At 56.3% G+C, this 111227-nt stretch carries 112 protein-coding genes and 8 pseudogenes (1 of these 120 running past the window's edge); 57 read left to right on the top strand and 63 right to left on the bottom strand.

The features are described from left to right. From Z947_RS0100910 to Z947_RS0100890, 5 genes are all read right to left on the bottom strand, one after another. Window positions 1-1885: the 5' portion of a type IV secretory system conjugative DNA transfer family protein gene (locus tag Z947_RS0100910; protein ID WP_025042430.1), read on the bottom strand. The gene continues 116 nt to the left of window position 1, outside the view; only the first 1885 of its 2001 coding nucleotides appear in the window; its start codon is at window positions 1883-1885; its stop codon lies off the left edge, out of view. An 8-nt stretch (window positions 1886-1893) separates the two neighbouring features. After that, window positions 1894-4227, bottom strand: a complete 2334-nt coding sequence (locus Z947_RS0100905; RefSeq protein ID WP_025042429.1) for a relaxase/mobilization nuclease domain-containing protein — start codon at window positions 4225-4227, stop codon at window positions 1894-1896. Beyond that, window positions 4214-4807, bottom strand: coding sequence for a transposase (locus Z947_RS0100900; RefSeq protein ID WP_025042428.1), 594 nt, complete (start codon window positions 4805-4807; stop codon window positions 4214-4216). Before Z947_RS0100900 ends, Z947_RS0100905 begins: the two co-directional genes overlap by 14 nt. Before the next feature lie 517 nt (window positions 4808-5324). Beyond that, complete coding sequence (locus Z947_RS0100895) at window positions 5325-5531, bottom strand: hypothetical protein (RefSeq protein ID WP_007120662.1); 207 nt, start codon at window positions 5529-5531, stop codon at window positions 5325-5327. A gap of 536 nt (window positions 5532-6067) precedes the next feature. Beyond that, complete coding sequence (locus tag Z947_RS0100890; protein WP_025042427.1) at window positions 6068-6997, bottom strand: DUF2493 domain-containing protein; 930 nt, start codon at window positions 6995-6997, stop codon at window positions 6068-6070. A 624-nt stretch (window positions 6998-7621) separates the two neighbouring features. Here Z947_RS0100890 and Z947_RS0100880 point away from each other — a divergent pair. Beyond that, entirely contained in the window at window positions 7622-7897 is a 276-nt protein-coding gene (locus tag Z947_RS0100880; protein WP_025042425.1) for a hypothetical protein, read from the top strand. Beyond that, the gene (locus Z947_RS0100875; protein WP_025042424.1) at window positions 7897-8229 is read left to right on the top strand and encodes a type II toxin-antitoxin system RelE/ParE family toxin; all 333 of its coding nucleotides are present in this window, start codon (window positions 7897-7899) and stop codon (window positions 8227-8229) included. The genes Z947_RS0100880 and Z947_RS0100875 overlap by 1 nt, the downstream gene beginning before the upstream one ends. Window positions 8230-8519: 290 nt before the next feature. Here Z947_RS0100875 and Z947_RS0100870 read toward each other — a convergent pair whose 3' ends face one another. Continuing rightward, window positions 8520-8933, bottom strand: a complete 414-nt coding sequence (locus tag Z947_RS0100870) for a MerR family transcriptional regulator (protein ID WP_025042423.1) — start codon at window positions 8931-8933, stop codon at window positions 8520-8522. A gap of 293 nt (window positions 8934-9226) precedes the next feature. Here Z947_RS0100870 and merF point away from each other — a divergent pair, with 293 nt between their 5' ends. After that, the gene (merF, locus tag Z947_RS22295; RefSeq protein WP_235602349.1) at window positions 9227-9568 is read left to right on the top strand and encodes a mercury resistance system transport protein MerF; all 342 of its coding nucleotides are present in this window, start codon (window positions 9227-9229) and stop codon (window positions 9566-9568) included. Beyond that, window positions 9544-9771: a GDCCVxC domain-containing (seleno)protein gene (locus Z947_RS22290; RefSeq protein ID WP_072936797.1), complete on the top strand. Its 228-nt coding sequence runs from the start codon at window positions 9544-9546 to the stop codon at window positions 9769-9771. Before merF ends, Z947_RS22290 begins: the two co-directional genes overlap by 25 nt. A 32-nt stretch (window positions 9772-9803) precedes the next feature. Here Z947_RS22290 and Z947_RS22010 read toward each other — a convergent pair whose 3' ends face one another. Next, window positions 9804-10256, bottom strand: a complete 453-nt coding sequence (locus Z947_RS22010; RefSeq protein WP_138058604.1) for a VOC family protein — start codon at window positions 10254-10256, stop codon at window positions 9804-9806. Window positions 10257-10290: 34 nt separating this feature from the next. Continuing rightward, window positions 10291-10707 (bottom strand): MerR family transcriptional regulator, encoded by a 417-nt coding sequence (locus Z947_RS21735; RefSeq protein ID WP_081781080.1) that lies wholly within the window; start codon window positions 10705-10707, stop codon window positions 10291-10293. Window positions 10708-10781: 74 nt separating this feature from the next. Between Z947_RS21735 and Z947_RS0100855 the strand changes: the two genes are divergently transcribed. Both Z947_RS0100855 and Z947_RS20655 read left to right on the top strand, forming a co-directional pair. Next, the gene (locus tag Z947_RS0100855; protein WP_025042421.1) at window positions 10782-11417 is read left to right on the top strand and encodes a cation efflux transmembrane domain-containing protein; all 636 of its coding nucleotides are present in this window, start codon (window positions 10782-10784) and stop codon (window positions 11415-11417) included. Further along, window positions 11414-11965 (top strand): methyltransferase family protein, encoded by a 552-nt coding sequence (locus tag Z947_RS20655; RefSeq protein WP_025042420.1) that lies wholly within the window; start codon window positions 11414-11416, stop codon window positions 11963-11965. Before Z947_RS0100855 ends, Z947_RS20655 begins: the two co-directional genes overlap by 4 nt. Before the next feature lie 61 nt (window positions 11966-12026). Here Z947_RS20655 and Z947_RS22515 read toward each other — a convergent pair whose 3' ends face one another. Next, window positions 12027-12443, bottom strand: a complete 417-nt coding sequence (locus Z947_RS22515) for a GFA family protein (RefSeq protein ID WP_037938443.1) — start codon at window positions 12441-12443, stop codon at window positions 12027-12029. Between the two features lie 357 nt (window positions 12444-12800). On the opposite strand from Z947_RS22515, the gene Z947_RS0100840 reads away from it, so the two are divergent. The 6 genes and pseudogenes from Z947_RS0100840 to Z947_RS0100815 form a co-directional block, all read left to right on the top strand. Continuing rightward, window positions 12801-13187 carry a transposase gene (locus tag Z947_RS0100840; protein WP_025042418.1) on the top strand — a complete coding sequence of 129 codons (387 nt, stop codon included), beginning with the start codon at window positions 12801-12803 and terminating at the stop codon, window positions 13185-13187. Further along, complete coding sequence (tnpB, locus tag Z947_RS0100835) at window positions 13184-13537, top strand: IS66 family insertion sequence element accessory protein TnpB (RefSeq protein ID WP_025042417.1); 354 nt, start codon at window positions 13184-13186, stop codon at window positions 13535-13537. The genes Z947_RS0100840 and tnpB overlap by 4 nt, the downstream gene beginning before the upstream one ends. Before the next feature lie 55 nt (window positions 13538-13592). Beyond that, window positions 13593-14489, top strand: a pseudogene (gene tnpC, locus Z947_RS0100830) (IS66 family transposase); the annotation flags it as partial. 62 nt (window positions 14490-14551) lie between these two features. After that, window positions 14552-14791 (top strand): annotated as a pseudogene (locus Z947_RS0100825) (transposase); the annotation flags it as partial. A gap of 242 nt (window positions 14792-15033) precedes the next feature. Next, window positions 15034-16392, top strand: a complete 1359-nt coding sequence (locus Z947_RS0100820; protein WP_025042414.1) for an IS110 family RNA-guided transposase — start codon at window positions 15034-15036, stop codon at window positions 16390-16392. Continuing rightward, window positions 16393-17283: pseudogene (locus tag Z947_RS0100815) on the top strand (IS3 family transposase); the annotation flags it as partial. Between the two features lie 39 nt (window positions 17284-17322). On the opposite strand, the pseudogene Z947_RS21730 reads toward Z947_RS0100815, so the two are convergent. The 12 genes and pseudogenes from Z947_RS21730 to Z947_RS0100755 form a co-directional block, all read right to left on the bottom strand. Beyond that, a pseudogene (locus Z947_RS21730) lies at window positions 17323-17553 on the bottom strand (DUF6915 family protein); the annotation flags it as partial. A gap of 1 nt (window position 17554) precedes the next feature. Further along, complete coding sequence (locus Z947_RS0100810; protein ID WP_025042412.1) at window positions 17555-17941, bottom strand: DUF6878 family protein; 387 nt, start codon at window positions 17939-17941, stop codon at window positions 17555-17557. A gap of 121 nt (window positions 17942-18062) precedes the next feature. Continuing rightward, window positions 18063-22325, bottom strand: coding sequence for a strawberry notch family protein (locus Z947_RS0100800; RefSeq protein WP_025042411.1), 4263 nt, complete (start codon window positions 22323-22325; stop codon window positions 18063-18065). 102 nt (window positions 22326-22427) lie between these two features. After that, window positions 22428-22580, bottom strand: a complete 153-nt coding sequence (locus Z947_RS20650) for a hypothetical protein (protein WP_037938440.1) — start codon at window positions 22578-22580, stop codon at window positions 22428-22430. After that, window positions 22570-22734, bottom strand: coding sequence for a hypothetical protein (locus tag Z947_RS22190; protein WP_169737469.1), 165 nt, complete (start codon window positions 22732-22734; stop codon window positions 22570-22572). Before Z947_RS22190 ends, Z947_RS20650 begins: the two co-directional genes overlap by 11 nt. Window positions 22735-22828: 94 nt before the next feature. Then, entirely contained in the window at window positions 22829-23347 is a 519-nt protein-coding gene (locus tag Z947_RS0100785; RefSeq protein ID WP_025042410.1) for a type II toxin-antitoxin system YhaV family toxin, read from the bottom strand. Next, window positions 23344-23670 (bottom strand): type II toxin-antitoxin system PrlF family antitoxin, encoded by a 327-nt coding sequence (locus Z947_RS0100780; protein WP_005668772.1) that lies wholly within the window; start codon window positions 23668-23670, stop codon window positions 23344-23346. Before Z947_RS0100780 ends, Z947_RS0100785 begins: the two co-directional genes overlap by 4 nt. A 124-nt stretch (window positions 23671-23794) precedes the next feature. After that, window positions 23795-24448, bottom strand: a complete 654-nt coding sequence (locus Z947_RS0100775) for a DUF6927 domain-containing protein (protein ID WP_025042409.1) — start codon at window positions 24446-24448, stop codon at window positions 23795-23797. A 102-nt stretch (window positions 24449-24550) separates the two neighbouring features. Beyond that, on the bottom strand, window positions 24551-25144 hold the full coding sequence (locus Z947_RS0100770) for a hypothetical protein (protein WP_025042408.1): 594 nt from the start codon (window positions 25142-25144) through the stop codon (window positions 24551-24553). A gap of 72 nt (window positions 25145-25216) precedes the next feature. Continuing rightward, a complete protein-coding gene (locus Z947_RS0100765) occupies window positions 25217-27199 on the bottom strand; it encodes a ParB/RepB/Spo0J family partition protein (protein ID WP_025042407.1) in 1983 nt (660 codons plus the stop codon). 467 nt (window positions 27200-27666) lie between these two features. Beyond that, the gene (locus Z947_RS0100760; RefSeq protein WP_025042406.1) at window positions 27667-28698 is read right to left on the bottom strand and encodes an IS110 family RNA-guided transposase; all 1032 of its coding nucleotides are present in this window, start codon (window positions 28696-28698) and stop codon (window positions 27667-27669) included. A 216-nt stretch (window positions 28699-28914) separates the two neighbouring features. Further along, a complete protein-coding gene (locus Z947_RS0100755) occupies window positions 28915-29304 on the bottom strand; it encodes a DUF3768 domain-containing protein (protein WP_025042405.1) in 390 nt (129 codons plus the stop codon). A 345-nt stretch (window positions 29305-29649) separates the two neighbouring features. Between Z947_RS0100755 and Z947_RS0100750 the strand changes: the two genes are divergently transcribed. Beyond that, a complete protein-coding gene (locus Z947_RS0100750) occupies window positions 29650-30207 on the top strand; it encodes a hypothetical protein (RefSeq protein ID WP_025042404.1) in 558 nt (185 codons plus the stop codon). Between the two features lie 90 nt (window positions 30208-30297). Here the strand turns inward: Z947_RS0100750 and Z947_RS0100745 are convergent, their stop codons facing one another. The 3 genes from Z947_RS0100745 to Z947_RS0100735 are packed head-to-tail and all read right to left on the bottom strand — an operon-like array spanning window position 30298 to window position 31673. Then, on the bottom strand, window positions 30298-30702 hold the full coding sequence (locus tag Z947_RS0100745; protein ID WP_025042403.1) for a hypothetical protein: 405 nt from the start codon (window positions 30700-30702) through the stop codon (window positions 30298-30300). 43 nt (window positions 30703-30745) lie between these two features. Further along, window positions 30746-31048 (bottom strand): chorismate mutase, encoded by a 303-nt coding sequence (locus Z947_RS0100740; protein ID WP_025042402.1) that lies wholly within the window; start codon window positions 31046-31048, stop codon window positions 30746-30748. A gap of 28 nt (window positions 31049-31076) precedes the next feature. Then, the gene (locus Z947_RS0100735) at window positions 31077-31673 is read right to left on the bottom strand and encodes a TetR/AcrR family transcriptional regulator (RefSeq protein ID WP_025042401.1); all 597 of its coding nucleotides are present in this window, start codon (window positions 31671-31673) and stop codon (window positions 31077-31079) included. Window positions 31674-31759: 86 nt separating this feature from the next. Here Z947_RS0100735 and Z947_RS0100730 point away from each other — a divergent pair, with 86 nt between their 5' ends. The 3 genes from Z947_RS0100730 to Z947_RS20645 all read left to right on the top strand — a co-directional run bounded on the left by Z947_RS0100730 (window position 31760) and on the right by Z947_RS20645 (window position 33310). Beyond that, window positions 31760-32167: a hypothetical protein gene (locus tag Z947_RS0100730; RefSeq protein ID WP_025042400.1), complete on the top strand. Its 408-nt coding sequence runs from the start codon at window positions 31760-31762 to the stop codon at window positions 32165-32167. After that, window positions 32167-32670 carry an anthrone oxygenase family protein gene (locus Z947_RS0100725; protein ID WP_025042399.1) on the top strand — a complete coding sequence of 168 codons (504 nt, stop codon included), beginning with the start codon at window positions 32167-32169 and terminating at the stop codon, window positions 32668-32670. The genes Z947_RS0100730 and Z947_RS0100725 overlap by 1 nt, the downstream gene beginning before the upstream one ends. Before the next feature lie 124 nt (window positions 32671-32794). Further along, window positions 32795-33310, top strand: a complete 516-nt coding sequence (locus Z947_RS20645; RefSeq protein ID WP_205623820.1) for a LysE family translocator — start codon at window positions 32795-32797, stop codon at window positions 33308-33310. 46 nt (window positions 33311-33356) lie between these two features. On the opposite strand, the gene Z947_RS0100715 is transcribed toward Z947_RS20645, so the two are convergent. From Z947_RS0100715 to Z947_RS0100700, 3 genes and pseudogenes are all read right to left on the bottom strand, one after another. Beyond that, entirely contained in the window at window positions 33357-34295 is a 939-nt protein-coding gene (locus tag Z947_RS0100715) for an ArdC family protein (RefSeq protein ID WP_025042398.1), read from the bottom strand. 39 nt (window positions 34296-34334) lie between these two features. Further along, window positions 34335-34810, bottom strand: a pseudogene (locus Z947_RS20640) (hypothetical protein). Window positions 34811-35141: 331 nt separating this feature from the next. Then, window positions 35142-36236, bottom strand: coding sequence for a Fic family protein (locus Z947_RS0100700; protein ID WP_025042397.1), 1095 nt, complete (start codon window positions 36234-36236; stop codon window positions 35142-35144). Between the two features lie 171 nt (window positions 36237-36407). On the opposite strand from Z947_RS0100700, the gene Z947_RS0100695 reads away from it, so the two are divergent. After that, the gene (locus Z947_RS0100695) at window positions 36408-36758 is read left to right on the top strand and encodes an MbcA/ParS/Xre antitoxin family protein (RefSeq protein ID WP_025042396.1); all 351 of its coding nucleotides are present in this window, start codon (window positions 36408-36410) and stop codon (window positions 36756-36758) included. Continuing rightward, window positions 36758-37270, top strand: coding sequence for an RES family NAD+ phosphorylase (locus tag Z947_RS0100690; protein ID WP_025042395.1), 513 nt, complete (start codon window positions 36758-36760; stop codon window positions 37268-37270). Before Z947_RS0100695 ends, Z947_RS0100690 begins: the two co-directional genes overlap by 1 nt. A gap of 117 nt (window positions 37271-37387) precedes the next feature. Here the strand turns inward: Z947_RS0100690 and repC are convergent, their stop codons facing one another. The 4 genes from repC to Z947_RS0100670 form a co-directional block, all read right to left on the bottom strand. Beyond that, window positions 37388-38443 (bottom strand): plasmid replication protein RepC, encoded by a 1056-nt coding sequence (gene repC, locus Z947_RS0100685; protein ID WP_025042394.1) that lies wholly within the window; start codon window positions 38441-38443, stop codon window positions 37388-37390. A gap of 238 nt (window positions 38444-38681) precedes the next feature. Then, window positions 38682-39650 carry a plasmid partitioning protein RepB gene (gene repB, locus Z947_RS0100680; RefSeq protein ID WP_235602363.1) on the bottom strand — a complete coding sequence of 323 codons (969 nt, stop codon included), beginning with the start codon at window positions 39648-39650 and terminating at the stop codon, window positions 38682-38684. After that, a complete protein-coding gene (repA, locus tag Z947_RS0100675) occupies window positions 39650-40849 on the bottom strand; it encodes a plasmid partitioning protein RepA (protein WP_009807965.1) in 1200 nt (399 codons plus the stop codon). The genes repB and repA overlap by 1 nt, the downstream gene beginning before the upstream one ends. Before the next feature lie 341 nt (window positions 40850-41190). Beyond that, window positions 41191-42099 carry a recombinase family protein gene (locus tag Z947_RS0100670; RefSeq protein WP_025042392.1) on the bottom strand — a complete coding sequence of 303 codons (909 nt, stop codon included), beginning with the start codon at window positions 42097-42099 and terminating at the stop codon, window positions 41191-41193. Window positions 42100-42325: 226 nt separating this feature from the next. Between Z947_RS0100670 and Z947_RS0100665 the strand changes: the two genes are divergently transcribed. The 4 genes from Z947_RS0100665 (at window position 42326) to Z947_RS0100650 (ending at window position 46525) form a co-directional block, all read left to right on the top strand. Then, window positions 42326-43393, top strand: coding sequence for a hypothetical protein (locus Z947_RS0100665; RefSeq protein ID WP_025042391.1), 1068 nt, complete (start codon window positions 42326-42328; stop codon window positions 43391-43393). A 76-nt stretch (window positions 43394-43469) separates the two neighbouring features. Further along, window positions 43470-44180, top strand: coding sequence for an IS6 family transposase (locus tag Z947_RS0100660; RefSeq protein ID WP_025042390.1), 711 nt, complete (start codon window positions 43470-43472; stop codon window positions 44178-44180). Window positions 44181-44382: 202 nt separating this feature from the next. After that, window positions 44383-45486 (top strand): LLM class flavin-dependent oxidoreductase, encoded by a 1104-nt coding sequence (locus tag Z947_RS0100655; protein WP_025042389.1) that lies wholly within the window; start codon window positions 44383-44385, stop codon window positions 45484-45486. A 103-nt stretch (window positions 45487-45589) separates the two neighbouring features. Then, window positions 45590-46525 (top strand): p-hydroxyphenylacetate 3-hydroxylase reductase component, encoded by a 936-nt coding sequence (locus tag Z947_RS0100650; protein ID WP_025042388.1) that lies wholly within the window; start codon window positions 45590-45592, stop codon window positions 46523-46525. A gap of 11 nt (window positions 46526-46536) precedes the next feature. Here Z947_RS0100650 and Z947_RS0100645 read toward each other — a convergent pair whose 3' ends face one another. After that, a complete protein-coding gene (locus Z947_RS0100645) occupies window positions 46537-47325 on the bottom strand; it encodes a beta-keto acid cleavage family enzyme (RefSeq protein WP_025042387.1) in 789 nt (262 codons plus the stop codon). Window positions 47326-47472: 147 nt separating this feature from the next. Here Z947_RS0100645 and Z947_RS0100640 point away from each other — a divergent pair, with 147 nt between their 5' ends. Continuing rightward, window positions 47473-48390 (top strand): LysR family transcriptional regulator, encoded by a 918-nt coding sequence (locus tag Z947_RS0100640; protein ID WP_025042386.1) that lies wholly within the window; start codon window positions 47473-47475, stop codon window positions 48388-48390. A 182-nt stretch (window positions 48391-48572) separates the two neighbouring features. Beyond that, the gene (locus Z947_RS0100635) at window positions 48573-49352 is read left to right on the top strand and encodes an alpha/beta fold hydrolase (protein ID WP_025042385.1); all 780 of its coding nucleotides are present in this window, start codon (window positions 48573-48575) and stop codon (window positions 49350-49352) included. 81 nt (window positions 49353-49433) lie between these two features. Here Z947_RS0100635 and Z947_RS0100630 read toward each other — a convergent pair whose 3' ends face one another. Then, window positions 49434-50306 (bottom strand): NAD(P)-dependent oxidoreductase, encoded by an 873-nt coding sequence (locus tag Z947_RS0100630; protein WP_025042384.1) that lies wholly within the window; start codon window positions 50304-50306, stop codon window positions 49434-49436. Window positions 50307-50350: 44 nt separating this feature from the next. Further along, complete coding sequence (locus Z947_RS0100625; protein ID WP_025042383.1) at window positions 50351-51061, bottom strand: TetR/AcrR family transcriptional regulator; 711 nt, start codon at window positions 51059-51061, stop codon at window positions 50351-50353. Window positions 51062-51198: 137 nt separating this feature from the next. Between Z947_RS0100625 and Z947_RS0100615 the strand changes: the two genes are divergently transcribed. From Z947_RS0100615 to Z947_RS0100595, 5 genes are all read left to right on the top strand, one after another. Further along, entirely contained in the window at window positions 51199-52212 is a 1014-nt protein-coding gene (locus tag Z947_RS0100615; RefSeq protein WP_025042382.1) for an ABC transporter permease, read from the top strand. A gap of 42 nt (window positions 52213-52254) precedes the next feature. Then, window positions 52255-53301 carry a sugar ABC transporter substrate-binding protein gene (locus Z947_RS0100610; protein WP_025042381.1) on the top strand — a complete coding sequence of 349 codons (1047 nt, stop codon included), beginning with the start codon at window positions 52255-52257 and terminating at the stop codon, window positions 53299-53301. Between the two features lie 76 nt (window positions 53302-53377). After that, entirely contained in the window at window positions 53378-54901 is a 1524-nt protein-coding gene (locus Z947_RS0100605; protein ID WP_025042380.1) for a sugar ABC transporter ATP-binding protein, read from the top strand. Window positions 54902-54982: 81 nt separating this feature from the next. After that, a complete protein-coding gene (locus Z947_RS0100600) occupies window positions 54983-56341 on the top strand; it encodes a RidA family protein (protein WP_037938483.1) in 1359 nt (452 codons plus the stop codon). Window positions 56342-56421: 80 nt separating this feature from the next. Further along, the gene (locus Z947_RS0100595) at window positions 56422-58164 is read left to right on the top strand and encodes a CocE/NonD family hydrolase (protein ID WP_037938435.1); all 1743 of its coding nucleotides are present in this window, start codon (window positions 56422-56424) and stop codon (window positions 58162-58164) included. A 147-nt stretch (window positions 58165-58311) separates the two neighbouring features. On the opposite strand, the gene istB (Z947_RS0100585) is transcribed toward Z947_RS0100595, so the two are convergent. After that, window positions 58312-59103 (bottom strand): IS21-like element helper ATPase IstB, encoded by a 792-nt coding sequence (gene istB / locus Z947_RS0100585; RefSeq protein WP_025042377.1) that lies wholly within the window; start codon window positions 59101-59103, stop codon window positions 58312-58314. Next, complete coding sequence (gene istA / locus Z947_RS0100580) at window positions 59093-60622, bottom strand: IS21 family transposase (protein ID WP_025042376.1); 1530 nt, start codon at window positions 60620-60622, stop codon at window positions 59093-59095. Before istA (Z947_RS0100580) ends, istB (Z947_RS0100585) begins: the two co-directional genes overlap by 11 nt. A gap of 296 nt (window positions 60623-60918) precedes the next feature. Here istA (Z947_RS0100580) and Z947_RS0100575 point away from each other — a divergent pair, with 296 nt between their 5' ends. From Z947_RS0100575 to Z947_RS0100545, 7 genes are all read left to right on the top strand, one after another. Further along, complete coding sequence (locus tag Z947_RS0100575) at window positions 60919-61170, top strand: hypothetical protein (protein ID WP_025042375.1); 252 nt, start codon at window positions 60919-60921, stop codon at window positions 61168-61170. Beyond that, window positions 61058-61957 (top strand): HpcH/HpaI aldolase family protein, encoded by a 900-nt coding sequence (locus Z947_RS0100570; RefSeq protein ID WP_338057814.1) that lies wholly within the window; start codon window positions 61058-61060, stop codon window positions 61955-61957. The genes Z947_RS0100575 and Z947_RS0100570 overlap by 113 nt, the downstream gene beginning before the upstream one ends. 172 nt (window positions 61958-62129) lie before the next feature. Further along, window positions 62130-63131, top strand: coding sequence for a TRAP transporter substrate-binding protein DctP (gene dctP / locus Z947_RS0100565; RefSeq protein WP_081781077.1), 1002 nt, complete (start codon window positions 62130-62132; stop codon window positions 63129-63131). A gap of 78 nt (window positions 63132-63209) precedes the next feature. Further along, entirely contained in the window at window positions 63210-63758 is a 549-nt protein-coding gene (locus tag Z947_RS0100560; protein ID WP_025042372.1) for a TRAP transporter small permease, read from the top strand. 10 nt (window positions 63759-63768) lie between these two features. Beyond that, window positions 63769-65082 carry a TRAP transporter large permease gene (locus Z947_RS0100555; RefSeq protein WP_025042371.1) on the top strand — a complete coding sequence of 438 codons (1314 nt, stop codon included), beginning with the start codon at window positions 63769-63771 and terminating at the stop codon, window positions 65080-65082. Then, window positions 65079-65984, top strand: a complete 906-nt coding sequence (locus tag Z947_RS0100550; RefSeq protein WP_025042370.1) for an SMP-30/gluconolactonase/LRE family protein — start codon at window positions 65079-65081, stop codon at window positions 65982-65984. The genes Z947_RS0100555 and Z947_RS0100550 overlap by 4 nt, the downstream gene beginning before the upstream one ends. A 14-nt stretch (window positions 65985-65998) precedes the next feature. Further along, window positions 65999-66499, top strand: coding sequence for an OsmC family protein (locus tag Z947_RS0100545; protein WP_025042369.1), 501 nt, complete (start codon window positions 65999-66001; stop codon window positions 66497-66499). Window positions 66500-66643: 144 nt separating this feature from the next. On the opposite strand, the gene Z947_RS22430 is transcribed toward Z947_RS0100545, so the two are convergent. The 9 genes and pseudogenes from Z947_RS22430 to Z947_RS0100510 form a co-directional block, all read right to left on the bottom strand. Beyond that, window positions 66644-67045 carry a type 2 periplasmic-binding domain-containing protein gene (locus tag Z947_RS22430; protein ID WP_276202368.1) on the bottom strand — a complete coding sequence of 134 codons (402 nt, stop codon included), beginning with the start codon at window positions 67043-67045 and terminating at the stop codon, window positions 66644-66646. A 25-nt stretch (window positions 67046-67070) separates the two neighbouring features. Next, window positions 67071-67538, bottom strand: a complete 468-nt coding sequence (locus Z947_RS22425) for a type 2 periplasmic-binding domain-containing protein (protein ID WP_052880561.1) — start codon at window positions 67536-67538, stop codon at window positions 67071-67073. 60 nt (window positions 67539-67598) lie between these two features. Then, window positions 67599-68302: pseudogene (locus Z947_RS21720) on the bottom strand (TRAP transporter large permease subunit). A 23-nt stretch (window positions 68303-68325) separates the two neighbouring features. Then, entirely contained in the window at window positions 68326-68826 is a 501-nt protein-coding gene (locus Z947_RS21715) for a TRAP transporter large permease subunit (protein ID WP_162171848.1), read from the bottom strand. An 11-nt stretch (window positions 68827-68837) separates the two neighbouring features. Then, window positions 68838-69038 (bottom strand): hypothetical protein, encoded by a 201-nt coding sequence (locus tag Z947_RS21710; protein ID WP_081781074.1) that lies wholly within the window; start codon window positions 69036-69038, stop codon window positions 68838-68840. Continuing rightward, window positions 69035-69592 carry a TRAP transporter small permease subunit gene (locus tag Z947_RS0100530; RefSeq protein WP_025042368.1) on the bottom strand — a complete coding sequence of 186 codons (558 nt, stop codon included), beginning with the start codon at window positions 69590-69592 and terminating at the stop codon, window positions 69035-69037. The genes Z947_RS21710 and Z947_RS0100530 overlap by 4 nt, the downstream gene beginning before the upstream one ends. Window positions 69593-69639: 47 nt before the next feature. After that, window positions 69640-69894 (bottom strand): hypothetical protein, encoded by a 255-nt coding sequence (locus Z947_RS0100525; protein ID WP_025042367.1) that lies wholly within the window; start codon window positions 69892-69894, stop codon window positions 69640-69642. 18 nt (window positions 69895-69912) lie between these two features. Then, window positions 69913-70053: a hypothetical protein gene (locus tag Z947_RS22000; protein ID WP_156026597.1), complete on the bottom strand. Its 141-nt coding sequence runs from the start codon at window positions 70051-70053 to the stop codon at window positions 69913-69915. A 185-nt stretch (window positions 70054-70238) separates the two neighbouring features. Continuing rightward, window positions 70239-70523 (bottom strand): hypothetical protein, encoded by a 285-nt coding sequence (locus Z947_RS0100510; RefSeq protein WP_025042366.1) that lies wholly within the window; start codon window positions 70521-70523, stop codon window positions 70239-70241. A gap of 108 nt (window positions 70524-70631) precedes the next feature. On the opposite strand from Z947_RS0100510, the gene Z947_RS21345 reads away from it, so the two are divergent. Then, window positions 70632-71378 (top strand): GntR family transcriptional regulator, encoded by a 747-nt coding sequence (locus Z947_RS21345; protein ID WP_025042365.1) that lies wholly within the window; start codon window positions 70632-70634, stop codon window positions 71376-71378. A 35-nt stretch (window positions 71379-71413) separates the two neighbouring features. Here Z947_RS21345 and Z947_RS22420 read toward each other — a convergent pair whose 3' ends face one another. The 3 genes from Z947_RS22420 to Z947_RS0100495 all read right to left on the bottom strand — a co-directional run bounded on the left by Z947_RS22420 (window position 71414) and on the right by Z947_RS0100495 (window position 72942). Continuing rightward, on the bottom strand, window positions 71414-71749 hold the full coding sequence (locus Z947_RS22420; protein ID WP_052880560.1) for a substrate-binding domain-containing protein: 336 nt from the start codon (window positions 71747-71749) through the stop codon (window positions 71414-71416). 80 nt (window positions 71750-71829) lie between these two features. Continuing rightward, window positions 71830-72198 carry a type 1 periplasmic-binding domain-containing protein gene (locus Z947_RS22415; protein WP_052880559.1) on the bottom strand — a complete coding sequence of 123 codons (369 nt, stop codon included), beginning with the start codon at window positions 72196-72198 and terminating at the stop codon, window positions 71830-71832. A gap of 60 nt (window positions 72199-72258) precedes the next feature. After that, entirely contained in the window at window positions 72259-72942 is a 684-nt protein-coding gene (locus tag Z947_RS0100495; protein ID WP_025042364.1) for an IS6 family transposase, read from the bottom strand. A gap of 428 nt (window positions 72943-73370) precedes the next feature. Between Z947_RS0100495 and Z947_RS0100490 the strand changes: the two genes are divergently transcribed. Continuing rightward, window positions 73371-74531 carry an acyl-CoA dehydrogenase family protein gene (locus Z947_RS0100490; protein WP_025042363.1) on the top strand — a complete coding sequence of 387 codons (1161 nt, stop codon included), beginning with the start codon at window positions 73371-73373 and terminating at the stop codon, window positions 74529-74531. Between the two features lie 29 nt (window positions 74532-74560). Here Z947_RS0100490 and Z947_RS0100485 read toward each other — a convergent pair whose 3' ends face one another. Continuing rightward, complete coding sequence (locus Z947_RS0100485; protein ID WP_025042362.1) at window positions 74561-75406, bottom strand: HTD2 family dehydratase; 846 nt, start codon at window positions 75404-75406, stop codon at window positions 74561-74563. Window positions 75407-75763: 357 nt separating this feature from the next. Between Z947_RS0100485 and Z947_RS0100480 the strand changes: the two genes are divergently transcribed. Then, window positions 75764-77323: an aldehyde dehydrogenase gene (locus Z947_RS0100480; protein WP_240477487.1), complete on the top strand. Its 1560-nt coding sequence runs from the start codon at window positions 75764-75766 to the stop codon at window positions 77321-77323. Between the two features lie 79 nt (window positions 77324-77402). On the opposite strand, the gene Z947_RS0100475 is transcribed toward Z947_RS0100480, so the two are convergent. Then, on the bottom strand, window positions 77403-78716 hold the full coding sequence (locus Z947_RS0100475; protein ID WP_025042360.1) for an MmgE/PrpD family protein: 1314 nt from the start codon (window positions 78714-78716) through the stop codon (window positions 77403-77405). A 62-nt stretch (window positions 78717-78778) separates the two neighbouring features. Further along, complete coding sequence (locus tag Z947_RS0100470; RefSeq protein ID WP_025042359.1) at window positions 78779-79579, bottom strand: HpcH/HpaI aldolase/citrate lyase family protein; 801 nt, start codon at window positions 79577-79579, stop codon at window positions 78779-78781. 209 nt (window positions 79580-79788) lie between these two features. Between Z947_RS0100470 and Z947_RS0100465 the strand changes: the two genes are divergently transcribed. Beyond that, window positions 79789-80928 (top strand): CaiB/BaiF CoA transferase family protein, encoded by a 1140-nt coding sequence (locus Z947_RS0100465; RefSeq protein ID WP_025042358.1) that lies wholly within the window; start codon window positions 79789-79791, stop codon window positions 80926-80928. A gap of 71 nt (window positions 80929-80999) precedes the next feature. Further along, a complete protein-coding gene (locus Z947_RS0100460) occupies window positions 81000-82148 on the top strand; it encodes a CaiB/BaiF CoA transferase family protein (protein WP_025042357.1) in 1149 nt (382 codons plus the stop codon). Window positions 82149-82152: 4 nt separating this feature from the next. On the opposite strand, the gene Z947_RS0100455 is transcribed toward Z947_RS0100460, so the two are convergent. Genes Z947_RS0100455 through Z947_RS0100440 form a run of 4 tightly spaced genes read right to left on the bottom strand, consistent with a single transcriptional unit; the run spans window position 82153 to window position 86485 of the window. Next, complete coding sequence (locus Z947_RS0100455) at window positions 82153-83769, bottom strand: AMP-binding protein (protein ID WP_162171847.1); 1617 nt, start codon at window positions 83767-83769, stop codon at window positions 82153-82155. After that, window positions 83744-84934, bottom strand: a complete 1191-nt coding sequence (locus Z947_RS0100450; protein WP_025042355.1) for a CaiB/BaiF CoA transferase family protein — start codon at window positions 84932-84934, stop codon at window positions 83744-83746. Before Z947_RS0100450 ends, Z947_RS0100455 begins: the two co-directional genes overlap by 26 nt. Continuing rightward, window positions 84934-85716 (bottom strand): enoyl-CoA hydratase/isomerase family protein, encoded by a 783-nt coding sequence (locus Z947_RS0100445; RefSeq protein WP_025042354.1) that lies wholly within the window; start codon window positions 85714-85716, stop codon window positions 84934-84936. The genes Z947_RS0100450 and Z947_RS0100445 overlap by 1 nt, the downstream gene beginning before the upstream one ends. Before the next feature lies 1 nt (window position 85717). After that, on the bottom strand, window positions 85718-86485 hold the full coding sequence (locus Z947_RS0100440) for a hypothetical protein (protein ID WP_025042353.1): 768 nt from the start codon (window positions 86483-86485) through the stop codon (window positions 85718-85720). 476 nt (window positions 86486-86961) lie between these two features. On the opposite strand from Z947_RS0100440, the gene dctP (Z947_RS0100435) reads away from it, so the two are divergent. From dctP (Z947_RS0100435) to Z947_RS0100420, 4 genes are all read left to right on the top strand, one after another. After that, window positions 86962-88014, top strand: coding sequence for a TRAP transporter substrate-binding protein DctP (gene dctP, locus Z947_RS0100435; protein WP_025042352.1), 1053 nt, complete (start codon window positions 86962-86964; stop codon window positions 88012-88014). A 150-nt stretch (window positions 88015-88164) separates the two neighbouring features. Continuing rightward, window positions 88165-88749, top strand: coding sequence for a TRAP transporter small permease subunit (locus Z947_RS0100430; RefSeq protein ID WP_025042351.1), 585 nt, complete (start codon window positions 88165-88167; stop codon window positions 88747-88749). 2 nt (window positions 88750-88751) lie between these two features. After that, window positions 88752-90071 carry a TRAP transporter large permease gene (locus Z947_RS0100425; RefSeq protein WP_025042350.1) on the top strand — a complete coding sequence of 440 codons (1320 nt, stop codon included), beginning with the start codon at window positions 88752-88754 and terminating at the stop codon, window positions 90069-90071. 97 nt (window positions 90072-90168) lie between these two features. Continuing rightward, window positions 90169-91302 (top strand): acyl-CoA dehydrogenase family protein, encoded by a 1134-nt coding sequence (locus Z947_RS0100420; RefSeq protein ID WP_025042349.1) that lies wholly within the window; start codon window positions 90169-90171, stop codon window positions 91300-91302. 76 nt (window positions 91303-91378) lie between these two features. Here the strand turns inward: Z947_RS0100420 and Z947_RS0100415 are convergent, their stop codons facing one another. The 4 genes from Z947_RS0100415 to Z947_RS0100400 all read right to left on the bottom strand — a co-directional run bounded on the left by Z947_RS0100415 (window position 91379) and on the right by Z947_RS0100400 (window position 95978). After that, on the bottom strand, window positions 91379-92830 hold the full coding sequence (locus tag Z947_RS0100415; protein ID WP_052880569.1) for a tripartite tricarboxylate transporter permease: 1452 nt from the start codon (window positions 92828-92830) through the stop codon (window positions 91379-91381). 50 nt (window positions 92831-92880) lie between these two features. Continuing rightward, entirely contained in the window at window positions 92881-93378 is a 498-nt protein-coding gene (locus tag Z947_RS0100410) for a tripartite tricarboxylate transporter TctB family protein (protein WP_081781073.1), read from the bottom strand. Window positions 93379-93395: 17 nt separating this feature from the next. Beyond that, entirely contained in the window at window positions 93396-94325 is a 930-nt protein-coding gene (locus Z947_RS0100405) for a Bug family tripartite tricarboxylate transporter substrate binding protein (RefSeq protein WP_025042346.1), read from the bottom strand. Window positions 94326-94562: 237 nt separating this feature from the next. Next, window positions 94563-95978: an aminotransferase-like domain-containing protein gene (locus Z947_RS0100400; protein WP_037938464.1), complete on the bottom strand. Its 1416-nt coding sequence runs from the start codon at window positions 95976-95978 to the stop codon at window positions 94563-94565. A 130-nt stretch (window positions 95979-96108) separates the two neighbouring features. Here Z947_RS0100400 and Z947_RS21995 point away from each other — a divergent pair, with 130 nt between their 5' ends. From Z947_RS21995 to Z947_RS21695, 8 genes and pseudogenes are all read left to right on the top strand, one after another. Next, entirely contained in the window at window positions 96109-97347 is a 1239-nt protein-coding gene (locus Z947_RS21995) for an NAD(P)/FAD-dependent oxidoreductase (protein ID WP_025042344.1), read from the top strand. 70 nt (window positions 97348-97417) lie between these two features. Then, complete coding sequence (locus Z947_RS0100390) at window positions 97418-97768, top strand: non-heme iron oxygenase ferredoxin subunit (protein WP_025042343.1); 351 nt, start codon at window positions 97418-97420, stop codon at window positions 97766-97768. A gap of 108 nt (window positions 97769-97876) precedes the next feature. After that, complete coding sequence (locus tag Z947_RS0100385) at window positions 97877-98965, top strand: amidohydrolase family protein (protein WP_205623818.1); 1089 nt, start codon at window positions 97877-97879, stop codon at window positions 98963-98965. Continuing rightward, window positions 98958-100067: an amidohydrolase family protein gene (locus Z947_RS0100380; protein WP_025042341.1), complete on the top strand. Its 1110-nt coding sequence runs from the start codon at window positions 98958-98960 to the stop codon at window positions 100065-100067. Before Z947_RS0100385 ends, Z947_RS0100380 begins: the two co-directional genes overlap by 8 nt. 1 nt (window position 100068) lies before the next feature. Continuing rightward, window positions 100069-100479, top strand: coding sequence for a Rieske (2Fe-2S) protein (locus tag Z947_RS0100375; RefSeq protein ID WP_025042340.1), 411 nt, complete (start codon window positions 100069-100071; stop codon window positions 100477-100479). A 183-nt stretch (window positions 100480-100662) separates the two neighbouring features. Next, window positions 100663-101589 carry a LysR family transcriptional regulator gene (locus Z947_RS0100370; RefSeq protein WP_025042339.1) on the top strand — a complete coding sequence of 309 codons (927 nt, stop codon included), beginning with the start codon at window positions 100663-100665 and terminating at the stop codon, window positions 101587-101589. Window positions 101590-101860: 271 nt separating this feature from the next. After that, a pseudogene (locus tag Z947_RS20615) lies at window positions 101861-102511 on the top strand (IS6 family transposase). A gap of 221 nt (window positions 102512-102732) precedes the next feature. Beyond that, window positions 102733-103428, top strand: a complete 696-nt coding sequence (locus Z947_RS21695; RefSeq protein WP_025042336.1) for a hypothetical protein — start codon at window positions 102733-102735, stop codon at window positions 103426-103428. A 221-nt stretch (window positions 103429-103649) separates the two neighbouring features. Here the strand turns inward: Z947_RS21695 and Z947_RS0100340 are convergent, their stop codons facing one another. Beyond that, window positions 103650-104030: a VOC family protein gene (locus tag Z947_RS0100340; protein ID WP_025042335.1), complete on the bottom strand. Its 381-nt coding sequence runs from the start codon at window positions 104028-104030 to the stop codon at window positions 103650-103652. 58 nt (window positions 104031-104088) lie between these two features. After that, entirely contained in the window at window positions 104089-104469 is a 381-nt protein-coding gene (locus Z947_RS0100335) for a nuclear transport factor 2 family protein (protein ID WP_025042334.1), read from the bottom strand. A 99-nt stretch (window positions 104470-104568) separates the two neighbouring features. On the opposite strand from Z947_RS0100335, the gene ftrA reads away from it, so the two are divergent. After that, the gene (gene ftrA, locus Z947_RS0100330; RefSeq protein WP_025042333.1) at window positions 104569-105558 is read left to right on the top strand and encodes a transcriptional regulator FtrA; all 990 of its coding nucleotides are present in this window, start codon (window positions 104569-104571) and stop codon (window positions 105556-105558) included. A gap of 351 nt (window positions 105559-105909) precedes the next feature. Here the strand turns inward: ftrA and Z947_RS0100325 are convergent, their stop codons facing one another. Next, on the bottom strand, window positions 105910-106128 hold the full coding sequence (locus tag Z947_RS0100325) for a hypothetical protein (RefSeq protein ID WP_025042332.1): 219 nt from the start codon (window positions 106126-106128) through the stop codon (window positions 105910-105912). 172 nt (window positions 106129-106300) lie between these two features. On the opposite strand from Z947_RS0100325, the gene Z947_RS0100320 reads away from it, so the two are divergent. Then, window positions 106301-107320, top strand: coding sequence for a tyrosine-type recombinase/integrase (locus Z947_RS0100320; RefSeq protein WP_025042331.1), 1020 nt, complete (start codon window positions 106301-106303; stop codon window positions 107318-107320). Window positions 107321-107644: 324 nt separating this feature from the next. Here Z947_RS0100320 and Z947_RS21330 read toward each other — a convergent pair whose 3' ends face one another. Beyond that, a complete protein-coding gene (locus tag Z947_RS21330; RefSeq protein WP_025042330.1) occupies window positions 107645-108208 on the bottom strand; it encodes a methyltransferase family protein in 564 nt (187 codons plus the stop codon). 321 nt (window positions 108209-108529) lie between these two features. On the opposite strand from Z947_RS21330, the pseudogene istA (Z947_RS20595) reads away from it, so the two are divergent. After that, window positions 108530-110099: pseudogene (gene istA, locus Z947_RS20595) on the top strand (IS21 family transposase). After that, entirely contained in the window at window positions 110089-110880 is a 792-nt protein-coding gene (istB, locus tag Z947_RS0100305; protein ID WP_025042329.1) for an IS21-like element helper ATPase IstB, read from the top strand. The pseudogene istA (Z947_RS20595) and the gene istB (Z947_RS0100305) overlap by 11 nt, the downstream one beginning before the upstream one ends. Window positions 110881-111227 lie beyond the last annotated feature (347 nt).

The raw sequence follows: 111227 nt of genomic DNA, 5'->3' as shown, positions 1-111227 counted from the left end.
CCGCAACCTGGCCCCCAAAATCCATTTCCATCTGTCGCTGTTCCTCGGCGATTACGGCTTGAACGACAGGCGCAGTCTTCTTTGGGGTGACATCGGTTTGCCCTGACGATTGGCCATCAGCAGCCTGGCGTGCGGCCTCAACGTCGGCGTCGGGTCCGCCTGCTCCGTCCGAAGGCGGCGTCATCGGCATGGCGCGCACACTCAGCGGCAGATTGCCCTTCGGTCCCCCTCCCCCCGGCTCCGGAAACGGCAACTCGCCCGTCTGTGCCGCGTGGATCGCCTTGAACAGCCGATCGTCAAAATATTGGATCCGCTTCGCGCGGACCGGCATCTGGGCATCGATGACCATGACGATCTCGTCGAGCGGTAGGCGGCGCGCCTCGTCTTCAGGGAGCAAGGAGCTTTCTTCAGTCCGTGTGGATTGGCTGCGGCCTTCAAAGGGGTTTTTGCCGATGGACTGAGAGCGCGTGACGACGGTCTTCGTGGTCTTGCCAACCGCCTTACTCAGCTCTTCGACGGTCTTTTCATCAGATGGCGTCAGGTAGAGTTTCACGCCGGCGTTGCCCTGCAAAGCACGGCGCGTATTTTCACCATAGATTTCGTCGAGGGCGGGAATGGTTTGGGTGACCACGGCCAGGTGACCGCGATAGGTGCGCAGGGTCTCGATGCTCTCGACCACGATGGGCATCTTACCGAGACGGTTGAACTCGTCGAGCATGATCATCACCGGCCAGGGCTCGTCGGGCCCGGGGTCCTTTTCCTGCATGGCCGAGAGCAGGTCGGAGAAAAACAGCCGGATCAGCGGCGCGAGCGGCTTCACCATCAGCGGCTGGACGACGAGATAGACCGAAAAGGGCTTCTTGCGGATCGTCCGGAAATCAAAGTCCGACACCGCCGTCGCCTCATCGATGGCCGGGTTCTGCCATTGGTCGAGCCCCGAGGTCATCAGGAGCGAGACATAGGAGGTCAGCGTGTCATTGTTGGTCGAGGCCAGCCGCGTGAAGATCAGCTTGGCCGCCCGGTTGTCCACCTCATGGCCCCGCGCGAAATACTCCTTCTGCTTGTTCCCGCCCGAGGCCGCGATGCGGTAGATCTCGCCCAAGGTCGGACGCTTGCGCTGGAAGGCCAGCAGGCCTGCCGCCACGAAGAGATCGATCCCGCCTTTGAGGAGGCCCTGTACCCGGTCGCTGTCACTTTGCAGGAAGAGCGTCGCGAGAAGCTGCAATTCCATCTGCTGGCGTGCGGGGTCTTTCAGTTGATAGATGCGCAGGAGCGGGTTGTAGCGATGCGTGCGCTTGCCCTCCCAATCTGTGGGGGCAAAGCGATAGACCTTGTCGCCTTGGGCTGCGCGGTGCCGGGCCGTGGCCTCGAAACACTCGCCCTTCACATCGAGCGTCACGGCGGAGCCTTGCCAGGCCAGCAGGTTCGGAATGACAAAGCCCGTGGTCTTGCCACGGCCCGTGGGGGCCACGATCAGCGCATGCGGAAAAACCTTCGAGCAAATGTAATTGGCGCGGGAGCCCGGCGTCCCCAGCTTGCCGAGGATGAACCCGGTCCCGGGCGCCCCGAAGAAGCCATTGGACTTCATCTCGCGCGCACTCTGCCAATGGGTCTGGCCGAAGCGTGTGAGGGCCGAGCCTGAAAGGGCGAGGCTCAGCATCAGGCCGGCGGCGGCAAAGCTGCCGATGATCAGGTGAATAAGTTGCGCGTCCTCCGGGCGGCGATCGAGGATCGCCAGATAGTTCTGCGCGATATAGGCAAAGTCGATCTCTGCCCCGAAGCCGAGATCCTGGTAGGTCAGCACCGCCGAGGCGATGGTATAGCCCATGGCCCCGGTCACAAGCGTTACCAGAAAGGCCCCTGTTGCGATCCGCGCTTTTCCCATGGGCGCGCTCAATGGACCTGTCCCCGCTCGGTCTCGCCATCCACATCGCCAGTGCGGTGTTTTTCATATTCGGCGTCGGCGAGATCATCGACCACCTGGCGCAAGGCCTCCGTGTTGGCCGTCGCGGCATCCGATTGCAGGTAGACCTTGGCGACATAAAGCCGGTCGAGGCGGTCCTCGAGAACCTTCTCCAGCGCATCGGCATCGCCAGATGTGAGCCGGTCGAGTTGGCGAACGTCCAGTACCCGCGCGATCTCGTCGCGGAAGGCGTCCCGCTCCGCCTCGGTCTCGAAGGGCGCGGACAACTCCCCCGCCCGCTCATGGTCCAGAACACGCGCAATCTCGTCTGCAAGGCGGTCGGCACGGTCAGACTGCGAAGCAGTTTCACCGCGGGCTGCGAGGAGTGTGTCGCGCGTGCCAACCCCAAGCCCCTCGCGCAACTCGTTTTCGCGGCGGACCTGATTGATGGCCTCCGTGTCGCGTATCTCGACGACTGCCGCATAGGTCGCGCCAAGCCCACGGGCGAGGTGGGACGGCATGTCCGGATAGCGCGCTCGTAAGTCATCCGTGACAGCATCTGCAACGGGCGTGCGGAGGTCGCGTCCCTCCATGATGCGGTCGACCTCGCTGGTGATCTCGCTGGCGCGGGCCGCATCGGTGATGGTCTCCCTGTAAGGCTCAGACCGGTCGATCACATCGCCAGGCCGTGCGAGCAAGTCCGGGTGTGCCTCGAGATACGCGCGCTGCTCGGTCTCGATCCGGCGCTCCGCCCTTGAGACAACCTCCCAGTCCCGGTCCTCGATCTGCTGCGCGGTCAGGCCCTCTGCGCGCATCTCCTGACGGATTGTCCCTTCCATCGCCCGCACCGCGCCCTCATGATAATGGAACTGCTCGCTGATCGGTTCCGCTTCCATGACGCCATCCCGGTGCAGCACGTTTTCCCGTTCCAAGAGCGTGCCGAGCGCGACATGCACATCGTTGAGACTGTCTCGCGCCTGTTCCAGATCGGCGCGGCGTTCGAGGTTCAGATCGCGCGCCTCGGCCACCTTGGAGAGATCATTGGCGATCCATTGATGCTCCAGCGCGGCGCTCGAGGCCCCGGTCTCGATCCGGGCCACCACTTCCGATGTGCTGATCCCGGTGCCCCGTAGTGCCGCGTCAATGCGCGATCTCAGATCGGGCTCTGCCAGACGCTCGCGCTGGCTGGCGTCGATATTGGCCTCGGAATAGATCCCGCCCTCCGAGGGGGTCTCTGACAGCGTGGATGATCGCAGCCCCAAGGGCTGCATGTGCTGGACCTGCGTCTGGATCTCGATGAGGCGCTTTTCCAGCACGGGACGTTCTGCGTCAGACTTCTCGGCGATCATGCCCTGCACCCGCGCGAGCTTTTCCGCATAGAGGCTTCTCAGATCCTCGAAGCTTTGATCCTCGGCCATATACACATCTCCTGTTCTGTCCACCTGTCCGCCATGCGCCAGCACCTCGCCCGCGCGGAAGAGTGCCGCGGCGATGTCTTCCCGGGCCTCCCGGGAGGCCTCCACGGCAAGCGAATGGTAGACGGTTCTGGTGTTGGCGATCTCCGCCAGCGTCCGGGTCAGGTCCTGCCCCACGCGTTCGCGCTCGCGGGGCGCGCGACCCTCTTCTTTCGCGGCGTAGACCTCGCTGGTCCGGGCTGGGTAATGTACAGCCCCGCGATCCACCCGGCGCGTGGCCTCCAGGCGCACGCCATACTTCTCGGCCTCCTCGACCATGGCGAGGCGGAAGTCGTCATAGTTGAAGCGATGGTTGCGCCCCAAGAAGAAGAACTCGCCTTCCTGCGAGCGACGGTTCAGCACCAGATGCGCATGGGGGTGATCGCGGTCCTCATGCACCGCGATGATGTAGTCGAAATGCCCCGCGTCGGTCTGGAAGAACCGCTCCGCCACATCCGTCGCAATGTCGCGCACATCCTCCCCGCGCGTGCCGATGGGGAAGGACATTAGCATGTGGGTGGTCTGCCCAAGCTTGGGCTTGAAGCCCGCATCCCAGCGCTTTGCAAAGCGCTCGGTCAGATCCTTGATGTCGCCCGCCTCGAGCTTCGCCTTCCCATCCAGGAACCCGCTACTGTCCACGATATGGGTGGACTTGGTCGTGAGGTAATCGAGCTGGTTTGCGAGCTGCGATTTGGTATGCGTGCCGCCGCCCCGGATCGCCTTGAAGACCGCTGGCCGGTGCCCTGCAGCCGCGCGCACAAGCTGGCTCTGCTTGGCGACATGCAGCCCCTGCATCGAGCCCCGGACGCGGCTCCAGCCATCCCGGAAGACCTCGCCCGTGACGGCATGGACGGCATCATTCAGCCGCATGGGCAAACTCCCTCAGCGCGGCCGTGGCCTGCAGCTGCATTGCGTCCCGACGGCGGCGCAGGAGCAGGTCGATCTCGTCAGCAGAATCCAGGATGAACCGCGCCAGCCCGCGCATCTGCGCAAGGCGCAATTCGGTGAACTCGGCACTCGTCCCTCCACCGGCCCCCTGCCCCATCCGGTTGGCCTGCGTCATCTGCTTGGCGATCTGTGCGACCCCATTGCCGACCTCGTGCAGCGAGGCGCGGTAGCGCGCCATCTCTGCTGCCATCTGCGCGTCCGGAACGAACACCCCGCCTGCGGCCTGAATGAGCCGCCGCAGCCCCTCGGCCCGGCTCTCGATCCCCGCCTTCGCCAACACCGCGTCGAGGGCTTCAAGCTCCGCGGCCGTCACCTTCACACTGACTGCTGAGACCGGGATCGCGGCATCGGCCTGGCGCTCGGCATCAGCTTTCAGGACGTAGCGCACGGCTCGCGATGTGACCTCGAAACGCTCAGCCAGCTCGGACGTCGACACACCCTCCGCGGCCTCGCGGACGATCTGCATCTTCTCGATCTCTGTCAGGCGTTTTGTTCGGGACATGCGGAAGAAAGACCCCCTATTTCCTGCCACCTTCCACCAAGGCTGCCCCTACATTACGATAATATACCAGACTGTCAATTATATACTAACGTCGCATTCAGTCTCAGGCAGCCTTGGTGTCCGCTTCCCCCGCGGCCCGCAGGGACGCGGCTCTGCCGCCCTCACCACCGGGCGACCCACCTGTCCAATGGGTCCCCTTCCCCAAAACCGCCCGAAGGTCTGGCCGAACACGCATGTGTTCGGACGGAACCGCGGGCGGGCGCAAACCCCACCGACAGGGCGGAAAGGCAGGGTCAAGGAGGGCCAGATTTGGGCCCCTAAATCTCTGCCGCAAAAACCGGGAGGCCCTGGCCGATAGGTTTTTGTGGATGGCCCCCTTGAGGCTGACTGGCCGGTCTGTCGCGGCATGATCATTCCGGGGGGAGTGCGTCCGCTGAACGCGCAAGGACCAGCATCCCTGGAACAGGGATCGGGCCGCCCCAAGATCGTCCTGGGCGGCCCATCCTCGTCAGAGGATTTAGTCCTGGGGATCTTTCGCGCTCGGTGGGAACATCACCAGCTCCGAGACCGCGACCGGGAAGTCGAGCTTGAGGCTGAAGAACTCCGAGCCGTCCCCGTTGCGAGTGTTGCGGAACATCGCACCCACGCGCTGAAAACGGGTGCGCTCCTGGCCATCGGTATCGGTGAACTTGACGGGAACGGTGGCGACGTAATGGTTGGTCATTTGGGTTACTCCTTGTTGCGATGGGGATCACCCGGCACGGGGGCAAGAGGCCCGGTCGCAAGCGCAAATGCGGAGGGTCCGCGGCTAGCCGTGGAAGCCGTATTTGTGCTTGCCGAAGCGTGAGCTGAGGGCACGATTGGGCTGACCCCGTGCGATCCACATCTATGAGCAAAAAGGAGTGACACGGATGACCCTTGCCATCACGCCGACGCCACCATCCGCGTCCGCGTCCCGCCGCGCCTGGCCGGGGTGCTGACGGAGCCCGCCCGCGTGGATGCGATGTTCCGAAACACGCCCCGAGGGACGTGCAGGTGTTCAGCCTCATGTGCGACGTCTCGACCCCTCGCGTCTTGCCCCGCTGACGATGTGCGATGTGCGCACCATCCCCAGCCCGCACCGATGCGGATGGGCCGCACTCTGACGGACTTGGTAGAGGGATAACGGTGCTGGCCACCGCAGACTGCCGATCACGCGTGACCGATCGCACGCGCCATGAGACATGACGAAAGGGCCGCGCCAAGCGCGACCCCCTCTCTTCAATCCTGCGCAGTCTTCTTCGCCGGGTCCGCAACCCGCATGACCGTCAGGCCTTTCGCTTCCGCCTTCTGCCCGAGGTTCAGCGCGACCCCGTTGCCGCCGAAGAGGACAACCCCCGTCGCGGCGAACTTGTCGTCCAGCATTTCGTCATTGCACTTGAACGGTGCCGCCCGCCCGTGCGCGGACCAGCGCGGATCAAAGCGCGCCTGTGCTATCCCGCGTGCCCGGGCCCACCGAGCCGCAATCATCTCCGCCCCGTGCTTGCCACCCTTGTGGCAGAGGAATATCTCCTGGTTGCGGTTCTGCTTGATCCGTTCGCGAACCTTGTCGAGCGTGTTGAAGATCACATCGACATCGGTCCAGTCGGTGGCGCCTGAGACGATCAGGGGCACCCCCTCGACTTTCGACTTCTCGGCGGTCTCGCGGTCGTGCTGCTCCAGCAGCTGCCGCGCCTCGAAGACCGCCCCGGTCTCCTGCGCCCGGACGCTCGCGCGCGAGCCCACTGCCGGGATGAAGGCGTGGCCCGTTTCGATCTCGTAGCATTCCGCCGCAGCCTCGCCCATCACCTCGATGGCGCCGACAATCTCGCGCAGCTGCACAAAGCGCGCCTGCGCCTCTTCGAGCGCGGTCTCAGCGATCTCCGATCCGTCGTGGGATTTTGCCAGCGCGCCGATCTTGTCGGCGGTGCGGTCGACCTCCTTGCCGAGCGCCACCTTGCGGCGCTGGAGGATCGTCGCGAGCCCATGGGCCAGCGGTTCGATTTCCGCTTCGAGCCCGGTCCCACGCAGCGGACCGAGGAGAGCCTCGAAGCTTTCGCGGATGATGCGGTCAGTCAAGACGTGATCCTCGGGGATCGGCAGCTGCGCGTCCTTCTCGGTCAGTCCGAAAAGCTCGATGGTCTCGTAGGTGTTTGCAGTGTCGTAAGCCATGTTTGTTCTCCAGATATTGGGTTCGACCACCACGTGAGTGTGGGGGCATGGCCGAATGTCTGGTTCGCCGAATCTGTCCGGGTCAGGGACGGCGTAGCCGCCGGCTTGCCGGGCGCAAAAGTTTTCCGAGCGCTGCACCCGACACATGCGCGCCCTCACGCACGGGACCGCCCCACGCCACAGCCCCTGCCCGCGCCGAAAAGTTTTGCGATCCTTGACGCGGGCTGATTTGGGGGCCATCCGAAGGATATGCTTCCGCACTCATGTGTGTGTGTTTTGACGGTAGGTTTGCCCGACCCGAGCAGGCAAACGGCCCGACCGGACATGGGAGACGGATGAAGCGGCGGGATCGTTTTGCCCCGCAAAACAGACCAGAGCGCAATCCGGCGGAGCGGCCAGGAAGGGACGTGCTCGCGAGGCGGGCAAACCGGGGGCCTGGGTACGACGCCGCGGTGAGGCCGCATGGCCGAATGCGCGACGGACCGAAGGGCCGTTCTCCCTTGCGACTTGGCGTACCGAGCTGGGGAGGACCTAAGGTGATGGACGCATCTCACTACGTCAGCCCGATCAGCTTGCCAGACATCGCAAGAATCGGTATTCTATTGGAGCACCAAGGAGTTTGCCATGAGCGTTCAAAAGCAATCAGTCAGTTTCACCGACACGGCCTACACCTTCGCACGGGAACTGGTCGAAGCGGGCGAGTACCCGAACATGAGCGCGGCGGTCTCGGGTGAATTGGCGAAGGCCAAGGCAGAGCGGGATCGTGAACGGTCTTTGTTTGAGGCAGAATTAGAACGCCGCCTGACTCTGCCACTCGACCAATGGGAACCTGTCGGTGAAGCCTCCAACGCCACTGCAGGTGCACGGGCTCATCTTGCGGCGATGGCTCAAAAGACCTGATGCGTTTTGTCAGGCATCCGTTCTTCGAACGGGACCTTATCGGTATCGTTGATCATATTGTCGACGTGACTGACGGTGACGTTGCTGCAGCAAGCCGCAGGCTCGATGAAATCGATACCCTTATCCATAAGATTGCCGAAAACCCAAAATCCGGTGCTCGCCTCAGCGGCAAGCTGGACGGATGGCTTGTGCGCCATGGCGGCGCAGGTCACCGACTGACCATCGTATTCAAACCGGACATGGATACTGAGGTCATCTATCTTGCGCTTGTCGCCTTCGGAGGCAAAGATTGGATAAGGCTGGCGTCAGCAAGACGGGTGTTCGCGGACTAAGCTCAGAGCCGACCTCAACATATAAGTCCGAGATCGGACCTTCGCTGCGCTCGACCTGAATAGAAAACACGCGGGACAAAACAGACTTATGCAGGCGCGGCTGTTGCTGACGCAGCATTAGTTCGCACGCGCGGCGCGTTCATCGCTATGTCGCAGCTGATGTCGCCATACCGGTCGATCAGAGGCCCCGATTGTGCCTGAGCCAAGACCGAACTTTCGCCGTACGCTTCGCCAATATGAAAGATGGTGGGACAGAGATACCGTTCGCGAAACTCAAGCTAACGGCTGCTTTACTCGTGTAGGCTGCCGCCAAAGCCATCCTTCATCAAAGCGTCCAACATAGGACAAGCCGCAGAGCCATCGTCGCAGTTCTTGGAAAGGCTCAAGAGCGCGTCTTGGAGGCGCACTAAGTTCTCAATCTTGGCGGTGATCTCACTCAGATGGTTCTCAGCCATTGCTTTTACCTCGCCACAGGATCGGTCACTCTGCTCGGTCAGAGATAGAAAGGTCTGAATAATCGAGATCGGGAAGCCCAAATCGCGACACCGGCGCACGAACCTGAGTTTGGCGATTTCATCTGACGAGTACAGCCGACGCCCTCCTGCAGAGCGCCCCGGCTTCGGAACAACACCCTCTCGTTCATAGTATCGGATCGTTTCGATGTTCACGCCGCTTTGTTCTGACGCTTTGCCGATGGTGAACATTTCGCTTGCTCCTATAGTGGCTACAGGAAGTAGAAAAGCAAAATGGACATGAATGCAAATCAACAACCCTTGGCGGACACCGGCATCGCTGCCCGCCTATTGATGCCCTTCGCTGCGCTTTTAGCGCTGTTGTCGGCGTCATGTTGCGTTTTGCCTATCGGCCTTTCGATACTAGGCCTTGGCGGTGCATGGCTCACCATGCTTGGGCCATTCATCGCTTATCGAGGGTTCATTCTTGCAGGTGTCGCGATTGCCCTCGTTTGGGCTTGGTATCGGGTGCTGCGGCGCAAGCCATGCTCAACGCGCAGGCGGTCTGCAATTATCTGGACGTCACTTGCATCTATCGCCTTTTTGATCGCGCTGTCTTCGCCGCTCTGGGAGGCGTCAGCGCAACGTTTTATGTGGGATTTGTGGAGATCGACTCGATGAAGAACAAACTCCTGGCGCTCGGGGTGGGTGGCACGATCTTGGTCGCGCTCTGTTGCTTCACGCCGTTGCTGCCGGTCGCGCTGACCGCGCTTGGTCTGACGGGCTTACTTGGTGTCGTCTACAGCGATGCTGTCTTGCTGCCGATATTGGCAGGATTTCTCATACTCACGGGGTACGCGATATGGCGACAGAAGACGCAAAAGTAGTGCTGCAATCGACTCTCACCTGTCCATCTTGCGGGCACGTTGAAACCGAGACTATGCCGACCGATGCCTGCCAGTGGTTTTATGAATGCAAGTCATGTCAGACCGTCTTGAAACCGCTAGAGGGGGATTGCTGCGTCTACTGTTCTTACGCAACGGTTCCATGTCCACCAATCCAAGAAGGCAAGTCCTGCTGCGGTGTTTAGGTATGCACGGGCTTAATCTGCTTGGGTACCTGTTATCTCGCCGAATACGATTTCTCGCCATCTGGTGCCATAGCTACAATCTCTCGGCAACCGTATGGCTTGTCGGTGATCGGGCTTTTGAGCTTTGCGCCTCGGCGCTCGAATTCGTCATGCAGCGCTTCTATGTTTTCTACCCAGAAATAGGCCGCCCACCCATGTTTTCGGAATCCAAATGTTCGATGACAAGCAAGCATGATTGTCTGACCATCTCGGTCCAAAGTCACAAATTTTGGACCAGCCCCAATCTCCGTACCAAGTTCAAATCCGAGCCGCTCTACAAAAAAGTCCCGCATCGGTCTTACTGTGCGGCTGTTCACCTGTAGCACTGCGGCGGTTCGTTGGAAGCAAGAGGAAGGGATTTCTTCAGTGTTCATCTTACGACTATTGCCATAACCAACTACCAATACCAGTAAGTCAAGTGACTGACTTAGCAGGTTGGCTAACACCCTTTTTCCGCAACTGTAATTCTGGTTATCGATATCAGTGCTCCCTCTCACAAAGTTCATGATCAGCCAGAGACGCCAAGACATAGCAGTCTTCAGAAACGCCGTGCCCATCACATCCCTTCGAAATTCGCGTGAGTTCCTTTTCCAAAAGCTTGAGCCGTTTGATTTTCGCGCGAACATCTGCAAGCTGCGAAACAGCAATGTCTGTTGCGGCCTCGCACGATCTGTCTGGATGATCCTGTAACTCGATGAGCGATGATATCGTCTCAATCGAAAATCCCAGATCACGAGCGTGACGAATGAAACTCAGTCGTTCCAATCCTTCCTTATCGTAGCGTCTTTGGTTGCCACTCGTGCGCTCGGCTTCTGCCAAAAGTCCCATTTCTTCATAGTAACGAATGGTTGGAACCTTGACCTTTGTGCGTTTTGAAAGCTCGCCGATAGAAAACATGAAGAAACCTCTTGAACCTCTAGTCACTAGAGACATTACACTATCATCAACGTAAGATGAAAGAGGATTCACCCATGTCAGGTTGCTGCGGACACGACACCAAATTTGACGGCGTATCAGACGATTACAAGCGAAGGCTTTGGATCGTCATTGCATTGAACGCGACGATGTTCGCAGTTGAAATGACGGCTGGCCATTTGGCGAAGTCACAGGCGTTGCAAGCCGACGCTCTCGACTTTGCGGGTGATGCAATGACCTATGGCATTTCTCTGGCCGTCATTGGTGCCTCTCTTCGCGCCCGTACCAATGCCGCGCTGTTCAAGGGGTTTAGCCTCTTGTTGATGGGACTTTGGGTCTTCGGATCGACTATCTACCGCGTATTTTATGTCGGAGTTCCCACAGCCGAGATCATGGGTGCAGTTGGCTTTCTGGCATTGCTCACCAACCTTGCCAGTGTATTTTTGTTGGTTCGCTACAAAGACGGTGACGCCAACGTCCGTTCAGTTTGGCTATGCTCGCGCAATGACGCCATCGGCAACGTCGCTGTCATGTTCGCTGCCTTGGGCGTCTGGGGCACTGCAACAGGCTGGCCAGATTTGATCGTGGCAACAATCATGGCAGGACTATTTCTGTCGTCAGCGTTCCAGATCGTGCGCCAAGCCATCGCGGAGCGGCGTGAAATGATCGACCACAAACACGCAGAGGTATGATGCATAGTCTGCTGATTTTTCTGGGTCTGGGGGTTGCCGCTATGACCCTTGCAGCGATCCTCTGGTCGATTGCCTTTCCTGCGCGGCGGATATGGCCGCCCAAGCGCTACACCACACTCACGCCTTTCCTTGTCTGGATTCCCACATTCACGCTGTTTGGGGTTCTCATACTGCTTGGGGTCTGGGGCTGGGGTGATCTTGCCATTCCAAGTTGGGTGCGGTTTGGCGTCGGCCTGCCGCTCATCCTGATCGGCAACATTGTGGTATGGATGGAAGTCTCACATTTCGGGGTGCCGCAGACAGGTGGAGCCAAAGGCACCCTGCGCACCGAAGGCATGTATCGCTACTCTCGGAACCCGCAGTATATGGCTGACATTGGTATCGTCGGTGGCTGGATGATCTTGTCAGCGGCGCTGTGGGCAATGGTAGTCGGATTGGCTGGAATAGCAGTGCTTATTGCCGTACCGTTTTCCGAGGAGCCATGGCTCAAAGATCAGTACGGAAGCGCGTTTGAACAGTACGCGTCACGTGTGGGGAGGTTCTTCTGAGGTACGCAACGAGCCAAAGTCGGATTGCGACTGACACCAAAAATGTAACAACGCTAAAAAGCTAGGCAGGCATTCCATCAGCTTTCGGGAGACTGGGGTCCATTTGATCCCAAGGCTGTGCGCTCTTCACGTAAATGTCACGGCTTGGCTGGTACCAACTCGGATCATCCAAACTTCCCGCGAACAAGATCATTGCTCCTTCGCTTGCCTTGTTGATCAGAAACAGCGGTGATCCACATTCAGAGCAGAAACCGCGAAGCATTGCATGGCCGCGATCAGCTTGGCGCTCGAACCACTTTGGTTCACCTTTCTCAAGCCTGAAATCAGTCTGTTTCACTAGCACAGCTGGAAAATAGGCACTTCCAGTGGCCTGCTGGCAATCGCGGCAATGGCAGTTACCCATGTAGCGGGCAACACCTTCGGATTTGTATCGGACTGCTCCACACGAGCACCCACCGGAAAACTGCTCAGGCAACATGATCTTTCCTCTCCAGTTCATTTTAGGAAGGAGAACCAACTACGCAACAACTCATAGTCCTTATCTACCTGGTTTCTGTAGGGCAACGAAAGTCCGCTATCTGAAAATGGGTATTTGCGTCTAGGTTCATGTCTCATCGTCCCGTCGACGCTTCGCAAGTTCGCGATAAAGAGCGGGTGGCTGTTGAATGTCATTGAGAACTGACCCGGTATTGTCACCGAGATTTGACCCGCCTTTATTGTTTATCAGCAGTTAGGTTTTGGTCAATGTTGGGTAAGCGGTGCGCTGCTCCCACACTTACGGCATGACGCTTGATCTGCGATTCAGAGGCTTCTTTGAATTGTGGGGAGTTTCTCGATGGGAGCTACAAGCGAGTTTCTGGCAAGGTTGCCGCGGCGTTCGGATGGCAAGCGGGATTGGCCTCCGGAGTTGAAGGCACGGATTGTTGCGGAGACGTTGATTGAGGGCGAGACTGTCAACGCGGTCGCTAAACGGTATGAGCTGATCCCCAGCACGGTTTCTGATTGGCGGCGGATGGCGCGGCAGGGCAAGCTGGTTTTGCCCATCTTGGACGGCATGGACTTTGTGCCTGTTGAGGTTGAGACGCCTGCGTCTGTCGCCCAGCCTGTTCCCACGGCATCCTCCAGCATGCTTGATGTGATCAAAGGCGATGTCACTGTTCGTCTTGATGCGGCTACGCCAGCGGCGCGGATCGGCGAGATCGCGCGGGCTTTGGCGACGTGATCACGCCATCCCACAAGGTCCGGATTTTTGTGGCCAGCGATCCGGTGGACTTCCGTAAAGGCCATGACGGGCTGGCGGCTCTGGTGCAGAGCCAGTTGCGCCAGAAGCCGTTTGATGGGTCAGTCTATGTGTTCCGGGCCAAGCGGGCGGATCGGCTGAAGCTGATCTACTGGGACGGCAGCGGGCTGGTGATGGCGTACAAGCGGCTGGAAGATAACAGCTTCACATGGCCAGCCGTTAAGAACGGGGTGATGCGTCTGGAACCGGCCCAGTTCGAGGCGCTGTTTGCAGGGTTGGATTGGCGACGCGTGCGCCCCTTGGAGGTGGCAGCCCCAGCTGCGGCGGAGTGACTCACAGGGGCGTTTGCGCGGGTCATTCCACCCTTGTTTTGGTATGACATCGGGCATGACCGTGCCTGACAAATTGCCCGATGACATTGCCGAACTGAAGGCGATCATCCGTGCGCAGCAGGATCAGAATGCGCGGCTTGAGGCGCTGGTTGCCTCCTTCAAGAAGGCGCTGTTTGGAGCCAAATCCGAGAAGATTGATCCGGCCCAGTATGAACTGGAACTCGAGGATATCGAGACCGCCATCGCGCAGGTGGAAGCCGAGATCGACGCGGACGAGCGCACTGCGCCCGTGCGGCCCCCAAAGCCGCGCCAGACCAACCGGGGGTCACTGCCCAAGCATCTGGAACGGGTTGAAGTGGTCATCGAGCCAGAGCTGTCATGCCCGTGCGGAACCGAACGTCATGTGATTGGCGAAGATGTCAGCGAGCGACTAGACATCATCCCGGCCCAGTTCCGGGTGATTGTCACGCGTCGCCCCAAATATGCCTGCCGGTCCTGTGAGGGCGGGATCGTCCAAGCCTCAGCTCCCGCCCACATCATCGCGGGCGGCATGCCAACCGAGGCCACGCTGGCGCATGTGATTGTATCAAAATACGCGGATCACTTGCCGCTCTATCGCCAGGCGCAAATCTACAGCCGACAAGGCATTGATCTGGATCGCTCGACTTTGGCCGCATGGGTTGGCAAGTCAGCGTTTGAGTTGACCCCAGTTTATGATGCCCTGATGGCCGATCTGAAGGGCTCCACCAAGCTCTTTATGGATGAAACGCCTGCGCCGGTTCTGGCACCAGGGCGCAAACGCACCAAAACCGGGTACTTCTGGGCTCTTGCCCGCGATGACAGGTCCTGGGGCGGTGATGATCCGCCCGGCGTGGCCTTTACCTATGCGCCCGGTCGATCCGGCCAGCACGCGGACAATATCTTGAAGGGCTTCAGCGGCATCCTGCAGATTGGACCTGTCGCGGTTTGATGCCGCTCCTTTGATAGCATTTACTGCAGCAAAGGAGACTGACTATGGGACTGAAACGGACGGACGAATTTCGCCAAGATGCAGTGCGGATCGCGCTGACCAGCGGGCTTACGCGCAAACAGGTGGCGGATGATCTAGGCGTCGGGATGTCGACGCTGAACAAATGGATCACAGCCCACCGAGATACGGATATGATATCGAAGGAGGATTTGAGCCTTGCCCGAGAGAATGACCGGCTTCGGCGTGAGAACCGCATTCTCAAGGAGGAAAGGGAAGTGTTAAAAAACCGTTCCGGATCGGAGCCCGCCTGTGCGCGGTAGAAACAGCCTGTGCTATGGTCGCCCCATGAAGGGCAGCGGCCGTTCGCTTATTGGTGGTCTGTGTAAGGACAGAACCCCGTTAAAAAACGTGGTCCATGGGTTGATGCGAACTTGAGAGTGGTGACGCCGCCCTGCGGTGATCCCGGTTAGGAAGATGACGGATTTGCATAGCCCACGCCCTTCTGTTGCCAACAGGAGGATGGAAGATGGCAAAGCAAAAGACCCAGCTGATTGAGGCCGTGAACATTGGCGCTGCTGCGGTTGATATAGGTTCACGCGAACACATGGCCGCGGTAAATCCTGATGTGACGGATTCGCCAGTACGTGCGTTTGGCACCTTCACCCATGACCTGCATAATTTGGCTGACTGGTTCAAATCGCACGGTGTCACGAGTGTCGCCATGGAATCCACTGGCGTGTATTGGATCCCAGCCTACGAGATCCTCGAACAGCACGGCTTTGAGGTCATTCTGGTGAATGCACGTTACGCCAAGAACGTGCCGGGTCGTAAGACCGACGTCAGTGACGCCAGTTGGCTGCGGCAACTGCATTCTTATGGGTTGTTGCGTGGCAGCTTCCGACCATCTTCCGAGATCGCCACTCTGCGGGCGTATCTGCGGCAGCGAGAACGGTTAGTTGAATACGCTGCAGCTCATATCCAGCACATGCAGAAGGCCCTGATGGAAATGAACCTCCAACTGCATCATGTTGTGTCTGACATCACGGGCATTACAGGGATGAAGATCATCCGTGCGATTGTCGCGGGCGAACGTGATTTGGACGTGTTAGCCGGGTATCGCGACGTGCGTTGCAAGGCTTCAACAGAGACAATCAAAGCAGCGCTCAATGGGAATGATCGCCCCGAACACATCTTCGGGCTGACCCAGTCGCTCGAACTCTATGACTTCTATCAAGCCAAGATGCTGGAATGTGATCACCATCTTGAGGCGACGCTTGCGGCATTGGGTGCAGATACCGAACATGATCCCAGTCGACTGCCACGCCCGCGCACAAAGACCAAGCAAGTCAGCACGCCGTCATTTGATGTACGGGCTGCACTGTTCGGTGTTCTCGGCGTTGATCTGACTGAAATCCATGGGATGGGGCCTTCATTGTCGCTCAAACTGGTTGGCGAATGTGGCACTGACCTGCGCGCATGGCCAAGCGCCAAACACTTCACGTCCTGGCTGTGTTTGGCACCGGGCAACAAGATATCTGGGGGAAAGGTACTGTCATCTCGGACGCGACGGTCATCAAGTCGCGCCGCAGCACTGTTGCGTTTGGCCGCTGTCACAATCGGGCGTAGCGATACCGCCCTTGGTGCCTTCTACCGCAGATTGGCAGCACGCGCGGGCAAGGCCAAAGCAGTCACCGCAACAGCGCGCAAAATCGCCGTCCTGTTCTACAACACCCTCCGACACGGCATGACCTACAAAGACCCCGGCGCATCGCATTATGAGGAACGATACCGCAATCGCGTACTCGGCAATCTCAAACGTCGCGCCAAGTCGTTTGGCTATGATTTGCAAGAGTTACCACCGGAGGCTGACATGGCTGTTTCTTAGGAAGGCCACGGTGTTCTTTGCGAGCCAAAAGCCGTGAGGTTTAAGTTCATCGAAGAACACCGATCTGCGTTTTCCATTGATCTGATGTGTCGTGTAATGGCTGTCAGTCCGCACGGCTTACGTGCCTTCCGCAGCCGACCTGCAAGCCGTGGACAGCGGTCTGATCTGGTGACGCTGGCACATATCAAAGAGCAATCGCGTCTCAGTCTTGGCAGCTACGGCAGACCTCGAATGACCGAAGAGTTGAAGGAGATCGGGCTGAACGTCGGTCATCGCTGTGTGGGCCGTTTGATGCGCGGAAACGGCATATCCGTTGTCAGAACCCGCAAACACAAGGTGACCACCGACAGCGATCACAAGTTAAATATTGCGCCAAACCTGCTGGATCGGGATTTTGTGGCTGACCAACCGAACCAGAAATGGGCGGGCGACATCAGTTATGTTTGGACCCGAGAGGTCTGGCTTTATCTTGCGGTGATCCTGTACCTGCATTCACGTCGTGTCATTGGCTGGGCGGTCAGCAATCGCATGAAGCGTGACCTGGCGATCCGCGCGTTGAAGATGGCCATCGCGTTCCGGCAACCACCCAAAGACTGCATCCATCATACGGATCGCGGGTCGCAATACTGCTCTCACGATTATCAGAAGATCCTGCGCCAGCATGGCTTCAAGGTTTCCATGAGCGGCAAAGGAAATTGTTATGACAATGCGGCGGTTGAGACGTTCTTCAAAACCATCAAGGCTGAACTGATCTGGCGGCATCCTTGGGAGACGCGGCGGAAGGCTGAGATGGCCATCTTCGAATACATCAATGGCCTCTATAATCCGCGTCGCCGCCACTCAGCACTGGGCTGGAAAAGCCCCGTCGCATTCGAAAGAAAAGCGGCTTAAACGAGCACTTGGGGCGGCACGAAAACGCGACAGGTCCAGCTCGCCGATCCAGCGCACGGGAATGTCCCGACCCGCGCTATTGGTCAGGGTCAGGCCGAAAACCCGTTCCGCCTCGAACAGGCCTTGAGCGTGGTGGCGCATGGCTCGGTGCGTGAAGAGGGCGAGGTGTTCTTTCGAGGCATCGAACCAGTCATGTATGGACTGATAGTCAGACGGCACCCCGCCGAATTTGCCGGCAGAGCTTTCAGCATGATGAAGCGGGTGAGCCATATCAAAGCCCCTCGTCATAGCTGTGCGAGCATTCAACGTAGCGGTCGGCGTGATCGAGGGTGATGCTGTCTGCTGCAATGTCCCAGGTCAGCGTGCCGTAGCCGCCCTCGTTGTTCTCGAACCCCGGATGATGGTGATAGGCGAGTGACCAGGCGAAATCGCCCACGGCGGTGACAAGCGCTTCCGGCAGTTGGACCTCCGCAGGCTGCACAGTCACGTCCTCGACATTGCCGGAGTCGCCATAGCCTTCGTATTCGGCGGTGACCTCGTTGATGCCAAGCGCGCGCAATTGCACGATCAGTTCCGCTCGGGTTGCTTTCAGGGTGGTTTCGTGCTCGGCGCGCCACTGAGCCGCCATTGCGGCATAGTCGATCTGGGGATTGGTCATGGGTCTGTCCTCTTATCAGAAGTTGGGGGGCCAGGCGTCGCATTGGTCAGCGCGCGCCCGGAAAGCGCAGACCGGCCAAATCCCGATCCGCGACGCCCGACCCAAAGCCCGCTTTGGCTTTTCAGGCGGCTTGGTCTGACGTCATGGCGGCTTCCTGCCCCACGATCCGGGCCAGAATGCTGACCGTGTCGATCCCGTCCCCATGCGGCAGGAACACCCGCAGCTGGAAGGCGATGATCTCGGTGAAACACCCCATGGCCTTGAGACCCTCAATCATGCCCCGATCCGCACCGCTTAGCTCAAGGCGCATCTCGCCTGCGACGCGGCGACGGGTCAGGGTCAGACCCCGGCCCAGCTCAACAGGTGCGGTGGTGCCGAGGGCGGCGGTCAACATCTCCTGTGGCGTTTGCGGATTGGAGACGAGGAAGCGGGCGCGCAACGCTGCCGCCCCTTCCTCGCTCAGCGTGCGCCCGATCATCGCGGTCGCCCCGTCGGGCGTGACCCGGTAGATGCGTTCATTTGTGGTCGGAATGTCCTTCCAAATCGGCAGCAACAGCCCGGTCAGCAGGTAGAGCTTCGTCATGCTGGTTTTTGGCAAGGACGCGGCTTCGTCATCCCAGAGCCGGGTGAACTCTGCCCTCCCGATCTTTTCCCAGGCTGAAGCCTCAAACCGCGTCTCCTCGAGATAGCTGGACCCATTGGGCCGCACCGCCTTGCGCATCAGGGTGACAATGTCCTCGTCATACATCTGCATGGGCCGCGCAGAGATGAGCGCCGCGCGACCGGAGGCGCGATTGACCATCGGCAGCTTGTCGGGATTGCGTGAGAGGGCCTCTTCGGCACCGAGGACGTGGACCGGGTCGGTCACCTCCAGCCCGATGATCCGCGTCACGGCGCCGGATTTCGGGCAGGTCCAGAGATCCTCCGTGGAGACCTGCTCGATCTTTTCGCCGCCCAGGGTTTCGACGCCGAGATCGAGTGTGCCCGCAGCGCGCGCCCGTTCCGTCTGATCGGCAATCCGGCGCATGAACTCCGCAAAGAGCGCGTTCTGCATGTGGATGGGAAGGGCCAGAACCCGGTTGAGAAACCGCTGGATCGGGGGAAGCTCCTCAAGGAGCACCCCGTCCTTGTCGATCAGCCGCAGGGCCGTCCAGTCGGTGAAGCTCTCGTAGCTCATCGCCTCGGCGCGCCCGGCGGCAAGATCGGCGAAATACCCACGCAGCGCGGCCCGCGCGATCGGGCTTTCCAGATTGTCCTCCTCGCGGAACATGCCTTGCGAACCGGTCTCGCGCTGGCCCTTGGTCAAGGCCCCCAACTGGTCGAGGCGTTTGGCAATCGTCGAGGTGAAACGCTTTTCGCCATGCACATCCGAGGTGCAGACCCGGAAGAAAGGCGCGCTGACCTGGGCAGAGCGATGCGTGCGGCCGAGCCCCTGGATGGCCGCATCAGCGCGCCAGCCGGGCTCCAGCAGGTAGTGCCGCCGCCGTTTCTGATTCTTCGCCGTTTGCGCCGCATGATAGGACCGGCCCGTACCGCCCGCATCGGAGAAGATAAGGATATCCTTTTCGCCGTCCATGAAGGCTTGGGTTTCGGATGAATTGCTGCTGGCGGCGCGCTTCTCGATGAAGAGATGACCATCCTCGGCCTTGAGGGGCCGGATGGACCGCCCCGTGACTTCTGCCACGGCCTCGTCGCCAAAGGCCCAGAGGATCTGGTCGAGCGCCGAGGGGATCGGGGCCAGCGTCATCAACTCCATCATGGCCGCATCGCGCAGGGCGAGCGCCTCGCGCGAGACAACGAGCGCGCCGGTCTCATCCCGCAAAGGTTCCGCCACCATGTTGCCGTCGATCTCCACGAGCTTTTGGGCATGGATCGGGAAAGCCTGTTCGAGGTAGCCCAGAACATAGTCGCGCGGCGTCAAGGCTCCCTCAACGAGTTCATCCTCCGGGTCCATCGTCTCAAGCCGACGCTTCAACAGGCTCTCACCCGTCGAGACAACTTGGATGACGCAAGCCTTGCCCGCCGCCAGATCTTTTTTGATCGCGCGGATGATGGTCGGGGCTTTTATGCCCATCAGGAGGTGGTTGAAGAAGCGCTGCTTCGTGCTTTCGAAGCGGGACTTGGCCGAGGCGCGTGCGGCCGAGGCATTGGTCTCGCCCGAGGCATCGTTGACGCCAGTCGCAGTCAGTGCAGCCTCGAGATTGTGGTGGATCGTCTGAAACGCTTCAGCGTAGGCGTCATAGACCTCGATCTGTGCCGGAGTGAGCGCGTGTTCGAGCACGTCATACTCCACGCCGTCGAAGCTGAGGGCGCGGGCCGTGTAGAGCCCGAGCGTCTTGAGATCGCGGGCGACCACCTCCATGGCGGCGACACCGCCGGCTTCCATCGCCGACACAAAGCTCTCGCGGCTCGGGAAGGGATATTCGGGGCCCTGCCCCCAGAGCCCCAGCCGCGCGGCATAGGCGAGGTTGTGCACGCTCGTGGCACCCGTGGCCGAGATGTAGAAGACGCGGGCGCGGGGTGCTGCCAGTTGCAGCCGCAGGCCAGCAAGGCCCTGCTGGGAGGGTTTGACCCCCCTGCCCTGCTCGGACCCGGCCGCGTTCTGCATGGCATGGGCCTCATCAAAAGCGAGGACGCCTTCAAAGTCTGCGCCCATCCAGTCGAGGATCTGGCGCAGTCGCGTGGTGCCGCATTTGCCCGCGGACCGCAGCGTGGCGTAGGTGACAAAAAGGATGCCGTCGTCCATCGGGACGGGCTGGTCCGGTTTCCATTTGGAGAGCGGCTGGATGTCGGCGGGCGAGCCGCCAAGATCGGTCCAGTCGCGGATCGCGTCCTCGATGAGCGTGGCGGATTTGGAGACCCAGATCGCCTTTCTGCGTCCGGCCAGCCAGTTCACGAGAATGAGCCCCGCGCATTCGCGGCCCTTGCCGCAACCGGTGCCGTCGCCGAGGAAATACCCGAGACGATAGGCCCGTGCGTTTGGATCATCATCGGCGCGCGTCAGCTTGGTCTGGTCGTCATCGATGGTGAACCGACCGGGCAGGTCGCGCCCATAGGCATCATGCGCCATGATGATGGTTTCCAGCTGCGCCTCGGAGAGATGTCCCTCCTCGATCAACCGGGCGGGCAGGCGCAAGTCATCACTGCCCGTGTTTGAGGGCATGGGCGGGGCAACCGAGGCCATGGCGATGCTCTCGACGAGCGGCGTAGGATGTTCTTGCGCACCCGCGATCTCGACCCGCTGCGGACGGTAGCGCGCATAGATGTCCGAGATGGGCGTGTTGTCGCGCGGGATATCAAGACTCGTGAAAGTTAGCGGGCGGACGGCATTGGCCCGAGGCTTGGAGGCGGCGACAGGCGCAGCGGCGGTCTTGCGCGGAGCAGAGGATAGAACGGTCGGCCGCCTGTGAGGGATCGTCGCGACCCGTTGGACGGGGCGCATCTCGGTCCGGGTCGCGGCCACGGCGTCGACATATGCCAAGGCTTCATCCAGATCCCGGACATTTGCGCGGATCATCTCGCCATCCTCCTGCATCTTGTCGAAGATCATGAGCTGGGTTTCCACAGAGGTGCCGAGCTTGCGGTAGACCTGCCCCGGCATCGTCAACGCCAAACGCGGCGTCAGGAGACCGCAGGCGCGTGACCAATGCGCGGCATCGCGTTCGGGCGTGAACCTCGGCGGCATGATCGCCACCAGCCGCCCGCCAGGTGCCAGACGCTTTGCAGCCGCGACGAGATGTTTGGCGGCGATGTGCTTGTCACGCGACCGATCGACCGAGGAGGCGAAGGGCGGATTCATCACCACGACGTCGGGTAGAACCGGCGACTGCAGCAGATCGTCGATATGCTCGCCGTCATGGCCCGTCACCTCGCCGCCGAAAACCGCGCGCAGGAGGCGCTGGCGAAAGGGTTCGATTTCATTGAGCAGAAGCGTCGCACCGGCCCGTGCGGCGAAAGCAGCCAGGGCACCGGTGCCAGCCGAGGGCTCCAGCACAGTCTCGCGCTTGCGGATCGCCGCCGCCCGCACGACCAGCGCTGCAAATGGCAGCGGCGTGGAAAACTGCTGCAGCCGGATCTGCTGCTCGGAGCGGCGGGTTTCCGTCAGGAGCCGCGAGGCAAGCAGCTTTGCAGCGGCGATGTCACCTGCCGCGCCGTCCCCACGCAGCAGCACCTGGACAGCCGCGGCCTGCATAAGGTCATATGCCATGCGCCAGTCCCAGGCACCGCCGGCATCGCTGCCATGAAACGTCTCGCGCATGATGCGCGCCAGCGCTGAACTGCGCAGGGGTTGGTGGTCGACCTCCGCACCGATCTGCACGAGGGCAGAGGCGAGGTCAGTGTCGGAGATTGAGAGAGCCGGATTTGCCGGTTTGGGCTTGGACATGGGGGTTTCCTTTGGATCAGGGTCTGAGTTCCAAAGGACAAAAAGCCCGCTTTCGCTTTTCAGGGTGACGGGGGTCCGACCGCGCTGACCTCCAAGGCTTAGTCAGGACTTGGGTTCGACCTCCCGTTTCGCATCAATCAATGCCTGTGCGGCCTGCATCACCTGAACCTGAGATGTTCCCGTGCATTCCTCCTCCAGCGCGGCCTGTACCTGCGCGCAAAACCAGGCGTCATACGAATTGACATCAGCCGCCACGGAAATGCTCCTCGAGCCCGATATCCAGCAGCTTGTCGAGGTCATCGGGCATGTCTGCAACGTGCACAGCAATTGGGAAACGGTGCCCCGTCAGGTCAGGCGCGCATTGCTCCTCTAGCCCGAGGTGCTGCCTATCCTTTTCTGCCTCAATCATTGTGCTTTCTCCGACCGTATTATCAGCCGATGCTACATCTTCCAGCGGGGCGTCGTAAACGATAATGCCAAAGGGTCACAGCAAGCTGGCCCACTTACCGATCGGGCACCGCTTCAAGGGAAGTTTCGAACCGCTTGCCCGCCGCCGCAGCTTCTTTCAAGAGCGCGTCGAAATTGTCAGGTGGATTTCCATCTTCCAGCATCCCTTTGAACGTCGCATAGGCATCCGTCTTGCTGCCGTAGGCGCGCAGGGTCTTGTCGTCGTTCACCCAAGCCAGCACGATGACCTTCGCATCGCTGTTGAACCGGTAGAACAGCCGATACTGCTGGAAGAATTTCGCCCGGAACCAGTGCTTGCGGTGATCGCCGAGTGTGCCGCCTTGCCGGAAGGCGGCGGCACCCGGATCTGCCGGTATGGCCTCGGTGACCAGCTTGAAGATGGCGGCCAGCCGTTTCGTCGGGTTTTTCTTGCGCCAGGTCTTAGGATCGCGTGCCTTACGCGCCTCGACCTCCAGGGTCAGCCCTTCGAGCTGATCCAGAAAGAGCGGATGCGCATAAATCGACCATCCGTTTACGACAAGGGGCGCCCCTGCGGGCACGCTATCGCCGCTCATTCATCCTCGAGCGATAGCGGCGCATCGAGATCGACGTCAACGTCTCCGACCAGTGCTGCAAGACGGTCATGCAAAGCCCCATCGAACGCCCGAATGCGGTCCGGATGCGCCTTGATATCGGCCTCGACAAAATCGAGAAAGGCTCCGAGCACGGGATCTTCCTCGTCGCTGCGCACGGGCTCGATATAGACCCTGCCACTCGGCTCGGTGCAGTAACGAATCTGGTCGCCCTTGCCCAGCTTGAGCTGTTTGCGCACACCCGCCGGCACGGTCGTCTGATACCGATCCGTGAGTTTCGAGACATCTTGTGCGAGGGCTGTCATGGCAGTCTCCTGAAGAAAAGGTTCTTTGCTGCCCGCGATAGGTAATGCATTTGCATTGCCTTGTCAAGACAAGCCGCAGCATCTGCTGTCGCCGGGCAGGTCGATGAACCGTCCGGCGCAGGACCTAATTTCGCCCCGCCAGGAACTCCGCCAGCACCGGGCTAGCCGCACCTTTCGCGGAGCTGAGCAGCTCCGAACCCGCAAGCGAGGCCTTCGACAGGCGTACGAGCCCACCAGTTTCCTCGATGCGGTAGCAGCGGCGCTTTTGCCGCCCGCGCGTGTAGTGGGTCGCGGTGACAATCTGGCAGGTACTGCCATCGGTGAGCGTCACAGGTGCTGCGAGCCTGATCTTGTCGCCTTCCTCGTAGTCCGGGATCGCAGCCCAGTCCTGGCAGCGCTGGCGCCAGGCATGAGCATAGCTGTCCGGGTCTTTCAGGTCGGAGAGGAGCTCGATCAGCCCAAGGGGAGCACGAGACTCGTTCGGGCCAGCACTTTCCTCCATGTCCTTGTAGCCCCAGCAGCCGTCATCGTATCGGGTGAGGAAGACAGCACCGAACGTGATGGAGCCATCCGCATCGGTCACACAGGTCGTGTCCTCGACCGGCGAGCCATCGATACTTGTGACCTTTGCCGCCGCGTACCAAGTCGAACCCACCTTGCAGGCTTTGACCAGTTCCGTCTTGCGCCTGTCGCTCTCGAAGGTGCAGAGCCGGGCAATCTCCGCTTTCTCATCCGCGTAGGTCTGGACGCGGCGATCGGTATAGAAGAGCCATCCCATCTCAGAGTCCTTTCTCTCATTGGGGAAATTGTTGTCGTCAATGTCCCGAGAGGGCCGCAGGCCTGGCAGGGTATTGGCGATGCTTGTTTGAGAAAGGGCGCGTTACGCCGCCCTCCGGTCATCGATTTCCATCAGCGCATCGAGCGGCACGCGGTAGGGCTGCATGGCGTCGAAATCCTCGCAATTGCCGCAGTTCTGCACGATCGCGAAGGTATCGCAGGCATCCTTGAGGATGACCCGGAAGGTGCCGCCGAGGCCCGAGGGCACCTCGTAGGTCCCGCCGATGAGATAATCCGAGGCCCGGCGTACGAAGACGCGGATGCTGTGGCCATCGGTGGCGAGCCGGATCGCCCCCCGCCCCCGGTCGATGAGCACCTGCACGTCATCCAGGATGTCGGTGTAGAACTGGCCGGTCAGATCGCGAAACGCCATGCGGCGCTGCGCCATCCAGTCGGTATCCCGAAACGGGTTCATGCCGTCGGCGAAGGCGAAGGAGGGATCTGCCTGTTCGGTGGTGACGATACGGGTGGTCGTGCCATCGATGCCGTTTGAGCGCAGATGCACACCATTGCCGACGATCAGGATCAGGGCGGGCCTGTCCACGGGCCCGTTCCAGTTGGGCAGGAAGGTCTTGCAGGCGCGCGCATGGGCGATCTGTGCCGCAACAGCGGACGCAGAGAACTTGAGAATAGCCATGGGGATGTCTTTCGGTTGGGTGTGGGAGGGTCGACCCGCGCGGGAAATGCCTCGCGCGGGTCGCGTGAGGACTCAGGCCGCTTGCGCGACCTCGCTGTCAGGCTCGGGAGATTCCGAGGCGGGCTCCGCCTCATCACAGACGACACCGGCGGTCTGCATCATCGGCGGACACCAGGCGGCTACGGCAGCGCGCTGCGCGTCCGTGAGTGTGGCGAACGGCTCTGCAAAGAGCTTGTCGCAGAAGGCGACGATCTCCTTCTTGCTCGACGAGGCCAGCGTCACCGCCTCCTGGGCCAGACCCAGATCCTCGCCGAGGATCTTCAGGAGCCATGCCTTTTTGAAGCGATTGAAGAGCGCCGCGTTCGGCGTCCAATGCGCGCGGATATCGGGCATGATCTCGATCTCGAACGCATGCATCAGGCTGTCGCGCTGGCGGTCCCGCGCGAAGCAGGACTGCGTGGTGCTGGCCGTGGCATAGGCGACGAGCTTGGCCTTCTCCCCTGCTTCGAGCGCGCGAAACGCCGCGAACTGATCGGCGGGCGGGCGGGTATCATCGAGCCACGAGAGGTCCAGCACATCATGCGCCGCGGCCACCTGCGCGAGGGAGGTCTCGTCAATCTCGTCCATCTTGGCGTGGTTGCGGTATTCCTTGCGGGCATCGATCTTGATCGCCTGCGTGACACTCATGCCGCTGGCCAGAACGTCGCTCACCAGCTTGAAGAGCGTCAGATCGAGCGTGGCTTCCGGATGCAGCGCCATCGCGGCGCCAAGGGCCATGGCCCGCTCGGTCTTGAGGTCCTCGGCCAGTGAGGCTGGATAGGTGATTTCGCCGGCGTCCGGGGCCTCTTCCCCGGTCGGGCTAGCCGAAGAGCCGCGCGCGCCCTCCTCTTTCACGGTGTCTTCCGGGCGGACGAGACCAACATGGAGCGTGATCTGCCCACCCTGCCACGACGCGATCACCCCGGACCGCGCGAGGTCCTCGGTGCTGTAAGCCTCCTGCAGATCGCGGGCTTCCTCTTCCAGAGCGTCCACGCGCTCGTAAAGGGCATTGTAGGCACCGTCCTCGAGCCCCTCATCCTCCATCTGGAGCTGCAGTTTATCAAGCTCGGCAGTGATCTCATCGATGCGCTTCTGGGCGGATGCATCCGGCACGATCGGGCCGGGATAGACGCGGCCATAGTCGGCCATGGTCGCGTAATCATAGCGCACCATCGCATCGGCCCAGGCGAAGCCCAGCCTCATACGGGCCTCTTCGGCAGCGGCACCGAGCTTCTCGAGCAAGATGGTCTCGACCAGTGCTGCATCCTCGAGCACGGAATGCTCTTCCAGAAGGTCAGCCGCGACAGCACCGCCGAGGGCCTCGTAGTCCGCGCGCACGAAGGCTCCGATATCGTCGCTGACCTGCACGCCGCGGGATTTGAGCGCTTGCCGGACGGTATAGGCCTGCAGATAGCTGTCTTCCTTGGTGAGCGCCTCGTAGACCTCGCGCTGAACCTCCTGGCTCGGGTGCTCGGCAAAGGCCTTCATCGTGTCGAGCGTGATCGTCTTCGCCCGGGCCGCGGCGCGGATATCGGGGTGGATCAGCCCGTAGCGCAACCGGCCTTTCACGGCGGCAACGGTCGTGCCGAAAGTCATTGCGATGGTCTCAGGCGTCTGGCCATCGACCTCCATCATCCGCGCGAAAGCCTCGAACTCGTCGATTGCGTTCATCGGTGCCTGGGTGATGTTCTCGGCGAGCGACAGCGCCGTGGTGACGTCGCACTTCTCCGGCACAAGGCGGCAGTCGACCTTGGTCTTCGCGGTGAACCCCTTCGCGGCCTTGTCGGCGACCAGCTCCTTCAGGGCTGCATGGCGTCGGCCACCGGCGAGGACAGCGTATTTGCCGTCGAGCTTCTGGACCAGGAGCGGCTGCAGGAGACCCAGAACAGCGATGCTGGCTTTCAGATGGGCGATGTTCTCGGGGTCGTAGGTTTCCGGCGCGTTGCTGCGCACATTGGCGGGGTGGGCAGTCAGATCGCCAATAGCGACGGATACGGGTTTGAAGCTTGTGGTCATGGGATGTCCTTCTCGGTAGTTATGCTGCGGCCGGCGCGTTCAAACGCGTGACCAATCCCCGGCTTCGGAGATCAAAAGGACAAAAGGCCCGCTTCCGTAATGGGGCGGGCCTCTGTCAAGGGTTTCGGGCAAGTCAATAACTCCGGCGAAGATCTCTTTCTTCACCGGGTTTAGGACACAAAATCAGAAGCTTACTTTTTCTTTTTCACTGCAACCGCACGTCAGGACTGAAGGACACCCCCCGGCCGGGCTTCGCTCTTCCGTCCGTAGTCAGCCTCAAAGCCGCCACTCTATGCCTGGTCCAAATCTGATCCCTGGGTGCCCATCTTTCCCGCGTATTCAGCGCTTGCCGATAACTTGCGGGCCTCCGGCATCTCCAGGAACCTCGTCCCGGCAGGGGACCTCGTCGTACCTGTCGTCAGGTGCAGTGCGTTCCTCCGTCTAATCGAGTTCAGGAAGTGTTTTTCTCAGACTGTTGCCAGGGAGCTCTGCGCATAGCGGAATGGTGTGCCGTCCCGCCACATACGGTGCAAAATAACGCCAATGCGCCGAGCGAGTGCAATCAAGGCCCGTTTCGATCCACGCCTATGAGCCACTCTGAGTGCCCAGGCCTGGAGCCAGTTTGGTGACCCACGGTGCATCAGGATCATTGCCGCTTGATATAAGGCTGTACGAAGGCCTCGGTCGCCAGCTCGGGTGATCTGCCCAACGATGTCCATCTCTCCGGATTGCGTGCGCCTTGGCGTCAGCCCTGCCCACGGACCAACATCCTTCGACCGTGCAAAGCGGGCTGGATCATCAATCGCAGATTTGACCGTCAGGGCGACGATCGGACCGACACCCGGCATCGTCATCATCAGACGACAAACGTTGTCGTGTTTTGCCAGACCCGCGATCTTCGCATCCAATTCGGCCAACTCGGCACGCAACTGCGAACGCGCGCGCAGAAGAGCCTCCGTCGACGTGGACAGGATTTCATTCTGCTCAACCAGTTCCCTTACCCGGGCCTCGTACCTGATCCGGGTGACATGCCCCAGCTTCAAGCCGAAGTTCCGCAAAACACCCCGCATGGAAAGCTCAAGGTTGATGATCGCCTGTTGAACTGATTTTCTTGCAGCCAGCAACGCACGGATTTCCTGGGAGGACACGGATTTGCGGTGCACGGGTCTGTACCACCCCAATTGAAGCAAGCGCGCAATGCCCTGAGCATCGCGCCGGTCTGTTTTGATCGGCATGGCCTTCAAGGCGGCCTTCACCAACCGTGTTTCCATCATGACCACGTCAAACCCTGCCTCTTCCATCCCCTTGCTCAGCCATTGGGACAGAGGTCCAGCTTCGAGACCGATCGTGTCGATCGAATATGGCAGGGCGACGATCGCGCGCACCAGGGCTTCAGGCTCGCTCTCCGCCTGCAATTCTTCAACAATAATCCCCTGCGGCCCCAGCACACAAATCGCCGTGCTTGCCAGAGATACATCCAGTCCGATAAATACATTCATGTCGTTGCCCTTCTATTCTTAGGAATTGAGGCGCATGGAAACATACGACCTCGTAGACGCGCTGCAGGCGCATCAAGGGCAACGGCACTCCACATCATTCTGACAAACAAGCGAAACATGTCCGATTCGCCGACAGCCCCATTACGGCATCTTTGCCTTTTGAGGGGGCAGCGGGCCTTAGGAGGCTCAGAAATAGGTCTTGAGGCTGCCCCCCGCCTACCAGTCGCGCGCCATCATGATGGTCAGCACACGCATGGTGGTGGCGGGATTGTCTGGGGTCTCAGCCCCGTAGCGAAACTCCGAACCCGCTTCGTACAAATCCAGTTTCCAGAACACGGTCTCACCCCGGATCTCGACCGCCCCGAAATCGTGCCATCCCTCGGGATCATTCTCAGGCTCGAATGTATCGAACGCACCGGTTGCCTTCACCGCCTCGGCCATGAAGCCGTCACCGGCCTCCATAAGCGCGCGGGTGACATGCATGCGGCTCTGGATGGGCCGCGCGGGCGGCACTCCAAGGCACGCAAGCTTGCGAAACGCATCGTTCTGCGCCGCGATCACACTCGGATCTGCACGGTCTGGCTGGGGTTGAACATTCATGGACATAGGGATCTCCTTTGAGAAGTTGAAACACCCTTCCCAAAGCCCGCTTTAACTTTTCAGATTGGTGGAGATGTCAGGGAGCGAAACACCCTCAGCCAAACAGACCTACGGTCGGCAACTGTTGGACTACGTTAATTCGCGTCTGGCTCATCAAATGCCCGCTTCTTACTCAAGCTACTCGAAATCCCGTTAGAAACCAAACCCACAAACCCTGACATTTTGGCCACCGCCAAAATCTTGCCGCATAAGTTTGCTAACGCGGTTTCCGGTAATCCAATGCGCTACGTTTTCCCGTTCATATCACTCCTTTTTCGGAATATGCCGCCACCCTCACCGGGGCGATTGCTTATGCCGGCGGTTCTTGCCGGCATCTGGACCACTCTTAAGGCCGTGGGCCTGCCGGACTCCGAAGCCTTTGTCTGGGCAGCGGTGCTTGCACAGGCAGCACATCTTTGGGCGGTTCTGCCAGTTACTATTCGGCGCCAACGCCACGTATTTGGGCGCGCACGCCAAGCCACCAGTTGGGCGATTGCCGCCAGTTTCGCGGTCCTTTCGGTTCAGGTCTGGTGGTCCGAGCCCTGGCTTTGCCAGCGGTTGGTTAGCATTTATTGCGGTTGGTACGCACTGACGATGGCGTTTGGTGTCTGGGGTAACCGGGACGTTCTGAACCACACTGTCCCCGTGTCCGATAAGGCAAGGGTATCCCCAATGCTTCGCCGCCACTTGCTCAAGCTCAACGCTTTGATCGCCATATTGATCATCGCAACCAACGAAACGCTCTTGGCGGTTGAAGCGCCTCTGAACAGCAGCGTGCTAACCCTCTCGCTGTTGCCCGTGGCGTTGCACTATCTTTACCAGATAATCCTCAGGTTAACAGCTCCACCCCTGTACGAGAGCGAATCCTGATGCACACAGTGCTGTCAGATTCGGAGGATGACATCGAGGAGGCCGCAAGCCGCCAAAAGACTCTCCCCCCATGGTTCGCGCGCTTCGTCCCTATTTACCGTCAAGTGCCGTAAACTCGGCGCGGGTGAGAAACGGCGCGTTTTCTGCAAGCTTTCTCAATTCTTCAAGCGATGAATACAATGGCGTTGACGGATCAATCTTCGCTTGAGCACGACTTCTGAAAAATTTCGCGTACTCTTCCACATAGACACGGTCCTTTGGCGGCATGTCCGCGAGATGGTTCGTCAGGAAGATGTCATAGTGGTGAACCGCTTCCGCAAACCTGTCCTGCCGATGCCGCGCCATTGCACGAAAAAGTTCCGCCTTAGCCAAGAAATATGGTTGCGCTTGGAACCCGTCCAGGCGGTCCAGAACGGCCGAGTAATCTCCTGCCTGCATTGAATTCGCCGCCCTGTGAAATTTCCCGGCGGCTCTGATATTGCGAATAAACTTCATAGGTCCGCCCCACCAACTGCGCCCTTTGTCTTGCGGAATCGCACTATTCCCCAAGCTCCCTTACTTCCCGTTGAATCGACCATTCGATCAGTTCGGCCCAAAGCTTGCGTGCGAGGTTCGGATCCAGGCCCTGTTCGAACGCGGTTGAGCTGACCTTGTCGAGCACCTCAGCCACCCGATCCGTTGTGCGCGCCGGCAAGCCTTCGATCTTCTTGAGATCCACGGCGCGGTCGATATAGCGGCTTCTGGTGACCAGCAGGCCAATGAGGTCTACATCGATCGCGTCTATTTGCGCGCGGAGATCGGTCATGGTCTTGCAAGCATTGGGCGCGAGAAGGGTCGTCATGTTTTGAATTCCTTTGGTAGTTTTGAATTTAGCCGAGAAGTTGGCGGAGGAGCCTGACAGCCCGCTCGGACCGCGCCTGACAAAAGGTTTTTGATGGCTGCGGAAGACGGCCGATGACGCGCCTGATCTGCTGGTCGCCTATCAGCAAATCGAGATAAAGCGCCACGGCCTCTCCGGTATCGTCGAAGATGAGCGTCCCTTCATCCCGGGCGCGCAGAAGCACCCGCTCGAGCAGTGGGAAAACCGCCTCCCGCCCGGCCTTTGAAAGGGTCGCGCCCAATTCTCCACTGCTATCCGCCGCCGCTGCACGATTCAGTGCAACGGCCCTGTCGCCGGTGAGCAGGTTCAGCAATTTAGGTCCAAGCGTGCCAAGAATGGAAATCGCGTCGTGATCGGTCTCCAGTTCGGTTTCCAGGTGCATTTTCACCTCTTCCGCATTGCGCGTGACGAGCGCCTGAAACAGGCCCCGCTTGTCACCATACCAGTTGTAGAGCGTCTCGTTCGAGGCCCGCGCCTGTTTCGCGATGCCCAGTATCGACGTGCCTCCGTAGCCCTTTGCTTCCAGCACTGCATAGGCGGCGTCTTCGATCTGCTGTCGCCGCAGCGATCTTTTTTCTTCGCGCATTTTCGTCTCCTGCGTGTTGACAGCAAACGTAACTGCTATTACGGATATGCGCAACCGTAACTTAAATTACGCTTTTGGAGAAAGACATGACCCATCATGACCGTCAGGCCCTGGCCGCGCTCACAACCTTGATCCTGCTGCAATCTATAATGCTATCGGCGCTATATGCCGGTATCAGGCCACACCCGCCTGTGGCGACGCCGCTGTTCGGCATCGCCCCCTTTCTCGGCGCCTCGGTGTCCGTCGCCCTCTCCGCGATGATCGTGCAGCCGCTATCAAGCGCCACCGGGCGCGGGCTGAGCGTGATGGCGGCGCTAATGGCCCTGGTCTCATTCGGGCCGCAGAAATACTTCGATGCGCAGTTTGCCCTGATCTGGCCTGCCGTGATCCTTGGCCAACTCGCGGCGATCGTGATCTTTGCCCGCGTTCTGAGTGCATCCCGTCATGAAGATGGCACGGACAAGACCGCCACACCATGCGACGGACCGGCCTGATGGCCCGACTTCTTGTCCCGATGTCGATGCTCTCGCTTCTGAGCATGGGCGCCATTTTCGGGTTCTTCTATGCCTGGGTCTGCTCGACGATGTGGGGTCTCGATGCCGCCGACCCCCGGGTCGCCATCCCGGCGATGCAGGCGATGAACGCCTCCGTCCGCAACCCCGTCTTCTTTCCGGCGTTCTTCCTGACACCCGTCATTCTGGCTCTGACCGCCGCCATCGCGGCCCGGCAGAACAGGTGCAGGGCAGCCGCCCTGTTTTTGGCAGGTGCAGTGATCTACGTCGCAGGGGCGCTGCTGGTCACTGCCATGGTTAACGTGCCGATGAATGAAGCGCTGGCGCAAGTAACCGTCCCGGCAGACAGCGCCGCGGCTGCCGACATATGGCAGGTCTATTCCACGCCCTGGCAATTCTGGAATACGCTCAGAACCCTTGTCAGTGGCTTTGCCCTGCTTCTGACCGGCCTTGCCATTTTTGCCCTTACCCCGGAGACAGACTGATGGACATCTCGCTTTTGACTTTCGCCTTGCTGGCCGTGGTGGTCGTGGTGACGCCCGGGCCGACGGTTCTTTTGGCCCTGTCCAACGGATCCCGGTTTGGAATTGGCTCTGCAATTTCCGCATCATGGGCGCCGCCCTTTCCGACGGGGTCCTTATCGCCGCGGCCGGTCTAGGGTTGGGCGCCGTTCTTGCCACATCAGCGGTTCTGTTCAACGTCGTGAAATGGGCAGGCGTCGCCTATCTAGTGTGGCTTGGCGTTCAGATGTTGCGGTCCGCGGGGGAAATGGGGCCGGTTCCCGGGCAAAAGAACGGGCAAGGCAAGGGCGCATCCCCGCGCAGGCTGACGCTGTTTCGCAAGAGTTTTCTGGTCGCCGTGACGAACCCCAAGGGCTACCTGTTTTTCACCGCGTTCCTGCCCCAGTTCCTAAACCCGTCAGAACCATTGTTGATGCAATATGCCCGGCTCGCACTCGTCTTTATCGCCGTCGATGTGGCTGTGATGGCCATTTATGCTGGACTAGGAGCAAAGGCGGTACAATTTCTGAGTAACCGTGGCGCGCTGTGGCTGGACCGGACCTGCGGTGGCCTGCTCATCATCCTCGGATGTGCCCTAGCGCTAGTACGACGCAGCGACGTGTAGCCACAGGCCCCATACAGGGGTTAGGCGCTCCTGCAGAACAGAGCAATCAAGCGGCCCGAGCGCCCTCCCCTACCCTGCCCGCCTCCGATCTGGCGATCAGGTAGTCACAGGCGCGCTGCGCATCGGCGGCGTGGCGGAAGATCGCGCCCTTGTCCGACCGAAGGACGCGCAACCAGTTGTGGAGGTAGGCAGCATTCATCTCGAGCGTATGCGCCGTGAAGCCGAGTGTCTGCCCCAGGAACACCGAGGTCAATTCCGCGACGATCTCCTCGCGCGCATAGGACGTGTTGCCAAACTTCGAGAACCCGAAATCACGGTTCAGTCGATGGGGGGCTTTCGTGGCATGGGCCAGCTCATGGGCCCAGACCCCGTAGAAGTTGCGCGGGTCCTGGAACCGCGTGATGGACGGCATGTAGACCTTGTCCACGGGCGGCAAATAGTACGCTTCTGTTCCTGTGAAGACGGTCGTGATGTCGATGGCATCGAAAAACGCCTGCATGTGCGGGATGGGCTCGGACGGCGGATACTCGGGCGCTGGCTCCGGGTCGGGGTAGAAACTGTCGGGCAAGCCCTCGATCTGGCAGGCGTTGAACACGCGGTAGGATTTCTGGAAGCGGAAGACGCGGGCCTCCTCGGAGCGATCATCCCCGTCGCTGCGGTCATCCTCATCGCCGGCGTCCCTCCGGCTTTGACCGTAGTAAACGACGACAGAGGACTTCTCGCCCTTGCGAACCTTTGCGTCCAACGCATTGGCTTGCGGCAGCGTCATCCAGAAAGGTGAGCTATGGCCCGCCATCACGGTGCGCATAGTCAGCAGGAAGTTGTTCACTCCCTGGTAGGGTTCTCCGCCCACGCGCAGTGGACGAGAGCTGCCACCTGCGGTCCATGGCTTGCGCCACGGCAGGACGCCGCGCTCGATGATGCGGATGATTTCGTTTGTGATGACCTCGGAGGCATCGAATTTGGGCGTGCGGGAACGGGCCATGGCTGGCCTCCTTTCGAGTGTTGGTGAAATAATTGGGGATCAGGTTGAGCGACTGGTGCGTGGATCGCTCGCGATCGTGGCCCCGAGCTTTTCGACCATGTTAATGTAAGTGGTCAGCGAGACGGACCTGCCAGAAACCCATGGCTCAGGATTGACCGATCCTCCCCGTGTTACGCGGGGGAGGTTCGCGAAAGCGATGACATCGGTGACGGGTCGAACGGCGTGCCACGTGCGACCGCAAGAGCGGCCAAGGGAAAGCGCTCGATCGGCGCGAAGGTCGACACTGTGGTCCAACCCAAATGGATGAATGTCCCGCCATCGCCGCAGATCACATGGGCGTTCGGAAATGTCGCCGCCCGCCTGAGATGGACGAGAACGCGCAACACGGTCTCGCGTTCGAGCCGCCGTGCCAGTTTCAGCTGGCCAGTTCGGCGCAGTTCCTTGTGCCGCCACCAGGAGGCGGCGGTCGCGCGCAGCACGCGCAAGACACCTGTTTGCATGGGAATGCCCTTCATCAGGAAAGACAGACCGGAACCCGGCCCGGACCCGTCTGAGGGACCCCAAAGGCCCTCATCCGTCAGTCGCAAAACCCGAAGGGTACTTTCACTTTTCCAGGCCCCACCAGCCCGGGAAAAGAACTTCAGGGGTCGGCACAGCCCCAGTTTTCTTCATTGCACGCAGAAATTCCGGATCGGCAACGAATATCGGTAAGACCACACCTAAAAGTCCTATTTTTACAATTCATATCAATGAATTATAGCAAGCCTCAGATCGGCAATCTTCTCTGGTGACTGTCTGACATATCCTAGCGGTGCTTGTCCTGAGCACCGGATGCGACAAGCCTCGTCACTTCGCTGACAGCGAATAGCTGGTACTACGTCCACCAGCGTCATCTTTCTCAAGTGCTCCCAAGTCGATCAGGTCGAGGACGTCGCGATATGCGGTGTCCTGCGAACACTTCTCTATCTTCGCATATTTCGACGTCGTGAGTTTTCCTTCGAACCCATCGAGGAGGCGGTTAAGCATGTCCCGCTGGCGGTCGTTGATGTTGGCCGTTGCGTATTTCTCCCAGAACCGCGCCTTTTGAAACACAGCCTCCAAAATGATCTCTGCGCCATCAAATGCGCGGTCGAGGCAATTCAGGAACCAAATGAGCCAAGTCGTGACATCAAGCCCGCCCTTCTGCGTCGTCTCGAGCATATCATAATAGGCGCTCCGCTCCTGCCGGATTTGGGTCGACATGCTGTAAAACCGCTGTGAACTGCGTTCGGATCGAGCCAACGCCATATCCGCGATCGCACGCGCAATGCGCCCGTTGCCATCGTCGAAGGGGTGGATCGTGACGAACCACAGATGTGCAATTGCGGCATGAACAACTGGATCCGTGTCAGGGACCTGATTGAACCAGGTCAGAAACCGCCCCATCTCTGTATCAAGCCGTGCTGCTCCCGGCGCCTCAAAATGCACGCGTTCACGACCCATAGGTCCTGAAACAACCTCCATAGGGCCGATCCGCCACTGCCCCACGGTGATCCGGGTCATTCCGCTTCGCCCGGTTGGGAAAAGGGCGGCATGCCAGCCGAATAATCGCTCTGCGTCCAGGGGTTGGTCATACGCTTGCGTCGCGTCCAGCATCATCTCGACGACCCCATCGACATGGCGATCAGACGGGATCAGCCCGCCGATTTCGAGCCCCAGCCGTTTTGCGATAGACGACCGAACCTGATCTTTGTCGAGCGTCTCGCCTTCGATCTCGCTGCTCTTGACGACATCACTGGTGAGAGTTCGCAACATCGCCTCATTGCGAAGATCAAAGCCAAGGCCTTCCATGCGTCCCAAGAGCTTGCCTTGTCGGTGGCGGACAGCGGCAAGTTGTGAAGACAGCTTGGCCTTGTCCCAAGAAAACTGCGGCCAGTCAGTGATTTCGTGAATGTAGGTCATATTTTGCGCATTCCTTGCGGAGATTATACCGCATAATCTCGTCAAGACAACAATAACTGCCGCAAAATCTGCGGAGAATACAGGCGGCAATCTCCGCATGCCCTACTCGAAGCTTGTAATTCAGCAATATTGTCGCTATATGCCGTCAGACTGGCTGAAGGATGTCAAAACATGCACATTGCACACTTCTCTGAAGGCGGACAGTTCGAGCCGCGAAAGATCGCGGCAGTGTTACGCACATCGGCAGAAGAGATCGCCTTGACGGTTGGCCTCGGTAAAGATGCCTTGCAACGGCGGGCGCGGATCGGGTCTGACAAGACACAGCGCCGCCTGCGCGAACTGGTAGAAGTACTCAACAAAGTCGAACCCCGCTTCGGCTCGGAACTGATGGCCTATGCATGGTACCGGTCAGAGCCCCTGCCCGGCTTTGATGGCCGGACAGCCATGCAGCTGGTGCAGGAAGGCAAAGCTCAGCAAGTTCTGGAATACATCGATGCGGTCGATGCGGGCGTCTTTGCCTGATGCCGCTGAAAGATGGGCGCTACACAGGGCCACTCTATCGCGCCCTGAACCCGGTCTATGCGCGTAAACCTCTGTCCGGACGAGGCGCTGAACTCTATGGAGGGCGCTTTAACGCCAAGGGCACCCCTGCCCTCTACACCACGCTGGATCCCGCGACCGCTCTTAGAGAAGCCAACCAGGTCGGCAGCCTGCAACCCACAATCCTGGTGTCCTACAAGGCCGACCTTGGGCCTATTTTCGATACTCGCGATCAGGACGGACTTGATCGGTATGGCGCGACCGAGGCGATGCTTGCCGACCCTGCATGGCGCATGAAAATGCTGGATGGCCAATTGGTGCCGACACAGGAGTTAGCACGCGCCCTCATAGCAGATCGGTTTGCGGGGCTTCTAATCAAGAGTTTTGCGAAGGGTACGTCGTCATCGGACCTCAACATCGTCCTGTGGGCCTGGACTGACAATAAAGGTTCTTTGGAAGTGGTGGATGACGAGGAGCGGCTGGCACGCATGTGAGTTGTGAGACTTAGTGCCGGATCTGTCCACCGCGGTGGACATCGGCCGGTCAGAGGAACGCGGAATGACCGCGCGTCATTGGACTAGTTGCCAGTCAGACGTCCACCGCGGTGGACACTAGGCGGTTTGCACAGCAGTTTTGGATATACGTTTGATCAAAGCCACTGGATCAAACTGGTTTTGACGTTGGCCCAAGGTGATACTGTGAAAATACGCTCCAAAGTTCCTGATGCGTTTTCCAAGCTGTAGCATGATGAAGATCGCGCATGACGCTTTCTGAGCTCCTACAGCATTCTTGGCTTTCTCAAAAGTTTCTGGGTGAATGCCCATCATGGGTGCAAGTGTTCGAGCATGGTTTTCAATGTCAAACCAGTTTCTAAGTCTCTCTGTGGAGAACGATGTCGCTTGATCGCAGACTGAGGTCAGCAAGTCTGGTTTCAGGACTTCATCGCCTATGTTGCTATCTAAATCTTTTTTTTCTTCTTCAGACTTAGATTGATGCCGGACAGTTTGTCCGTCATTGGCGGGCAATTCCATAGTTTCAGGCGGGTCATCCGGGGTAGCCAAACTCTGGCATTCTGCATCTGTATTGGCGAGCAGAGCGTGGTATTCGGGGAGGCTAAGCTTTCTGCGTAGAGCTTTCCGTGCGTGGTCGATGAATGCGTTGCTGGGATCGTGCTCTTCCAAATGGGCGAGCTTCGTAAGGATCTGTTTGCGGACAAATATCCGATCTCGCCGGTTATTCTCCATCTCTTGCGCGATGGCTATAAGCTCGCTCGCACGTTGGAGCAGGGGGGTGAGAGACAATCCATAACTGATGCACTCCCCGCCGGATGAGCGAACGCGGTAGCGCTTTCGGTTCGAGCTGTCATTGCGCTTGATGAATCCGAGTTCAACGAAGCGGTTGATGTGCCTCCGGAGTGTCCGTTCGTCGATTCCGCCAACGCGCTGGCAAAGTGAATTGTTAGACGCAAAAACTGTTTCGCCATGGCCAGGTTTCAGAAAACTGAGCATTGCTTGAAGTGTCTGTATGTGGCCAGGACGTAGACCAAACACGCTGCGTGCATCTCTCAGGGCTCTGAAGATGGTCCAGACGTCGGTTTCAGATGGGGGAAATGAGCCGCGGGTTGCATCAGCACCTGCGGCTTCGATCGAGAGTTTTGTAAATGCCATGGCTTGTTCACGACGACCGTTCGGCCCACAACTTCCCCGTCTCTTTCCTCGAATTTTCGCGGAAAAAGGCAAAAAATATCAGTCCACCGAATCGGTGACTCTTGACCGGTATGCTGGAGGTTGCTACATCAAAGATGCTAATCAGATGATGAGGGCTCTCCAGGGGAAACTTTGGGGGGCTCTTTTCTTTCGGGTCTTCGCTTTTCTCCTCTGCTCGTGTTGCTCTGTGTGGCCTGGGTTAGGACCCAGAGCCTCTCTCATTCCGCCACTGTACGAAGAGTTGCAAAAGCGTAGCTTCCGCGTGCTCTTCGAGCCATTGGCCGAATTCTGGATTGTCCTTCTTGGTGACCTTGAGAGCGATCGCCTTCTCATCGATTGTCAGCGTGCCCAATGAACTGCCGTTCTCATCATTGATGACCGAAGTCAGCCCACGATTGGGCGGCTTCTTGTCGCTACGTGCTTTTCTCGAGCAAGCCGAATAGACCGCTTGGAACTTTTCGGAACTAGGAGTGTCGTCGGGCAGGGCGGCGAGCGCCTCTTTGGCGATGTCCACCAAATCTACCTTCACCGATAAGGCAGCTAGATCACCCCACTGCCGTCGTCCGATCCCATGTGCTGGCCCGATGAGTTGAACAAGACCGTCTGGCAGTTGTTCTATGACGACCCTGTGGTTGGATACGCCTTGCCGGGTCAGGCCTAGAGCATCCTGAATGACACCGGGTTTGTACCCGGATTCTTGCATCTCTTTGATAAAAAGAGACTTTTCTATAAAAGACGGATCAAGCCTGAGGTTGTTCTCCTGGCCTTGAGCGATCAGAGATGCGTCATCGTCCAAGGTTCGAACAATTGCCTTGACCGTTCCACCGACCTTACGGATCGCCGCAAGCCTGCGGCGGCCGTAGATGATGCGGTATCTGTCCGGTTGGGCTGATGGACGGACCATGATGGGCACTTGTTGGCCATGCTTGCGAATGCTCTCGGCCAACTCATCGATACTGGAATCTTCCAGCACCAACCGATCGCGCAGCCCATCCATGTCAATCTGATCGGGTTCGAAATCGCGAATCGAGTTTGCTGTGATCTCGCGCAAAGAGTCGCGCAATCCTCCAACAGATCCCGGCAGCTTTGCCGCTTTTGGCGGGGTAGGGGAGGGGGCTCCGCTCTCCGTCTCATTCCTTGGAGGCTGGTTGAAGATGTTTCGGGCCATCAGCGACGCCCCCATGCCATTTGGATCGTCTGCTCTAGCTCATCGCCAACGCCATTCACGCTGGTCAGGGCGCGATCAATTGTCTTTCTGATGAATTGGCTTGGATCGACTTCGTAGACGGTCTGCTGGGTCATCCCCGCGTCGGAGATCGCCGTAGACTTCAGCATTGGCTCTGTCATGACCTGACCTGCCAGAATTGATCTCAGGTAGCCTGCCATTTGGGTCTGCGGACCGTCCGACGGTTCATATCTGGTAATCAGGAACTTGACAAAATCCCATGTGACACGCCGACCGATGGCTTCCTCCACGGCCTTGACCGTTTCTGAAGCAAGCTTCAGGAATTGGCTCATGGATGCGATGTCAAGCATGCCAGGTACCACGGTAACCAAAAGCCCCGTCGAGGCTGCCAGCGCAGTTAGGGTTAGAAACCCAAGCTGAGGCGGGCAGTCGATCAGGACGATGTCGTAGTTTGCCTCAACCTCTTCAAGCGCCAAGGCGAGGCGCTCTGCAAAGATGGGCTGTACGCGACGGGCGAGAGCGTTTGCGGTCTCGGTTTCGTACTCCGAGAGCATCAAACCGGCGGGCACCATGTCGAGCTTATGGAAGTAGGTCTTTTGGATGACGTTCGAGAGAGGAACTTGGTCCTCATATCTCAAAGCATCATAGATTGTGCCGCCATCGGCGAACTCAAGCTCGGGCCGAAAGCCGAAAAACGTGGTCAAACTTGCTTGCGGATCGAGGTCTAGGACCAGCACGCGGTAACCGCGCAAGGCATACCTTTGCGCAAGATGAATCGTTGCAGTAGTCTTTGATGAGCCGCCTTTGAAGTTGACGACGGATATCACCTGGAGACGATCGCCATCACGTCGACCTGGGCGGTAGCTTTCTGCGTTCTTTCCAGTGCGTCCAAGAACATCGCGCAACTCATCAATCTCTTGGGCTGTGTAGAACCGGTGTCCGCGGTTGTCTGTATGCACTTCCGGGAAGCTGCCGTCCTTGTGCCGGTTGCGCAGGTTAGATGTGCTTACGCGCAGGAGGCCGGCGACTTCGGTGGAACTGAAGCGACGTAGGGACTTTCGTTCTTCGGGTTCGAAAGCGATCTTCATCTGGCGATCCAAAGACTCAGCCAGATTGTCGGCAAATGCTCCGATATCGGAAGAGCCTATGCCTTGCGTGTATCCAATGTTACGATCATCCATGTCCTGCCGCCTACTCTCGGCCTCTGTTGAGGCTCTTAGTCATTCTGACGGTGTACAGCGTGTCTGACGCGTTTTGCCGTCAGAATGGGAATGCCACGATCCAGTGAGTCCGGCAAGAAGAATCTAAATGTAGTGTGAAAGTTATCCACAACACCTATAAGTGTTGTCGTGTAAAAAACTCAGCAAGTCATTGATATAGATATATTAAATGCAGATCTAACCAAATCGAGCCGCTACTCTGTTGAGTTGGCACATTAGCAGCTAACCCCAAGCAACTAATGGCACTTTCTGCCTCCTGCGGAGTTTTCTCCCGGTGAAATTTTTTGGATTCGGGTCAGAAGCTACATCTGATTTTGGCTCGATTCGTACGGCATGAGGCCAAGTCGCTCCGCCCGTTCCAACAGCATCCTGACGGATGACGGTTGCCAGCTTGTACGTCCCCGTGGAGTCCGCTCACGCATGGCTTCCAACCGGTCGCAGATCGCCTGTAGCGTGATATCCGGGTCCGAACCTTTGATGGCCGCAACAATCGCAGGCAGGCGATCGTCGGTTTCGCGACGTCCAGCGCGTCCAAGCACTTCAGCGGGCAGAAACCCGTCCCGCACATATGCTTTCACGGCGCGGAGCAGGCGGCTTTGCGTCCAATGGCGGCTGTGGGGTAGGGGGCCATTGATAAACCGCAGGATGTCTTCCCATGCCATATCGGGGCGCAAGCGGCGCACATGTGGCACCCAATCCTGCGCGGTTTCGTTCAGGCGCGCCATGTAGCCGTCCTGTCGTGCCAGCCGCACCTTGCGCAGCGCGGCGGGGTCCTTGGTGCGAAGCCCAGGATTGCCACCAACGCGACCCTTGGCGCGCGCAGAGGCAAGGCCCGCCTTGGTACGCTCACGTATCAGCGCGCGCTCGAACTCGGCCGCGGCGCCGAGAACCTGCAACGTGAACTTGCCTTGGGGGGAGGACGTGTCGATCGGGTCCTGGAGCGAGCGGAAGAAGGCACCCTTTGTCTCCAGACGCTCGATTACCTCGAGAAGGTGCGAAAGAGACCGCGCAAGCCGGTCGATCCGCACGACAACCAGCGTGTCGCCCTTGCCAATGCGCTCCAGCACACGGGCAAGCACCGGCCGGGCGCGATTGCCACCGGAGGCGTGCTCTTCATGGATTTCGACGCATCCCGCAGTTTGCAGGGCCTCAGACTGGGGCAGGGGGGTCTGATCCTCTGTGGAAACGCGGGCGTAGCCTATCAGGGGCATGAAAACGGGCCGTTTGCAATTTAAGGTACCATTACTAAACGACCGTTTGTAAACGAATGCAAGCAGGTGCTCTCTCGTCGCGCTCGTCCAAAAACCCTTGGTTTCCTTGCGCTGAGCGCGATCTGAGAGGTTTCACCGGCAGTCGCGCGCGCATACTATATAAAGAGCGAAGGCAACCGCCACAAAATCACTTGGGTAATGTGCAAAAGAACAGTATTTTGCACATATGAAGACCCAAGCATCCGCTTTAACTGATGATTTCAATAACCCCCTCTTCACCATCGAGGAGGATGAAGAGGCTCTCGAAGAGGATCTCTGGTTTCTGCCAGGACCATTCGAAGAAGAACCATATGATTTGCCTCCCGGGCCGCGAGCGGAACCGCCGGACACTGCCGTCATCGAAGACTGGGCAAAGGCAGAAGGCGTTCACGCTGCGCGACTGGCACGGGTTGCTGGACGCTTGGGTGCTCTGGACGACCGGTTGCTGCGTGGCCCGGAAGGCTGGCGGCATCGCCTCGCTTTGATCGAGGCGGCGGACCTTAGCTGGTTCGCAGGGGATCGGGTGAGTTCTGATCGTCTGGCGCTTTGGATATCGATGCGGCTGTCAGGTGCACAGGATAACCCAAATGCCCTGGCAAGAGTTGGCTGGGCTGTTCGGCGCCTGACAGGCGGTCCTGGACCGAAGGCTGACTTGGCCGCCCTCCTGGATCGCCGCGATCCCGAGAACATTGCAGGCGGCGCTGAGCGTTTCGAAGATCGCGCGGGCGGATGGTTGGACATAATGGCTGCAGCAGCCGAGCTCCACCCAATCACGCGGGCTTGCATGGGCTTTCATCTCTGGAACCTGGCCGGCCTCGGACAGCACGGCGGCCAGATGGAAGCCGCCGTCACCGCGTCCAGGATCGCTGTCAGCGATGGAAGGGGTGCTGTATTTGCACCGCTCGCCATGGGCGGGGCAGGGGGGTTGCGTGTCTCGGGCTCGCCGACCGAACGTTTGGCTCGCTGGTTGGATGGGATGAACAGCGCAATTCTGACGGCGATACGGCATCTAGACGATGCCGAGACATGGAGTGCTCGGGCGGAAGGAGTCATGTCTCAGCTTTCGGGGCGAACTCCGGCGGCTCTTCGTTCGGCGTTGACAGAGTGGCCTTTGGTGTCAGCCCCGATGGCGGAGGCATTAACAGGCGCAAGTCGCGCGGCGGTTCAAAGGAACCTCGCCTGGATGGAAGAGAGAGGCCTGATCCGAGAAGTGACGCAACAAGGACGATTCAGGATGTGGCGGATCAAGGACTAGACCGTTGTGATCAGATCCAGCGGGACTGTTGCATTAATCGGTTGGCTTGGCCACTTTCGCGCTTTTGAGGTTAGACATGCTGCGTAAATCCCCGTTCAAGCATCATCGCTTTCCGCGTGAGATCATCTTGTGTGCTGTGCGTTGGTACCTGCGTTACCCATTATCCTATCAGGATGTGGTCGATCTCCTGGCAGAGCGCGAAGTCACCGTTGACCGGTCGACCATTTATCGCTGGGTTCAGAAGTTCGGCCCCGAATTGACCAAGCGCACCGAAAAGCATCTGCGCCGCGCCAGCGTCGATTGGCACGTGGACGAAACTTACATCCGTGTGGGCGGCAAATGGCGTTATCTCTGGCGTGCGGTCGATGCAAATGGTCAGATGATCGATTTTCGCCTCACCGCGCGCCGAGATGCGAAGGCGGCCAAAGCCTTTCTGAAAAAGGCGATTGAACGTGTACGCCTGCATCGGCCTGTGACCATCTGCACCGATAAAGCGCGCGCCTATCGGCGCGTCATCCGCGAGATCAACCACCGCTACGATCCACACTTCGACAGCATCCGGCACATCGATCAAAAGTGGCGAAACAATCTGGTAGAGAGCGACCACGCTGCCATGAAGCGCCTCCTCGGGTATCGCCAAAGTTTCCGGTCGCTCCGAACGGCCAAAGCGACCCTCAGCGGCATCGAAACAATCCGAACCATCAAACGCGGCCACATCCATCACAAACAACCCGGCGTCAGCGGAGAGATCGAATTCATCAGCGGACTGTTCGCCGCAGCGGCATGACCAACCGAACTATCTAGGCATATGCTTGCCGTCAGCGGATTAACGCAACAGTCCCGTTCGTATTCGTCTCACAATAACTCACTGCTGTTGAACCGGCCACGGTGATTTTTCATATCAGAAAATCGGATAGAAAGCATCTTAAACTATCAGTTCAAATTGATTTGGTGGTTCGACAAGGTAGGTGGGAACGAAGGAGCGACCAATGCAACTATCATTTTTCACGATGCCCATTCATCCGATTGGCAAGCCGTTTTCGAAAAGTCTTGCTGAAGACCGCGAAGCGTTCTTGTTGGCCGACTCACTGGGATTTGCCGAGGCGTATTGCGGAGAGCATACCACCGATCAAGCCGAGATCATTACGTCGACTGTCGCGTTTCTGGCCAGCCTTGCTTACGAAACCAAGAACATTCGACTGGGGACTGGCACTGTCAATTTGCCTAATTCCCATCCTGCGCGGGTCGCTGCCGAAATTGCGATGCTGGACCATATGTTGGAAGGGCGTTTGAACTTTGGCATTTCACCAGGTGGTTTGATGTCCGATGCGGAGATTTTCGGGAATCTCAATAGAGACCGGAACGCAATGTTTCTTGAGTGTATTAACATGGTGCTCGATATCTGGGCGGGAGAAGCCCCATATAATCTCAAGGGTGACTACTATGAAGTGTCCACACAAAACACAATGATGCGAGAGATTGGTCAGGGTGACATAATGAAACCTTACCAAGATCCGCATCCCCCCATTATCGGCACAGTCGTTGCCCCGTTTTCCAAGGGGGTGACGGCAATGGCTGCGCGGGGATGGCAACCGATCTCGGCGAACTTCTTGTTGCCCAAATGGGCGGCGACACATTGGCCCAATTACGCCGAGGGCTGCAAACAGGCGGGAAAACTGGCCTCTTATGACGAATGGCGCGTGGCGAAGAACATCTGCGTTGCACGGGATGAGCAAACAGCGCGCTCCTATGCACGTGATCCGGGTAGCCCCTACGTGCTGTATTATTCGCAGTTGCTAACAAAGTTACGCAAAGGTGGACGGTTGAACCTGTTCAAAGAAGATCAGGCCATGCCAGACGAAGAGGTAACGCTTGATTATGTGCTGGACCGTTTGGTGATCCACGGCGATCCGCAATCGGTGGCGGATCAGGTGTTAGAGCTTCGCGAAACAACGGGGACGTTCAACCATCTAGTCTACGCAGGCCATGACTGGACCGATTACGAGCTTGGCCGAGAAAGCATGATCCTGATGGCAGAAAAGGTGATGCCGATCTTGGACGAGGCCACAAAATCCGAACCTGCATATTTGTAGAACTGAACCAAGAGCGGGCGTCTCGGCCAAGACACGGTCGGTTCGCAGTTCACTCGTCTTTCTTGAGACTAAGATAACCATGCTAACACTAGGAGGTTGAGCCGTGCCCAATCCCGTTGCCGAAACCAAAGTCGATCTTCGCGCGTTTCGCAGAGCGCTGGGTAATTTTGCCACCGGAGTAACCATTATTACCGCATGCGGGCCCAATGGAGAAAAGGTTGGAGTCACCGCCAACAGCTTCAATTCGCTGTCGATGGACCCGCCGCTGATACTGTGGAGCAGCATGAAGGAGGCAAAAAGCAACGCCATCTTTGAATCGTCGCCGCATTTTGCAGTCAACATTCTTGCGAGTGAACAAATGGACCTATCAAATCATTTTGCCCGTCAGCAGGTGGACAAGTTTGCTGGTGTCCCGTGGGAAGCCGGCATTGGCGGTGCGCCCTTGTTTTCGGGCTGCTCAGGGCGTTTCCAATGTGAGACCTACGACAAACTGGACGGAGGGGATCATTGGATATTTATCGGCAAAGTGGTGGCATTTGATGATTTCGGGCGTGCGCCGCTATGCTTTCATCAAGGCTCCTATTCAATGATCTTTGGCCACCCTGAGACGTCTAAATGTGCCGAGGCAGATCCGTTGCACGCGCCGTCGGATGGCAAAGTAGAGAACCACAAGTTCTTTTTAATGATGCGTGCCGTTCAAGCCTATCAAGCCCGCTATCAACCCAAGATTCAGACGCTGGGCCTCAATGTCGTCGAAGCCCGTGCATTGTTGATCATGACAGATTTGCCTGCACTGAAGGCGGAACAATTGATCACGCAGTTAAACGTCCCGATTGATGAGGTCGACGACGCGCTGCGCGGCCTGTCGGACAGGGACTTCATTCGCTACAATGGTAGTGTTTATGAAATGACCGAAGCTGGACATGCCAAGGCAAGGCGCTGTTGGGACGTCGCAGGAGCCCATGCCGAAGAGGCCTTTGGCAAGTTCAGTGAGACTCAGTTGGAAAGCTTTACCACCGTGCTTCAGTCGTTGATCTGACCAGCGACGCGTTAGATGGTCTTTTGAACGGCTCGCTTTATGGCGGTATCAACTTCGCGAACGCGTTCGGCATTATTCTTCGCCAGTGTCCCGTCCATGTTCCATAGCGAGTTCTCGAAGCCGACACGTGCCTTGCCGCCAAGTTGGGCCGCACGCGCAAGGCTTTCTGTTTCTTGCTGACCGAACGCACATAGCATCCAGTCAAAGGACATGCCGTCTGCCTTGCCAAGTTCGGTCAGATAGTCCTCCAGATAGGCCCGACCCTGCGAGCCATGCGCATATGTTCCCTGCACAAGCAGGATGAGGTGGTGTGTGCCCGGGATGCGCTGTTCATGGATTGCTCGGACAAACCACTGCACGTCTTCGGGGGAGTAAAGGATATGTTGAATTTCTACGCCTGAGGACGTGGCCCATTCGTAGAACTCCTGCGCTTGAGCCCAATCTTGCGGTTCACGGACCATTTCTCGCAAGGCCACCGACACATATGCGGGTTGAAGGACCTGCATAATCGTGCGTTGCTCGGCGCCGCTATAGCGACCGGCGGCTTCTGAAGTGACTTGCACATACATGTCCGGAACCGTGTCACAGAGTTGATCCAGCACAGCGCGATAGTGACCCGTATCAAGTTCATGCCGCCCCTCGACATCGCGAATGTGGACATGAATCCCATCTGCTCCGGCTTCTTGGCACGATATCGCTGTTGCGAGGATTTCGGCATCGGTGACGGGGAGGGCAGGGTGATCCGATTGACTGCGTCTTGCGCCATTCGGAGCGACCATCAATCTTGGCAGGCATCTCATAACAAGGGTCCAATCTTATATATATGCGATTGCGCCGCTGTTGACTTACATCGACGCGGATGTTCGCGAGAGTGATACTACAACTGTTGGGTTCAAACCTACTTATATTAATGTATGTTTCCTATAGCATAACCTGATGGATGGTCCATGAAACTCCAACAACTACGCTACTTTGTTGCGGTCTACGAAGAAGGGTCGTTTTCTGCTGCTGCGGGACGTGTCAATGCGACGCAATCCGGTCTGTCGACGCATGTGTCCCAGATTGAAAAGCGCTTCAATGTCCCGTTGTTCACGCGTAGTTCCTCGGGGGTGACACCAACGGAATCAGGACGTCTGTTCTATGACGAAGCCGTTCAGGTTATCGCCGCAGCGAACCGTGCCGAAGACCGATTGCGGTCGCTTTCCAAAGCAGTTGTCGGCAATGTCCATGTGGGCTTGATGCCGACGTTCACGCGTTCGGTTCTGACAAATGTTCTGCTACGCTTTTCCGAAGAATTCAGCGATGTCAGGGTTTCGGTGTCTGAGGCCTATTCGGGGGAATTGGCCGAGTCCGTATCCGCCGGGAAATTGGATTTCGCCGTTGTGCCCAACTTCGACCGCGACCGTTTCTTGGCCGGAACCAACATGGGGCGCGATCAGGAATGTTTTGTATGTTCGGCCGACCGCGATCTGCCGAACACAAAGGCCTTGAGGCTAAAGTCCCTACCGCCTCAACGGCTGGTCGTGCCGGGGTGGTCGAATATCCGGCGAAAGCAGATCGAGGATTATTTGGTGCAAAACGACATTGAGGTGCGCGAAATCCTCGAAATAGATACGATGTATGCCACGCTTGATTTGGTGGCGCGCTCTGAATGGGTCGCAATTTTGCCGGGCATCTTATGTGTGTCTGACCTCGACGGAAGTCGGCGGCGTGTTGTGCCGCTTGGCGATCCGCCACTTTATGTGGACTACTTACGCATTGAGCCACGGTCTAAACCACTGTCCCAAGCGGCACAGGAGTTTGCCAACATTCTTCAAGAAGAACTGAACTCCACTTTGGAAATCGTGCCCGTCAGTCAAGGCTAACTACCATCCGCGTAGGCTATCAGGTTTCTTGATATCGGGCCGAATTTATAATCGTTACCCCTGTTGGGCTACTTGCCAGTAGCGTGTGTCGTGACACGTGGAGCGACCGCACTGGGCCGACTCGTACGCGACATAATGTTCATTTTCGGCGCATGGCGTCGTCCACCAAAGGCAGTTCTCACATGAATGACGTCAAGCTATATTCAACCATTTCAGGGCCTAGAGACGCACCGGCACTATTGCTTTTGAACAGCTTGGGGGCGACTCAGTCCATGTGGGATGACCAAATCGCATTCTTGGAGCGCAGATACCGTTTGATCCGCTGCGACACGCGCGGTCATGGCCAAAGCCCCATAGGGCAGGGGCCGTATGTGTTTGATGACCTTGTTGCCGATGCCTTGGCTGTTCTGGAGACTCACGAGGTGGAAAAAGCGACCATTGTGGGGTTGTCACTCGGCGGCATGACGGCACTTGGTTTGGGGGTAGCGGCACCGCAACGGGTTGAGCGGATTGTCTGCTGTGCGGCGCGAGCGGATGCACCGCCAATGTTCGTTCAAAGTTGGCATAATCGTCTGGACAAATTGGATGAGGGGGGCATCGAAGCCGTATGGCAAGGCACCGTCGGGTCGTGGTTGAGTGATGACACTCGAGCAACCCGCCCTGAGGCCGAAGATTTGTTGAAGCAGGGGTTTTTGCAAACAACCGAAGACGGCTATCGCGGCTGTGCTCATGCCTTGATGGGGCTCGACTATTTGCGTCATCTCGGTGAGCTGAATATGCCGACGGCTTTTATTGCGGGTGAACGGGATGTCGCCGCGTCGCCCGAGACAATGAAGGGAATGGCCGACGCGTGCCCCGGGTCAGACTACATTGTTGTCCCCGATGCCAAGCATCTGATCACTGTCGATAATCCTCAGGGTTTTGGCGTGGCGTTGTGTCGAGCGCTTCTACTGGAGTGCTAGGCACCGAACGCACCGATCACGTCAATCGTATCATCGCATTTTGATCGTGACACACTGTGCTTCGGTTGAGGCACAGCGTTTCTATAGCGTATCCATAACCTCAAAAACCGATGCTGTATCTTGTTTCGCCAACCCTTGATCCATCGCCCTGGCATAAAGATCAGCGCAAACAGACATCAACGGGGTGGCCGAAGACGACCGGGCGGCTTGCGCGAGGATGAGGTCAATGTCCTTTAGAAAGACATCGACTTTCATCGTTGCAGGTTCGAAATGTCGATTAACCATCATTGGCCCGCGCAGGTCAAACATCCGCGACCCACCAGCTCCGGTGCGAATTGCATTGTGAACCATGTCCAGATCAAGTCCAAAATTTTTGGCCAGCACCAGCGCCTCTGCCGCTGCGACGTTGTGAACAGCCACAAGCAAGTTCGCGACAAGTTTCAATTTGGTTCCATTGCCGAACGCACCCACGATCTGGGTTTGGCGCGCGATCGCATCGAGGATTGGCTGCACCTTTTCAATCGCATGTTCCGCTCCGCTGGCGAAGACGACCAGATCACGAACTTTGGCCTGCGCACCAGTGCCGCTGACAGGACAATCCAGCATCTCGCCGCCAGCGTTCTCTATGTGGCCTTTGGCGTCTTGTTTCGCGGCCACTGGCAAAGTGCCCATGTCGATGATGGTTGCACCTTTTTGCAAGGTCTGCGTCACCCCATCAGGTCCGGTAGTGACGGCAACAAGCGCGTCAACAGACGCCAGTGACACGAGGATGCAACCGCACTCTTGCGCCACTGCAGCTGGTGTGGCGCACACCTTCCCACCTACAGATCGCAGACGTTCTTGTGCGGCCGGATCAGGATCAAAACCGACAACCGCATGGCCGGATTGAAGCAGGTTTTCGGCATAAGAGGATCCCATGATACCCAGCCCGATAACACCAACATTGGATTGCATGCGTTCTTCCTTTTGACTTTGGTCAGTTGTGGTTGAGGCTGTGTTCATTGGCTCGGTGTTTCGGGTGACTTGTCTTGCGCGGGATCAACAAAAAACATATTGCTGAAACCGGATACCATCTGCTTCAGCGCGGATTCATGATCGGTCGCGGAGCACAGTCCATCCGACAGCCCGTCAAGTTGATCGGCATCCGACATGGTATAAATCATAGCCCCAACAAGAAAATGAAAGCGCCAGTGAATATCCTCCGGCGACAGGTGGCTGGCCGAGCGCGAAAGTTCTTTGATGAAACGTCGATCGTTTTCATCAAAACTCTCTTTAAGAAGCGCGCGAACTTGTTCGGTTGAGCCTGTCGATAGATGGGAAAGCAGGCGCGTAAAGAGGTGGTCGCGATCCCCTTTGGTGACCTCAAATGCAGGACGAAGAAAGGCCTGCAAGATTCCGGTAAGGCTACGTTTGCCCGCGTTATCGACCGGCAATTGATCAAGGTATTGAGCGCGTCTTTCAACAAGTCTGCGAGAGCGTCGCGCAAAAACTTCCTTCAGTACGCCTTCCTTCGACCCGAAGTGATAGTTGATCGCCGACACGGATACCCCCGCTTTCCCGGCGAGGTCGCGGAACGTGACACGGTCGAATCCTTCGGCACCAAATACGATTTCGGCCGCATCAAGGATCAACGCGCGCGGTGTTCCCTTCGGCAACCGCTTCTCTGGCGTGGAGGTGTGATTCGCTTTTTTTGTCAATGTGTTATCCACTAAAGGTCGTTGTTTTCCACAGTCAATATAGCGGAAAAAAAAGAAATTGACATAAAGAACATTTGTTCGCTATCGTTTTTTTGCTGGCAAAGACAATCGCGCATTGCCCGCTCAGATGAGATCAAAAAGGAACAGTTATGGCTTCTAACATTAAGATGGAGGGCGACATAAAAGCACCAAGTCTCGTCAGGCGCCTCGGCATATCGAGCGCGGAGCTGCAAATCTTGGCCGCGTTGGTCGCCTTGGTCATTCTATTCTCGCTCATATTCCCCCAGAGCTTCTTTTCACAAATCACCCTCACCAATATGCTGCGCGTGGCGGGCATTTTGATGGTCGTCTCCATCGGTCAGAGCTTTGCACTGATTGTTGGCGGGTTTGACATTTCTGTTGGGGCCACCATGGGCATCGCGTCAGTGACGGCCGCAACCTTGATGTTGGCCGGCGTGCCCATACCGATGGCCATTGTTGCAGCCATTGGCGCAGGATCTCTGATCGGCTTCATCAATGGGCTCGGCATCGCCGTCATGGGTGTGACACCATTCGTCATGACATTAGGGATGCTAACATTCGGGCGAGGCCTTGCGGACCTTATCGCTGGGGGTAGCTCGCTGACCGGATTGCCGAGCGCGTTTGCCCTGTTCGGTCGGTCACTTTGGTGGGGCGTCCCCTCGGCCGCATGTATTGCGGCGATCGTGGCATTCTTTGCATGGTTCATTTTACAACGCACACGGGCGGGTCTGTATATCTATGCCATCGGCGGAAGCCACGAGACCTCCCGCGTCGCAGGTGTATCCACGATGCGATACCACATCCTCGCATACACAATTTGCGGCGCGCTGGCGGCGGTTTCGGGCTTGATGCTGACCTCACGCATTTCCGTCTCACAGGGCAGCTTGGGGACAGGCTATGAATTGCTTGCAGTTGCTGCAGCGGTGATCGGCGGCGTGCGGATCGGTGGCGGGGTTGGGCGTCTGATTGGCGTATTCTTGGGGGTTAGCCTGATTACAGTGCTGAACACAGGATTGGATATCGCGGGCGTGAACCCCTTCATTCAACAAATGGTCACAGGAACTGTTTTAGTGGTCGCGGTGATCGTTGCAAACGCTCGATCCGGCAGCTTCCGCCGACTGTTCCGCCGAAAAACAGAATAAACAGAAAATGCCAAACCAACAAAACAATACGGAGTACACAAAATGAAAACACCTTCAATAGTTTCACTCACCGCGACTATTATAATTGCGGCAGCGACCGCACAGGTTAGCGCGCAAGATGTCACATTTACCGACGCCGAGCGCGTGCCGTTGAGTTGCGACAACCAATTCACTGTAAATGATCTTGCGACCTTGAAGCCTACGGCGCCAGACGACGAGATTACAATTGCCGTATCGGTTCCGTCATTCGCGAACCCCTATATTCAATCCTTGATCTACGGCGCTGAAAAAGCCGCCAAAGAAGTTGGCGTAAAGCTCACGGTTGGTGCTGGGCGCGGGTTCATGGACCCCGGTTCCCAGATTTCACAACTCGAAAGCGCCGCAACCCGCCGCCCCGATGCGGTGTTGATTAACCCCGCCGATCCTGCCGGTCTGGCTGCGGCTATTGATGATGTCGTTGCCAGCGGCATTCCAGTTGTCGATATCGGCACGTTGTCGATGTCGGAGAACTCCTACAAGCTCGTTCAGGATGACTATTCTCAAGGGCAGGTTGCTGCAAAAGCTGTGATCGAACATTTTCAGAGTGGTGGTAAAGGTGTCATCGTGGCTGGCCCAGCTAACGCTTCATGGTCGCGCGGCAGGACGGCAGGTTTCACAGATGCGCTTGCTGATAGCAGCATCGAAGTTTCATCGATTGTTTGGTCGGACCTCGACCCTCAGCAAGCATTGACGCGGTTTAGCAACGCCATTCAAACCGATCCCGAGGTGGATTGGATCTATGCAACGGGATCGTTCCTGCTCGCGCCGCAATCTCTCCCTGCGGAATATGCGGACACCTTTTATCTCGGTGGCACGCTGACCAACGTGAGCGCGGCAGGTTTGCAAGAAGGGACCGCGAACCTGATCTTGCCTGATTTTCCCGTTGCTGTTGGCTACCTCGGTGTCGTCTTGGCCTTAAAGGCACTTGCGGGCGAAGACTTGGCCAAGGTCAACTGCCTGCCAAACGAGGTCATGGGCAAAGACAATCTTGAGGAACCTGTGTGGTCTGATGCCAGCTTCGTTCCAGCTGACTGGAAAGCTCCAGAGTAGATCGCAAGTATAGGCGCGCCGAACCAATTCGGCTTGGTGCGCTCTATAGCAGCCACGATTGCAACGAGGCTTTGAAATGACAGACCTATCACATTCTCCACGGCTTGAGCTTTCTGGAATATCTAAATACTTCTCGGGTGTTACCGCCTTGGAAGACGTGGATATCGAGCTTTACCCAGGCGAAATTCACGCCCTCCTTGGAGAGAACGGTGCCGGAAAATCAACGCTTATCCGCGTCCTAACGGGCGGATATCTATCGGATGCGGGTAGCTTTCGGATCAATGGGCAGAATGTGAGCATCACATCGCCCCGCGACGCCATCCGGCAAGGCATTAGCCTCGTTCCTCAAGACATTCTCTTCGTGCCAAATTTCTCGATCGGTCGGAATATGCTCTTGGGCATGGAAGGCAGGGGCAGTCGCCGGGACAGCCTGTCGCAAAGGGAACGCAGCCTCGTTGAGGATGCTCTTTCAAGGTTGGGGGCGAAGATTGACGTCGACGCCCCCGCAAGCACGGTTCCAGTTCCACAGTTGAGATTGGCGCAGGTCGCTCGAGGGTTGTTGCAGGGCGGCGATATCATGGTTCTCGATGAACCGACCGCTGTGTTGTCCGAGCCGGACGCTGAAATGCTCCTCGAGCGGTTGGAGGGCCTGCGCACAATGGGCACAGCAATCCTCTATGTCACTCACCGTTTGAACGAAGTCTTGCGGATCGCGGACCGGACTACTATTCTGCGGGATGGGAAGCGGGTCGGGGTGTATAAGCGCGGCGCTCTAAAGCGCGAGGATATGGTGGAGTTGATCGCGCGGTCTCTGCCCGATGAGACCACGCGCCCCGCACGACGAGTTGCTGAAAAGGTGGACGAACTCGATGCGCCGCGCCTATCTGTGAGGAACTTCTCGTCGGGGATCATATTTCGCGATTGTAACCTCGACGTGCGCCCCGGTGAAATCATTGGAATTGCCGGTGTGCAAGGCTCGGGCCACGGAGCATTCTTGCGCAGTCTTGGCGGATTGGATCCTGTTGACAGTGGAACGTTGCGCGTCAATGGCGCGTCCATACGCACGGGAAATGTCGCGAGAAGCGTCGGAGCCGCAGTTATGACGGTGCCTGCGGATCGGCGCGGATCATCAATCATTGCCGATATGTCTATTAGGGCCAACCTCGCTGTGTCGGGGCGCTCACGGGCGGGTATGAGCCGCTGGGGCATTCGCAAGCAGGCATGCGAAAGGGAGATGACCAGAACCTATATTGAACGGATGTCGATCCGGCCAAACGCGCAAGATGCACTGTTGGGTCAGATGTCAGGTGGCAACCAGCAGAAAGTCGCGATCGCGCGGGCATTGGATGCAGAACCGGAGGTTTTGCTGATCGAGGAGCCAACCCAAGGTGTCGATGTCGGAACCAAGGCTGACATCCACGACCTCCTGCGCGAAGCCGCGACGCTAAGAAACTGCGCGGTCGTTGTCGCCTCATCCGAATGCGAAGAATTACTGGAGCTGTGCGATTCAATTGCAGTGATGCGTATCGGCAAGCTGACCGCGCCGGAATTGGCGTCAGCCATGGACTACAAGAGCCTGCTCGCACGCGTCCTGCCGTAGCCATCGGAGCACTTTAGAGCCTAAAGAATTGGGTCGGATCCTCCGTCCCATAACAGAAAAACTATGTCGGAAGGAAACAAGATGACCAAAAACCAAGCCCCTCAAGTGATACAACCCGAGAACGTTCCCGTCCCCAACGAACCTTACAGTACAGCGGTGAAGGCTGGCGGATGGTTGTTCGTTTCCGGACAGACCGCGACCGATTTTTCAGACTCAATCGCGCCGCAGGCCACGTCGGTCAATTCGAACCTTTCCAATGACCAAAAGCAGCAATCGCTCTACATCATGGAAAAGATTGACCGCATTGCGAAAGCTGCGGATATGAACATTGGCAAAGATGGGGTCCGGATCTGGCAATGGTTTGTATCGCCCAAGCCTACACATGATGATTTCCGCGTTGGGGATACAAAAACCGGCCTTCGAATTACAGAGTATCTCGAAAGTCGCAACCTCTACGTGAAGGAGCCGCGTCCAGCGTCGACGGCAATGGGAACCAAGGATCATCTCATCCCTAATGCTCTGCTGCAGGTCGATGTGATGCTTAAGGAAGATGGCGAGAGCGTCGGCACACCTGCACCCGACGGTGTTCCCGCACCTCTGGCCGGATATTCGCCGGCTATCAAGCGCGGTGACTTTGTATTCCTGTCCGGTGAAATTCCCGTCGATTGGGTCGGTGATTTCGGTTCGGACAAGCACTATGGGCCACGCTCGGCGCTTGCCAAAGAAGCCCGTGTAAACCCCTATGTGTGGTATGGGTCAGAGATTGAAAAGCAGACCGATTACACCCTGTGGAAGCTGTCCAAGATCGCAGAGGCAGCAGGCACAACGCTTGATCGCGCGGTCAAGGCTGATGTCTACATTGGTGATCCTGCTGACTTCGAAGGTATGGATCGCGTCTGGAAGAAATGGTTCCCCGAAAATCCTCCTGCACGTGTTGTTGTGCCGTGGTTGGGGATGGGCGGCAGCGGCGCGCGGATCGAAATCGCCTTTGTTCTGCTGGATGGTGATTCACAGTTGGAGGCCGTGCCGATCCACACAGATAACGCCCCCACGCCGTTCGGCCACGAACCACAGGCTATCAAGGCGGGCAATCTTTTGTTCCTCAGCCACCTGCAGTGCGCCAATCAAGACGGCGTTGTGCCAGAAAATCTGAGCCAGAGCGTGGAATTCCCCCATGCGAAACCGACGGCGCGGTTGCAGACCCGCGAGATGATGAAACATGCCTCCGCAATTTGCGAAGCGGGCGGCACCTCGCTCGAGAACGTCGTGCGCCGCGCCTGTTTCCTAGATACCGCAGCCAACCATGCGGAATGTATGGATGAATTTGCCGCCCATTTTGACGGGATCAAACCAGCCTCCACCACGATGTCGCTAGAAGGGCGGCAAGTCGCCAAGGGAGCCCATTCGATCCTCGATCTGATCGCTTGGGTCCCCGAGTAGCAGCTCGCTTTCATTCAAATCAGGTCGCGCCATTGAGGGCGCGACCAACAACGCGAAGTTCGCGACGGAAAGGTTTTGAGATGTCTCACACAACATATCAACAAGGTATGAGGATTGATTGGGATGTGCCGATCACAATGGACGATGGGCTGGTTTTGCGGGCGGATGTGTTCCGCCCACAAGAGGAGGGGAAGTATCCAGTTCTCATGACTTACGGCCCCTACGCAAAGGGATTGGCCTTCCAGACGGGGTATCCAAGTGCGTGGAACAAAATGGTCAGCGAACACCCCGATGTGCCCCACGGTTCGTCCAATATCCACCAGAACTGGGAGGTGGTCGATCCCGAGAAATGGGTGCCCGAAGGATATATCTGTATTCGCGTCGATAGCCGCGGCACCGGCCGTTCACCCGGATATGTTGATCATTTTTCTCCGCGCGAAACTAAAGACTATTACGAGTGCATTGAGTGGGCCGGACAACAGGACTGGTCGACGGGCAAGGTTGGCCTAAGCGGTGTTTCGTATTTTGGGATCAATCAATGGCATGTTGCCTCCTTGCAGCCACCGCATCTTGCCGCAATGTGCGTATGGGAAGGCTCCGCAGACTGGTATCGCGACATGACCCATCACGGCGGTATCCTGTCTACTTTCTGGGCCAATTGGTATGATATGCAGGTGCGCACCGTCCAGCACGGATTGGGCGCCCGCGGTGGGCGTTCGCCGACCAGCGGCATGTTGATCTGTGGCGATGAAATGCTCTCGGATGCACAGCTTGCAGCGAACCGTTGTGATTTTGGTGACGAGATTCTAGCGCACCCGTTGGATGACAAATATCATAAGGAACGCTCGCCAGATTGGGACAAGGTCACCGTGCCGTTTCTCTCTGCTGCAAATTGGGGCGGCCAGGGATTGCACCCGCGCGGGAACTTCGAAGCATATATGCGCGCGGCCTCTGAGCATAAGTGGTTGGAAGCCCATGGTTTGGAGCATTGGACGCATTTCTATACGGATTACGGCCGTGAGCTTCAGCTCCAGTTCTTCAACTGCTTCCTCAAAGGTGAAGACAACGGCTGGGCCAATCGCAAACGCGTCCAACTTCAGATGCGCCATCCCGACAAGTTCGAAGAGCGTTTCGCCGAGGATTGGCCGCTGCCAGAGACCGATTGGCAGAAGCTCTACCTACAACCAGCCGCTCAGATACTCGCCGAAAGACCACCATCACAGGCCGCCGAAACTGACTTCGATGCGCTTGGCGATGGCCTCACCTTTGTGACTGAACCCCTAGAGCAGCAGACCGCGATTGCGGGCCCAATGTCGGCGCGACTGCGCGTGTCGTCCACGACTGAGGATGCAGACATTTTCCTTGTGGTCAGGGTCTTCACGCCCGACCTGCGCGAAGTCGTCTTTGCCGGTGCGATTGACCCCCATACGCCGGTGGCACAGGGGTGGCTGCGCGCGTCGCATCGCAAACTTGATCCGGTACTTTCGCGACCTTATCGCCCCTACCATACACATGACGAGGTCCAGCCACTTGAGCCGGGGGTGCCGGTCGACCTCGATGTCGAAATATGGCCCACAAGCATTGTGATCCCGAAGGGGTATCGCCTCGCGTTGAGTGTGCGTGGCAAAGACTACATCTGGCAGGCCAGCACCGGCGCACGGCTGTCCAACTTCAAGAACGAACTTTTGGGGTGTGGGCCGTTCCTGCACGATGACCCGCGAGATCGACCTGAAAATGTTTTTGGCGGCACAACAACTTTGCATTTGGATCCAAACAACCCTTCGTTTCTGATGGTGCCTGTAATAGCCGAAGGGGCACCTTAAGAACGCTTTTCCCTTAGAGCTTGGTCAACGCAGAGTTCTTGTGGTTAGGCCATTTTTTACCCTTGTGTAATTTGCGCTGTTGAATGTCATTGAGAACTGACCCGGTATTGTCACCGAGATTTGACCCGCCTCTATTGTTTATCAGCATTACGTTTTGGTCAATGCGGTGTGCTCCTTTGTTGTTTTCTTTGCAGCCTCTGAGCTGGCTTTGAAGCGATAGCTATCGTTTCCGGCTTCAAGGATGTGGCAGCGGTGCGTGAGACGGTCTAGCAGTGCAGTTGTCATCTTTGCATCTCCGAAGACCTGCGCCCACTCACTGAAGCTGAGGTTTGTCGTGATGACGACGCTGGTGCGCTCATAGAGCTTGCTCAGAAGGTGGAACAGCAGTGCGCCACCGGACGGGCTGAACGGCAGGTAACCAAGCTCGTCGAGGATGACGAGGTCGATCTTGGTGAGCATCTCAGCCATCTTCCCGGCTTTTCCGATGGCCTTTTCTTGCTCCAGCGCGTTGACCAATTCGACGGTTGAGTAGAAGCGCACTTTGCGTCTGTGATGTTCGATCGCCTGCACGCCGATTGCGGTGGCAACGTGGCTTTTGCCGGTTCCAGGTCCACCGATCAGAACGACGTTTTCCGCATTCTCTATGAACTCACCGCGATGGAGCTGTCGGACCGTGGCCTCATTGATGTCACTCGACGCGAAGTCAAAACCCGTCAGGTCCTTGTAAGATGGAAAGCGCGCGACCTTGGTATGATAGGCAATCGACCGCACCTCCCGTTCGGCCATTTCCGCCTTGAGCAGTTGGGACAACATAGGTGTGGCCGCTTCAAATGCTGGAGCACCTTGTGCAACCAGATCATCGACCGCATGCGCCATGCCATGCAGCTTGAGACTACGCAGCATGATGACGATGGTGGCTCCTGCTGGGTCATGACGCATTGCGCTTGCCTCCTGCCTGCCTGAGGTCGTCGTAGCGATCTACGTTTGCCTTTGGCGCGGTTTCCAAGGCCAAGGCATCTGGTGGATCAATTTCTGGATGATCTGTCTGCTTTGGATCTATCAGCCGATGCAGGAGGTTCAGGATATGCGTCTTGGTAGGCACTCCAGCTTCCAGCGCCAGCTCAACTGCTCGCAACACAGCGCTTTCGTCATGGTGTAAAACCAAAGACAAGATGTCGACCATCTCGCGATCTCCGCCATCCTTGCGCAGCATGTGGTTTTGCAGTCGACGGAATATGTCGGGCATCTCTGTAAACGGCGCTCCGTTGCGCAATGCCCCTGGTTTGCGTTGGATGACCGCCAGATAGTGGCACCAATCATAAATGACCCTGCCAGGCTTACGGTGCGATCGATCAATGATGCGGTCATGGGTACAAACGGTTTGCCCTTCAGCGGCAATAACCAACCGCTCTGGATAGACACGAAGGCTGACGGGGCGGTTCGCAAAGCTGGCAGGCACGCTGTACCGGTTGCGCTCGAAAGTGATCAAACACGTCGGTGACACACGCTTGCTGTGTTCGACAAACCCGTCAAAGGCTGGTGGTAGAGCCATCAGCACAGGCTTCTCAGCTTCCCAAGCATCAGCGATTGAGCCCGGCAATTCCCGGTGCGACGTCTCTGACCAGAGCGCAATGCAACGATCTTCAATCCACTGGTTCAGTTCTCGGAGATCTTTGAAGACAGGCATGACCTGCCACAACCGGTTCCGTGCATCACGAACGTTCTTCTCGACCTGTCCCTTCTCCCAGCCTGCTGCTGGATTGCAGAACTCAGGTTCAAAGACGTAATGACTGGCCATGGATTGGAAGCGTGCGTTGACATCACGTTGCTTACCGCGCCCAACACGATCCACGGCAGTCTTCATATTGTCATAGATGCCGCGCCCGGGGACACCACCGAACACGCGGAAGGCGTGCCAGTGTGCATCGAACAACATCTCATGTGTTTGCAAAGGATAGGCTCGCACAATGAAGGCCCGACTGTGCGACAGTTTGGTGTGTGCCACCTGCAATTTGACCCGTTCGCCACCAATCGTAGCCCAGTCTTCACTCCAATCGAATTGGAACGCTTCTCCTGGCTGGAAGACCAACGGCACAAACGTACCGCGTCCTGTCGTTAATTCTGCTCGATGCCGATCAGCCCGCCACGCGCGGGCAAAAGCTGCTACCCGCTCGTAAGATCCATCGTACCCGAGCTTAACCAGATCTTCGTACATCAGCTTAACGTTGCGCCGCTCTTTGCGAGACTTCCGCGTCTGCGCCAAAAGCCACGCCGACAACCGATCCGCATAAGGGTCCAACTTGCTCGGCCGCGACGGCGTCTTAAACCTTGGCTCTACCGCGTCCTCGCGGAGATACTTTTTAATGGTGTTGCGAGACAGCCCAGTGCGCCGCGCAATCTCTCGTATCGGCATTTTATCACGCAATGCCCAGCGTCGTATGACACTCAAAAATCCCATGTCGATCACTCCAAATCCCCCTGAACGAAAACGTCAGGGCCATGTCTTCACATGGGTCAATTCTCAGTGACAATTTATGGGGTTACCGGGTCAGTTCTCAGTGACATTCAACATACAGATCGCGCGAGGAATCCTCACGGGTCGTTCGCGAAACGAGAGAAATTCAGCCAGATCAAGACCAATGGGTTGGGCAAGAAACTGTCAGGGGGTGGTTGGCTCTCAGCATAATATTGATAATATTATTGACATCTTATGTAGCCATTGGTTATTGAGCTAAAAATGATGGGACGAATTGAATGGATGACACATATCCCTCCTTCTCTGTGGCAGCGCCGCCAAACCTCGGGCGGCATGACCAAGAGGCTGCTGGCGCCATCGGTTTCGGCAAGATGATTTTGATCCGCGCCCGCATAGGTTCCGATCTTTCACAGGCCAATGAAACGGCCGGAGGATTGGACAAGGCCATCTTCAACGGGGCGCCCAAAGCGATTGCACCGGCGGTCTCAACATTCACTTTTTCAAACGCGAGCCTTTGCCATGCGAGTTAACCAGATCAGAACGCGCCTGGCGTCGGGTGATATTGTAATCAACGCGTGGCTTTCTATCCCATCAAGCTATTCAGCGGAGGGAATGGGGCACTCCGGGGCGCATTCAGTCACCATAGATCTACAGCACGGGATGTTGAGTTTCTCCGAAACGCTTCCCATGCTTCAAGCGATCTCGGCCACCTCCGCAACGCCCTTGGTGCGCGTGCCTTGCCTCGATGCCGCACAAATCATGCAAGTGCTCGACGCCGGAGCCTACGGTGTCATCTGCCCGATGATTTCGACCCCCAAACAAGCTGCTGAACTTGTCGCTGCCTGTCGCTATCCACCGTTCGGCAAGCGCAGTTTCGGCCCGTCGCGCGGCCTGCTTTACGGCGGTTCGGATTACGTCCAGAACGCCAATGACACCGTCATGGTCATCCCGATGATCGAAACCGCAGAGGCTGTCGCCCGGATCGAGGAAATCCTTTCCGTGGACGGAATCGACATGATCTATGTTGGCCCGAACGATCTCGCCTTTGAGCTTGACGGGCATGTGGATTTTCCACGGCCAAAATCCGAAGCGGCCATGGTGACGCTGCTCGAGGCGGCGAATCGTCACAACATACCTGCTGGTATTTTCTGCGGATCGGCGGAAGAAGCCCGCAAACGCGCCGCGCAGGGGTTTCGATTGGTGACACCCGGCAATGACTTTGCCCATCTGACAAAAAGCATGAAGGCGGCTGTTCAGCTGGTCCTTAACGACGCCGCCGCGCTGGAACAGCAAGCCGCCGTCAGTCACGGCTATTGAGCGATCCGTTGCTGGGAGAGGGTCGAATTATCACATAATTTCAACGACTTGTACGCGCGATGAATATTCAATATTATTATTGACAATTTAGTGGATAATAATAAGCTTCTTGAACACAACGCGGTTGCACGATGCCTGTGCACCCGTCTGGCATCCAAAGGGAGGACTTGGAATGTGGAATCGACGGATCATGAAATATGTCGCGGGGCTTGCCGTAGGCCTGGCCGCGCAAGGGGCCATGGCTCAGGACGTGAAATGGGATCTGGCCCTGTTTGGAAGCCCCGCCTTTCGGGTCGCGGGTGAGGCCTTTGCTGATTACGTAAATCAGAACAGCGATGGCAAGATGGAGATTGTCGTTCACAACGGAACACTCTCACCCTCGCGCGAAATTCTGGACAACGTGTCGATCGGCGCGTTTCAGCTCGGATACGTCATTTCCAGCTATCACCCCGGCAAGAACCCGTTGATTTCGGTGCTTGACCTGCCGTTCCTTCCGATTGACTCGATGGAAGCCCGCATGGAGATCAGCGAAGCACTCTACAAGAACGAGATGGTCCTCAAGGAATTTGCCAAATGGAACTCTATGCCGATGATGGGTGTTGTCATGCCCCACTACGAGATCATGGGTAAAGGCGACGTTCCAAAGACGCTTGAGGACTTTGACGGTTTGCGCATCAAGGCGACAAGCGGCATGGGGGATGCGTTGGCACGGTTTGGTGTCAGCCTTGTGCCGCTCAGCGGCTCCGAGCAATACAACGGTCTTCAGACCGGCGTAATCGACGCCGCCGCGGCCACACCATCCGGTCTTGGAGGAGCCAAGCTTTACGAAGTCGCGGATTGGTATACCGTTGGCATGAGCACCGGCTCGGCAAACGTCACGCTTGTGGTCAATGCAGATGCCTATCAAGGGCTTCCCGAGGAACTAAAAGCCGTGCTGGACGACGCCAAGGCCCACGCTTATGCCGAAACGATCAAGGCCCAGAACGGGGCCGCCGAAAGTTATCAGCCGGCCATCGAGGCCGCTGGACTGACCCGTTTCGAAGTCCCCAAGGAAATGGTGGACAAACTCCGTGCCGAAGCGGCCAAACCGGTTTGGGATGCTTATGTCGAAGACATGGAGAGCAAGGGGTTGCCTGGTCAGGAACTCTTGGACTTTGTCCTGAACTGGAAGTGACGCAGCTATGAGGGGCGGCCAGTGTCTGGCCGCCTTCCTTTCTGAAACCTATCAAAACCGGACGGGAGTGGAACAAAAATGCTCGGTATTCTTGACCGCTGGCTGGGGCGCCTTGAATTCACCACGGCCGTGATCGGTGGCGTGACCATCCTTGTGCTCATGTTCCTGATCACGGCCGAAGTGCTGTCGCGCAAACTCTTCAACATACCGATACGGGGACAGGTCGATTTCACCTCGCTAAGCATGGTGACCTTCAGCCTTTTGTGCATCTCGCATTGCTACCGGCAGGCGGGTCACATCCGCATGGATATGCTGCAAAAGATGACCAGCGGCCGGTTTTCCTGGGCAACACAGATCTTTGCGACCTGCGCCGGTCTGTTGTTGATAACGGCGATCCTGCCGGGAACCTGGACCCATTTCTTGCGGGCGTGGTCGCTGGGCGACACCACAATCGGCATCGGACTTCCGACCTGGCCATCAAAGCTGGCCGCCCCGATCGGCCTGGGCATTCTCTGGCTGAGGTTGACGCTGGAGCTTTGGGTCTATGGTCGGCTGATCTGGAACCCGGACCTTGACCCGATTGGCGTGCCTGCCGCCCCCCCTCCAACCGATCACATGGACGCATGAGGCTATAACAATGGATCCGCTTACAATTGGATATCTCGGCTTTGCGGCGCTCATCATGATGGTGATGATGGGCGTACACATCGCCTTTGCAACGGGTGTCGTGGGGTTCCTGGGCATCGTCGCGCTCAAGGGCTGGACGGTGGCCGCGAATATCTCGGGGATCATCCCCCACAGCACGGGATCGAACTATCTCTTCAGCGTCCTGCCAATGTTCATATTGATCGGCTTTTTCGCCCATGCCTCTGGAATGGTGCAGGGCGCCTATCGCGCGGCGCGGGCCTGGATCGGGTGGATGCCCGGTGGCCTTGCCATCTCGACCGTTCTTGCGGCTGGCGGGTTCGGGGCGGTTTCGGGGGCCAGTCAGGCCACCGCCGCCGTCTTTGCCCGCGTGGCGATCCCGGAACTTCTTAAGCTGAAATACAACCCGACGATTTCAGCGGCCGCCGTTGCGGCATCGGGCACGCTTGCGTCCCTCATACCGCCAAGTGCCGCACTGGTTGTCTACGGGGCGATCGTGGATCAATCCATCGGGCGCTTGCTGCTGGCCGGCTTTGTCCCCGGCATCTTCTCGGCGCTGCTTTACGCGGGCTTCATCCTGCTGCGCTTTTCGATCTCTCCCGATCTTGGCCGCCCAATCAAGGGCATCACCTGGGCAGAGCGCGGGCGATCCATTCCCGGTGTGCTCCCGATTGTACTCGTTATGGTGATGATCCTTGGCGGCATGTCCACCGGCTGGATGACCCCGACCGAGGCTGGCGCGGTCGGCGCAAGCATCGTCTTCGTCTACGCGCTGATGCGCCGCTCCATCACCTTCAAGGGGCTCAACACATCGCTGGTGGAAACCGCAAACCTCACGGTGATGCTGTTCTCGACATTCTGGGGCGTGTTCATCTTTTCGCGGTTCCTGGCCTTCACAAGACTGCCGACCGAAATCGCCGAATGGCTTGTGGCCCTGCCCTATTCGCCAACGACGATCCTTGTTGCGATCCTTCTGGGCTATGCGTTTCTGGGCATGTTTCTGAGCGCATCAGGCATGATGTTGCTGACCCTGCCGGTGATCTTTCCAGCGGTGGTGGAACTGGGAATTGACCCGATTGTCTTTGGTATCCTCGTGATCAAGATGGTCGAAATCGGCCTGATCACACCGCCTGTCGGCCTGAATGTCTATGTCGTCGCCAGCATCCGAACCGACATACCCATCGGGGGCATCTTCAAGGCCATCTGGCCTTTTGTCCTGATCGACGTGCTGACCGTGGCGCTGCTGATCCTCTTCCCCGCGATTACGACATTCCTGCCAAATCTGGTGCTCGGAGAAAGCTTATGACCGACCAGCCCGCAAAGTTCACAGTTCGCAACGACGCTTTTTTCGACTGTATGGAGCCCGGCGCGACCCTTGAAGTCGTCGCCAACGGCTTTGGCTTTACCGAAGGGCCGATCTGGCATCCGCGCGAAAAATGGCTCTTGTTCTCGGACATCATGGAAAGCCGTCAATACAAGTGGTCAAAGGCCGACGGCCTCACACCGTTTCGGATGCCAAGCAATCAGGCCAACGGCAATTTTTTCGATGCCGAGGGGCAGATCGTAAGCTGCGAACACGCCTCCTCCAGTCTGGTTCTGCATGACCATGACGGCAAGCGGGTCAAACCCATCGCAACCCATTTCGAGGGCAAGGAGCTGAACAGCCCCAACGATGTTGTCCGCGACAACGCTGGCCGCATCTGGTTCACCGACCCGACCTTTGGCCGCATCCGCGAACCGCTAGGCATATTGCGAGAGCCGATGCTCGACTTTCAGGGCCTATTCCGGCTTGACCCGGACGGCAGCCTTCATGCCGTGATCCGCGACTTTCAACAGCCCAACGGCCTGTGCTTTTCCGCAGACGGACGCCGGCTTTTTGTCAACGACAGCTGGGGGGAACACATCCGGGTCTTCGACCTCAAGGACGATGGCAGCGTGACCGGCGGCGAGGTCTGGGCCGACATCACCGGTGACGGTGAGGGCGTTCCAGACGGCATGAAATGCACCCAGGACGACAAGATCCTGTGCAACGGCCCCGGCGGGGTCCATATCCTGTCGCAAACCGGGGAAACCCTGGGGGTCATCCTGATGCCCGAGAAATCCACGAATTTCTGCTTTGGCGACGATGGGCTTTCGACGCTCTACGTCACCGCGTCAACATCCGTTTACCGCATTCCGACCAAGATGGTCGGACTGGCAATGATCTAAAGGAGACACATGAAATGAACACCGCAGTATCAGAGGTCGATCCCGGGCTTGACCCGTCCAAGGCCCACATCATTCACCCCCGCGTCACATCCGAGAATGTTCAGGGAACCACGGTTCGTGTGACCACCGACGACCATGCCTGGATCATTGATGAGCCCAAGATCAAGGGCGGCGCCAACCTTGGCCCGACCCCGCTTGAATCTCTGCTCGGCTCATTGGCCGGTTGCAAATCGGTTGTTCTGCGGCTTGTCGCCAATGCGATCAACTTTGACTATTCTGGATTGAAGGTCGATTGCGTGGGCACCGCCGACCTTCGCGGCGCGCGCGGTGTAGAGGGTGTCCGGCCCTATTTCACCCATGTCAAACTCACGCTTGACCTGACCACCGACGAACCGGCGGACCGGATCGACCTGTTGAAACGCAACGTGGAACTGCGCTGCCCGGTCATGAACCTGTTTGACAGCGCCAATGTCGAAATGGACGTTACCTGGAACATTATCCCCGCGAAGGGCTGACTGGCCCAAAGGTCAGAACATCCCGGTAAGGCGGATGTTCTGGCCGCAAGGTTTTCGCACCTCGCTGACCCCACCTCTTCCAACGCCAGACATGTTTCAGCGGGCCATCCGCAAATGGCCCGCTGATTTGCATTTTCGGGGCGATCAATCGACGTAAGCGATTTCGCTCCACAGTTTATATTTCTCGCGGAAGGCCTTGTAGGAGGCGTAAACCCGCATCAGGCTTTCGGCACAGGCCGCCTCGATAATCGCCTTGTGGGACGACGACAGCGCCTCCCACTTGTCGAGGTTCATCGCAAAATCCTGAACGCTGGATTGCTGGTGCCAACCGGGGAAGTGATAGTTGTCGGCCAGCTTGTAAAAGCCAAAGCTCACATCCACACCGGGGTTCGCAAACTCCGCCCCGTCGATTGTCCCGCGTTGCAGCGCCGGGGCAATGTCATCCCCGGCAAGCAGCTGGGTTGAAACACCGACTTTTTCAAGCGTCTTGCCACCCAGCCCGAAGATACGGAACTTCAGCCCTTGCAGATCGTCGAGGCTCTCGATCGGTTCGCTGAACCAACCGGCCGCCTCAGGCGCGATCCATCGAACAGGGAATGCCCTTCACATTGAAAGAGGCATAGATCTCGTCATAAAGTTCGATCCCGCCACCGTGGTAGAGCCAGCCCAGCATCTCGCCCGGCGACGGGCCAAAGGGCACAGAGGTAAAGAGAACCAGCGCCGGGTTCTTGTTGGCATTTGTCCCGGTTGACCCCCAGGCCGCATCCAGCGCACCGACGGTCAGGGAATCGAAATATTCGATGGCCGGAACCAGCGCGCCGGGCTCGTAATGGCGGATCTCCAACGTGCCGCCGGACATTTCGCTTACCCGGTCGGCAAAGATTTTCGCGTTGCTGCCAAGGATTTTGACATTGCTGCCCACCGTGGTGTGCATGTTGATCACAACCTTGTCCTGGGCAGCTACCGAATTGGCAAACATGCCAACCCCGATCGCCGCCGCAATCGCGGTGGTCTTGAGTGATGTTGTATGGGTCTTCATGGGTATCCTCCCTTTGGATAGTGGTTACAGTCGAGGGTCATTTCGCGCGTTTCCGCCCGATCACAGGAACGAGGTCGGCAGCCACAAGGCGATGCTCGGAAACCGCATCACCGGGGCGAGGCAAATCAGCTGGATCAGCACGAAGGGAATAATCCCAAGGTAGATGTCCTTGAGCTTCACCGATGCAGGCGCCGCCCCTTTCAGGAAGAACAGCGAAAACCCGAAAGGCGGCGTCAGGAACGAGGTTTGCAGGTAGATGGACATCAGGATCAGGAACCAGACGGACACCTGCCAGGATGGCAAATGATCACCAAAATTCAGACCCGCGATAATCGGCGCAAAGATCGGCAAGACGATCAGCGAAATCTCCAACCAGTCGAAAAAGAACCCAAGCAGGAAAGAGATCGCCATGATCAACAGCAGCAAACCCCAGGACACCAGGCCGAGACTGTCCACAAAGTCGATGATGATGTGATCACCGCCAAGAACACGGAGGAAAACGAGGTCGCCGCGATGATCAAAAGAAAGATCATCCCCGACATCTGGCAAAGCTCCTCCAATGCGCTGTCCAGGGACTTCCAGAACCGCGCAAAGGGACCATCGGTGTCAGTGCCCTCGTTGCTTTCGAGGGTCGGAATGACGTTTGGATCAATGCCGAACCGGTCATACACGCGGTTGACGACAGGCTTGTAGAATAGCGCAAGAAGTATCGCCCCAAAGGCCCCAACGCCTGCGGCTTCGGTTGGTGTTGCCCAGCCGAACAGGATCGACCCCAGAACCAGAAAGATCAGGAAAGCCGGGGGAAAAGCCCGAGCATCACGATCATCCCGGTGGCACTTGGGCTGATCGCTGTGCCCTTGGGCGCTGGTGCTGATTTGGGCGAAAACATCGCGAAAATAAGCACATAAACGATATACATGCTGGCAAGAAGCAGCCCCGGAAGGAGCGCGGCAAAGAACAGGTCCGCCACCGACTGGCCCAGAAGTTCAGCCATGATGACCAGCATGATGCTGAGGGGAATGAGGATGCCCAACGTGCCCGGCGCCGCGGCCGTCCCGGTCGCCAGACGCGGGCGATAACCGCTGGACAACAACAGCGGCAACGTCAGGACAGTCAACATGGTGATCGACGCCCCGATGATACCGGTGGCCGCGGCCATGATCGTGCCGATCAGCGCAGCCGCAATCGCCAACCCGCCGGGCAGGCGGCGCATCAGCAGATACATGCAAGACACAAGGTCGCGTCCGACCCCGCTGCGTTCCAGTATGAGGCCCATGAGAACAAACATGGGGATCGCCGTCATGACCAGATTTTCCGCGACACCCCCCAGATCCGGGGCACCGTCGAAAAGAACTGAACGAAGCTGAATTGATCGAAAACCATGCCGATCAACGCAAACACCGTGGCCGACCCACCAAGCACGAAGGCAACCAGATAGCTGGAAAACAACAGTACCGCGACAGTTGCAAACATGATGATCGGGAGCATTTCAACGCTCATGGCTTTTGCTCTTCCGTAAATTGGGGATTGATAAGGCCCAGAATGGACCGGGCCAAAGCGGACAGGGCGGCCAGAACCAGGAGGCTAAGTCCCAGCGGCAGAAAGAACTTGATGATCCAGCGATGGGGGATGCCAAGTGCGGCCTTGGATGGCTCGTCAATCACGTAGGACTGCCAAAAGAACTGGCTTCCGAAATAGATAAGCAATCCGAGATAGGGCAGAGCCAGGATAAGGATGCCCAGGATTTCGATCGTGTGTTTCATGCGCGGCGAGAAGCCGGAATAGAACAGGTCAATGCGGACATGCCGGTTCTTGACGTATGAATACCCAAGGCAGAGCGTGAAAATGACAACATGCATGTGCCATTCCAGCTCCTGAAGCCGGGTCGATCCCAGGACGAAAAACCGCCGTGTGACCAGATCGAAAATCGTTGTGACCAATAAGATCAACGTGGCCAGCTTTGCCACCGGGACAAACCCCAGAATGATACGATCCGCCTGCCCTGCAAATGACCGGAGCACACTGACGCTTGGGGATTGCTCGGAACGGGTCACGGCAAATCGTCCTGAAAGTGCCGATACTCCCCGCCGATCTTATTGGCCTAACCGGCCACCGCCGGAATATAGGTCTCGGACAGTTGGTAATCGTCTTTCAACCAAAGCTGCGCCATATAGCGCAATTGCGTCTGCAGCTCTGCCGGCAGTGACTTCGACGTGGGATCCCAGCCCTTCATGGCCTGGGCGCTGTCGAAGGTCCAATAGGTCCGGTAACGGGAGATTTTCAGGTATCCGGCATCCTGTGTTGTGGCGATGCCGTAGGTGCCTTTGTATCCGACACCCACCCCCAGTTTTTCCAACCCTTCTGCAAGGTCTTTTTAGTTCTCACGCAGCCAGGCGTGGAAGGCCCGGATGTCTTCGGGGGGCACCGAGAAAACCCATTTCACGAAAAGCGGTGCAAAGAGATGCACGCCTTCGGCGTCTATGTCGTCGGGGATAGACCAAACCAGTCTTGGCATGATTGGCTCCAGTTACATCAGTTTGTTACGCGGCAGGTATTTTAATCCCCCGCGAATTTGTAGGCCGGACCAAACACCGCCGGGATATAGATCTCTTCCCAGGAACCAGCGTCAGCCATCCAGAAATGCGCCAGTTCATTTGCCCGGCGCATGTATGGCGCGCCGCTTTGGTCGCCATCCGGGTCCTAGGCCTTCAGGGCGTCCTTGCTGTCAAAGGTCCGATACCGCCGAACCGCGTCATAGCCCGAGGCGGGATCGACCACGCCAAACGTCCCGAAATAGCCGACACCCCGGCCCGAGGCGGCAAGCTCAGTGGCAAGCGGTGCTTCGTTCTCGGTCAGCCAGTCATGGAAATCTTCGACCTTATGCGCATCGACATCGAAGACCCATTTGACGGTCGCAAGGGCAAAAAGATGGGGTCCAAGCTCCGCGTCAGGAACCTCGGGAATCGGCCAGTCGAGATCGGGCATGATGCACTCCGGTTGTTTGGTGGAGGTCTTTTTGCACGATCGTTGACATTTTTATCAATATTTTGATCTTAGAATTATCGAGGCATCACAGAGCACCCATCACCGCTTGTGCTTTTTGTTGATAATATGCTTAATAATTTTGAAACTTCGGGCCTGCCCGGCTCCAAATTCGCGCTTCCGAAAGAGGTCATGGGGGGAAGAATGCCAGACACACTTGTATACCAGCTTGAGAACGACATCATCTTTGGCGCACTTGCCCCGGGCACCCGGATCATCGAAGATCGCGTTATCGAGCGCTATGGTGCCAAGCGGCATTCGGTGCGGCGGGCATTCCACGAATTGGAAAGCCGGGGTCTGCTGGTTCACATCCCGAACAAAGGGGTTGAAGTCGTCCAGTTCACACCGGACGAAGTCGATGCGCTTTACGACGTCAGGCTGATCCTCGAAACCGCAGCGGCCAAAAGAACGGAGCTTCCGGCACCGACAGAAGTGACCCGGAAATTACGCGAGATTGCGGAAAAGCACGCAAACGCCATCGCCCAGCAGAACTTTCGCGGCGTCTATTGGTTGAACCAGGAATTTCATACCGTGCAGTTTTCATGCTGCGGAAACCCAAGGCTTGCCACGCTGATAGAATTGCACGCACGTATTGCCCAGCCCATCCGCGTCATCAAATACGACGACAAGGCTCACATGGATACCGTGGTCGGACAGCATTATGCCATAGTCGAAGCTTTGGAAGGCGCGTCACAGGAGCAGTATGTCGAAGCAACCAGAAAACACCTGCCGGCATCGGCAGAGGCCTATCGCAGCCACTATGAACGAAGATACGGCCGCAGCCATTCAAACGCCTGAGCGGAATGTGTCAGCACGTTCGCGGAGCTGACCGGTCAAGACCGGTCTTTTACACGCGCCTGCACATCCCCAAGGTCGATCCGCGGCTCCAAAATACGGGTTCTTTTCGCCGGGTCGTCCCGATTTGCAAGACGATCCAGGATGATAGAAACCGCCGCTTCACCGATTTCGCGGCGTGCGGTGCGTGATGTCGCAATCTTTCCGGGCAATCCTTCAAGAAGGCTCAAACCGTTGAAACCGGCCAATGCCAGGTCTTGCGGCACGTCAATACCAGCAGCGACACAATGGCAAAGCCCCCCGAAGGCAAGGTCGTCGTTGGAAAAATAGATGCAGTCAAGGTCAGGCTGGCGCGCCAACAGTTCCGCCGCCATGTGCCGCCCGCAAGCAATCGCAGAGCCTTCGGATCCGCCGGCAAAGCCATCGCATCGACAAAATCGAGTCCCTGTTCACGCTATCTGTCAAGAAACCCCATCTTGCGCTTGCCGGCCCTCACATCCTTGTCGAGATTGCACCCGATATAGCCGATCCGACGCATGCCAGCCGCCAGCAGCTCTGCCGCCATGTCGTAACCCGCGCGGCTGTGCGAAAACCCGACACAGGCATCAACCGCATCCCCATCACAATCCATGATCTGCACAATGGGAACGCCTGCGTTTTGCATCAGCGACCGCGTGTCTTCAGGTTGATCCAGACCCGCAACAATCAGCCCCGCAGGCCGCCACGACAGCATGTTGCGAATGGTCTCGTATTCGGCCTCCGGGTTGTAGCCGGTCACGCCGAAAACCGGTTGCAGCGGCGTGCCTTTCAGGGCGTCGGTCACGCCGGGGTTCTGTCGCAAATTTCGGAGATGTGTGAGAGCAAGCCTTTTGTTTGGACACATTTATGCAGCGAGCGCGGCGAAGGTCTGAAACGGGGAGTGTCTCGCATCGCCGATTTGCCCTTTCCTGATCATGTGCGCTGTCTCGATCCCCGCGAGGGTCGCTTGAGCGGCATCGAAGGATTTGAAGCCCAGCATCGGGCGGATGATTTTCTTGATAAACCGATGATCCTGTTCGATCAGGTTATTGAGATATTTTACTTGCACGACTTCGATCAGCCAGCACCAGCCTACCAGGATCAACGCTATGTTCATGTTGTCGAGGCCGGCCATATTGGCACCGCTCTTGTCGATCACCACCTTGTCCGGCCAACCATTTCGATCGATTGTCCGCCGGAAGAATTTGGTGGCGGCGACCTCATCGCGCCTCTCGGATAGCATGAAATCAAGGGTTTGCCCGTCTCGATCCACTGCCCGGTAAAGATAGGTCCAGTTCCCCTTCACGCGAATATAGGTCTCATCCATGCGCCATGAACGGGCGGTTGCCGACTTACGTTGCTGGGCCGCAGCAGCGATCAGCACCGCATATTTCACCACCCAGCGGTTCAGGGTTGCATGGCCAACATTGACACCACGCTCGGCCATAATCTCCTCCAGATCGCGATAAGAAACCGCGTAGCGGACATAGAAGAACACCGCATACAAAATGACGTCCTTCGGATAATGGGCACCCTTGAAGTCAATCATTGCGTTATCTCGTCAGTAATGGAGTTCGGATCGTCGACCTACCGAAGTCATGCACAAACTGAAAGGTCCCATCAAAATTTGCGACAGAACCCATGCTGTCGCCCCCTCTCACACATGCTTTGCATGTGTTGCCGGCAATGGTTGGTTTCGAAGAAAGACAGCTCAAACTGAGAAAGTCAGGTGTCTAGGAAACCAGGGGCACCTCAAAACGGGGTCTTACCATTCAAGCAGTTTGCAGCGCTCGCAGCATAACTGCATCCAATGGTTGCTGACTTTTATACCTCAAAATATTCGCGGCAAAACCCTCCAAAGTGCTGTCTTAATACGCGAAATTTGATAGCAGTATGGCAGCTATTGGTAATGCCTATTTGGTGCACGGATTGGTGCGAAAGTAGAAAGGGGTAGGTTCAAAAAAGCCAGAGGATTGCATGGCATATTCAAACAACGACTTTGAAGATATCCGTCGAGGCGTGAGGGGTGTATGTTCCCAGTTTCCGGAGGAATATCATCGAAAAGTGGACGAGGAGAAAGCATATCCCAAAGCATTTGTCGATGCCCTTACCAAAGAGGGGTGGATGGCGGCACTGATTCCCGAAGCCTACGATGGGGCCGGGTTAGGTCTGACAGAAGCCAGCGTCATCATGGAAGAAATCAACCGTGCGGGTGGCAATTCTGGCGCATGTCATGGCCAGATGTATAACTTGAACACGCTCGTCCGGCACGGGTCAGAAGCCCAGAAACAAGCAATATTGCCAAGGATTGCGGCGGGGGAATTGAGTCTTCAATCAATGGGTGTGACCGAACCGACCACGGGAACCGACACCACAAAGATCAAGACAACGGCCGTTAAGAAGGACGGGCGCTATATCATTAACGGGCAGAAGGTCTGGATCAGTCGCGTGCAGCATTCTGATCTCATGATCTTGCTGGCGCGTACCACGCCCCTGGCCGAGGTCGAGAAGAAGTCAGCCGGGCTATCAATTTTTCTGGTGGACATCAAAGAGGCGATGAGATCGGGTATGAGCGTTCGTCCTATTCGGAATATGGTTAATCATGAAACCAATGAGTTGTTTTTTGACAACCTCGAGGTCCCTGAGGAAAACCTGATCGGGGAAGAAGGCCAGGGTTTCAAATACATCCTGACCGGACTGAACGCGGAACGTGCATTGATCGCGGCGGAATGTATTGGGGACGGGTATTGGTTTACGGACAAGGTAACAGCCTATGTCAGTGAACGGCAGGTTTTCGGTCGACCGATTGGAATGAACCAAGGTGTGCAGTTTCCCATCTCGGAGGCATTTGTCGAAGTCGAGGCTGCCAATCTGATGCGCTACAAGGCTTGTGCCCTTTATGATGCAGGGCAGCCCTGCGGGGCCGAGGCGAACATGGCCAAATACCTTGCTGCTAAAGCCAGTTGGGAGGCGGCGAACGCTTGTCTTCAGTACCACGGCGGATTTGGGTTTGCCAATGAATATGACGTTGAACGAAAATTCCGTGAAACGCGACTATATCAGGTTGCGCCGATTTCGACAAACCTGATCCTGTCCTATGTCGCCGAACATATCCTGGGAATGCCCCGATCGTACTAGGCCGGTCAGGCAGGGGTTGCCTGGTTCGCCTACGCAAAAACCGCCTCGACCTGCATGCCCAAACCCCCGGACGGAGTGCGCGCCCAAGCCGTAGTAAGTCCCGGTTTTCGATTGAGAAAAATACCAAACGGTTCTGTACCAAAAAGAGGACTGACAGCACGACATGTCAGGCCGCGAAGTAGTCCCGTCGATTTACGCAGGGCAAAATCCGCCAACAGCGTCGCTGTTAGCGGACCATGGAAAACGAGATCGGGATAGCCTTCGGCCTCACGGGTGTAATCCCGATCGTAGTGTATGCGATGCCCGTTGAAGGTCAGCGCAGAATAACGGAATAGCATAACAGCAGATGGCGTCACCAATTCGTAGTCGGTATGTTCCTGAGGACAGGGGACGGGCGCTGGCTGTTCCTGACCGTGAACCGCAGCTTCTCGGTATACGATGTCCTGCTGCTCAGTCCAAAGATTGGTCTCCGAGCGTAAAAACTCATGTTGGACAGTTACGAAACACAGCGCGCCCGACTTGCCGATCTTGGGCTCAACCTTTCGGATTGTCGAGCGTTTAGTGATTTCTTCGCCGATGCGTAAATCGCCCATGCATTCGAGTTGGGAACCAGCCCACATGCGCCGTGGCAGGGAAATGGGTGGCAGAAAACCTCCATTTTTTGGATGGCCATCTCGCCCCAGTTCAGCCAGCGGTACGGGGGTGTGAAAATATAGCCACTGCCACAATGGCGGCAACGTGTCCCCCGTGGCCAGCGGCTTGGCTTCGGGCAGGATACTTTGCATGAGGGTTGCGGTTTTGGCAGAGATCACGTCGGTCATCTCGATTCTGTTTCCGACCCAGTTTGCCAGATATTTCTGGTTTTCGACTCTCATTATTTGTACCCTTGCGAGCTGGCCGTACGCAATCAACCACCCTGAAATTGTGTTTCGAATACCCCCTGTGTTCGGCTGATCCTTGGGCTGGGCACTGCGCGCACTGCAGGAAAAAGTAGCCGTCAACCAGATGGGATCCGGTGCGGATCATTCCGATAATTTAGGCAACACTAAACGGTTTCCAGCGCTTTGGGCATTAGCAAATGACTATAGCCCAAATTCACAAAAACTATTTAACCTTGCAATAGCATGTCCTCAAGATATCCAAAACACAAAACTGGGTCAGCCACATCAACGGCAGTTTCGGGGTGCAAATTTTGGCGCAGAAACGGCGGGATTTCTCGTGAGGTTACGACGATGTTTGGTCGGCTTGATGATGGGCAAAAAAGGCCAACGGGCATAGGGCTCCGTTCGCAACTGAAGTGGAAAACGGCAATGAAAATTTTTCAGAATTTCATCAATGGGGCCTTTGTAGATCCCGAAAACGGGGAATGGTTAGACACCAAAAACCCCTATACAGGGCAGGCTTGGGCGCGGATACCGCGCAGTACCGGAAAAGATGCGGATGTCGCGGTGTGTGCGGCCAGAACCGCAATGACGACGGGACCTTTCGCCCGGATGTCTGCCACCGAAAGGGGGCGTCTGCTGCGCAACCTTGCCGATATTATTGAACGTGAAGGCCCGCGGCTGGCTGAAGTCGAGGTGCGCGACAACGGCAAGTTATTGGCTGAAATGGGCGGGCAACTGAAGTATATTCCCGAGTTTTGGAATTACTATGCAGGTCTTGCAGACAAGATCGAAGGTACGGTGGTTCCGATCGACAAGCCCAACCATTTTGCCTTTACGCGCAGGGAACCCATGGGTGTTGTCGCCGCATTGACTGCGTGGAATTCGCCTTTGATGTTTGTGGCATGGAAGGCTGCACCCGCTCTGGCAGCAGGGTGTTCAGTGGTTATCAAACCATCAGAATTTGCGTCGGCCTCGACGCTTGAATTTGCGAAACTCACTGTGGAAGCGGGCTTCCCGCCCGGTGTCTTCAACGTCATTGCAGGCTTCGGGGACGAGGCCGGCGCCGCACTGGTGGAACACCCTGACGTAGCGAAACTGACCTTTACTGGATCGGACACCACAGGAGCGCGGATCTATGCCACTGCGGCGAAGAAGTTGAAACGGGTGTCATTGGAACTGGGTGGCAAGTCGCCCAACATTGTCTTTTCAGATGCAAACCTCGATGCAGCAGCATCAGGTGTGGTGTCGGGCATATTCGCTGCAACAGGCCAGACCTGCATCGCGGGCTCCCGGTTGCTCGTTCAGAATTCGATCAAGGACGCCTTTGTCAAAAAGCTGCTGAAACTGGCTAGAGCGGCGAAGATTGGCGACCCGATAGAATCCGATACGAATATCGGCCCAGTCACGACACCTGCCCAATACCGTAAGGTGCTGGATTATATCGACGTCGCGCTGGCTGAAGGCGCCAAACTGGTAATCGGCGGGAAGCCCGCAACTGGGCCGGGGGTGCAAGGCAACCAATTCATAGAGCCCACGATTTTTACCCAAGTGACGAGCAACATGCGTATCGCACAAGAAGAGGTGTTTGGTCCGGTCCTTTCGGTCATTGGCTTTGATGATGAAGAAGACGCTATACACATCGCAAATGACGTGATCTATGGTCTGGCTGCCGGGGTCTGGACACAGAATATCGGTCGTGCTGTTCGGATGTCTGACGCATTGAAAGTAGGGACGGTTTGGGTCAATACCTATCGAGCCGTTAGCTATATGATGCCCTTTGGTGGAACAAAGATGTCCGGCATTGGCCGTGAAAACGGAATTGAAGCAATCTCGGAATTTCTGGAAACCAAAGCGGTGTGGGTTAACACCTCGGACGAATTTCCAGCCAACCCCTTTGTCATGCGATAGGCGTGACACGCCCCCTGATAACAGTAGGTTTGTCATAGGGTACGGGCAAGAACACGCTGTCTTACATCAATCGAACTCATTAGTCACTCCGGATCAGGGCCGCGAGTTCTCGGACCGAGACAATGTCCAACCTTTCGAATTGATCGAAGATCAGTTTACCCTTTTCGCCAATCGTTGACACGGCTTTGACCGTCAGACGGTCTTTCAGGAAGACGTTGCTTTGCGGCGCATCTAGATCGTATCGGGCATTTATCGTCTGCCCGTCGCTAAGCGCGATTTCTACACGCGCTTGGAGATCGGTAACGCCGGGGTCACCCAGCACCTCGACTTTCTCGGCGAAAGCTGATAATTCGGCATCTTCAGCAAGCGTGTCCGTATATGCTCGATTATCGCCAGTCTTGTCACCGCGAAGGGTCATCCCAGCGAGCCAGGCGTAACTGAACTTGACTTCTAACCCGTTGCGCGGTGCCTTTTTGTCGCAAACGTTCAGCCAGCGCGGATTAGTATAGAGCGTGATCTTTTCGATTTCGTTCAAGCCACCTAGTTTCTGGCGTTTGGCACGCAGGGTTTCGATCATCGCATGGATGCCATGGCAACAGGCATGCAGTTTGTATTTGTTTTCGTCAAAAAGAAATGCTTCTTGGGGACTCGGTATCCAGGCCTCATTCACAAATATTTCGTCTGCATGGGTCGTCAGGAACCCTTGATGCGCCTCCAAACCGTCATGGGTTGATGTAATGCCCAAAGCAGCCAATTGCGCACATTCCACGCCGTTGCTTGCTGCTATGCCGGCGTTATAGGGTTTGCCCATCGTACCAAACTGCGAGCGCAAACCAGACGCACGTGTGGCACACAATCCGAGCGCATGGCGTAATTCATCCCCGTTAAGCTCATAAAGACGTCCAGCCGCTATGGTCGCCCCAAAGGCACCCGCAGTCGCGGTCTGGTGGAAGCCGCGGTTATAATGCCCCACGCCCAAGGCAATGCCGACGCGGATTGCGGCCTCGGCCCCAATCAGAAAGGCCTTGACCATTGTGCGAACAGAAGCGTCGACTTCCTCGGCCACGACAAAGGCTGCTGGAAATATTCCAACAGACAAATGTCCGACATGCCGGAAGTGAGTGTCGTCAAAATCCAGCGCATGACTGATTGTGCCGTTCGCGAGGGCGGCCATGCGAGCGGGGGCCATACCGCCGCCAAAAATTGACGCGACCTCGTTTCCCGCTTCGTTTCTTGCAAAGTCGCGCATCTTTTCTGCGACGGGTTCATCCTTGCCAGCGATTCCGCACACCATCCAGTCGAGCAATGACAATCGCGCTTTTTGTAGTGCAGATACGGGCAATCTGTCCGCAGGCGTTTGGGAGAGTTGAATCAGGTTATCAATAAAGGCCATATTTTATCCCCTTGTGCACTGATCTAGTAACGGCGCGGCTTCCCCAACATTTCAGTCAGTGTTTATGTCGAAAGGCGTGTATCCAGAATGCTTTGCGCCTGTTTGATAACCGGCGCATCAACCATCGCACCATCCACATTCGCCACGCCATTGTTTTGGGCAGCCGAAGCCATCACTCGCGACGCCCACGACACCTCCTCATCGGTCGGGGTAAACCCCTCGCGGGCAGGTCTGATTTGGGCGGGGTGGATCAGCAGCTTGCCGCGAAACCCCATTTCGCGTCCGTGACGGCCTTCAGTGATGATTTTCTGCATGTTTTGGATTTCGGCTGTAACGCCATCAATCGGCGGTGTTTGGCCCGCAAGGCGCGCCGCCAAAACCAAATTGGCGCGGGCATGCAAAAGCGCGTGACCTTCATGCGCGATGCCGAGATCAGCCGCATAATCTATGGATCCAAACGCCATACGTGCACATGATGCAGCGATGCTATTGGCGTTTGCCAAACCTCGGGCGGATTCAATCAGGGCTATGACGGGCTTGCCGGTCCGCGCGGCTATCTGTTTACAATCATCCGGATTTTCGGCCTTTGGCAACATGATCGCGTCTAGACGCATATCTTTGCAAGCTAAGATATCTTTTGCATGCTCGCTGGTGTTACTGTCATTGATGCGAAGGATCAGCGGTACTGCAATTTCGGTACCCGCTAGCGTCGTCTCTACGGCTTGACGCATCGCGTCCTTCTGATCGCCATTGACCGAATCCTCGAGATCAATAATCACCGCATCCGCCCCCGACGTGACGGCCTTTGCAAGCCGTTCCAGCCGGGTTGCCGGCAAAAAAAGTGGAAAATCAATTTTGTCCATAACCCCTCCTAAGCAGGTGCCCGTTGAAATGAAATCGGGCGCATGCAGCGCCATTGTCGGCAGGGAAGCCCCTAAAAGTCCAGAGAACGAAAGGTGGCTATTTGTTTTGTCTATAGCGATGAACAAAAACAAGTATTTCTGGCTGCTTCGGGAAAATGATCTGTTAGATCATATTCTGACTAGAGCTGGGCAACCTGAAAGGACCACGAATGTTGAATGGCTTGGAGGGTTTGCTTGTTGTGTCGGTAGAGCAGGCGGTCGCTGCACCCTATGTATCCGGGCGGTTAGCCGATGCCGGCGCACGGGTTATCAAAGTCGAACGTCCCGAAGGGGATTTCGCGCGGGAGTATGACCATCTGGTCAAAGGCGAAAGCGCATATTTCGTCTGGCTGAACCGTGGCAAGGAATCTGTGTGTCTGGACCTGCGCGCCCCCGCTGATCGCGAGGTTTTCGAGGGCATGCTCAAAGTTGCGGATGTCTTTATTCAAAACCTTGCGCCCGGTGCAATTGACCGACTGGGATATGCACCCGACATGCTGCGCGACCAGAACCCGCGCCTGATTACCCTGTCGATTTCCGGGTATGGTGACGAAGGACCGTATAGCAAACACAAGGCCTATGACCTGCTGGTTCAGGCCGAATGCGGGCTTTCTGCGATCACGGGCAATCATGCCGGACCTGCGCGGGTTGGTGTTTCCGTGTGCGATATTGCCTGCGGGATGACCGCCTATCAGGCTGTGCTTGAGGCGTTGTTGGCACGGGCAAAAACCGGGAAGGGCCGGCATATTTCGGCAAGCCTTTTCCACTCACTGGCCGATTGGATGAACGTGCCCTACCTGCAGTATGTTTATGGTGGCAAAGAACCCGTGTGCAACGGGCTGGAACATCCTACAATTGCACCGTACGGCGCTTTTCCCGGATCAGACGGAAAGCTGGTGTTGCTGTCTATCCAGAACGAACGTGAATGGGTTGGCTTTTGTGAAATGGTCCTTGAACGACCTGAGCTGGCCACGGATCCGCGCTTTTCTAGTAATACCAAAAGGGTCGAAAACCGCACCGCTCTGGACGAAATCGTATGCCATAAATTTTCGACTCAAACCCGCGATGTTCTGTCGGATCTCTTGCACCGGGCTGGCATCGCCAATGGTCGGGTCAGCACGATACGCGATTTGGCTGAGCATCCGCAAAATCGTCTGGTTGAAATAGACACACCCGCAGGCCCGATCGAGATGTTGTCGCCTGGGGCATTGGCAGATGGTGACGCGCCGGCCTTTCGTCCGGTTCCGGCGCTTGGCTCCAATACCGAGGCCGTTCGCAAAGAGTTTCGGTCCAAGAAACGTGTTGCCTGAAGAAACACAGAGAGGGATCCAGACGTCTTGTTGATAACTCAATAAATCTGCAATCGAAAGGATCTTTGCGAATGTCTAAAATTAAGCCGACCGACGGCCCTTTGTCCGGACTGCGGGTCATCGAGTTGGCGGGGATCGGTCCTGCACCTTTTGCGTGTATGATGTTGGCAGACATGGGCGCACAGATCATACGCGTGGAACGCCCGGGTCAAAAGATGGTCAAACCCGAGCTGAATTTTATGATCCGCGGTCGTCAATCGGTGGCGATCAACATGAAAATGCCTGAGGGGCTCGAAGTAGTCCTGCGGCTGATCGACAAGGCAGACTGCCTGATCGAGGGCTATCGTCCAGGTGCGATGGAACGGCTGGGTCTAGGGCCAGATGTCTGCTTAGGGCGCAATTCCCGATTGGTTTATGGTCGGATGACGGGATGGGGCCAGGATGGAATGCTGGCCCAGTCCGCGGGGCATGATCTGAATTATATTGCAATCACCGGCGCGCTTTGGGCTTCTGGATCGCGCGACCAGGCACCGGCCTTTCCAATGAACCTTTTGGGTGACTTCGGTGGCGGCGGCATGTTGTTGGCATTTGGTGTGGTAAGCGCCCTGTTGCGCGCGACAAGAACTGGGCGGGGCGATCTGGTGGACGCGGCCATTTGTGACGGGACTGTATCCTTGATGACCATGATCTACTCGATGCGCGCGCGCGACCTCTGGGAGGACAGGCGCGCGGCAAATTTCTTTGACGGAGGTGCGCCTTGGTACAATGTATATGAATGTCAGGACGGCAATTGGATCACCATTGGCGCGTTGGAACCCCAATTCTGGACCCGCCTGTTGGAGCTGTTAGAAATGGACCCCGCCAAATTTGGTGATCATCACGATCCAAAGTCATGGCCGGATATCCGCCGTTGTTTTACCGCCTTGTTCTTGAGCAAACCTCGGGACCACTGGTCCGCGCTCTTGGAAAATACGGATGCATGCTTTGCTCCGGTCCTGAGCCCAGCGGAGGCTGCATTTCATCCTCATAATAAAAGCCGTAGGTTGTTTTCTGATGATGGACTGTCGCAGCCTATGCCAGTCCCCCGTTTCGCCGAAGCCCGCACCCCGCTGCCTTCGCCACCGCCGAAGCCCGGTGCGGACACACGCCAGGTGCTGGAGGCAGCTGGATTTTCTAAAAACGAAGTCGAGCGCCTGTTCGAAAAAGGCGCAGTGTCCTGACCCATTAGGCAGGGCGGTTCATCTGTGCGATAAATGTTGCGCGGAGCACCAGTTTATTCAGCTTCCCACTTTCGGTACGAGGCAGGTCGGGTTTGAACATGATCTCTTTGGGACATTTGACCGGGCTAAGGTGGTGACGACAGAAATCAAGAATCTCCCTTGCAAGGGCTTCACTGTAAAACGCGGATTCGCAGGGCTGGATCGTGGCGACAACGCGGGCACCCAGATCGGTATCGGGAATGCCGAATACCGCAACATCAGTGACCTTGGGATGCAGTAGCATCGCGTTCTCAACCTCGCGCGGATAGATGTTGACACCGCCAGAGATAATTAAATCGGTTTTTCGATCTTTCAAATACAGGTATCCGTCGGCGTCCAACATGCCGATATCCCCCAATGTCGACCAGCCTTGCGAATTATAGCATGCTTTTGTCTTGACGGGATCGTTCAGGTATTCGAAAGTCGGCCCGCCTTCAAAATAAATGGTGCCTTCGCTACCGGTAGGAAGTTCGTTCCCATTCTCGTCACAGATATGGACGATACCGGCCTTGGCGCGGCCAACAGATTCGGGCCGCGTTTGCCATTCCGCCGCGGTGATCGAAACATGACCGTTGCCCTCGGAACCCGCATAATATTCGCGGATAATCGGACCCCACCAATCGATCATCGCATTCTTAACTGTTTTGGGGCAGGGCGCTGCGGAATGCAGAACGCAACGCTGGCTGGAGAGATCATAGCCCGTCCGGATTTCGGCGGGTAGGTTCAACATCCGGACAAAATGTGTGGGGACCCATTGGCTGTGAGTGATGCAGTAGTTTTCTATCGCAGCCAGCGCGTCTTCGGGCGTAAACTTTGGCATGATGACAACCGTTCCTCCGGCCCGTAAGGTCCTGAAAGAATACACCCACGGTGCCGCATGATATAGAGGCGCAGGCGACAAGAAACGTGTGTTCCGGTCGATTTGATACAGCTGACTTATATTCTGATAGATTGCGGAAACCTGTCCAAAAGGCCCGATCGGCGGCGGCTTAAGGATGCCCTTCGGCGAGCCAGTCGTCCCGGAAGAATAGAGCATTTCGACGCCCTCGGTTTGATAGGGTGGTGGTGTCGCAGGCAAGGTAGGAAGCAAGAAGTCCAGCGCAATGAATTGGCCGCCGGTATCGTCCAAGGCAAAAACGGTTTGTGGTAGGTGCAGCCGTTCCAACGTGTCGAAAAACCGTGGTGAGGTCACCATAAACAAGGCTTGGCTATCTGTCAGAATATAGTCGATCTCTGTCGCAGATAGGTGCGTAGCGATGGCCGTGACGCGCAAGCCTACACGCAGCGCCCCCCATGCCAGTGCCAGAAACTCGATCCGGTTTTCCATCAGGATAGCAAGCACATCGCCAGTTTGTGCACCACCATTTTTAAGCGCATTGGCGAAGCGGTTCGAAGTGGCCTCGAACTCGCCATATGTCATGGTTGCGCTCCTATCCGACAGCGCGACGGCAAGTTTTTCGGGATTTTGTGCGGCCATCAGGCCTGGGTGTAGTATCTTATTCACCTGTTGTCGCGCTTCCTGCAGGGATCGGTTGTTCCTCACGATAGTATTATTGTTATTGGAAGGCTCCGGATGCGGCAAGGGCGTCGATCTCGGCTGGCTGGAACCCAAGGTCAACCAAAATGTCGCGCGAATGTTGGCCTAATGTAGGGGCCATTGAGCGTGGGCTTTCTTGGGTGAAGGAAGGCATTCCCGGAATGTTGGGAATGGGCCACGGGGTGTCGTCACCTGTCTGGTTGATCCAGGAAATCGCTTGTACGGCCTTGGTCTGCGGATGCTCGACAAAGGTGGGATAGTCCATCACCGCTTGATTTTGCAGGCCGGCTTCGGACAGAATAGCGGTCCAGTGCAACACGGGCTTGGTCAGCAGGGTTTCTTGCACCAATTCCATCAGAACTGCCATATTTTTTCGACGGTCCGCGTTCGAATTAAAGCGTGAATCACTTGCCCATTCGGGATGCCCGATAAGGCGACAGAAGGCTTCGAATTCGGAACCGCGGATAATGATAATCTGGATCCAGCCGTCGCTGGCTTTGAATGTACCGGAAGGAGGCGATGTCGGTCTGAACGGCCCCTCACGGTAACCGTTCATTACGCGTACGGCTTGCAGCGCCGCTGCGCTTTCCAGCAGGCTGATGTCGATCTTGCGCCCATTTTCATGCCCTCGGATCCGTTGAGAGAAAAGGGACGTGCTGATCGCCTGATATGCATACATCCCTGCGGCCATATCGTAAAAAATCGAGGTCGAACGCTGCGGCTTATCGGCATCGCAACGGTTGTCGGACATATAGCCGGTAAAGGCCTGCAGAATCTGGTCGGTGCCCGGTGCTTCGCGCATCGGTCCGTTCTGGCCAAAGCCCGAGATCGAGACATAAATTAGCCGCGGGTTAATTTCGCTTAGGCGTTCATATGAACACCCCAAACGGTCTGCAACACCTGGTCGGAACCCTTCGATAAAGACATCCGCATTTTGAACCATCCGGACAAGGACCGCATCGGCATCAGCATTTTTCATATCCATGATGATGCTGCGTTTACCCATGTTGGCAGCAATCGAATAGGCGGTGTGATCCCCATATTGATGGCCAAGGATACGTGACCAGTCACCGGTCTTGCCTGGTTCAATCTTGATGACATCGGCACCGTACTGGGCCATCAGCATCGCGCTATAGGGGCCTGCCACACCTTGGGACATATCCACCACGCGAAGTCCCTCATAGGGGAGCATATCAATATCCTGGGACATCAGCTGGCTCCGATCTTGGAAAAGTCAGGCTGGCGCTTTTCTTTAAAGGCAGCGATCGCTTCCAGATTGGCCGGCGTGCCCCGTAGCCTGTCGAATGCCGTGACTTCGCGCGTGCGGGCTGCCTCGATATCGGCCAGTTTGGGCGTTTGCAACAAGCGCTTGGTTTCGATCAGGCTGGGGATGGGCATCGCTGCAAACTGCGCCGCTATTTCAAGCGCGTTCTCCAGCAATGCCTCAGCCGGAGCCTTTTGCCAGGCCAGGCCGATTTTGACCGCACGATCCGCATCGACCCAGTCAGCTGAATAGAGAATTTGTGCTGCTTCCTGCCAACCAATTCTCTGGGGCAGTAGATAGGAACTTGCTGCTTCGGCGGTGACACCGAGAGACACGAAAGGTGCGCGCAGCCGGGCATCTTCCGAGATCAACACAAGGTCGCAATGCAATAAGATGGTTAGACCGATCCCGATGCCAATGCCATTAACTGCTGCGATTAGGGGTTTTTGAAAAGTTGATACCTTGTCAATGAAGGGCGCAAAGCCATGAGTTCTATTATCAGTGTGTTTGGGCTTGTTGCCCATTTCAGTTAGATCCTGACCTGCACTGAAAGCGCGCCCTCTGCCGGTCAAAACCACGGCGGCGATCGTGTTGTCGGCTTCGGCATCCGTCAACGCCGATGTGACCGCATCATATAGAGCGTCATTGAAGGAATTAAGTGCGTCCGGCCGGTTTAGCTCCAGCAAGCGGACACGCCCGAAGGTGCTGGTTTCGATGAGATCTGTCATATCAATCGACCCTTTCTACTTTGTCGGGTTGTCCCGACCAGTGCCAAGCGCGCGTGCGACGGGACAAGCCTAACATTGTGCCCTTTAGCGTGGTGGGATGTAAAAAGATCAGATCGGCATTTTTCTGGCCTTCGGGTCGCTGGGGCGTGTGCTCGGCACCCGTGCTGGCGGCTCGAGCCTCGATTTCGGGCAGTTTTCCGGTTTCCGCATAACACATGTAAGTGGACTGGCCGAACTTGGAAAAAAACCGTTGCATCGTAGTGCCGTCGCCCGTGGGTGTAATGATCTCGAAACGGCTTAGCTTGTTTGCCTCGAACAGGGTCAACCAGCCCTTGTACTGGAACCTACTGTTTACGTAAGAAACAAAATTTGCGCTATCGAGGCCGAAAATATCCGCTAAGTGATTGGTCACGGCATCGCTGTCCTCTACTAGATAAGAGACCTCATACAGGTGATCGACATCGCCTACAGGCGGCAGGTTTTCTTCGCGGCTGATGACCAGATGCATGCCGAAACCACCGGTTTGCCGATCTGACAAGTAGATGCAGTCATGCTCAAGGACGGGTTCGATGCATTTGTCTTTCAGGCGCTGTAAGAGCGCGTCAAACTGGTGTGTCGAGACACCGCCGGAATAAAGATGCGCGCCACGTGCGGCCACGGCATCTGCAACCGGACCAGGCCCGTCTGGTTGCAGCAGATCGACGAAACCGGTGCCCAGTCGTAGTTGTGTTCGCTGGGCACCGAGGCAGGCGATCCGGCCTTCGCCCACAATTTTTGCACCCAGTAGGGAAACCCATGGTTTCGGGTCACGATGGGGACCGGCCAGTTGTACTCTATTGATCCTAGTTAGCAATTCACTATTGCCTCCGTCGCGTCTGCTTCTCCAATCCGATTTCACGGCGGATATGCAAGACGGTTTCTACTTGTCGCATCCCGGCTGAACACTCGGGGTTTTGACTTTGTCTTGGGCCGTTGGGCCGCGAGAAAGCCTAGCAAAAGGATACGGTGGAACGGCGATATTGCAACGCAAGGAATGTCGGCCGACCTCTGGTATTGGGTAATCCTATCGGGGGTATTGAGCTTTGCCCTCTACCTTGATGCAAGCGCTCTCATGTTACTCTGTCTTATCGTTCGATGGAATTGGAGCGCTTGGTGCGATGTAGCGGCTGTCAGAGCATGCCATACTGACAAACATCAACAGACGCATGTCCATCACAAGTGGCGAATAACTTGGGAGGGTTTAAGATGAAGAAAAACGACAATGTTAAAATTGCTTCGATGACACGGCGCAGTGCGCTAGCGGCTGGTACTGGCATGCTGGCAACGCCGGCACTGGTCGGAAGGGCAATGGGGCAAGAGACGGTAAACTGGCGGGTGCAATCGCACTGGACGCAGTCATCGCGGTCATTTGAAGACAGCCTTGGCAAAGTTGCCAGTTTGCTCGCAGAACGTACCGACGGTCGCTTTACTTTGGAACTGTTCGGGTCGGGGGAGCTCGCCAGCGGCGCCGAGATCTTCGAACTGACCAAACGTGGTGTGGTCGAAATGTCTTCGTTCTCGACAGGTTATGTGCCTGGTGATGTTCCCACGGGTCTCATCGCTGCGGGAATTCCGGGCATTTTCCAGGCCGAATGGGAATACCAGCATTTCGTCAAGAATATCGGATTTGAAGACCTTCTGAACGAAGATCTGGCCCAGCACGGACTGGTTTGCCGTGCCGAGAAGATCTATTCAACTGAACTGGTTTTGGCGCGGGAAGTGACATCTGTCGATGATTTCCGCAGTCTGAAAGTTCGCTCGTCCGGCGGCTTTTTAGAATACCTTTCCGCGGCGGGTGCGTCAGCACAAAATATTCCAGGGCCGGAGCTTTATCAAAGTGTCGCCACTGGAGTTGTCGACGGTGCCCATTGGGGCGCGGCACAGGGTGCCGCTGCGTTGGGCCTCTACGAGGTAGCCAAATTCCACATGGCTCCGCCGTTGGGTCTGGCAATGGACATTTACATGATGCGCCAAGACAAGGTTGACCAACTGCCCGATGATTTGCGTGACGTATTGTTCAACATCCTGGAGGAGCGTTTTTGGGAGCGCACGGTTGAAAACAAGCTCAACGAGATCGTTGCGCGGGAAAACGCGATTTCGACCCTTGGCGTTCAAGTTTCAACTTTCCCCGATGACGTCATGGCCGAATTTCGGCGTGCCTCGCAAGATATCGTCAAGGCCCAGTCGGCCAAAGGCGAAACTGCTGTCCGCGCTGTAGAGATCCTACAGGGTTTCCTGGCACAGTTGGGGCGCGGCTAGCTGCTGATCGGCCTACGCCCTGACAAAAGGTAGGCGGCGCAAGGTGAAAGAGGCGGGCTAGACTAACCAGTTTGCCTCTATTTTTTGCGTCAACCCCACTCCAGAAACATTGCTGGTGGGGCACTTTCCTGAATGCATTGAGAGGCTCTCATGAAACTCCTCCACAACTTTGCAAAGACTGTGACTGTGACGAACGTATGGATCGGGCGGTTTGCAAGCTTTGCAGTCCTGATCTTGTTTGCGCTACTATTTGGCGACGTTATCGCGCGGTACGTGCAACAGCGGCCTATAGCTTGGTCGGGTGATGTGTCTAGCTTGCTTTTCGGGGTTTACGCCATCGTGGGCGGTGGGCATTTGCTGGCTTATGGCGGACATGTGAATGTGGACCTCTTCTATGCAAGGTTTTCGCCCAAGCGGCGTGCTTTAGTCGATGCGGTTACATCCAGCCTCTTCTTCCTTTTTATAGGCGTCTTGCTGATCGAAAGCTATGAAGTTGCGGTGCACAGCGTGGCGCGTTGGGAGGTCAGTTATGATACAGCCTTTCGAGCTTGGGTTTGGCCTTCCAAGGTCATGATCTTCGTATCTGCCCTTATGTTATTTCTTCAAGGTCTGGTCAAATTTGCTGCCGATATTTTGACGCTTTTTGACGTCGAATACAGCATCGATGATTTCGGTCCGAGGCCGCAAGAAGCAGACCAAACAGAAAATGCATACAACACATTAGTGGAAAATTGATCGTGCCAATTGAACTCGCAACGCTCTTCTTTTTCGGAACGCTTTTCATTCTGATCATGCTCGGAACGCCGCTTGCGTTCGTTCTGGGCGGACTTTCAGTCATTTTTCTGTACTTCGAGATGGGCGAGGTTTCGTTCTATCTTATCGCGTCAAAGATGTGGGAACTGATGGAGTCCAGCGCGCTAGTCGCGGTTCCGCTCTATGTTTTCATGGCTCTGTTGCTTGAACGCAGCGGTGTTGCGAATGATCTGTTTCGCATGATGCACCTTTGGTGGGGTGGCGTGCGGGGCGGATTGGCCATCGGGACATTGGCGATTTGCACTATCTTTGCCGCCATGTCGGGAATCTCGGGTGCAGCCGTTGTGACGATGGGAACAATTGCACTGCCGCAGATGCTCAATCGCGGCTATGATAAACGTTTGGCTCTGGGAGCAATCAACGCAGGCGGTGGCTGGGGCATTCTAATCCCACCATCAATCCTGATGGTGCTTTATGCTTTGATTGCTGAGGTGTCAGTGGGCAAGATGTTCGCTGCGGGCGTCGGGCCGGGCTTGCTGTTGTTTGTGTTGGTGTCGGGCTATGTTATCATCCGTTGCTGGATCCAGCCGGACCTCGGACCAGCGCTCCCGGTCGAAGAACGCGCATCGTGGAGCGAGAAGTTCGGCTCCCTGAAGGCTGTCTTCCTGCCAGTTTTCATCATCTTTATAGTGCTGGGTTCAATCTTTGGAGGCTTTGCCACTGTGACCGAGGCTGCGGCAGTTGGCGTCTTCGGAGCGTTGGCGGCCAGCGCTATAAATCAACAATTAAACTTCAAGATTGTCTCGGCTGCGGCTTTACGTACGCTCAGACTGACCGCCATGATTATGTGGATCGTGTTTGCCGCGCACGCTTATTCCACGGCCTATACTGCAATGGGGGCGGAACAGTTCATTTCCAACCTAACAAGCGAGATACCCGGTGGCAAGTGGGGTGCGTTGCTCTTCATGATGGTGGTTCTTTTGGTTCTAGGATGTGTACTCGATGCTGTGGGTATCATGCTAATTACCTTGCCTGTGTTCCTACCGTTGATGGAACTGCACGGCTTCAATCCAATCTGGTTCGGAATTCTGTTTGTGATCATGATGGAAATTGGGTACATGACGCCGCCTTTCGGCTTTAATCTGTTTTATCTCAAATCTGTCGCCCCCAAAGAAGTGACGATGAAAGATATTTACTGGTCTGTTGTTCCTTACACCCTGATCGAGCTGATCGGATTGTTGATCATCGTCTTGGTTCCGGGCATCGCCTTGTGGCTTCCAGAGCTCATCTTTACCACAAAATAGCGGTGCACCCACATACACACATCACGAGCATGGTGTTTCAGGTCGATGCAATTGACCCGACACGCCGTAAAAATTTGGAGTAAACGGGGACATCCTTATGAACAGAAGAATCTTTACGGAAGAGCATAACATCTTTCGAGATCAGGTCAGGCGTTTCGTCGAAAAAGAAGTCCTTCCTTATCACGAACAGTGGGAAAGGGACGGGATGGTGAGCCGAGACTTGTGGCGCAAAGCCGGTGAAGCCGGTCTATTGTGCTGCACCGTACCCGAGGAATACGGCGGCCCCGGCGGTGAGTTTTTGCATTCGGTCATCGTGCTGGAAGAATTGTCGAGAGTCGGCGCGACAGGGCCGGGATTTCCGGTTCATTCAGATATGACAGCGCCGTATATTCAGGCCTATGGTTCAGAAGAGCAAAAGCAAAAATGGCTGCCGAAACTGGTTGCAGGAGAACTGATTGCTGCCATTGCAATGACGGAACCAAATGCCGGTTCCGACTTACAGAACATTCGAACACGAGCGGTTTGTGATGGCGACGATTATGTGATTAACGGGCAGAAGGTTTTCATTTCAAACGGACAGTTGGCCGATCTGGTGGTTGTCGCTTGCAAGACCAACCCCGAGGAAAAGGCAAAGGGCGTCAGCTTGATCGTGGTCGAAACAGACCGTGTTGGCTTTCGCAAGGGTCGCAAGTTGGAAAAGATCGGACTGAAGGCGCAGGACACCTCAGAACTATTCTTTGAAGATGTGCGTGTTCCGGCATCCAACCTTTTGGGGGAAGAAGGTCAGGGCTTTTCTATGATGATGACTAAGCTTGCACAGGAACGTCTAGTGGTGGCGCTGCGTGCAGCGCGGGCGATGGAAACCGCGCTTGAGAATACCATCGAATACACGAAGGAACGTCAAGCTTTTGGGAAACAAGTATTCGATTTTCAAAACTCGCGGTTCGTCTTGGCGGATATGAAGACCAAAGTGCTGGCGAACCGTGCCTTTGTTGATCAATGCACCGAAACCTTCCTGAATAATGAGTTGGACGATGTCACGGCAGCAGCGGTCAAACTACATTCCACCGAAACCCTGGGTCAGGTGGTGGATGCTTGCCTGCAACTTCACGGTGGCTGGGGTTATATTTGGGAATACCCCATCGCGCGGGCCTGGGCCGACGCGCGGATCACGCGCATACTGGGCGGTACCAGCGAAATCATGAAACACATTATCGGTCGTTCTCTTTAACTCCCGCGACTGATGAAGGAAGGGCTGCGCTTGGCCAACGGGCGCAGCCCTTTCTAATACAGAAGCGGTAAGGGTTTTATTGCTTTTGATCTCCGCGCGAATTGCGCCCTTCGAGCAACCAACGTGTCAGGAACGATACGACCAGAAGTGTTAGTGCACCAACAAATAGAATTGTAGCGAGTAAGCTATGGTTGAAGAATGCCATAAAGTCGCCGTGCTTCAGCAACAAACCGCGACGGAAACTGGTTTCAAGTTGCGGGCCCAGCACCAGGCCGATCACAAGCGGCGATAGCGGAAAGTTGAACCGCCGCAACAAGAAACCAAGCAAGCCAAAGATTGTCGCCACGAATACATCGAACGGATTACCCCGTACCGAAGCGGTGCCAATCAACGAGAGTGAAACGACACCCGCGATGAAGAATCGTTCCTTAACCCGCAGTAGTATGCCGAACAAGCGCACGACGGGGAACGCCAGCAACAACATTACAATGTTGATCACGATCAGTGCCGCGAAGATGCCCATCACCAGATCTTGGTGATCTGTCATCAGGCGCACGCCTGGTGTGATGCCGTGGACAACAAATGACCCCAGCAGGATCGCCGTTACAACATCGCCGGGTACCCCCAGGGCGAGAGTGGGGATCAATGCCGCACCGGTCACTGCATTGTTGGACGATTCAGCAGCAATAATCCCGTCCGGTTCGCCCTTGCCAAAATTCTTACGGGTAGGTGCCACGTTCTTGGCCACCGCGTAACTCATAAACGCCGCCGGAGCTGCACCAGTGCCTGGCAAGAAACCCACAACTGACCCCAGAACAGAGCTGCGCAACAACCCACCAATGCGCCCGCGCCATTCGCGCAATTTTGGCAGTTTGATCCTCGCTGACCGTACGAAAGCGATAGCATTTTTGTTGTTGGACGCGCGCTCCAGAACTTCTGATAATGCAAACAATCCGACTACAACCGCGATTAGGTTTAGGCCGGCTTCGAGCGCGGTAATGCCGAAGTCAAATCGGGGAGTTCCGGTGATCGGATCGACTCCCACAAAAGAGATCGAAATGCCGATCAAGCCAGCGGCCATCCCTTTGACAATGGAATCGCCGGAAACTGCCGCGATCGAAGTCAGCGCCATCAGGATTAGTGCGAAGACTTCGATAGATCCAAAGCGTACGGAGAACGCAGCCAGTTGTGGTGCTGCTAGAATGAGGATCGCACAACTGATCAGACCGCCAGCCACAGAGGACATCGCGCTCCACCCCAGGGCCATGCCTGCCTCGCCTTTTTCCGTCATTGGATAGCCGTCAAACAGGGTTGCCGCGGATTGTGGCGTTCCAGGAGTGTTAATGAGAATGGCCGAAATCGATCCACCGTAAATTGATCCGCAATAAACACCTAGCAGCAGGAAAATCGCTGAGTTGGCTTCCATGCCGAAAGTAAGCGGCAGGCAGATTGAAATACCGACAACCGACCCCAGACCAGGTAGCCCACCAATCACAATGCCGACGAAGGTGCCAAGAACAATGGCCATCAAAGATCCCAGCGTTGCGTATTGGGCGATGAGTTGAAAAATCTCGGACACTAAAGAAGCCCCCCAGAGATAATACTGGGCAATCGGATCAAAAGCACATGGTGGAAGAAGAACCAGAATCCCACGCCGGCAATAAAAACCGTCAAGAGGATATAGAGCCAGCGGCGCTCGCCCAAGAAAAAGACAACTGCTGCCACCAACGGGGTGACACAAAGCACAAAGCCGGTATAGGGCATCGCTGCCGTGACAGCGATCATGCCCATCATAAGCCAATAGGTTCCGGCTCGGATTTCGGTTTTAGGGGAACTTGCCAGAAGTGCTTTTCGGATTTCGTTGATAGTGTCAATTAGCAGGAAAATTGCCAACGCCGACAACACAATGCGTGGCAGGACCATCGCATTCGGATCACTTGTTGCAAAACCGATTTTATACTGATCCGAATAAGTACTGAAATACAATGCTATGGTGCAGACAAAAACCGCGCCACTAAAAGCGGCGCGATTAAGCTCTATAAGGTATCTTTTCGTTTGCATGGAGTTCAGCATCATTTTCCCGTGCGAGGCTCTTACTCGATCAAGCCGGCGCTGCGAAGAACCCTTTCATTGGCCTCTAACGCGGCTCGGACAAAGGTTTCAAAGTCTTCTGAGCCAAGAAAGCTGGTAGTCGTGCTGAGGTTCGTCATTTTTTCAACGAAGTTGGCCGACGCAACTGCCGTTTCACAAGCGTCTTCGAATTCCTTGATACGTTCTGGCGGGGTTCCTGCCGGCGCAAACAGACCGTGCCAGACTGAGAAGTTCAACGGATGGCCCAGTTCGGCCATGGTTGGCACATCGGGAAAAGTTGCTTGGCGCTCCGACGCAAAGATACCCAGAGGCTTCACATCGAATGCTTTCACAACTGACGGAAGATCAGCATAGATTTCGACTTCACCGCCAGCCATTCCCCGCATTCCGTCCGCCGTTCCCTGATAAGGAATGTGCAGGCCAGTAATCCCCAGAGAAGTGCTTAGCGCAGCCATAGCAACATGAGGAGTGGATGCGGCACCAGCCGAACCATAGACAATTTCTTGCTGCTTGGTGATGTCCTCGAACGAAGTAATTGGGCCGTTTTTCTGGACCATCAATACTGCGGGATCATTTACTGTTCGGCAAATGTACTCCCAGCTATCGGCCCCATAGGTGCCGGGGCGTAGCAACGGCTGGATCGAGGCTGGGCCGATCGGGAGATAGGCGATTGTGAAACCATCAGGCGCGGCGTCGGCAGCGGCCTGCGCGCCCACTGATCCGCTGGCACCGGTTACATTGCGGATGACGACAGAGGCCCCCAATGCCGCGCTGAAGTCTTGTTCAAAGACTCGGGCCACCGAATCCGTTCCTCCTCCGGCCCCGAATGGGACGATCATTTCGATTGTTTGGCTCACGGCGCTCGAAGACATCGCGCCCAGCGACGCAATGGTTGCAATCGCTATTTTGGTCAGCTTGTTTTTCGTTTGCATCTATTCCTCCCTTGGAAGCATGTCATTTGTGATCTGACAACAGCACAATCTACACTATCGGGTGCCCGGCTTGTAAGGGTGCCGATCCATTGTTGAAGACCAGTAACTGTTTGCATTGGATTGCAGCAGAGAACCATAGTGCGGTTTGTACTGATAGTGGCAGAAACGTCGTAGAATAGTAAGTACAGATAGACCTATGTTCCTATCATTGCACGGTGGTCTGGCAAAAACGAAGCGCTAAAACGATTGCTCCTTTAGCAGGGCTCCTAACTGTTCCAACCGCTTCTTGTTCGCGTCATCCGTTGGAAACGACAGATTTAAGCCGATGAAATTCTTATAGGATTGCGTGACAGAAAACAACGGACCAGGTGGAATGGATATTCCAGCTGACACCGCAAGGAAGGCTGCCTTGAGCGCATCAAAATCCGGTGACACGCGGATCCAGGACATGAAGCCACCGGACGGCTGCGAGATCATGCAGCCCGCTGGCGCGACGTTTCTCAGGATACCCACAGAAGTTTGCATTCTTTTGGCGAGCGCTTCTCTGAGGGCGCGCAGATGCCGGTCAAAGCTGCGCCGACTGAAAAAGTCCAGCAATGCAGCTTCGACTGCGACATTAACATTGGCAGTTTCGTCGAGGAAATACTGCTCTGCAATCTGGTCCTTGTACCGTCTGTTGATGATCCAGCCCAAGCCATATTGGGGGCCCAGAGTTTCAGCGAAACTACCAATTTGGAGCACGATGTCGTGCACATCATATCGTTTCAAGCTCGATTCTAGCGCGATGCCGTACGTCAGTTCGCCGAATATGTCATATTCAATTATTGGCACCTTTTTTGACGCACACAGATTGACGATGCTTTTCTGAATCTCGTCAGGACAGGTAATTCCGGTCGGAAAATGATTGGTTGGTATGGTGAGTAGGGTAGAGACATCATTATTATCCAACAAATGCTTCAATTGATTGGGGTCCATCCCGTTCTTCGGATGAGAATAGATTTCGATCACATTCAACCTGCGGCGGCGCAAGGCACCGAAAAAAGGGAAATAACTAGGAGATTCGACGATAACAGTGCCGCCAGACCCCGCCGCAGTATCCAAGCACAGGTTTAGCGCAGCCTGTGCACTGCTTGTCACCATAATTTCGCTAGGTCGAACGAATTGGCCCCGGCGAATGGCCATCCTCGATATGATCTCGCGCAGCTCCAAACTGCCTACGACGGAGCCAATTGCGGAGGGATGTCTTTTTAAGTCTCGCAATCGGCGCATCATGTGCGACATCATTTCTTCGCGTGGAATGAGGTCATCGCTGATGTGCATATGGCCAAATGTATCCAGTTGCGCTTCATGCCAAAGGCGCTGCAATGAATATAGTTGACGCAGTTGGGTTTCTGATCGCTCTTGCTGAGGTTCGGGTTCTAGCTGGAAGGTGTCTGAATTGGGTGGATTGTTGTCGACATAATACCCGGACCGAGGTCGCGCCAAGATCACGCCCTCGCTTTCCAATATTGCATAGGCATTCTGAATCGTGACCGTGCTAAAGCCCGTTTGGTGACTCATTTCCCGAACCGAAGGTAGCCGTTCACCCGGCTTGAGAATGCCGGATGCAATCAGTTTGTTAACTTTGTGCACAACCTGTTCGTATCGGTACATTTGGCCTCCGCATCTGTACTTATATAAGATATCAGACTCTGTACCTATATACACAGAGGGCCCCATGTTCCAGTACAGAAAATGTCTGAAGAGGGTGTATTGTGCTTGAGCAGTATTTAGGAAAAGATGCATGCCGAGCCGAGTTTTAATCATTGGGGCGGGGCTCGCCGGCCATAGAGCTGCCGTCGAACTGCGCAAACGCGACCAGCACATATCGATCACCTTGCTGGGGGCCGAAGCGACCCTTCCATATGACCGCCCGCCGTTGACCAAGGATTTCCTGAGCGGAAACTGTGGACAAGCGGATTTGATATTAGATCAGGCTGCTGATTTTTCAGTGTTGAACATTGACTATCATTCCGGAACAACAGTGACCGAAATCGACCGGACCGGAAAAACAATTGCCACTTCAACCGGCGAAAAAATGGCGTATGACAAGTTGCTATTGGCAATGGGTTCCAGAAACCGGACAGTTGAAGTCGCGGGCGATGCGTCCGCGCTGCACTCTATCAGGGACATCGAAAGTGCAGTTCAATTACGGAAGGCATTGAAGCCCGGTGCCAAAGTAATCGTCATTGGGGGCGGGTTTATCGGTCTCGAAGTTGCCGCAGTCGCGCGAACACTGGGCTGTGATGTAACTGTAGTCGAGGCAGGGCCACGCCTGATGGCTCGCGCAGCGCCAAGTCAGATCAGTGCGTTCGTTCAGGGGATGCATGAAGCAAAAGGTGTGCGGTTTATCTTTAACATAAATATTAAGTCGATAACGCGCTCATTTGACGGTCGTTCAATCCTTCAGCTGGCCGATCGGGCAATCGGTGGTGATGTCCTCGTTGCTGGAATTGGTATTCAGCCCAATGTGGAACTGGCGCAACAAGCTGGACTGGACGTACAAAACGGTATCGTGGTTGATCGGCATTGCCGGACGTCAGATGTTGATATTTTCGCTGCGGGCGAAGTGACCGCACATCCCAGTGGTCGGGCGGACCAACTACGTCGCGTCGAATCCTGGCGCACAGCCAGTTTGCAACCCCTTGTTGCGGCCGATTGCATATTGGGCGGAGCTGCCTGTTTTGACGACCCTCCGTGGTTCTGGTCGGATCAATACGATGTCAACATTCAGAGCATCGGCGACCCTTTAGGCGGGACAAAATTGCTGAGACATCCCGCACCGAAGGGGGAGGGTTGGACGTTGATTGCCGTGGATGAACAAAGACAGCCAGTTGGTGCTGTGTCGATCAATCTTGGTCGGGATATTTCTCGGCTGAGGCAGGTTATCACTTCGCAGCAGGAGCTTCCAGAAGAAATGTGGGAAAAATCGAGCCCCGTGTTGTCAGAAGAACCTGATTTTGTTGAGGTAAATTCAGAATGACTAATGAACCTCAATGGATTTCGTGCGTTAAATTGTTCCAGTGCCAAACCACGCAACGGAGGAATGAAAATTGAATACAAAAAATGGGCGGTGGGTCCAGATTCTGGACGTCTCGGAGATCGATGACACAAACATGGTTGGTTTCGAGATAGACGACCGTCAGATAGCAATTTACCGGATTGAAGACAGCTATTTTGCGACCGCAAATGTTTGCACGCACGCTTTTGCACTGCTGTCGGATGGATGGCTGGATGGTGATACTGTCGAATGTCCGCTTCATGGTGCCTGTTTCAATGTCTGCACCGGCAAGGCCATGAGCGATCCGGCAGAGATAGATTTGGAAGTTTTCGAGACCCGTGTAACTGACAACATCGTCGAAATTTTCCTGCCCGAAGAGGCACACAGAATGGCCGATACGTAGTTGCAATAACGCAATTTTCAAGATGCGGAATACATGTTCCGTCGCTGCGCAATCGCCCAACAACCAGACAAGGCCAATCATCTGGCCATAAACTAAAAGGATCGCTGCATGCCTAAGGATATGGAATCATTTCTTTCTGGATCGGTAGACTGTGATGTTCATGCTGTGGTGCCGAGCATCGATGCGCTCTTGCCGTATTTTGAACCGCGGTGGCGCGATATGATATTACAGCGTGGCATTCCCAGTGCGGAATCCAATACTTATCCATCGCGGTCTCCGCTGACGGCTAATCCCAAATGGCACGCACCGATGGAGCCATTTCACGCGATCCCTGCAGATCAGCTGGTCGTGCAGGCGTTGGATGCTAACGGTACTGATTTGGCCATCTGCAACTGTTTGTATGGTGTTCAGATGCTCAACAGTGAGGACATGGGGCAGGCGTTCGCCCGCGCTGTGAACGATTGGTTGGTTGCCGAATGGCTGGACGCCCAACCGCGTTTGCGCGCGTCGATCGTTGTCCCTATGCAAAACCCCGATATGTGTGTAGAAGAAATCGAACGCTGCGCGTGCGATCAACGCTTTGTTCAGATTCTCATGCTGGGATTGGGCGAAATGCCGTTGGGCAAACGCTATTACTGGCCTATTTACGAGGCCGCCGAAAAAGCCGGTCTGCCCATCGCAATCCATGCTGGCAGCATGTACCGGCATCCGGTGACCGGTGTCGGCTGGCCGACCTTCCATGTACAGGAATACGCGGCGCAATCCGTGTCGATGCAGACCTCGCTTACAAGTTTGATCTGCGAAGGGGTGTTCCAGAAATTCCCCGATCTTAAGGTCGTCCTTACCGAATCCGGTTTCACTTGGTTACCGGCTTATCTGTGGCGACTCGATAAATACTGGCACGGTCTACGGATGGAAGTTCCGTGGCTAAACGTCCCCCCAACCGAAATCGTGCGCAGCAACGTGCGCTTTACGCTGCAACCTGTCGATGCACCGCCACAGAAAGAACAGATGGTAAAGCTGTTTGAACATATCGGATGTGATGATCTGATCCTGTTTTCGACCGACTATCCACATTGGCAATATGATGAGGACCCGATCCCTGCCGGCATGTCGAAAGAGATGATCCGCAAGATCAAGATAGACAATCCTCAAACGACCTATGCACGCCTTGCGAAAGGAGATAACAATGGTTAAAATTCGTGAAAAACGCACGCCAACCCTTGTTATGAAACAGGCAAGGCAAGCTGTTTTTGATTGCGATATCCATCCCGCCCCCCGGTCGATGGAAAAGGATATCTTTCCCCATCTCAGCAAGCGTTGGATTGACCATCTGTCTACATACGGATCACCGCTGCGTTCGGGTTTCCAGACCGGAAACAACTATCCCAAGGGGCAACCGCAAGCATCTCGCCGGGATTCCTTTCTTCCTGACGGGGGGTTCCCCGGAAGTGACCTCGACTTTATGCGTAAGCAACATCTCGACCCGAATAACGTGGAACTGGGGGTTATGTTGCCCCTGCGCATAGGCCTGGGGCTTCAGAACCAAGAACTGGCCGCAGCGCTTTGCTATGCCTTGAATGAATGGCAACAGATTGAATGGACGTCGAAAGAACCTCGCCTGAAAGGCTCCGTGGTTCTGCCATATGAAGATCCGAAGGCCAGCGTCAAGGAGATCGAGCGTTGTGCGGGGAACCCGGCCTTTGTGCAGGTCGAGGTCCTGAGCCGCTGCGCCGAACCTTTGGGCAATCGTAAATACTGGCCGATCTTTGAGGCCGCGCAAGCCGCCGGCCTGCCGTTCGCTGTGCATGCCTTCGGTTACGGCGGTTGGCCGGTGACGGCCGGTGGGTGGCCTTCGTACTATATGGAAGACATGGTTGCCCATTCCCAATCCATGCAATCGCTGGTGGCAAGTATGATCTTTGAGGGCGTGTTCGAAAAATTCCCGGGAACAAAGCTGGTTCTGGTTGAAGGGGGACTGGCTTGGCTGCCAACCTTGGCGTGGCGGTTGGATCGGTTGTGGTCACGACTGCGTAGCGAGGTTCCGGACGTCAAAAAACCTCCGTCCGAATATGTTCGCGAACATATCTGGGTCACGAGCCAACCGATCGAAGAACCAAAGCAACGCAACCAGATTGCCGATGTAATTGACTGGATCGGCTGGGACAGGGTTCTGTTTGCTTCGGACTACCCGCATTGGGACTTCGATGATCCTGCGCATGTCTTGCCGTTGCAGCTTACGAAAGAAAAAAAGCAGGGCTTTTATATCGACAACGCCAAAAAGCTTTACGGGGTCTGAGATGCCAAGAGTTGTTGTTGCAAAAACCGCAGACATTCCGTTGAATGGCCAGAAACTTGTGTCGGCGCGAGGGCGTCCGATTGTCATCTATAACCTCGATGGTGAATGGTTTGCGATGTCGAACAAGTGCCCGCATCAAGGCGGAGACCTGTGCCAAGGGCGGCGGGTCGGGCTCTTAGAATCCGAACGCCCAGGCGAATACAGATACTCACGCCAAAACGAGATTGTCAGGTGTCCGTGGCACGGTTGGGAATTCGACATTCGCACAGGAGAATCCATCTGCGAACCCGATACTATAAAAGTGCGCCGCTATAGTGTTAATTCCGAAAAAGCTTCGGAATTAGAGGAAGGCTTGACCGTTGAGACATTCGAGGTGTCGGTTGAGGATGAATTGCTAGTTCTGATCATGTGACAGGCTTGGCATGCCTTCGCAATCACAGTGCCAACATAGTCACCCTTGGGTAAGGGCTGAGATGTGATGCGCAATCAAAAAGATGGAGAACCCCATGCTTGGATACCGCCCAACGGGTGTAGAGATGATAGCAGGGCAGCTATGCCGCGCGAATGGCCAATGTTCTTAAAGAAATATTGAATCATGGACATTCGCAGCCTTCGGTACTTTCTTGCGATTGCTGACTCACCGTCTCTGTCGGTCGCGTCGACGGTATTGGGCGTCGCGCAACCTTCATTGTCGCAGAACGTTCACAAGATGGAAGAGGAATTGGGCGTTAAGCTACTGAGCCGCTCGCCTCGCGGTATCAAGCTTACGGAAGAAGGTCAGGTCCTTGAGGCCCACGCCAAGCAGATATGCCTCGGCCTCGAGACCTGTATCAAGGACATTCAGGAACTTGGCACTAACGTTCGCGGCACTGTCGCCTTTGGTATGCCGCCCTCCTCGTCGATGGTCCTGTCTGTACCGCTGGTCGAAACCATCCAGTTGGAATACCCTGAGATCCGGCTCAAGGTGATCGAAGCGATTAGCGGATATTTCAAGCCTTGGCTAGTCGATGGGACGGTAGAACTAGCGCTCATTTACGATCTTAAAGACGTCGAGAAGTTCCCCGGAACGCATGTCATCGACGAAGAGCTTTTCTTCTATTCAGCACCAGACGCTTGGCCTTTTGACAGTTCACCAGACCAACCGATTTCGTTTCGCGAGTTAGGTAAGGTGGACATGATCCTGCCGACAAACGGTCTGCGAGACACTATCCGCCGCTATGAAGAAGAGCAGAACGCGCCGCTGAATGTGATCATCGAAATGGATGCGATGCGCCAGATTATCGAACTTGTCACACGGGGGTCAGGATATGCGATCTTTGCGCCGTCTGCGACCCAGAAACAGGTGGAACGCGGTGAATTGCTGCAGACAAGAATTGTTGATCCGGTTTTGACCCGTTCCGTGCATCTGGTAAGGCACCCGGATCATGTGCCAAGCCGCGCCTGCCGAACCGTTGAGGACATAACCCTCTACATTATGCGCGAGTTGATTCAGCGAGGTTTGTGGCTGGGTCAGGTCGTGTGAACTCAAGTTTATGGGTGCGAAAGCACGACGCGATCAAGATTTTCGTAGTATGGCCTATGCTTCCTTACCGAAGGAGAGAGGTGGTCGCAGAATTTCAGGCCTGTTGTTAGATTCCAGGCCCATTAATCGGCTTGAGCCTGTCAGGCCTGAATGATTCATCCTCCCCAAACTGAGCGGGTTTGAACAATCTTTGTTGGCTGATCGAAGATCAAATGGCAAGGCTCCAGCTGGATTCTGCCGCAAATATTGTGAGACTTAAAAGTCAGCAACCATTGGATGCAGTTACGCTGTGTTTTTCTATGTACGCTATGCGGTTTCCTACCGGGATCTTGAAGAGATCATGGCCGAACGCGGCTTTGATGTTGACCATGCTACGCCGAACCGCTGGGTGGTGAAGTTCGCACCGCTGATCGCCAGGACGGCTCACAGGCGCAAGTGCTCGACGGCGAATTCCTGGCGAATGGACGAAACTTAAATCAAGGTAAAAGGGGAGTGGATGTATCTCTACCGTGCCGTCGATCGCGACGGCCAAACCCTTGATTTCATGCTATCCCTACGCCGAAACACAGCTGCAGCACGGCAGTTTTTCAAACGCGCGATTAAGGTGAACGGCGTCCCGGATCGCATCGTCATTGACAAGAGTGGGGCCAATCTGGCCGAGCTCCAAGCCGTAAATGTAATTCGGAAATTCGGCGGCGATGGACAACAGATCGGCATCGTCTAGACGAAGTATCTGAACAATATCATCGAGCAGGATCATCGCTTCATCAAGCGCATCACATGCCCAATGCTAGGCTTCAAGGCCTTTCATTCGGCGGCCGCGACACTGGCCGGGATCGAGACCGCGCATATGATCCGAAAGGGACAAATCACAGCTTCTGGAACAACCGGATTTCAGAAATTCGCTGCGCTCGCAGGGTAAGTGTGTCCGGAGTACTGGCGTTCCACGGCATCTCAATATTTTGCGACAGAATCTTCTAGCCAGTGTCAGGTTTTTTTGAACCCAATGCATCTACTAGTGGCGAATGCCGGAGTGATATTCCATTCCAATATTACATAAACTTCATTATGCGGCTTTATATTTTCATTGCAAAAGTATATTATCGTATATATGCTGAACTCCTGTCACGGAGGCTCCTCAGCATGCGCCATATACTCACTAAGCTCCTCCCCTCGCTCGCAGTCGCTTTGACCGTGACAGGTTCTTCGTTACCCATACCCGCCCGCGCGCAAACATACCCAATCGATTGCGCGATCCTCCTGTGCCTGTCTGGCGGCTGGCCTGCTTCCGTCCCTTGCGCCCGAGCCCGCGCCGAATTCATCCGGCGAATTACGCCTTGGCCGGTGGAACCGCCGCTGCAAGTCTGGCGCTGTCCCATGGGTGCCTCCTATGAGAGCGACCAGCTATCAAACAACGCTGACCGCAGCTTTGAAGCCTTGTACCGGACCAACAACCGCAGACCACTCCAATCTTTGCCAGTCGACGATCTCATTCCCAGCGACCGGGTCCGCCGCCTCATTCAGGACCGCGCGGACATCGATATCAGTGGGCCAGAGTTCAATTTCGTACGATCCATCCGTGTCTTTGATGTTCGTTACGCGCGGCAATACGAAGCAGGAAGCGAAGGAGACTGCGAACGCTACGCCACTGTAGTCCTCGGCACTTATGGAACCCAAGGCGATTTCTCATGGCAGCGATCTTCCATAACTGCCCTGCCCGAGGCCCATGTGGGACTTGAACGTTGGGGCCAGAATTGCCCGGGTATCTATCACCGATCTGTCTTCGTCGATTGGCGTGACTATGATGGCAACTACGACTTCGAACAGGTGAACTACTAGCGCTGGCAAAGACAGCTTTGCCATCATGCTGCGAGAATTTGAGCGTGCTGAGTTGCTCAAATACCGGCTCTTCGCTGCTTTCGGAGCGCATGTCCGGAGAGCGGACAAAACGTGCATTGGCGCGAAATTTCCGAATGACTGCTTTTACAAGAGCCAACTCAGTAAGTAATCGCGGGCAACCCAACGGACTGCCTGCGAATGTTTCTGTTTGTTTGTTAGTTCTATTTCATTGAGTTGAAACCAATCATGTTGCCCTCAGTATCCTGACACAGAAGAACCCACCCGAAGTTACCGATTGAAAACTTGGGCCTAACAACACTGCCGCCGGCCTCGACAACACGTTCTTGTTGAAGCGCACAATCTTCGACCAAGAAATACACAATTGTCCCGCCAACGCCTGGGCCTGCATGTGGGGCCTTGGTTAACGCACCGCCCGCGCCGTAAGCGCTCATTTCGGCAGGAAAGCTCATCATCTGGCTTTCGCCAGTGAGGTCGCCCATCGGTTCCAGCTTGGACCCAAGCATCGTCTCGTAGAAGGCGACCGCCCGGTTTAGATCGTTAACGAATATGTCGAACCAGCCGACTGCATTTGGATTGGTCATGTGATGTTCCTTTTTGAGATTGATTTTCTGTTTTCGTTTTGGTGTAAAAGTGAGCCCTTCAGGCTGCGTCAACAGTCCTTTCGAGGTGCCAGATTTTCGAAACAATCTGCCAGCCGTCTGCGCCTTTCACGAAACCAAGGTGATCGACAAACACGCTTTGATGCGCGCGAATGCGAATTTTGGCCGTGGCGCTGATCGCAGAAAGATGATCAATCATCAGCACTTCAGCCTCACGTGGCTGCCCAGTGCTTGCAGGCGACACGCGGTTCGACACATCGCGGCTGAAACTTTCGATCGGTTCAACGAATACAGCGCCATTGTCAGCGTCAAACAAACTGGACTGTGGGTGAAAGACCGTATTCAGCTTTACTGTGTCACATTCGTGGATGGCGTCGAAATACATCTCGATGGCGGCAAGTAGATCAGTTTGGAGTGTCATGGTTTGGCCCTTGGTTTCGTGTTGATGACTTAGACTTGCCACCAAACGAAAAATCGCGATACTGGCAAAATAGACAACATACGGTCGGATTCCGCCAACATGACAAAACTTGACTCGACCCCGCAAAAACACCCACTGGTCTGTGCCATTGCCTATGATGGTTTGTGCACATTTGAGTTTGGCATTGCTGTTGAGCTTTTTGCGCTGCCGCGACCAGAGTTTGACAACTGGTACCGGTTCGCGACGGTAAAGGCAGAGCCGGGCCCCATTCGGGCGCTTGGGGGTATCACGTTAGATGCACAGGATAATCTTGATGGTTTGCAAGACGCGAGCCTAATCATCGTGCCGGGATGGCGCGGGGCGGACACGCCGGTCCCAGAGGCCCTGTGCGCCGCATTGCGCACCGCGTATGACAAGGGTGCACGCGTAGCCTCTATCTGTTCAGGTGTCTTTGTCTTGGCGGCTGCTGGTTTACTGAATGGCAGGTGTGCGACGACACATTGGCGCTATACTGATAAACTGGCGACACGTTACCCTGAGATATCTGTCGATCCAGATGTCCTTTTCGTTGAAGGCGATCGTGTTTATACCTCAGCCGGTTCCGCTGCAGGGCTTGATTTGGGATTGCATATCATTCGGCAAGACTACGGCGCACAGGTGGCCGCATCGGTTGCAAGGCGGCTCGTCTTACCTGCTCAAAGAGATGGCGGGCAGCGCCAATTCGTTCCCCGTCCGGAACCCAAAGCACGGACTGGGTCAAGTTTGTCGGCACTTCAAGACCGTATCCGTGCGTCAATTGACGAAAACTGGTCGATCGAACGTATGGCAGATGCCGCCGCCACGAGTGGCCGCACTTTGGCGCGGCGGTTTCACGAGGAAACCGGAACAACACCGTTGAACTGGCTCAAAGTAGAGCGGGTGTCCCGTGCAGCAGAGTTGCTTGAGAATGGGTCTATTCCACTATCGGATGTCTGGGACGTTTGTGGTTTTGGTTCCGCAGAAACGTTTCGCCGCGAATTCCGAAAGACCATGGGTGTTCCACCGGTGCGTTACAGAGAGCGTCTGGGCGCCGTGAGCGTTGAGGCCTAACAAGCTGCGCCAAAAAAAAGGCTATTCGTGCCACCTGCAGCATTTGTTACTATTGGGCTCGAAGGAGACTTTCACTGCACCCGTCCCCAAAGTCGGCTTTGCGGGACAAAACAGACCTTGACGTCCGCGCGACCAACGACCGCATTTTCAAATGCCGCACCGGCAGCGAAAGCACCAAGGGCGGGTTCCGGACTTTCGCGGCTCGATGCGAAGTATAGGCTCACGGCACGAGAAAGCAGACATTTGGAAGCGCATAAAACTCTTAACTGCGTTGAACGGCAGCAAAAAGCCCAATGAGCGGACATTACCGCAGGGTAGGTCAGCGCCCCCGCAACAGCCAGTGTCTCGCTGCTACCGATTGTTTGGCGAAACGGGGCGAGCAAATAAATACAAGTTAGTTGCACCAATCTGGTCGATAGTCTGCTCTGCAACCTCCACAGCTTTACTGGGGGTCTCGAAAGTCACCGGCCAAGTGATCGTCGTCATCTCATCAGTTGTTATTTCAAGCTTCCATTTTGCATCAGATCCAGAGCGGATGATTTCGATTGCAAGCCAAGTATCCCGACCCATTTATGAACTCCTCTGCAGATATTGCTGTTCAGATTGCCCTTGCGACCTGCTTTCGCAGGCTTTGAGGCGGTCGATATCTTCTGTCCATCCTCAATTCGGCGTGACCCTCATCAACTGTGGTAGGTAGGAAAGGTTAACAAACCGTTAATGCAAAGAGTTCGGGAGGTCGCAGATGAAACTGGTTTTTGATCGAGAAATTGAGCGTGCTGAGATGCTAACCACACTCGCCAACACCGCACCTAATAGGCGCGAACAACTCATTGATGAGTATCGCAGGAGATCGGAAGCTGCATTTGCGCCCGAAACCTTAAGAAATTATAAGATGGTCATTCGGCGATTTACAGCATGGTGCAGGCAAAACGGATGGTCGCCGGACCCGCCGATTGCCCCAAGTGTTTTGGCCTGCTGGGTGGACGACATGGGTGGTAAACTCGCATCAAACTCAATACAAACACGCCTGTGGGCCATAGCAGAATTGCACCGTTCTCATTTCCTTCCTTCTCCCACTAGGCATCGAATGGTCGACCTTGCGTTAAAAGGTGTGAAGCGGAAATACGGGGCTTATACCCGTCAAGCACCACCACTCGGTAAAAAGGAAGTTCTTCAAGCCATAGACCGCCTCGGAAATTCCCGCCAAAACATCCGAGACAAGGCAGTGCTATGGGTGGCGACAGATAGCTGGTGCAGGGCGTCCGAGATTGTTGCTTTTCGGGTGAAAGACCTGATCAGGCAAGATGACGACACTAGTATTTTGTTTGTGCGCCGATCAAAGACAGACCCCTATGGGCAAGGCGAGTACGCGTTTCTATCACGTCGCGGAACTAGCGCTGTGTTGCACTGGATCGAACTCGCAAAGTTACAATCGGAGGAGCCTTTGCTAACGAAATCGCAATGCGGCGCGAAACGGGGTGCGTTACATACAAGCACGATTTCCCGGATTATGAAAAAATGCACTGGAAGAAACGACGTGTCAGCACACAGCACCCGAGTGGGTGGGGTGCATGATGCTTTCCGGATCGGATGTGACTTGTCGTCAATCATGGTTGCGGGCCGCTGGAAGTCGCCAGAAATGCCAGCTCGATATGGAAGACGCATCCGGGCTAGTCACTCTGCAGCCGCCGAAGTCTCTCGTGCTTTTGAACACGAGGATGAAAAGGCGACGACTGGCGATCAGCAGCAAGCCGAGTCGTGATATACGACCGAAGACAGCCTTAGGCCCATATTACCTATCAGGCCGAGTAGAAATAGGCTCGTCAACGTGACGTTCTGCAATTGTACGCAAACCTTCCAAGCTACCGGCTGCATCTTTTATGGCTTTTCTGAGCTTTTGATCATGGCCTAAGCAGAATTTCCGGCCCTTGGTTCCCTCACCGCACCCACAAAGGCAATTATTGTCCGTTGTGGGTTTCTCCCGCTATGATTTATTGCTTGAGTAGGCTTATTGGAGCCATGTTCAGCAAGGACCGCTTTGCGGACGCTGCGCCGCATCCGATGGCGGCAGTGAGCCCAAACGGCATCAAAAGAACCTTCGGACTGTATTGCAGAATTCGGTAAATGGTTCGCCATATTCCTCAAGTAGCCAACGTTCTTCGAGAAAAATGGCAACCAGATAGAGCAACGCCCAGAAACACAGCGTTGCAACTATGAAAGGCGTAGGTACAAGAAGCGCCCACCCTGCAAGCCCAAACCATGTGGCGATGTAAATCGGGTTGCGTGAATATGCGAATATTCCGTCTGTCCTTAAGCCTTCTTTTGACCCAAAAGCATTTGACCATCCGAGCGCACCAGTTGCCCAAAAGGCGATGATAAATCCACACAAAAGCAACATGATAGCGACAATGGTTACTGACGTAGAAGGTTGCAGGCCATCTTGCCAAAGATAGATGAGGGAAGCGATAACCAATCCATAAACCACAATCCGAAAAAGCGTCATGAACAGTGTTTTTTTCCACGGTTCGTTTTTTGGTGGTGGCCAAAACTTGAAGGATGGGTTTGCCAGCTCCAGAGTGGCAAAAGTCAACAAGATCAGGCTCGAAATACAGGCCAAAATTGACAGTGTGAGAGCAAGATAAACTACCATAAGATAACTCTAGACGATGGCATCAAACTAGCAACAACATGACGCTATTTCAGCGTTGCTTTGTCCGCTCTACTGACCTTTACCCTCCCCAAAATGCTGCAGAGTGGTCGAATGGCCGGTCTGGCTAAGCTGCGCGGCAGCGCATTACCTTTGGTCAAAGTCGGCTCTGGGCCGTCAGCGCCCGCAAACCGGCGAGCTAAGGCAAGGGTGTTGAATGTCATTGAGAACTGACCCGGTAGCCCCATAAATTGTCACTGAGAATTGACCCATGTGAACACATGGCCCTGACGTTTTTGTTCAGGGAGATTTGGAGTGATCGACATGGGATTTTTGAGTGTCATTCGACGCTGGGCATTGCGTGATAAAATGCCGATACGAGAGATTGCGCGGCGCACTGGGCTGTCTCGTAACACCATCCGGAAATACCTGCGTGAAGGCGCCGCCGAACCAACGTTCAAGACGCCATCGCGGCCAAGCAAATTGGATCCTTACGCGGATCGGCTGTCTGCATGGCTTTTGGCGCAGACGCGTAAGTCGCGTAAAGAGCGCCGGACCGTGAAGCTGATGCATGAGGACTTGGTCAAGCTCGGGTACGATGGATCTTATGAGCGTGTGGCGGCTTTTGCCCGCGCATGGCGCGCTGATCGGCACCGGGTGGAACAAACGACAGGGCGCGGGACGTTTGTGCCGTTGGTGTTCCAGCCCGGCGAGGCGTTCCAGTTCGATTGGAGCGAAGACTGGGCTACGATTGGTGGCGAACGCGTCAAACTGCAAGTTGCGCACACCAAGCTGTCGCATAGCCGTGCGTTCATTGTCCGTGCCTACCCTTTGCAAACGCATGAGATGTTGTTCGACGCGCACTGGCATGCCTTCCGCGTGTTTGGCGGTGTTCCGGGGCGTGGGGTCTATGATAATATGAAGACGGCCGTGGATCGTGTTGGCCGTGGCAAGCAGCGCGATGTCAACGCACGCTTCCAATCCATGGCCAGCCATTACGTCTTTGAGCCTGAGTTCTGCAATCCAGCAGCGGGCTGGGAGAAAGGTCAGGTCGAGAAGAACCCTCTCGTGACATTGCTACGCAATGCACTGCCGGGCAATGGTCCGCGATGCCCGGAACCGGCTGTGGCAGGTCATGCCTGTCTTCAAGGATCTGGAAGAGTTGAACCAGTGGCTTGAGGATCGTTGCGTTGCGCTCTGGTCAGAGACGGCGCACCGGGAATTACCAGGTTCAATCGCCGATGCCTGGGAAGCTGAGAAGTCTGTGCTGATGGTTCTCCCACCCGCCTTTGACGGGTTTGTCGAACACAGCAAGCGCGTGTCACCAACATGCCTGATCACCTTCGAACGCAACCGGTACAGCGTGCCTGCCAGTTTTGCGAACCGGCCTGTCAGCCTTCGTGTTTACCCAGAACGGTTGGTCATTGTTGCAGAGGGACAAACTGTCTGCACCCATGATCGGATCATAGAACGCTCTCACCGCAAACCTGGCAGGGTCATCTATGACTGGCGTCATTATCTGGCGGTCATTCAACGTAAACCGGGCGCATTACGTAATGGTGCGCCGTTTACAGAGATGCCTGATATCTTCTGTCGGCTACAAAACCACATGCTGCGTAAGCCAGGCGGTGACCGGGAAATGGTCGATATCCTGTCCCTTGTTTTACACCACGACGAAAGCGCCGTTCTGCGAGCCGTCGAACTGGCGCTAGAAGCTGGGGTGCCAACCAAGACGCATATCCTGAACCTGTTGCACAGGCTGATCGATCCCAAGCAGACAGATCATCCGAAGATCGACCCACCAGATGCCCTCGCCTTGGAAACCGCCCCAAAGGCAAATGTGGATCGCTATGATGACCTGAGACAGGCGGGGGAGAAGCGCAATGCGTCATGATCCAGCAGGGGCTTCTATTATCATCATGCTGCGCAGTCTAAAGCTGCACGGCATGGCACATGCGGTCGATGATTTGGTTGCACAAGGTGCGCCCGCGTTTGAGGCAGCCACACCCATGTTGTCTCAACTGCTCAAGGCGGAAATGGCAGAACGTGAGGTGCGTTCAATTGCTTATCATACGAAGGTTGCACGCTTCCCGTCATACAAAGACCTCGCTGGGTTCGATTTTGCATCAAGCGACATCAACGAAGCCACAGTCCGGCAATTACATCGCGGCGAGTTCATAGAGAACGCAGAAAACGTCGTTCTGATTGGCGGACCTGGCACCGGCAAAAGCCATGTCGCCACAGCTATCGGCGTGCAGGCGATCGAGCATCATCGACGCAAGGTGCGCTTCTACTCCACCGTCGAATTGGTCAATGCATTGGAGCAGGAAAAGGCTCTTGGAAAGGCTGGGAAATTGGCTGAGATGCTCACAAAGATCGACTTGGTCATCCTTGATGAACTCGGCTATCTGCCGTTCAGTCCGTCCGGCGGCGCACTGCTGTTCCACCTTCTGAGCAAACTCTATGAGCGAACCAGCGTCGTCATCACGACCAACCTCAGCTTCAGTGAATGGGCGCAGGTCTTCGGTGACGCAAAGATGACAACAGCGCTGCTCGACCGCCTCACACATCGCTGCCACATCCTCGAAACAGGCAACGACAGCTACCGCTTCAAAGCCAGTTCAGAGGCAGCAAAGAAAACAACAAAGGAGACGCCAACATTGACCAAAACCTAACTGCTGATAAACAATAAAGGCGGGTCAAATCTCGGTGACAATACCGGGTCAGTTCTCAATGACATTCAACAGCAAGGGGGCATGCCGCGCCGCCGCAGGTCTGCAGTGAGCCCATTGTGTGAATTTAACTTTTATGCTGCACGTGCTCACAGCGTGAAGAATGCGGTATGAGCGAAAACTGAATGCCGCTGCGCAGCGCAAGAAGCGGCCATTCCCCCAAGTCGCGATTTGGATCGGGCTGACATTATTCTGGGGTGAAGGTGCACACCCCGTTCGGGATGCAGTAAAAGTCAGGTCAGTGCGTATAGCGTGACCTGCACCGCTTGTTGAAACCGAGCGCCGACACC

This window comes from Sulfitobacter geojensis (genome assembly GCF_000622325.1).
Classification (GTDB): Bacteria; Pseudomonadota; Alphaproteobacteria; order Rhodobacterales; family Rhodobacteraceae; genus Sulfitobacter; species Sulfitobacter geojensis.
This window is presented reverse-complemented; position numbering and strand designations above follow the sequence as displayed.

What these genes read in the sequence shown, in the direction of transcription:
- Z947_RS0100735 (WP_025042401.1), bottom strand. Translation starts at nt 31,673, where the DNA reads ATGCGCGAAGAAAAAAGATCGCTGCGGCGACAGCAGATCGAAGACGCC.
- Z947_RS0100420 (WP_025042349.1), top strand. Translation starts at nt 90,169, where the DNA reads ATGAACAGAAGAATCTTTACGGAAGAGCATAACATCTTTCGAGATCAG.
- Z947_RS22190 (WP_169737469.1), bottom strand. Translation starts at nt 22,734, where the DNA reads ATGATTGAGGCAGAAAAGGATAGGCAGCACCTCGGGCTAGAGGAGCAA.
- Z947_RS0100550 (WP_025042370.1), top strand. Translation starts at nt 65,079, where the DNA reads ATGACCGACCAGCCCGCAAAGTTCACAGTTCGCAACGACGCTTTTTTC.
- Z947_RS0100560 (WP_025042372.1), top strand. Translation starts at nt 63,210, where the DNA reads ATGCTCGGTATTCTTGACCGCTGGCTGGGGCGCCTTGAATTCACCACG.
- Z947_RS0100570 (WP_338057814.1), top strand. Translation starts at nt 61,058, where the DNA reads ATGAAACGGCCGGAGGATTGGACAAGGCCATCTTCAACGGGGCGCCCA.
- Z947_RS0100740 (WP_025042402.1), bottom strand. Translation starts at nt 31,048, where the DNA reads ATGACGACCCTTCTCGCGCCCAATGCTTGCAAGACCATGACCGATCTC.
- Z947_RS0100750 (WP_025042404.1), top strand. Translation starts at nt 29,650, where the DNA reads ATGCCGGCGGTTCTTGCCGGCATCTGGACCACTCTTAAGGCCGTGGGC.
- Z947_RS21735 (WP_081781080.1), bottom strand. Translation starts at nt 10,707, where the DNA reads ATGTTTTCTATCGGCGAGCTTTCAAAACGCACAAAGGTCAAGGTTCCA.
- Z947_RS0100700 (WP_025042397.1), bottom strand. Translation starts at nt 36,236, where the DNA reads ATGACCTACATTCACGAAATCACTGACTGGCCGCAGTTTTCTTGGGAC.
- Z947_RS0100575 (WP_025042375.1), top strand. Translation starts at nt 60,919, where the DNA reads ATGGATGACACATATCCCTCCTTCTCTGTGGCAGCGCCGCCAAACCTC.
- Z947_RS0100475 (WP_025042360.1), bottom strand. Translation starts at nt 78,716, where the DNA reads ATGGCCTTTATTGATAACCTGATTCAACTCTCCCAAACGCCTGCGGAC.
- Z947_RS0100375 (WP_025042340.1), top strand. Translation starts at nt 100,069, where the DNA reads ATGCCAAGAGTTGTTGTTGCAAAAACCGCAGACATTCCGTTGAATGGC.
- ftrA (WP_025042333.1), top strand. Translation starts at nt 104,569, where the DNA reads ATGACAAAACTTGACTCGACCCCGCAAAAACACCCACTGGTCTGTGCC.
- Z947_RS0100725 (WP_025042399.1), top strand. Translation starts at nt 32,167, where the DNA reads ATGGCCCGACTTCTTGTCCCGATGTCGATGCTCTCGCTTCTGAGCATG.
- Z947_RS22290 (WP_072936797.1), top strand. Translation starts at nt 9,544, where the DNA reads ATGGCGACAGAAGACGCAAAAGTAGTGCTGCAATCGACTCTCACCTGT.
- Z947_RS22425 (WP_052880561.1), bottom strand. Translation starts at nt 67,538, where the DNA reads ATGAAGACCCATACAACATCACTCAAGACCACCGCGATTGCGGCGGCG.
- istB (WP_025042329.1), top strand. Translation starts at nt 110,089, where the DNA reads ATGCGTCATGATCCAGCAGGGGCTTCTATTATCATCATGCTGCGCAGT.
- Z947_RS0100325 (WP_025042332.1), bottom strand. Translation starts at nt 106,128, where the DNA reads ATGGGTCGGGATACTTGGCTTGCAATCGAAATCATCCGCTCTGGATCT.
- Z947_RS0100900 (WP_025042428.1), bottom strand. Translation starts at nt 4,807, where the DNA reads ATGTCCCGAACAAAACGCCTGACAGAGATCGAGAAGATGCAGATCGTC.
- dctP (WP_081781077.1), top strand. Translation starts at nt 62,130, where the DNA reads ATGTGGAATCGACGGATCATGAAATATGTCGCGGGGCTTGCCGTAGGC.
- Z947_RS20645 (WP_205623820.1), top strand. Translation starts at nt 32,795, where the DNA reads ATGGGCGCCGCCCTTTCCGACGGGGTCCTTATCGCCGCGGCCGGTCTA.
- Z947_RS0100660 (WP_025042390.1), top strand. Translation starts at nt 43,470, where the DNA reads ATGCTGCGTAAATCCCCGTTCAAGCATCATCGCTTTCCGCGTGAGATC.
- Z947_RS0100320 (WP_025042331.1), top strand. Translation starts at nt 106,301, where the DNA reads ATGAAACTGGTTTTTGATCGAGAAATTGAGCGTGCTGAGATGCTAACC.
- Z947_RS0100335 (WP_025042334.1), bottom strand. Translation starts at nt 104,469, where the DNA reads ATGACACTCCAAACTGATCTACTTGCCGCCATCGAGATGTATTTCGAC.
- istB (WP_025042377.1), bottom strand. Translation starts at nt 59,103, where the DNA reads ATGCGTCATGACCCAGCAGGAGCCACCATCGTCATCATGCTGCGTAGT.
- Z947_RS0100465 (WP_025042358.1), top strand. Translation starts at nt 79,789, where the DNA reads ATGTTGAATGGCTTGGAGGGTTTGCTTGTTGTGTCGGTAGAGCAGGCG.
- repC (WP_025042394.1), bottom strand. Translation starts at nt 38,443, where the DNA reads ATGGCATTTACAAAACTCTCGATCGAAGCCGCAGGTGCTGATGCAACC.
- Z947_RS0100730 (WP_025042400.1), top strand. Translation starts at nt 31,760, where the DNA reads ATGACCCATCATGACCGTCAGGCCCTGGCCGCGCTCACAACCTTGATC.
- Z947_RS21695 (WP_025042336.1), top strand. Translation starts at nt 102,733, where the DNA reads ATGCGCCATATACTCACTAAGCTCCTCCCCTCGCTCGCAGTCGCTTTG.
- Z947_RS0100490 (WP_025042363.1), top strand. Translation starts at nt 73,371, where the DNA reads ATGGCATATTCAAACAACGACTTTGAAGATATCCGTCGAGGCGTGAGG.
- Z947_RS0100645 (WP_025042387.1), bottom strand. Translation starts at nt 47,325, where the DNA reads ATGAGATGCCTGCCAAGATTGATGGTCGCTCCGAATGGCGCAAGACGC.
- Z947_RS22420 (WP_052880560.1), bottom strand. Translation starts at nt 71,749, where the DNA reads ATGGCGGCGGAACTGTTGGCGCGCCAGCCTGACCTTGACTGCATCTAT.
- Z947_RS0100340 (WP_025042335.1), bottom strand. Translation starts at nt 104,030, where the DNA reads ATGACCAATCCAAATGCAGTCGGCTGGTTCGACATATTCGTTAACGAT.
- Z947_RS0100695 (WP_025042396.1), top strand. Translation starts at nt 36,408, where the DNA reads ATGCACATTGCACACTTCTCTGAAGGCGGACAGTTCGAGCCGCGAAAG.
- istA (WP_025042376.1), bottom strand. Translation starts at nt 60,622, where the DNA reads ATGGGATTTTTGAGTGTCATACGACGCTGGGCATTGCGTGATAAAATG.
- Z947_RS0100810 (WP_025042412.1), bottom strand. Translation starts at nt 17,941, where the DNA reads ATGACCAATCCCCAGATCGACTATGCCGCAATGGCGGCTCAGTGGCGC.
- Z947_RS0100445 (WP_025042354.1), bottom strand. Translation starts at nt 85,716, where the DNA reads ATGACAGATCTCATCGAAACCAGCACCTTCGGGCGTGTCCGCTTGCTG.
- dctP (WP_025042352.1), top strand. Translation starts at nt 86,962, where the DNA reads ATGAAGAAAAACGACAATGTTAAAATTGCTTCGATGACACGGCGCAGT.
- Z947_RS21330 (WP_025042330.1), bottom strand. Translation starts at nt 108,208, where the DNA reads ATGGTAGTTTATCTTGCTCTCACACTGTCAATTTTGGCCTGTATTTCG.
- Z947_RS0100460 (WP_025042357.1), top strand. Translation starts at nt 81,000, where the DNA reads ATGTCTAAAATTAAGCCGACCGACGGCCCTTTGTCCGGACTGCGGGTC.
- merF (WP_235602349.1), top strand. Translation starts at nt 9,227, where the DNA reads ATGCTCAACGCGCAGGCGGTCTGCAATTATCTGGACGTCACTTGCATC.
- repB (WP_235602363.1), bottom strand. Translation starts at nt 39,650, where the DNA reads ATGGCCCGAAACATCTTCAACCAGCCTCCAAGGAATGAGACGGAGAGC.
- Z947_RS0100600 (WP_037938483.1), top strand. Translation starts at nt 54,983, where the DNA reads ATGACCAAAAACCAAGCCCCTCAAGTGATACAACCCGAGAACGTTCCC.
- Z947_RS0100870 (WP_025042423.1), bottom strand. Translation starts at nt 8,933, where the DNA reads ATGTTCACCATCGGCAAAGCGTCAGAACAAAGCGGCGTGAACATCGAA.
- Z947_RS0100690 (WP_025042395.1), top strand. Translation starts at nt 36,758, where the DNA reads ATGCCGCTGAAAGATGGGCGCTACACAGGGCCACTCTATCGCGCCCTG.
- Z947_RS0100615 (WP_025042382.1), top strand. Translation starts at nt 51,199, where the DNA reads ATGGCTTCTAACATTAAGATGGAGGGCGACATAAAAGCACCAAGTCTC.
- Z947_RS0100760 (WP_025042406.1), bottom strand. Translation starts at nt 28,698, where the DNA reads ATGAATGTATTTATCGGACTGGATGTATCTCTGGCAAGCACGGCGATT.
- Z947_RS0100430 (WP_025042351.1), top strand. Translation starts at nt 88,165, where the DNA reads ATGAAACTCCTCCACAACTTTGCAAAGACTGTGACTGTGACGAACGTA.
- Z947_RS0100595 (WP_037938435.1), top strand. Translation starts at nt 56,422, where the DNA reads ATGTCTCACACAACATATCAACAAGGTATGAGGATTGATTGGGATGTG.
- Z947_RS0100715 (WP_025042398.1), bottom strand. Translation starts at nt 34,295, where the DNA reads ATGGCCCGTTCCCGCACGCCCAAATTCGATGCCTCCGAGGTCATCACA.
- Z947_RS0100635 (WP_025042385.1), top strand. Translation starts at nt 48,573, where the DNA reads ATGAATGACGTCAAGCTATATTCAACCATTTCAGGGCCTAGAGACGCA.
- Z947_RS0100820 (WP_025042414.1), top strand. Translation starts at nt 15,034, where the DNA reads ATGGCAAAGCAAAAGACCCAGCTGATTGAGGCCGTGAACATTGGCGCT.
- Z947_RS0100880 (WP_025042425.1), top strand. Translation starts at nt 7,622, where the DNA reads ATGAGCGTTCAAAAGCAATCAGTCAGTTTCACCGACACGGCCTACACC.
- Z947_RS0100785 (WP_025042410.1), bottom strand. Translation starts at nt 23,347, where the DNA reads ATGAGCGGCGATAGCGTGCCCGCAGGGGCGCCCCTTGTCGTAAACGGA.
- Z947_RS0100875 (WP_025042424.1), top strand. Translation starts at nt 7,897, where the DNA reads ATGCGTTTTGTCAGGCATCCGTTCTTCGAACGGGACCTTATCGGTATC.
- Z947_RS0100855 (WP_025042421.1), top strand. Translation starts at nt 10,782, where the DNA reads ATGTCAGGTTGCTGCGGACACGACACCAAATTTGACGGCGTATCAGAC.
- Z947_RS21995 (WP_025042344.1), top strand. Translation starts at nt 96,109, where the DNA reads ATGCCGAGCCGAGTTTTAATCATTGGGGCGGGGCTCGCCGGCCATAGA.
- Z947_RS0100665 (WP_025042391.1), top strand. Translation starts at nt 42,326, where the DNA reads ATGAAGACCCAAGCATCCGCTTTAACTGATGATTTCAATAACCCCCTC.
- Z947_RS0100655 (WP_025042389.1), top strand. Translation starts at nt 44,383, where the DNA reads ATGCAACTATCATTTTTCACGATGCCCATTCATCCGATTGGCAAGCCG.
- Z947_RS0100410 (WP_081781073.1), bottom strand. Translation starts at nt 93,378, where the DNA reads ATGATGCTGAACTCCATGCAAACGAAAAGATACCTTATAGAGCTTAAT.
- Z947_RS0100555 (WP_025042371.1), top strand. Translation starts at nt 63,769, where the DNA reads ATGGATCCGCTTACAATTGGATATCTCGGCTTTGCGGCGCTCATCATG.
- Z947_RS0100775 (WP_025042409.1), bottom strand. Translation starts at nt 24,448, where the DNA reads ATGGGATGGCTCTTCTATACCGATCGCCGCGTCCAGACCTACGCGGAT.
- Z947_RS20655 (WP_025042420.1), top strand. Translation starts at nt 11,414, where the DNA reads ATGATGCATAGTCTGCTGATTTTTCTGGGTCTGGGGGTTGCCGCTATG.
- Z947_RS0100640 (WP_025042386.1), top strand. Translation starts at nt 47,473, where the DNA reads ATGAAACTCCAACAACTACGCTACTTTGTTGCGGTCTACGAAGAAGGG.
- Z947_RS0100470 (WP_025042359.1), bottom strand. Translation starts at nt 79,579, where the DNA reads ATGGACAAAATTGATTTTCCACTTTTTTTGCCGGCAACCCGGCTGGAA.
- Z947_RS0100610 (WP_025042381.1), top strand. Translation starts at nt 52,255, where the DNA reads ATGAAAACACCTTCAATAGTTTCACTCACCGCGACTATTATAATTGCG.
- Z947_RS0100370 (WP_025042339.1), top strand. Translation starts at nt 100,663, where the DNA reads ATGGACATTCGCAGCCTTCGGTACTTTCTTGCGATTGCTGACTCACCG.
- Z947_RS0100510 (WP_025042366.1), bottom strand. Translation starts at nt 70,523, where the DNA reads ATGCCCGATCTCGACTGGCCGATTCCCGAGGTTCCTGACGCGGAGCTT.
- Z947_RS0100400 (WP_037938464.1), bottom strand. Translation starts at nt 95,978, where the DNA reads ATGTACCGATACGAACAGGTTGTGCACAAAGTTAACAAACTGATTGCA.
- Z947_RS0100385 (WP_205623818.1), top strand. Translation starts at nt 97,877, where the DNA reads ATGCCTAAGGATATGGAATCATTTCTTTCTGGATCGGTAGACTGTGAT.
- Z947_RS0100765 (WP_025042407.1), bottom strand. Translation starts at nt 27,199, where the DNA reads ATGACCACAAGCTTCAAACCCGTATCCGTCGCTATTGGCGATCTGACT.
- Z947_RS0100415 (WP_052880569.1), bottom strand. Translation starts at nt 92,830, where the DNA reads ATGGCCATTGTTCTTGGCACCTTCGTCGGCATTGTGATTGGTGGGCTA.
- repA (WP_009807965.1), bottom strand. Translation starts at nt 40,849, where the DNA reads ATGGATGATCGTAACATTGGATACACGCAAGGCATAGGCTCTTCCGAT.
- Z947_RS0100780 (WP_005668772.1), bottom strand. Translation starts at nt 23,670, where the DNA reads ATGACAGCCCTCGCACAAGATGTCTCGAAACTCACGGATCGGTATCAG.
- Z947_RS0100755 (WP_025042405.1), bottom strand. Translation starts at nt 29,304, where the DNA reads ATGTCCATGAATGTTCAACCCCAGCCAGACCGTGCAGATCCGAGTGTG.
- Z947_RS0100840 (WP_025042418.1), top strand. Translation starts at nt 12,801, where the DNA reads ATGGGAGCTACAAGCGAGTTTCTGGCAAGGTTGCCGCGGCGTTCGGAT.
- Z947_RS0100380 (WP_025042341.1), top strand. Translation starts at nt 98,958, where the DNA reads ATGGTTAAAATTCGTGAAAAACGCACGCCAACCCTTGTTATGAAACAG.
- Z947_RS0100405 (WP_025042346.1), bottom strand. Translation starts at nt 94,325, where the DNA reads ATGCAAACGAAAAACAAGCTGACCAAAATAGCGATTGCAACCATTGCG.
- Z947_RS0100480 (WP_240477487.1), top strand. Translation starts at nt 75,764, where the DNA reads ATGTTTGGTCGGCTTGATGATGGGCAAAAAAGGCCAACGGGCATAGGG.
- Z947_RS0100605 (WP_025042380.1), top strand. Translation starts at nt 53,378, where the DNA reads ATGACAGACCTATCACATTCTCCACGGCTTGAGCTTTCTGGAATATCT.
- Z947_RS21710 (WP_081781074.1), bottom strand. Translation starts at nt 69,038, where the DNA reads ATGAGCGTTGAAATGCTCCCGATCATCATGTTTGCAACTGTCGCGGTA.
- Z947_RS0100485 (WP_025042362.1), bottom strand. Translation starts at nt 75,406, where the DNA reads ATGAGAGTCGAAAACCAGAAATATCTGGCAAACTGGGTCGGAAACAGA.
- Z947_RS0100895 (WP_007120662.1), bottom strand. Translation starts at nt 5,531, where the DNA reads ATGACCAACCATTACGTCGCCACCGTTCCCGTCAAGTTCACCGATACC.
- Z947_RS0100770 (WP_025042408.1), bottom strand. Translation starts at nt 25,144, where the DNA reads ATGGCTATTCTCAAGTTCTCTGCGTCCGCTGTTGCGGCACAGATCGCC.
- Z947_RS21715 (WP_162171848.1), bottom strand. Translation starts at nt 68,826, where the DNA reads ATGTTTGTTCTCATGGGCCTCATACTGGAACGCAGCGGGGTCGGACGC.
- Z947_RS0100545 (WP_025042369.1), top strand. Translation starts at nt 65,999, where the DNA reads ATGAACACCGCAGTATCAGAGGTCGATCCCGGGCTTGACCCGTCCAAG.
- Z947_RS0100495 (WP_025042364.1), bottom strand. Translation starts at nt 72,942, where the DNA reads ATGATTGACTTCAAGGGTGCCCATTATCCGAAGGACGTCATTTTGTAT.
- Z947_RS0100670 (WP_025042392.1), bottom strand. Translation starts at nt 42,099, where the DNA reads ATGCCCCTGATAGGCTACGCCCGCGTTTCCACAGAGGATCAGACCCCC.
- Z947_RS0100450 (WP_025042355.1), bottom strand. Translation starts at nt 84,934, where the DNA reads ATGTCCCAGGATATTGATATGCTCCCCTATGAGGGACTTCGCGTGGTG.
- Z947_RS0100630 (WP_025042384.1), bottom strand. Translation starts at nt 50,306, where the DNA reads ATGCAATCCAATGTTGGTGTTATCGGGCTGGGTATCATGGGATCCTCT.
- Z947_RS0100745 (WP_025042403.1), bottom strand. Translation starts at nt 30,702, where the DNA reads ATGAAGTTTATTCGCAATATCAGAGCCGCCGGGAAATTTCACAGGGCG.
- Z947_RS22000 (WP_156026597.1), bottom strand. Translation starts at nt 70,053, where the DNA reads ATGCCAAGACTGGTTTGGTCTATCCCCGACGACATAGACGCCGAAGGC.
- Z947_RS0100890 (WP_025042427.1), bottom strand. Translation starts at nt 6,997, where the DNA reads ATGGCTTACGACACTGCAAACACCTACGAGACCATCGAGCTTTTCGGA.
- Z947_RS0100905 (WP_025042429.1), bottom strand. Translation starts at nt 4,227, where the DNA reads ATGCGGCTGAATGATGCCGTCCATGCCGTCACGGGCGAGGTCTTCCGG.
- Z947_RS0100800 (WP_025042411.1), bottom strand. Translation starts at nt 22,325, where the DNA reads ATGTCCAAGCCCAAACCGGCAAATCCGGCTCTCTCAATCTCCGACACT.
- Z947_RS22515 (WP_037938443.1), bottom strand. Translation starts at nt 12,443, where the DNA reads ATGTTGCCTGAGCAGTTTTCCGGTGGGTGCTCGTGTGGAGCAGTCCGA.